Here is a 115343-nt window from a genome sequence, read left to right on the forward strand (position 1 = left end):
TCAAATCGGCTTGAATATCTAAAAAATCCTGCAAAATAATCGCCGCCGCGCGGTGATCTAGGGGCTCACGCCGCTTTTTGCGCGAAGCATGCATTTCTTGCAACAGGGCTTGGGCACGCTGAGAACTGCCACTTTCATCCCAGGTCATCACCGTAATGGAACCAACCGCTCGAATTGCGTCGGCCAAGCGCAATGCACGGCGAGCAGCTGGCCCGATTGTACCATTCCATGTATAAGGCACACCGACAACAATCAGTCCAACTCCCAACGATTCCGCCAGATGCACAATCTCTCGCGCATCTACCTCCCGAGAACGATGTTCTAGGATGGTGAGCGGTCGGGCAATGGTGCCGCTGGGATCACTCACTGCCAAACCGATGCGCTTTTCGCCTGGATCAACACATAAAACTCGCATATATTTTTTTATTTCAGAGTAATATGGATGCGCCACGGGAGAAATGGGAACCGCCCCCACCACGAGGGAAATAACCGGATTGTTTCAATCTTTACGCCCTTCCATAATGCACCTAAAACGGTCTCAGCCCGCGTAACCGGCTGACCAACCAGAGTGCGGGTTATCCTATCAACTTGCGTAGCGGGGATCAACCACCGATTGGCTTTAATGGTTAAGGAAAATTCACGGCTTTCGATTGATCCCTGCCCCAACCACGCAACCTGTACATCTTCGTCTAAAGCCTGATAGCCTGGAGGCATTCGAGCATCGAGAATGGTGCGCACAAACACTTGCACATCGCTTTTCTTAACCACACACCCAGAATACCGACCCCTGACCACCGTTTTAAAGATTGATGCAGGTTCACCTATAGCCGGAAACGTTTTCTCCTCCAGAACTTTTTGTAATTGGATTGTGGACGTAATCAACTCCTCCTCCGGGCTGATACGTGCCTGTAATTCATTGGTGGCTTCTCGATATTGAATATCCAATAATCGTTGCCGGGCACGTGCTACATCCCTCTGACTAACGACAGTTACTATCCGATCCGAGCCACCTTGTGCAGGTTCAGCGTTATATACCCGCACGGTCGTTCCCAATGTGCCTTCAACCTCACGTATCGCCCCAGTCGGCACGTTTCCTTTGCTCCCCGGAGTCACAGCCGTTACCGCAAGCGTAGTTTTCTGTCCCACACCTGCTGGGAGTACAGCGCTCTCAAGAGCCTCAAACCGTACCGGTTCGGGCTCAGGGGCTACGAAAATCGTGCCCTTAGGAATGATTTGAGAGACTTCGGTCAGGTTCTCAAGCACCACCTCGGCGCGTGCATAGGTATCGGGCCAGCTGGCCGAACCACTGGCGATCTCGTCATGCTGGGATTCAATCTCGGTGTTTACTTCGCGACAAGGGAATACGCCCTGCACCTGTACAATCTGCACCTGGGGAGAAAGACGAACCGGTATTTCGGCCATCTGTAAACGCTTTGGCAATTCAATCTCAAGCGTAGCGCTGGGTACGAGCAGGGCCATTAAGACCAACACGGCCACAAAACCGAGCAAAAAGACAACCAGCCTTAGCCCCCAAGGCATTGGTTGGGGAACCCTTGAAACGAGCGCGGTTCGAAGATCTTGCCGTTGGTGTTTCAATGTTTGAAGATGAGAAGCCAAACGAAATGGTCGAGATACAGGGTTCGAACGGCGCCAGCGTTCTTTACGGGCCGCCTCGACACTTCGAAACACAGGTATTCCCGCTTCCAAACACAGGTGGGCTATATCTGAACGACGAGATACCACAGCAAGTTGAGCCCCCAAGGCTTGCGCACGTCGTTCCAAACGCACCCAATCCAGCTGACTAAAGCGTGGTGCTCGCCGAGAGGGAAGAATCAAAATTATTCGCTGGGCTTGGGTCCAGGCCATCTTGTCCCCCACCGATAACACATCATCGAAGGGCTCAACCCGAATCACTTGGGTCTTCATATGGGGTTATTATATACAATCCCAGCCGACGCACTACCGGCGAGAAGCCTCCTGCAACCGCTCAATTTCCAGCGGGGAAAGAAAACGCCACTGTCCCGGTAGAAGCCCTTCCAGATTGATCGGTCCAATGGCTATGCGCACAATACGCAATGTCGGATAACCTACTGCTGCCGTCATGTGGCGAATTTGCCGCTTCATCCCTTCAAATAGGACGATCCGTAGCCAACTGGTAGGGCCATGAGGGGTAACGGGCCTCTCACGCGGTGGAAGCGATGGCTCCGGAATAACAACAACCTGACAACGTCGCGTTCTACGACCTTTGATCACCACCCCTCGCTGTAAGGCTGCAACGGCTTCAGGGCTAATGACACCTTCCACTTGAACCAGATAGGTCTTCGGCACATGATGCTGGGGATGCGTGAGACGATGAATCAGACCTCCGTCATTGGTGAGCAGCAGTAAACCCTCACTATCGAAGTCCAATCGTCCCACTGGATAGATGTCAGGCAGTGGAATGTAGTTCTTAAGGGTTGGGCGGCCCTCAGGGTCGGTAAAAGCACTCAACACCCCATAAGGTTTATAAAAAGCGACAACGATGTTTGTTTGGATCATCATGGCTTTTCTCGCGCAACTGGTCTCAATTTTAGACTATAATTCGGATGAACCCTATCCGAGGAGATCCTTGTGCCCAGAGTAATGCGATTATTTTTTGGTCTGATACTGCTGACGGCTTTGGCCTGCAATTTGCCGGTCAGCACATTAAGGGCAACTCCTGATCTCATCGGAACCAACGTGGCTCAAACGCTCACCCAATACGCCTTGCAACCCACCCCTATTCCTAGTGTCACACCCCAGCCTACACAGATTTTACCCCTTCTTACTGCAACCCCCACAACGGAACCCTCTCCAACACCCCGTGCTGAGTCCTCGGGAGATCCACGTTTACAATTAGGAGCTCCCATCTATACCGAAACCCTGGACAATGGACGATCCTTCGGTTTAGAGGGTAAAGTTTACGAGGATGATAATACCTTGATCCGTGTCCAGAACGGAGCCATGATCCTGACCAGCAAATATGCAACAGGGTACCATGGTTGGCGCACCGGCGGACGAAAGCTACAAGATGGTTACGTAGAAGGGCTTTTCCGAACCGGTAACTGTGCGGGACAAGATACGTACGGCCTGATAGTGCGATCTCCTGACTTTATCCACGGTTACTGGTTCACGATCACGTGTGATGGACATTATGGGTTTGGTTATTGGGATGGTGAAAAATACGTCAATCTCCTTGAACGCCGTGACGACCAACAAGCAATCAAAACCGGACCAGATCAACCTAATCGTTTGGGTGTTTGGTTGGAAGGCAGCACATATCGCCTTTATGCAAATGGTGTCCTGCTGGACGAAATCCATGATGCTCAATTCACCTCCGAGGGATACACTGGCGCAGTCATTGCTGCCCACGAAACCCCTGGTTTCACGATCTATCTCGAAGAAATCTCCTATTGGAATCTCCCTTGAATAATATGGATATTGGATATTTTCGCAATCAAATCCGGGAATTTGCACGCCAACAAATCGAAAAACGGCCGTTATATTTGGATACCGAAACCACCGGATTGGACAAAAATGCCGAGATTGTCGAGGTTGCCATCATCGAACATGATGGGCGCCCCTTATTTCAGTCTCTTGTTCGCCCTTCGCGCCCCATCCCACCCGAAGTCATTGCCGTGCATGGTATTCGCGATGACGAAGTGAAAACAGCACCACCCTGGCCAATCGTATGGAACTCTATCCGTCCCCTTCTTAAGGGACGTCTGATTGCAGCCTATAACGCCGATTTCGACCGCCGCATGATGGAACAGTCCCTCACTCGTTACGGTTTTAAGTGGCAAGAACCTATCACTACTCTGGATATTATGCAAATTTTTGCGGATTTCCGCGGCGAATGGGACCCTAATCGCCGCGCTTATCGTTACTTCAAACTTGAGGAAGCGGGACGCTTTCTTGGCATCCCGCTTCCCAACAGCCACCGTGCCCTCGACGATGCCCGACTGGCGCGAGCAGTGCTGCATGCCATTGCCGGTTTGCCCTATTGAACGCAAATGGTCATTGAAACGTTAATCCGAGGAACGTTTGGGGATCTTGGGGATCAGCCAATCCAAAAACGCACCCTCACTGCGCGTTTGCAATAAGACCTTGCCCGGTCCAGTCAGATCAACCACCAAGCCCTCTCCCCCAAAAAGAGTGGACTTAAGTCCTCCTACCGTGCGAACCCGAAAGCCAATTTGTTCCTTGAAAGCCACCAAGTGTCCCGTGTCAACGGTATAAGTCTCTCCTGCCTTAAGATCAAGTTCGTGAATCGCGCCATAACTTGAAAGCAGAAGTTTTCCGGTGCCACTGCATCGTAACATGATCAATCCTTCGCCACCGAAGAACGTACGCGCCCCCGACCATTTAGTATCGGTTTGTATGCCTTCGCTGGATGCCATAAATGACCCCGATTGAACCAGATAGGTCTCGTTCTCCAACTCCAAAAGAAATACGTCCCCGGGCAACGTCGGCGCTAATAAAATCTCGCCTCCCTGAGACGGGGCTCTGAAGGTATTCACAAAAAATGATTCACCCCCTAATACAGAACGGCTCAAGGACTTCAGAAATCCCCCTTTCATTTTGGTCTCCAGTTGAACCCCAGCCGACATGCCCACCATGGCGCCGGTTTCAGCCAACAAGGCTTCATTAGCCGCCAATTTAACCCGCGCCACAGAATACGAAGGACGATATAAGATCTCAATTTCCATTAGTCTCCTCCTGGTATCAATACTGAACGTAAAAACTTCAACTATTCTAGCACACGCCACTCCCTATGTCGTTAAAACCCTTTGCGAATCCCATGTTTCATAGTAAACTTGGGCTCGCCAAAGCAGACCTCAAAACTGCTTTCCACCCTTCACCTCAAGGTGGAGGGCAAACCCAAGGAAAGAAGGAGGAACATCTTTTTATGCGCACTTACGAATTAGTTTTTGTGGTCCAACCCGAGTTGGACGACGCGGCCCTACAAGGGGTGATCGAAAAAGTCAAAGGGTGGATAACGGAAGCAGGCGGAACCATTAGCAAAGTGGATTTGTGGGGCAAACGCCATTTGGCTTATCCCATCCGCAAGCGCCATGAAGGTCATTATGTTCTCTTCGAAATGCAAATGCCCCCTGCCTTCAGCGCCGAACTCGAGCGCAACTTGCGCTATCTAGAGCCCATCATGCGGTTTTTAATTGTCAATCGAGGATAATTTCTGTTAGGGCAACCTCAGCGGAGTGTGAAAATGAGTCGGGGCTTAAACAAAGTCATGTTAATTGGTCATCTGGGGCGCGATCCGGAGATGCGCTATACCCCCTCTGGACGACCGGTTACCACGTTTACCATCGCCACAACGCGCACCTGGAATACGTCCAATGGCGAACGTCATACCGAAACTGAGTGGTTCAACGTGGTGACGTGGGGAAATCTAGCCGAAATTTGTAAGCAGTACCTGACCAAAGGTCAACAAGTTTATGTCGAGGGACGCTTGCAAACACGCCGCTGGGAAGACAGCGAAGGGAACAAGCATACTTCGGTGGAAATTGTGGCCAATGAGATGATGATCCTGGGCGAACGTCGCGAGCCTCTCTCTAACAATAATCACTTCGCCGAGACGTTACAAGATTCTCAACGCTCAGATGAAGATTTGGATGAAGACGAATACCCTTTCTAGGAGTTTGAAGCATGACCGATGTTGAATTAACCGAACACGAACAGGTTGCGGCGCCACGTCGCTATGCTGCTCGTCCCAAAATCTGCCAATTCTGCGCTGACAAGAATACTGTCATTGATTATAAGCAGGTAGATTTGCTTCGCCGTTTTCTCACTGAGGAAGGCAAGATCCGACCACGGCGGCAAACTGGAACCTGCGCCAAGCACCAGCGCCTGCTGGCGCGTGAGATAAAGCGGGCACGTCACCTCGCGTTGCTCCCCTTTGTAGCCAAAGATTTGAGTGAAGGCTTACTCTAAGCCATCACTAACGCAAGATAGGGGCATGTAGCCAACCGCTCATGCCCTTTATTTTATGCATGCCACTTTCGAGGCGTTATCATGGCAAAGAAACCCAAAACAAAAGTAATCTCTCGCAAGCAACAAAGCCGCGTTGAGCGTGAACTACGCAATCGGCGCCTAGTCCTCTGGGGTACGGTAGGGATTATTGCCCTGGTGGTCCTGGTGATTGCTTACGGCCTATTAGACCAATTTGTCTTGCAACAGCAACGGCCAGTAGCCCGGGTAGCAGGTACCCCCATTACGCTGTCAGAATTGCAAAAACGGGTCCGGTTTGAACGCTATCAACTGATTCAGAGCATTACCACCCTGGCACAGTACAAGCAGCTTTTCAACTTTGACCCTGCCTCTCAAGCCTATTTTGATGCCCAAATTCAACAAAGCGTTGCCCAACTCAATGACTCTAACACTTTGGGCTCCAAAGCCTTAGACGCCCTAATTGAGGCCCGCATCCTCGAGCATGAAGCCGCCACGTTGGGCATCAGCGTGAGCGAAGAGGAAGTGACACGCGCAATTCAAGAGGCTTTCGGTTACTATCCCGAGGGGACACCAACACCCGCCCCAACCAGCACACCCTATGCCACGGCAACCTTGAATCCCATCCAGCGCACGCTTATTCCCCCTACGGCTACCCCTACCAGCACTAGCACTCCCACCACTGGGCCGACACCAACGCCCTGGCCTACGGCAACACCGACCCCCACCCAGGACCCGAATTTGACACCCACCCCCACCGAAACCCCTCTTCCCACACCTACACCATTGACCGAAGAAGGTTTTCGCGCTAATTACACCCAGTATTTGGAAGGTTTAAAGGCAGAAACAGGTCTCGAGGAAGCCGATTTGCGAGCATTCTTCAAGGCCTTCTTATTGCGTGATAAACTACTGAAGAAACTGGATGCCGAGATCCCTTACGAAGAAGAACAAGTTTGGGCACGGCATATCTTGGTTAAGACGGAAGAAGAAGCCCAAAACGTCCTCAAACGCCTGGCAGCAGGCGAGGATTGGGTCAAACTCGCGGCTGAAGTTTCCCAGGATACCAGTAATAAGGATCGTGGTGGCGATTTGGGGTGGTTCGGAAAAGGTGAGATGACCCCAGCCTTTGAAGACGCGGCTTTCGCACTCACCGAGATTGGGCAAATCAGTCAACCGGTGCAAACAGAATTTGGGTGGCACATCATCCAACTCTTGGGACGCGAGGTACGCCCGATTTCGGCTGACCGCCGCCAGCAACTCTTGAATCAAAAGTATCAGGAATGGCTCGACAGCAAGAAAACCGAACTCAAGGTTGAGCGTTACGATAACGTTTGGCAAGGCAAATTACCGGCCGAGCCCACATTGCCGCCCGGGATTGCTGGCAATTAATCAGGGAGAATATCCACCAAAGAACCCCCGCACGATTACGGGGGTTCTTTCGTGTTATCTCGTGTCGCGATTCAACGGCTCTAAACCAAAATCTCGGCCAGATTCTCTAATTTCAATGAGATCACCTGGCTGGTCATATCCTTGCCCATGGTGACACCATAGATCACATCGGCAGTTTGTACAGTATTACGATTGTGGGTAATAATAATAAACTGGGTCGCCTGACTCAATTCTTTGAGCATCTCACAAAAGCGACCTACATTGGCCTCATCAAGCATAGCATCAACTTCGTCTAAAATGCAGAACGGTGGCGGTGCAACTTTCAATAGCGAGAACACCAGGGCAACTGAGGTCAGACTACGCTCGCCACCCGAGAGGAGCGCCAAGCCTTGCTCTCGTCTCCCCGGCAAACGCACTTCGATCTCAATCCCCGCTTCACCGGGGCGAGATTCATCATCTAGATATAGCCTTGCCTCTCCACCACCGAACAGCCGCACAAAATTTTGTTGAAACTCAGTCGCTACCGCTTTAAACGTGCGTGCAAACGCTTCCTTGATTAGTCCATCCAACTCGGCAATAATCTCGCGCAAATCGCTTTCGGCTTGTTTTAAGTCTTCCATTTGCGTGTGCAAATAATCATAACGCGCTTTTAGTTCCTGGTATTCTTTGAGTAGATCCGGTGAGATATTCCCAATTCGTTTCAACTGACTGCGGTAGCGGGAGATACTTTCTTCAATCTCTGGCGGTAACTGCTGCCGTGCTGGCAGTTCTGCTACTAAACCGTTTAGCGGTAACGGCTCTTGCCCAGCAACAGTTTCGATATAAGTGAATGACACCAGTCCTAAATCCTCTTCAATGCGCCGTTGGAGCGCAGCTAAGGCTTCTTCATCCCGCATATGCTCCAGCTGTACCTGCTGATACTGCTTTTCCAGAAGCGCCAGTTGCTGTTGTTGGGCGCGCCATTCTCCCATCACTTGTTCCTGCTCAACCTTCAAGCGGTGTTGCTCAGCCTCTAACGGCAAAAAGCCTTCGCTTAATTTCGTTTCGGCTTGTGCCAACTCCTGATGCTGCTGGCGCAAAACGCTTATCTCCTGGTCCAAACCAGAGAGCATACTTTGGGATTGTATGGTCTTCTCATCCAGGTCTTTTAGGCGCGCCTCCGCGCGTTGTAAATTATGTTGGTAGTCACCTAAACGTTGCGTCAGGTAACTCAAGCGCTGCGACGCCATCCGTTCTACCGAGCGCCAATGTGCAATTTGCTCCCTGATCGTGCCAACCGCCAAGGCATCCATCGCCTCGCTAACTTGTTTCAATTGTTCGCGTAGAGTTTCTAATTCGGTTTGGGTGACTTGGGTGTGCTCTACGAGGGTCTCGATTTGCTGCTCAATAACCCTCCGCTGCGCCTCATTGTGGCGGAACGACTCTTCGATCCGGTTCAATTCCTCTTGTTGGCGCCGGAGGCGCCCAAGTAATCCATCCCGTTCGCGTTGCCGCTGTTCCAAATCTCCCCGCTGACGCTTGTATTCGCGCTCTTTCCCTATACGTTCATTTTCTAATCGCACCAGTTCAATTTCAATGGCCTGCTTTTCGCCGCGCAATTTCTCTAATTTCTGCTCTAAACGACGCAGCGTTTCCTTGAGTTCTTTTTGGCGACGGCGACGAGTCACCAGACTGACCCGCCGATCCAAACCCGCAACAATCACACCATCGCCACCAAAAATTTCTCCCTGCAATGTCACTAATCGCTCCCCCGGGGACAATTGAGTCAACAACCGCTGAGCATCCTTGCGATGACGAACGACCCAAGTGTTACCCAATAGTGCTTGGACTATTACTTGAATCTCCTCTGGGGTTTGCACAAAATCAGTCGCCCGGCCTAAGCAGGCCTCATCCTGAAGGGCGAGAGGTTCGGGTTTACGAAGTTCATCTTGAGTCGTCAAGAGAACAGCCCGTCCGCGGTCTTCCCCTTCGAGATAGGATAAAAGATCTTCTAGGGAGAGCGGGTTATCTAAAATCAACCCTTCAATCCGATCGCCTAATGCCGCCGCAATGGCGCGCTCGTATTCAGGTGAAACACTCAAAACCTGACTCAAGCGCTGCACTCTCACCGTGAGTTGTCCATTTTGTATCGCCTGAAGAACAGCCTGTGTGCCTTGGCTAAAACCCTCAAGGGTAGCCTCGGCTTGCTCAATCACCGATAATTCAGCCTGTGCTTTAAGAATGGCAGCCTCAACAGCATCTTGTTCCTTTTGAAGTTGTCTCAACCGTTCACGATTCGCTTCCAATTGTTGAGAAAGTATTCCCAACTCAGAAGATAGTTGCCGGGCTCTCGATTCTAGGGCTTCTATGGCTTGCCTTTTTTGGGCCAGTTGATTTTTAGCCTCCTCAAAGACACGCACCAATTCCTCCTTTTGGCGGCTGGCGCGTCTCATTTGCTCGTCCAATTCTCTTAGCCGCCGCTGGTGCGATTCGTGCTCGATCCCGTAAGCCATATGACGTTTTTCGAGGTTCTGTATTGCGGCTTGAAGTTCGGACTTCCGGGCAATCAACGCCTGCTCTTCTGACAACCGGGTTTCCAATTGCTGAGTCAAGGTGCCAATTTCGCGCTGCGCACCCTCTATCTCGACCTGCACCTGATCACGTTCGCGTTCTAATGTGGCAATCTGGACCTGAATTTCGGTACGTTCTGTTTCTAATCGTTCGCGTTCCACCCGCGCGTCCTGTTGTTGTGCCTCCAAAGCCACCTGGCGTTCTTCCAGCACGGCTATTTGACGTTCTACCCGCGCTTTCTCGCGCTCCAGATTTTGCTTTTGCTCTTTCAGCGCTTCAATTTGGCTAACCACATCGGTCAGGCTATCGCGTATTTCTTTAAGCCGATTCTCAAGCCCCTCCACCCGATCGCGTTGATCGGCCAGACGTTGCTCCAACTTTTTCACCGCCTCTCGAGAATGAACAATCCGTTGTTGGCTCTGATACCAATGATAGCCATACCATTCTCTTAAGAGAAGTTTCAAGTCGGCTGAAATGCGTTCGTATTCTTGGGCACGCTGTGCCTGTCGCTCAAGGCTCTTCACCCGTGGCTCTAGTTCAGTCAGGATATCCTGCACCCGTTCAAGGTTACGTCGAGTGGCATCCAGTCGGTTTAATGCCTCTTCACGGCGAATGCGATAGAGCCCAACTCCAGCAGCTTCCTCAAAGAAACGCCGCCGCTCTTCAGGGCGTAACGAGAGCGCTGCATCAATTAACCCTTGACCAATGATGGTATAAGTTCGCTCGGAAAGACCGGCTCGTGAGAGTAATTCCGTGATCTCTTTAAGGCGAACTCGCTGACCGTTTAGCAGATATTCATTCTGACCATCACGGTAGGCACGCCGCGTGATGCTCACCTCATTAAATTCAAGGGGTAGCCACTGGTCCTCATTATCAAATACAATGGTCGCCAATGCCATCCCGGCTCGCGGTCGGTGCTCCGAGCCGGAAAAGATCATATCTTCAGTCTTGCGTGCCCGCAGTAGTGAGAAGGATTGTTCGCCTAATACCCACCGAATTGCATCTGCGATGTTTGATTTTCCCGAGCCATTTGGTCCTACAATAGCGGTAATACGCCCGGGAAATTCAAATAGAATGCGCGAGGCAAATGTTTTATACCCCTGCAATTCCAGGGACTTTAGCCGACTTGCCATATATGGCACCTCACCCTTTCACAGCATAGTCTCTGGGACAATGCCCAGGCGTCGGATAGCATCGCGGGCTGCCGATTTCGTTGCCGCATGCTTGCTCGATCCGCTCCCCCACCCACACACCTTGCCATTGATCAAGACCTCGACCTCAAACACTTTGGCGTGTTCCGGGCCATACACGTTGCGGGTGATATAGCGCGGGGCAGCCAACCCCTGGGACTGGGCCCATTCCTGTAACAGGCTCTTAGGATCTTCTACGCGGTAATGCAATAACACGTCTTCAGCGGCTTCTTCCAAAAACGGGGTTAGAAACGATTCAACGGCTTCAAGGCCTTGATCCAGATAGAGTGCTCCAATTAAGGCTTCGAATGTATCACAAAGCAATGAAGGGCGGTCCCGCCCTCCGGCTTGGGCTTCGCCACGCCCGAGCCGCAGTGCTCGACCCAGGTCAATCCGCCGCGCGAACTCGGCCAGTTGCTCGGTATGCACTAGCGCTGACCGCATCCGAGTTAGATCGCCCTCGGGCATTTCCGGATAGCGATGATATAACCATACCGCCACCAGGAAATCCAACACCGCATCCCCCAAAAACTCCAAGCGCTCATTATCCTCAATGGCTTCGGGATGCTCATTGAGATAAGAGCGATGAGTAAGTGCACGGCTTAGAAGCAGCCAATCCTTAAACTTTAGTCCCAGGCGATTCGCAAGTTCCTGAGGAGATTCGACCTTCTCTACAGGTGTTTCGTTGCCCACGTTTAACCTCCTGCCAGGAACCCGAGAAGCGCAATCCCCTTACCCTATAGAGGTAAGCGATTTGCGTTCCTCCGGTTCCGGTAATTTTAAGCGCCATATTTCAACCCTGAACCGGTTATCACTAGAACAATCGGTTCCGGTAACTTCACATGCAACCGCTCTAGCGCGGCCCAAACCAGCGCACTCGTTGGTTCCACATACACGCCCTGATGTGCCAAAGTAATAAACGCCTGTTCAATTTCGGGCTCTTCAATTGCCACAAAGGTGCCACAATCGGGGGTAATTTCTCGTAACAGGGCTTCTAAACGTACCGGTTGGCGCACTCGAACGCCTTCTGCCAGTGTTGGACGCTCTTCCACTGTCAACTCGTGTCCACCCCTCCGATTTTGAAACGCGCTCACCACTGGCGCGCACGCTGCGGCTTGCACACCCACAAAATATGTGGGTTGAGAGATCACGCCGCTTTGCCTAAGCGACTGAAACCCCCGCACGATCCCGAGTAAGAGGCCACCATGTCCCACCGGAGCAATAACCGTTCCTGGTGCCTGTCCTCCCAATTGTTCCCATACCTCATAGGCTATGGTCGCGATTCCGGGCAAGCCAAACGGTAAGTACGCATGACTGGCATAAACTGCTCCCTGCTGAACGGCTTCCAGTACCGCCTGCGCCGCCGCCGATCGAGGGCCCGGGACTCGCACCAAGGTTGCTCCATAACGTTCAATCTGTAATCGTTTCGGGCCAGAGGCGCTTTCCGGCACATAAACCACCGCCCGCAAACCTGCCCGTGCCGCATAAGCCGCAAATGAAGCCCCTGCGTTACCGGAAGAATCCTCTACGGCCTCTTTCACGCCTCGCGCCAATAACCAACTGACTAAAACAGCGCTGCCGCGATCTTTGTACGAGCCACTAGGGTTCAGGGACTCCAGTTTAAGATATACTTTGTTCCCAGCAAAAGGCAGGGGCACCAAAGGGGTGTTCCCTTCTCCCAGCCAGAGCACCTCAGCCGTGGAAGGTAAAGCTAGGGTTGACCAATACCGCCAAAGGCCCGGGAGATCATGACGCAAATTGTGGGGACTAAAGGGTGGCGGTGAATCATAATCGTAAACACCGCCGCACTGCGGGCAACGGTAAGGCACTCCCTCATCGGGATATGGAACACCGCAAAGGGTACATACAACGCGCCCCATTACCCTACTCCCCCCGCCTGGGATGGTAATGCCCTTCCACCCAGGTTTCACCCTGTGGCCCAATCTCTTTCTTCCATACCGGGACAATCTCTTTCAACCGGTCAATGCCATAACGCGCAGCTTCAAATACTCCCAAATCACGGTGTGCGGCGGCACATGCAATGGCCACGGTCGGGCTACCAGCTTCAAGGCGTCCAATACGCTGTATCATCGCAATCCCTTGCACTTCAGGCCAACGCTGCCGTATTTCATCCGCAATCTGGCGCATTTTGGCTTCAGCCATGGGAATGTAGGCTTCATATTCCAAGGCAACCGTCTGATGTGGCTCGCCACGTTGAGTCTCTGCACGCACAATTCCTGTGAAAACGCAGACAGCCCCGGTGCTGGGTTGGACAATTTGGGCAACCAATGCATCCAAATCCAAAGCAGCATCCGACACTGCTACAATCGTTGGCCCTGCGCCGCCACTCACTGGCGGAAAGAGGGCTACTTCGGCTTCATCGTCTAAGAAATCCTCATCACTGGCAAAAATCTGGTTAACTGCTACGATGGCGTTTTCCAATCGTTGGCCTAATTCTGGAAAGCGAGATTTGAGAGTTTGCTTTAAGTCCCGTACTCGCGATCCTCGAGGAAGATTTAGAACCAGGTGACTAGTGCCGACAATCTCACGTAAATGGGCAAAGAGAAGTATCTTTAGGCGAATTAGAGATGTTCCTTCTGGATGAGAATCACTCATTGATAACATCGCCACTTTGCCCACCGTGTTTTTCAACCAAACGGATATTCGTAATTTGAGCGGTTTTCTCGACCGCCTTTACCATATCATAGACAGTTAAAGCACTGACCGCAACAGCCGTCAACGCTTCCATTTCCACACCAGTCTTAGCTGTTGTGCGCGCTGATGCTGTTATCACTACACCGGGAAGCGCATCTTCCAGAGTCAAGGTGACTTCCACCTGATGAAGCGGAAGAGGATGGCAGAGCGGGATCAAATCCGCGGTCCGTTTAGCCGCCATGATCCCTGCAATTTGCGCCACGGTGAGCACATCCCCCTTTTTCATTAAACCCTGTCGGATTAAATCCAAAGTTTCGGGTTTTAGCCTCACCTCTCCTTTGGCTATGGCAATGCGCAACGTTTCGGGCTTCGCCGAAACATCCACCATCCGCGCCCGTCCCTGTTCATCCAGGTGCGTTAGTGATTTATCACTCATACGCTCTTATTATACTTGTTAACGGAGAGACAGAAAGGCTCAAGCCTCATTCTTACCCATCATAAAAATGCTATAATCCAACCTGCTATGACCGCTTCTGCGATCCACTCTGGTGCGTCCTACACGGTTATTACCGATGTATTCCAAGGACCGCTTGACCTCTTGCTGTATCTTATCGAGCGAGCCGAACTTGATATCACCCGTCTCTCATTGGCCCAAGTCACCGATCAATACCTCGAACACCTCAAACACCTTGAAGATCATGATCCCGAAGAGGTCTCAGCCTTCTTGGTGATTGCAGCCCGGTTGCTCCAAATCAAATCAGCGGCACTCCTTCCCCGTTCCTCCTTAAATGAGGATGCTAACCAAGTTCCCGAAGAAGAACCCGCCAATGAAGACGACCTGGTGGAACAATTAAAGCGCTACAAACGATTCAAAGAAGCCGCTGAATATTTACACCACCGCGAGAATCAAAACCTACGCACCTATACCCGGAGTGCTCCCCCTTTACTTCGTCACCTCAATCTTAAACCCCACCTGGAAGGTCTTTCTCTTGAAGAACTGATCCTCGCCGCACGCCATGCCCTGACCCAGCGCACCTCTCCCGAGGCGCTTGAGAAAGCGGTCATGCTTCCTCGGATCACAATTCGTCAGAAAATTACCCATTTACTGCAAACACTGCGCCAAATCCCTCGCATCACATTCCGTCATCTCCTGGGACAACGAACCACCCGTACCGAGGTTGTGGTGACATTTCTGGCTATGCTGGAACTCGTCAAACAGCGCCTGGTTATCGCCCATCAACCCACACTCTTTGCCGAGATCGAAGTAGAGGCAACAGGTGAACTCCCTGATGAGCAGTCTCTAATCTTGGAATTCGAGGATTAAGCTGATCCAGCGCGCGTTACCCGTTCGCTAATTTCGTCTAATTTTGCCACCTCTTCATCAGAAAGACGCCACCCCAATGCCCCTAAATTCTGCTCAGCCTGAGCCCGATTTTTTACCCCGGGGATTGGCAACGCCCCCTTACAAATGACCCAGTTCAGCGCCACCTGTGCCGGCGTACGCCCACCATGGGCAACCCCAATGTCTCGTAACGCCTGCAACAAGGGTTGAATTCTCTTCAAGTATTGGCGGTTATAGCGCCGTCCTCGGAAACCTTGAGGTGGGTTTTCCGGCGTGTATTTTCCAGTCAATACCCCCATTGCCAATGGACTGTACGCAATCAACGCGATCCCCAAATCTCGGCATGCTTGCATAACCTTATTCTGCTCGACGCTTCGATCCAATAAATGATATTCCACCTGATTTGAGGCCAAAGGGATACCATGGCGGGTTAGGGCTTCATAGGCGCGCATCATTTGATCGTAATTGTAATTAGAAACGCCCACCGCCAGCGTCCATCCGCGCTGAACAGCTTCGATCATGGCTTCCATCCAAACCTCAATTCGCACCGGTGGTAATGGCCAATGGATCTGATAGAGATCAACCTGCTCTCGCCGCAGGCGCTGCAGGCTGTGCTGAAGCGCACGCAGCAAACCCCTTCGACTCAAGCGCCACGGATATGGCATAAATTTGGTTGCAATACGCACCGGACGTTCCAATTCAGCAACAAATTCCCCCAGCAATCGCTCAGACAACCCCTGACCATAAACTTCTGCCGTATCAAAAAAAGTCAAACCCGATTCAACGCAAAAACGGAAGGTTTCTTTTAAGTCCTCCCGTGAATATCCACGCCCAAATCCCCACACCAAACGATCTCCCCATGCCCACGTGCCTACACCCATTTCAACCCCTTCAAAAACCGGATGCCGAGAATAGATGCCATCCGTCATAGTGCCTCCTTACATGTTGAATGGTAAATTCATTACGAATTATATAGGCAATCTTACCTCGCACCCTTGCCGAAAACCTTTGAAGTTCATAGAATGATAACCATGAGCCAAGAGGACGTCTCACCCATTCGTCAGCAGTACCTCGAGATAAAGCGCCAATACCCACACGCTATTTTATTCTTCCGCCTGGGCGATTTTTACGAGACCTTCGATGAGGATGCTGAAATCACAGCCCGTGAACTCGATATCGTGCTTACCTCACGAAATGTGGCCAAAGGGGTACGCGTGCCCATGGCCGGCATCCCCTATCACGCCGTTGAGAATTATCTCTCCCGTTTGATTGAAAAAGGTTATCACGTTGCGATTTGTGAGCAAGTGGGCGATCAACCCACTCGCGGCTTATTTCCACGCCAAGTCGTGCGGGTGGTAACCCCGGGCACAGTCGTTGAGCCCACCTTACTTAAGAACGATTACAACAACTACCTTGCCGCACTCATTGCTCAGGACAACGCTGCCGGTATTGCCTATGTAGATATTACCACTGGCGAATTCCGCGCCACCGAGTTGAGCGGTGAGCATTTGGAAACCCTGCTTCGCGCCGAACTTGCCCGCATTCAACCGGCCGAGACCTTGTTGCCTGAACATCAGGCCACTTTCGGTGAGATCATCCCTAATCACCTTACCCTACTCCCTGCTTGGCGCTTTGAAACCGCACGCTGTCAGGAAATCTTGAAGACTCACTTCGGGGTTGCTGTGCTGGATGGGTACGGTCTCACCAAAAAGCCCCTGGCCATCGGTGCCGCCGGCGCCATTCTTCAATACCTGCAAGAAACCCAACCCAATGCCCTAAAACTGCTCACCAGCCTTTCCACTTATACTCCTTCAGATTTTATGCTTTTAGATGCCAATACCCGGCGCAGTTTAGAACTCACCGAAACGATGCGCCAGGGCGAAACCCAAGGGTCACTATTGAGTGTATTGGACTACACCATTACCCCCATGGGACGGCGCTTACTCCGCCAATGGCTAAGTAAACCTTTGATCAACCCCGAAGCCATTCGCCAGCGCCAAGACATCGTTGCCTTTTTCTTCTCCCAGGGGATGTTGCGCGCCGAATTGCGATCTCGATTAAAGGGTTTGGGTGATCTGGAGCGGCTCACCAATCGTGTCGTTGCCGGTCATGCCGGACCACGGGATTTAGCAAATTTGCGCAGTATCCTGCGTGGACTGCCCGCAGTACATAGCCTTTTTGAGGGAGCCCTTCCTGCACCCCTCCAGATGGTGTTCGATCATCTTCACTTAGAATCCGCCTTGTGTGAGAGGTTAGAAGAAGCTTTGGTTGACGAACCACCCGCGACCCTTCAAACCACTGGCATTTTTCGCCCCGGATATTCGGCAGAATTAGATCAGATCATCCAAGCCTCTCAACATGCGCGCGATTGGATTGCCAACCTGGAATCTGCCGAACGCGAACGCACTGGCATTAAAACACTCAAGGTGGGTTACAACAAAGTATTTGGGTATTACATTGAGATTTCACGCGCCCTTGCCTCGCAAGCGCCTCCGGAATACATCCGCAAGCAAACTTTGGTCAACGCGGAGCGGTTTATCACCCCGGAGATGAAAGAATATGAGGCTCTCATCCTAAATGCTGAAGACCGTATCCGTGAGATCGAAACTCGCCTTTTCAAAGAATTGTGCCAGGAAGTCATAGCCGTCAGTCAGCATCTCTTGGAGACTGCCCAGACTTTGGCTGAACTGGACGTTTATGCCGCTTTAGCAGAGGCAGCCGCACTAAACGGCTACACCCGCCCCGAAATCACCGATGATCTGGCTCTGGATATCCGTGAGGGACGTCATCCGGTGGTGGAAAAAATGCTTAAGGGTGAACGGTTCGTCCCCAATGATTGCGTTTTTGAAGAGGGCGAGGTCATCCGTATCATCACCGGTCCAAATATGAGCGGCAAATCCACCTTTCTACGCCAGGTTGCCCTGATTGTGCTGATGGCACAGATTGGTTCCTTTGTCCCTGCCGCCTCCGCCCGTATTGGGTGTGTGGACCGCATTTTTACCCGCATCGGTGCCCAGGATGAAATTTTTGCCGGTCAATCCACATTTATGGTGGAAATGACCGAAACGGCCAACATCCTCAACCATGCCACCCAACGCAGTTTATTGATCCTGGACGAGATCGGACGTGGTACCTCTACCTACGATGGGCTTTCAATTGCTTGGGCTGTCATCGAATATTTACATAATCACCCACGGTTACGTCCAAGAACGCTCTTTGCCACCCACTACCATGAGTTAACTCAATTAGCCGATCTCCTCCCCGGGGTGCGCAATTACAATGTGGCTGTGACCGAAGCTGAAAACCGTGTAATTTTCTTGCACAAGATCGTCCCTGGGGGAGCAGATCGTTCTTATGGTATTCATGTGGCGCAATTGGCCGGCTTACCCCGCCCGGTGATTCAACGCGCCAGCGAAATACTGGAACAACTTGAACGCACATCAGGACGAGCGGTGTCTTTCAATCCTGCTCTTCCTCAGCAATTGACCCTCTTCCCCGAGACCAATCCCTTACTCGAAGAATTGAAAAGCCTCGATCTGAACGTACTCACCCCTTTAGAAGCCCTCAACAAACTCTATGAGTGGCAGAAAAAATATTTAGATTCAAAATGAGTGTAAGGGGGACATTTTTCAATGGTTAGTCGGGCGAACAGTGACTGGCCGAGCTGGCTGGTAGAACTCAACGAATGGAAACGGCGCTTGTGCTGCATAAGCATAGTGGGTGGTAAAAACATCGGCAGCATTCAGAGAAGTCGTATTACTCCGCACCCGTGCCAACGCATTCGCCGTTTCAGTATATAAATCAACACCGGTAGCCAGCGTATTCCACCATACAGCCTGCGCCGCATAACGCACATTGATTTGGGGTTCGGGGCGGCCAAAATCCTCGAAAAACCATCCGCACGAGGTATACATGCGCTGTTTGTTGAGTTGTGCGCGCAGCAGATAATCCACCTGACGTATCACCCGTTCCTTGGGAATCTCTCCACTCAATTGAAAGAACAAGTCACTTAGGGAAATGCGTCCGAGCAATACGTCAATGTAGCGCCAAACCAACCCCCAGGGATGGTGAAGATAGCGCCCTAAAACTTGCACGTATAAGCCATCCAACTGCTCACCCAAACGGTGTAATGCTTCCCAAAACGGGGCTTTCCACTCACTCTGTGGTGTACAATCGCAACCTTGAGACCATCGGGCAAGGTGATGACCACAGCTCCATGACGTAGCCGATTGTATGGCAATCTTATGCCGGGGTGGGTGATCCTTCAACCATTCTCCCAAATAGGTCCTTTTCAAGAGGCCAGCCTGTGTCTCGGTCAAATGGGCCAAAAAATGATCCCGGAATGGCTGGTGATGGCCGTATACCTCACCGTCGGAGGCAATCAGGATCAAACGCTCGTGCCCCCCTCCGCAAGCAGCGGCTTCCATCACCAAAGTACGAAAACGATCCGCATTCGAGGTTGACGCGGGATCAAAACTGACCCGCGTACTCAAATCAGAATGGTAGAAGAAAAGAGCAAGGCGCTTCTCGGAGCCTTCCCACCAATAAGGCTGAGTTACGTCCAAACCGGGTTCTGCTGCTTGCCAGGGAGCTAAAATAGTGAATTGAATCCCTAATTCCGCGCACAAAGCCAGCGTATCCTCATCCACGGCAGTCTCAGGTAGCCATATTCCGCTGGCAGGATGACCAAAGCGATGTTCAAACGCCCGCAATCCCCATAGAATTTGGGTCTTTCGATCATGCCACGGTAATAGGGGCAAAATTACATGAAAATACGGCTGGGCTAATCCGTTACCCACTCCTCGCAGCCGATAGTGCCAGCGTTCTTGTGATACGATTTTCGCCAGCGTAATCGGGTCACAACTGCTCATCCAATTGAGTAGAGTCGGACCAAAATCAAACGAGATTCGCCCGAAATTACCCAGTTCAGCATTGGGCCGATAACAATGGGCATGAATGCGTTCGTTCCAATTACGAAATGGTGCTGCTCCGCTCTCTTCTGGGATTTCTCCGGTAATAGGATCCTCACGAGGGGGTTGGTAAAAATGCCCATGAATACAGAACGCTTGAAGGGTCGTCATGCTTCCTGTACTCCTAGTCGTTCTGGGGAGGATTTCTTTAACCCGCTCAAGAATCCAATTTGTTGGTGAAAACGAGCCGGGATGATGCCAAAGATCCGCGGAAGATTTTCCAGGGAGGTGGTACGATCTGTGGACAAATAATCCAACCAGTAAATGGGCATCGGAAAACCACGCCATTGATCCAGGATCAAAGCCAGTATTTTAAGATTTCCTAAGGGCATATGGATGATCCAGCGCTTTAAATGCAGGGCTGTCATGAGCACATCCACCATCTGACGCAGCGAAAGGTACTCGGGACCGCCTATCGAGACCACTTGATTTTCCAAAGGAGGATATGTCAAGGCTATATCCAGGGCTTCCACGAGATCACCAATCCAAATGGGTTGCATTAACATCGAACCATCGCCGGGCATCAAAAAAATCCCCGGCGTTCGTCGTAAGAGAGTGGCTAATCCAGTGACAAACTGATCGCCTGGACCATAAGCGACTGCCGAACGGATGATGGTATATGGCACACCACTGTTCATGATTAGGGCTTCAGCGATCCCCTTGGCTTTTAGTAGGGGAAAAGCCGAAGCCCGATCTGCCCCCAAATGGCTAAGATACACAAACCGTTGCACCTTGGCTTTGGCGGCTGCTTCAGCCAGGGCGCGTGTTGCCCGAACATCCACGCGTTCGAATGAGGCCCGACTGCTTTCTCGTTCGGCACCAATTAAATGCACCACATGTGTCACCCCTCGCAGTGCAGCCGCCAGTGCCCGTTCGTCTCCTAAATCACAAACCGCGACGTCTATCGCAACTCCTTTGGGCAGACGGAAAGGTTTACCCCCTGGCCTTAAAAGCAAACGCAACGGACGCCGTCGTGACACCAAATGTCGCACCAACGCCTGACCGACGAACCCCGTTGCACCCGTCACCAGGATCATGTTCAGTATTATTATAACTCTGAATGTCCTAATATCTTAAGGCTGACACTCGTGTCCCTTCTCAAAGAGAAGGATAAGGTTTGCGTTATAATCGGCTTGGGAGGTTCTAACTGTGATGACCACAATCATGACCAACTTATACCAACGTCTTCATTCCGCTGGTCTGGATGCTCTGGTTCTTGTGCCTGGGCCCAACTTTTTTTATCTCACTGGTCTCAAAATGCACCTTTTTGAACGCCCTATAGCCTTGCTCGTCATACCAGAAGAACCGCCTCGTTTGATTTTACCGGCCTTTGAAATGTCCAACTTAAAAAACAGCGCTTTACCCCTTCAACCTTTTCCCTATCCAGACGACCCTACTGCATGGGAAATAGCCTTCAAGCAAGCTGTTCAACCCTTAGTAGGGAAACCCTGCCGCATTGGGGTTGAACCCACCCGCATGCGATTCCTTGAACTCGACTTACTTCACACCGCCCTGCCCGCCGCTGCCTTTGTCTCCGCAGAAAACCTGCTAGCCGAACTTCGCATTTGCAAAACTGAGGCTGAAATCTCTCATCTACGCAAGGCGGTCGAAATCGCACAAAACGCCCTTCAGGCAACCCTGGCGATCATTCGCCCAGGGGTTACCGAACGCGATATTGCCAGCGAACTGCACATTCAACTCTTGCACGCCGGTTCTGATCCCAATCTGCCTTTTGATCCCATTGTTGCCAGCGGGCCCAATTCCGCCAATCCCCATGCTGTACCCGGGGAACGTATCCTCCAACCCGGGGATATCGTATTGATTGACTGGGGAGCTACCTGGAATGGGTATTGTGCCGACCTGACTCGGGTTTTTGCTCTGGGAGAAATTCCCCCTGATCTCAAAATTGCCCACGAAATTGTCCTCAAAGCGAATCAAACCGCCCGTTCAAGCGTCCGCTCCGGCATCCCTGCTGGCGAAGTTGACCGTACGGCACGGGGTGTTATCGCGCGAGCCGGATACGGAGACTTTTTCACCCACCGCACCGGTCACGGCATTGGGCTAGAAGCGCACGAGCCCCCCTATATATATGCCGAAAGCACCTTGGCTCTAGCCCCTGGCATGGTTTTCACCATTGAACCCGGGCTTTACTTCCCTGGTTTGGGAGGAATACGCATCGAAGATAACGTCGTAGTAACCGAGGAGGGTTGTTTGACCCTCACCGATTTTCCACGCGACCTAATAAATCTCCTTGCATAACTGCAAAGGAAGGTGTCTCTATGGTCCTGATGTCCGAGGCTCAACCCTTCTTTTTCCCTCGTGGTCGCACGGCCTGTTTGCTGATCCATGGATTCACCGGCACCCCCAAGGAAATGCGAAAATTGGGGGAATACCTGGCCGATCTCAACTACACCGTTCTGGGTATTCGTTTGGCGGGACATGCAACACGCCTAGAAGATTTGATGCGTTGTCGCTGGGAGGACTGGCTAGCCAGCGTCGAGGATGGTCTAGCCTTGCTTCACGCCAACTACGATCAAGTTTTTGCCATCGGACTTTCAATGGGCGGCGTGCTGGCACTGCTGGCTGCCGCAAATTATCCGCTCCACGGTGCGGTAGGCTTGTCAACACCCTATGACCTTCCGCACGATTGGCGCCTGCGCTTTATTCGTTGGCTGAAGCATCTTCTTCCCACAGTACCTAAAGGTACACCGGATTGGCATAATCCTGCCCTGGCTAAAGATCATCGCGAATATCCTGCTTATCCTACCGCTGGCATTGAACAGTTAATGGGTTTGCTTGCTAAAATGCGCCAGGAGCTTCCCCTTATTCGCATACCGGTACTGCTCATTCATTCACGACAAGACCGCGCAGTATCTCCCGAAAACGCTATTCGCATCTATGAGCATCTAGAGACCCCCGAGAAAAAACTCATCTGGCTCGAAAACAGCGGTCATGTCATCACCTGCGACACCGATCACCCCATTGTTTTCCACGAAATTGCCACTTTCCTAAAAACTTTTTCGGTTGTTGAGACATCCTCATGACGCGTGACCTGGCTTTGGTGATCATTTCTTTATTTGCTTGGGGAATTGGCGAGGGAGCTTTTACGTTCTTTCAAACCCTCTATATGGAAACGCTTGGCGCCACACCGGTAGCCATCGGGGGAATTTTAGGTGCGTGGGGGCTCGCCATGGCGCTCACGCAACTTCCCGCCGGTTATCTAACAGATCGATTTGGGCCGCGCCCGCTGATGTGGTTTTCATGGATCATGGGCACGCTAGCCGCTGCGCTCATGGCTTCCGCTCATACCCTAACCGGCTTCGTAACTGGCTTGGTCATCTACGGCCTTACTTCATCCGTGTTGGCACCGATGAACACATATATCACCGCCGCGCGCGGCACTTGGACGCCAGCCCGAGCGCTGAGTGTGGCTTCGGCCAGTTTTACCCTAGGTGCCGCGCTTGGACCCATGGTCGGTGGATTCATAGCACAGAACTGGGGACTACGCTATATATATTTATTGGGCTTTGTCACCTTTGTGATTTCAACCTTGCTGGTTCTTTTCATCCGTCCCATTGTACCCACCCAACCAGCGCCAATGCCCGCCTCACTGCGCAACCTGCCTCTAAACCGCCGCTTTCTCTACTTATTAGGGTTTAATGCGCTTGGGATCTTCGCCTTATACCTTGCCCAGCCCCTTACGCCCAATTTTCTAACCGCTTACCATCATGTCACCATGGAACAGATAGGCCTTTTCGGAAGCCTTTGTAGCCTGGGAACAACGGTTTTATCCCTGCTCTTTGGTCACCTTCAACCCACGTCAGGGGCTAATATCGGATTGACAACCGGCATCCTTTTCGTGCTCCTAATTTGGTTGGGTCGCTCCCCTTGGTGGTTTGGTGTGGGTTACTTCCTCTTGGGAGGTTTCCGGTTTTATCGGGCTATGATCTTAGCCTGGGCACGTTCTCTGGTAAATGACCGGCAAGTAGGTTCCGCTTTTGGTTTGATCGAAACGATTAATGCATTAGGGATTGTAGTTAGCGCTGGGTTGGCTGGATGGCTTTACCAACATTCTCCTCTCTCAGTTTACTGGGCTGCGCTAATCCTGGGAATCGGCACACTCTTTATCAGTCATCGTTTAGGTACTACTGAACGCTATCGTCCTGCCCCAATGCTGGTAACTAATCAGGGGGAGGATTAAACCCATGCTATTGATCCGTGAATTCACCTTAGGACCACTTGGTAATAACACGTATTTATTGATCGAACCCACTACGCGCGAAGCGGTTATCATTGATCCTTCTTTCGAATGCGAAAAAGTTTTAGTGGTTCTACAACAAGAAAACCTTCACTTATCGCAAATTTGGATCACTCATGCCCACTTTGATCACATCGCCGGTGTTCAAACCCTTTCCGATCAGATCCCTGGCCTCGTGATTGGCCTTCATCCCGACGACTTTCCTCTTTGGCAAGCCCAAGGCGGTGCACCTTGGTTCGGTTGGACTCTAACTTTGCAGGTTGCCCCCAACTTGAATTTTGACCATAAGCAAACGCTCCAACTGGGTAGCACCCTGATTCAGGTGCTTCACACACCCGGGCACTCACCAGGACACGTGATCTTTTATATCCCCTCGATGGAACTTGCCTTTTGTGGCGATTTAATCTTTTATCACGGTATTGGCCGTACCGACTTGCCAGGTGGTGATTTTGACCAACTAACCCAAAGCATTACTCATCACATTTTTTCGCTCCCCAATCAAACCCGCTTATTCCCCGGACACGGCCCTGCAACTTCTGTCGGCGAGGAACGCTATAACAACCCTTGGCTTGGTAAAAGCGTATCCAAGAATTCAATTTAGAGGTAGTGGAGGATCCTATGAATCGAATCCCCGGTTGGATCATCATTGCCATTTTACTCGTTGTGTCATGCTGTTGCCTGAGCCTGATTGCCATAGGTGCAGGGAGTGCCCTTTTGTTCCTTTCGCCCTCCTCCTCGTACACCCCTACGCCAATTGTCCACTATGAAACACCGTCCCCAGCACGTAGCAACATCACCCCCCACCCAACATTGGCTAATTTTAGTCTCGATGGCGCATCTGAAACTCTCGAACGTCTGCGCAACACCATCGTACCCAACCGTAACTTGAATGACTTGGCTCGCCGCCTGGAAGGGAAGCGTTTTATCCCTTCCGTCCAGCCAGCCAAGCCCTATCGCCAAGGGGATCGTGAACAGTTTTGGGTTGCCAATGTAGATACCAACCAAAATTTCAGTATCGCGGCTCATCTTGCCTATGTGGCCAACTGCGCCTATTTTTGGATCGAAGAAGGTATTGAATACCGCGAATCAGATTTACAAGACCTGGCCGAAACATTTTGTGATCATATCTATCCCACAACGCGCGAGTTTTTCGGGAGTGAATGGAACCCAGGGATAGATAATGACCCACACATCTATATCCTCTACGCCTCCAACCTGGGCAATTCTGTAGCCGCCTATTTTTCATCATCGGATTCGGTCCACCCACTAGCCCAGGAATATTCCAACGCCCACGAAATGTTTATCGTCAACGCTGATAACACCCCATTGGATGATCCCTATACCTACGGGGTGTTGGCGCACGAATTCCAGCACATGATTCACTGGTACCGCGACCGCAACGAAGAATCCTGGCTCAATGAGGGGTTTTCAGAACTAGCGGCTTTCTTGAACGGCTATGATCCGGGTGGATTTGACTATCTCTTTGCTCGAGATCCTGATCTCCAACTCAACGATTGGCCCAATGATCCGGATGCCACAACGCCCCATTATGGCGCGTCTTTCTTATTTGTGGCTTACTTTTTAGACCGCTTCGGTGAACGCGCTACCCAGGCTTTGGTTGCTCATCCTGATAACGGCATGGACAGTTTGGATGCGGTACTTACCGAACTTGGGGCAATTGATCCAATAACCGGTCAACCCTATACCGCAGACGACGTCTTTGTGGATTGGACCATAACCAATTACTTACAAAATCCCTCCTTAGAGGATGGGCGATTTACCTATTATCGGTACGAAACACCGCCTATCTTTACCCCCACCGAGACTCTCCAACAATGCGCTCCCGAAGAAATAACCGGTACCGTTAACCAATATGGTGCTGACTACATCCAAATCACCTGTCCGGGACGCTTGCGCCTGCGCTTCGAAGGCAATCAGGAAGTCGGCGTTCTACCTGTTGGAGCCCACTCCGGCGATTATGCATTTTGGTCGAACAAGGGCGATGAATCCGATATGACCCTGACCCAAACTTTCGACTTTACCAACGTGCAAGGCCCCATTACCCTGACGTACTGGACCTGGTATGACCTTGAGAAGGATTATGATTACCTGTATTTGCTCGCTTCCGAAAACGGTGAAGATTGGCAGATTCTAACCACCCCCTCATGTACGACCGATGATCCCTCAGGCAATTCCTATGGCTGTGGCTATAACGGAAAAAGCCAGGGATATATCCAGGAGAAGGTGGATTTAACCCAATTTGCCGGTAAACGAGTCACCTTGCGCTTTGAGTATGTGACCGATGCCGCGGTCAACGGCGAGGGTTTCTTGCTCGATGATGTGGCTATCCCGGCTATTGGTTACTTCAGCGATTTTGAACGCGATGATGGCGGATGGCAAGCCAAGGGGTTTGTGCGGATTCAAAACCGATTGCCTCAAACCTTTCGCCTTACCCTGATTCGGCAAGGTCAAAGGACCATGCTTCAACCTCTTACGACGGATGAGCACCAAAGAGCAACCTTTGAATTCACCTTGAATGAACGCGAAACGGCCACCCTGGTCATCAGCGGCACCACTCGCTTCACGCGCCAACCCGCTACTTATCGCTTATCGGTGGAACAGCGTTGAGATTTTGGGGAGCCCCCTTAGGGTGTGCTTTGGGTGCTCCCCCCTTTGCGCAATCGTTCTAATTCCTGTTCTAACTCACGTCGGCGTGCATTAGCCGCCTCGCGAATATCGCTCAGAAACTTCTGATAAGCCTGGGCGATTCGCTGCTGTGTGTTTGAGCCTGGCTCTGGCGCCAGAAGTAAACCGACAAGACTACCCACAAACCAGCCGATCAATAGACCCATTAAGAAACGTCCAATTTGGCGCATGGCTTATCCTCCTTTGCTGCTGTATAAACCCAAAATTTTAAATACCCATGGTGCCCCTGCAGTAACCCATGCTCCGATTATGACATATCTCAAGTACCGTAAACCCATTGCGATAAAACTCCCCTCGCTCACACCCAGACTGGCCAGAAATTGATCAAAAATCAGGCCCAACCCAATGTAAAACAGCCCTATTCCCGCAATTCCCAGAGCATAACGGAGGGTGCGCTGGATCATTGTGCCGCCTTTGGGGTAACCTTGCCAGTGATGGGTAAGGATAACCCATCCCCCTAATGCCCCTAACCATGTCCCGGCAATGGTCACCAGGCCAGAAAGCGAAAAAGGTTCGAGGCGGATTAATCCGATCTTGCTTTGTGCCACAGCCACCCACTCGGAGGGTATCACCCAAGACCGATTAACAAAAGTTATGCTCCATCCCAATACCAGAATTAATCCCGAAGACAACACGACCCAGAATAGTTGGGTACCTAACCTCAACCTTTGCCACCAACGCAAAATGCGCGGTTCAAGCCACAGGAACCCAACCAGTAAAACAGCGCCGATTAACCACCCCACAACCACATCCCCCACAAAATGGACCCCTAAATATACGCGCGAAAGTCCGATCAAGATAATGACTAGGCCCATGAGCCACTTCAAACTTTTGGACTTGACCAGCGTCGTCCCGAATCCCCATAGGCTGGCAGCATTTTGCGCATGTCCTGAGGGAATACCAAAGGAAGTCTCCACAGCCCAGGCTTGAACGCGGGGATCCACCCAAAAAGGTCGCGGGGCATGAAATAAAAATTTGAAATACGTATTGAACGCTCCACTCAGTAGCAATAACAACGCGAATCGCAACCCAATACCGGCATCTATGCACCAGAAGATCAAGGGCATGACCAGCATATAAAACTGCTCAGTGCCTAGGGTCGAAAAAAATGTCATCCAGGGGTTCAGCCATGATCCTAAATTTTGGAAAGCGACCACCCAGGTGACTTGGTTCATAAATCGGATACCTCTAGTATGATTTTCTTCCTAGGTAATTGACGAACGCACTCTAAATATTGTACACTCGAATTATGGACAATACGAACCAACGGTGGTTTTCCTTTCCGAGCGGCGTTTGTCTATTGGCAATACTAATCACAGCCGCGTCTCACATGGGGGGAACCGGCTGGACCGAACATCTCGAAAAAATACCCCAAGCCGCACTTGCAGGCGGAATCTTGGGGCTGGTTATAGGATATAGCCGCTTTTCTCGCCGCGTTGCCACATGGATTGCCATCGCCTATACTACCTTTTTCATCCCTTGGCAGTTGGGATTGTTGATCACCGATGCGACATCTTGGAACGAGCGCTTGACAATCCTATATGCCCGCCTCTATTGGTCAACCCAACAATTTCTCACCAATCGCCCGGTAACTGACCCTCTCCTATTTGTCGCAAGCATGCTCTTGCTCTTTTGGACCATCAGTTTAAGCGCCGGTTACTTGCAAACGCGCTATGGTCGCCCCTGGCTGCCCCTTCTTGTTGGCGGCATATCTATTGTCGTCGTGGATATCTACCATCCCACCCTAGGTCAAAAAGGAACCGCCTTAGCCACCTATATCGTTTTGAGCCTGCTCTTGCTTACACTTTTGTACTACCAGCGCAACGCTACCCAATGGGAGCGCAACGCCACAGCCGTGGACATGGAAACAGAGTTCAACCTGGGCAAGTGGGCCTTAGGGCTCGCCGTAGCCATGGTGTTCCTCGCTTGGAGTGGCGCCAACCTCACCGCTTCAGTAATCGAAGCCCCGGAAGGATCTGAATGGTTGCGATCATCCTGGATCTCTCTGCGCAAGCGGATGGAAAACCTTTTTGCCCCACTCCGGGGACCAGCCGTTATTTCTGTGCAAGTCTATTCTTCAAATCTGAGCCTGGGTACGGGGGTTTCGGTATCTGAGGATGTGGTTTTCACCGCCCAAGCGAGCCAACCCCGTCCCGAAGGGGCTGTCTATTACTGGCGAGCCTATACGTATGATGAGTATCGTAACGGAATTTGGAGAAACACATTCGAAGCAGAAGAGCCTTTTGAAGCCGGCGAGTTTCTTACGTCTCCAAACCTCTACCGCGACCGAACAATGATTGAATTTTCCATTAAGGTTCAGCGCCATCTTGAAACTCTTTTTGCCCCTGCTATTCCTTTGACAATAGATCGCCCTGTTACTGCACTTATTGACCAGCGCCCGCTTCCAGAAGTACCACCTTTAGAAACCTTGGCAATCAAGGTAGAGCCACTGCTCAACCCTGGCGAACGCTACACGGTTCAATCATTGGTTGCCAATCCCACCGAAGCCGACCTGCGTGCTGCCGGGCGCGACTATCCGGACTGGATTCGCGAGCGCTATCTCGATGTCCCAACCCCATATTCGCTTTCAAAACTAGCGGGCATGATCGTGGGCGACTTGGATAATCCTTACGATCAGGTGATGGCCATTACCCGCTACCTGCGTGAGAATTATGTTTATTCCGCTACAATTCCGACCCCACCCCGGGACCGCGACCCCATTCTATGGTTTTTATTCGATTTGAAACGCGGTTTTTGCAATTATTATGCGACCGCTGAGGTATTGTTAGTTCGTTCCCTGGGTATTCCAGCCCGCCTTGCCGTTGGCTACGCTCAAGGTGAACCCGATCCAACGAACACCCAATTTACAGTGCGCCAGAAACACAGCCATGCCTGGCCTGAAGTTTATTTTCCCGGCATAGGATGGGTTGAATTCGAGCCCACGTCAGCCCAACCTCAAATTGTTCGTCCTTCTGGAACCTCATTAGAAGAGGCACTTCCACCGCCAGTTGCTAACCCGGTTGCTCCCAATACCCGCGAATTAGCCGAGCAATTCAACCGCCTTGAAGAGGCAGAGATTGACAGGAATAACACACTAACCCCATCTCCACCTCTTGTAGCCTTCATCCAACGTTTATGGCCGTTTCTCTTACTTGCTCTTGGCGTGCTTGGGCTAGTTTACGCCGTGCTTCGCCTGGCGCAGACCGTGCGCACCACCCCCGAGCGTTCACTCCCGGTTTATCTCGAACAGCAATTGATCAACCGTGGGTGGCATGCACCAGGGTGGCTGCGTTTTTGGGCGAATTATGTTCGATTAACCCCTATGGAGCGGTTATTCCTTCAATTCGAATTGATCAGCCATATATTTCATTCGATGGCTCAGCCCGGTATGACCGCCGAGGAACGAGTTCGAGCGTTGGTAAAACATTATCCTTGGTTAGAAGCACCAGCCACGCGCTTCTTATCCGAATATGAAAAGGCCATCTACAGCCCTTATGCTTCGGACTTAACCACTGCACGCCACACCCTAAAAGATCTTTGGCGCGAAGCCATACGATACCGCTTTAAATTCAAAACGCACCCCGATGCCCCGGAATCAAGCCATCTTTAATTAGCCGGCAGGACATTTAATCCCACACCTTTTGGATCAAGCACAACACCTGCTGTAACCCCAGTGAGACACTTTCGACCTCAATAAATTCTTCCTCAGTATGCGCACGCCCACCACGCGCCAGGCCCAAACAGATCGCCGGGTACCCCTGGCTTAGCGGAGCATTGGCATCTGTAGAGGCCTGCTCCAGAGTCGCCTCAATGCCCAAAGAAGAAAGGCAGTGTATTGCTTTTTGCACGAGAGGATGAGCAGGCGGGATCTCGCCCGCTGGACGGTTTCCCATGGGGATGAAATCAATTTCTGTAGTTTTGTTCCATCCGCGGTAGGAATGGATTAATCTCTGTATTTCGGCTTCAAGATGCTCTAAAGACTTGGCGGCTTCACTGCGCAACTCGATATCCATCCAGGCTTCAGGTGCGCGAGTGTTCACAGAAACGCCCCCTTGGATTACCCCAATATTCAATATGGTGCGCGGTGTAGCGGGCAATCGCAATTGCAAAATCTCGTGTGCCAAAGAAATCAAGAGATGAATAGCTGACGTTGCTTCTCGCTGAACCCAGGGATGCCCTCCGGGAGTTTGAACACGCACGCGAAAACGGCGCACCGCCAATGCCCGATGCACGATTCGTCCTAAACCAATGCCTTCGAGAATAATGTAAGCCACCGGCTGAGGCCCAAAACGTTGCACGATGGTTCTCATGCCCCTTAAGTCCCCATGCCCTTCCTCACCCACTGTGGCTACCAACCATACGTTTCCCGGCAGACTTAAGTCCAACTCCTTCCAAAAGCGCCCCAGGCCTAACAACGTAGCTAAACCCAAGGCATTATCCCCGATGCCTGGGCCGATAAACCGCCCCTCAACCTCCCGCAAGAGAAGTGAGTGAGTTTCTGAGATCACCGAATCCAGGTGGGCGGTCAGAACCAACGGGGCTTCTTTTCCCCCTGCTAAATAGGCCAGCACATTGCCCACATCATCTTGCTCAACTGCAAGCCCCAATTGTGCAAACTGTTGTTTTAGGTAATTTGCCCGCCGAGTTTCGGCCAGCGACGGGGCCGGAATGGCTTGAAGCGCCCGGGCCTGTTCAAGCACGTAAGCGCACATCGCCTTAATCAAATCGGAACAAATCGGTTCTTTCACAGCACACTGACCGCATCCCGCAGCACATCAAGGCGGGCACGTGCCAGACCGGGCAGCGCATCCAGGGCATAAAATGGGCCACTTCCTTCGATAACCAGCGAGGCAGAGATATTCCCAAACAGGACGGCTTCCAACGGATCATACGTTTGGCGATACCCGGCCAGGAACCCGCCACAAAACGCATCCCCTGCTCCGGTTGGATCCACCACCCGTGCGGGGTAGGCAGGAATGGTCCAACGTTTCTGACTCACACGATCATAGAGATACTGACCAACTTCACCGCGTTTAACCACGACAAAATCACAACCATAAGCCGCAATCCCCTCAGCCATTTCCCACAAGTCAGTACTCCGTCCTTGAAACAACCGTCTCAAATCATCCTCTGCCACCAGAAAGGCAGTAAGATCACGGATCAAAGAGGGAATGCGTTCCCATAACGCTGGGTGCATATACGCACTCCCTGGATCCAGGGTTATGGTTGTGATGTTACCCTTCCGCAATGCCGAAGGAAGCAGCGAGTGGCTTAGGTAATCCATGGGTGCAAGATGAGCCGCCGTAGCCTCCAAATAACTTTGAGGAATATCGTTCAGGCGCAAAGTCAATGGCGTTGGCTCTTCATGATGATTATGACCCTCGGTGGACGGAGTATAACCCAGCAAAGCTTTAGGGATCGGGATACCACGTTGTGCAAACCAGCGCATTGGATTAGAAACCCCCTCACTCTCATCAGCACTACAAATCACCCGCCGCAGATCAAGTGCTTGCGGCAAGATACGAACTCCTTGAACATCAAGACCGCGTTCGGTAAACTCATCCAACCATTCTTGGGGATAATCCTCACCTACCCGACTAATAAGCCCAATGTCCTTATCCCAGATTAAGACCCCCACTGCCGCATACAGGGCACTTCCCCCCGGCACATCCAGAGCAGGTTTTCCTTCCAGCGGGAGAATAAAATCACGTTGAAGGCGCCCTGCAATTACATAGCGCAGATAATGCGATTCCATTTTTCTCGTTTTCCCCTCTTCATCACCCCATGTTATGCTCTTCCCAAGCCCCCATAGACCTAACGCCGTCCTGCCCCTAGTTCCGCGATTTGCTTTAACACACTAAGAACGCTGATACCAACTTTGACACCATCCTGAGCGGTGAGTTTAACCTGGGATTGAGATTGTTCCGCCCGTTGAATCCATAAATAGGCTGCAATAAGGCCAGAAAGTAACCCCACTACCGCTCCCACGATCAGAGCGTTACGTTTCCACGGTTCCATCATCCTTGCTCTCCTGATTTAAATCTCATCATTTCAGATGGGTGCCTTAAAAGAGTTGTGGCCCGCTGTAGCATAGCGAAAATGGTATGAGCATGAACTACAGGTTGGACCCACCGATTGCACCAATTCAAAACCAAAATCCCCCCTTGTTCCATCCACATCCTTACTTTTTGGGTCCAGGTAGGAAGCTTAACCGTCAAGCGATATATCAGAAAGATCAAAGCAATGGTAATCACCAATCCTAACATGATGAGCACAAAAAACGGTGCCAGCAACCAGATTAAGGCAATAGCTGCCCATTGCCCGCTTCCTACTCCCAATGGATTCGGCATAAGGATGAGACCCATCGTTGGGATGATGAAAAGTAAGAGTGTGGCTAAAACAAGCGGAAGGTAAATCTGAGCCATCACCTGCGTTCGATGCCGATGACGAAAGGTTGAGGGATAACGCTCTTGGAGATGTGCCATACGTTTATTTTAGCATGCATTTCCCTGAGAAATGCAAAAACCCCAGAGACGCTTAGGCATCTCTGGGGTCTGATTCCACCCTAGGCTTAGACCGCTACGGCTTCACCGGCAACGACCGCCTGGAAGGTTAGCCCCTCGGGACCTCGATCCACTCGGATGGTATCACCTTCTTTGAACTCACCTGCCAAAATCTTTAGCGCCAGAGGATCCTGCAACTCGCGCTGAATCGCCCGTTTGAGCGGTCGAGCACCAAAGTCTGGGTCATACCCAACATCGGCTAGATATTGGCGCGCCGCATCGGTCACCTCCAATTGGTAACCGCGCTCTTGGATCAACTTCTCCAGTCGTCGTAACTGGATGTTGACAATCTGTATCAGGTGTTCGCGGGTCAGTGGCTTGAACACCAAAATCTCGTCAATTCGGTTCAAGAATTCAGGACGGAAGTATGCCTGCAACACCCGCGTCACTTCATCGCGAGTCACCGCTCCGTGACGATTAAGCCACAGTTCACTTCCTAAGTTGCTGGTCATGATGATCACCGTATTGCGGAAATCCACCGTCCGGCCATGCCCGTCGGTCAGACGACCATCATCCAGTACCTGAAGCAGAACGTTGAAGACCTCGTGGTGCGCCTTTTCGATCTCATCAAACAGGATCACACTGAACGGTCGTCGTCGCACTGCCTCGGTCAACTGCCCACCTTCTTCGTAACCCACATAACCCGGCGGAGCACCGATCAGGCGTGAGACGGTGTGCTTCTCCTGATACTCGCTCATGTCTATACGAATCATTGCGCGCTCATCATCGAAGAGCAGTTCGGCTAACGCTCGCGCCAGTTCGGTCTTGCCCACACCAGTCGGGCCCAGGAAGATGAACGAACCAATAGGACGATTCGGGTCCTGTAAACCGGCCCGTGCACGACGCACGGCGTTTGCCACGCTGTGCACTGCCTCCTCTTGATCCACCACGCGTTCATGCAGGCGATCTTCCAAATGGAGCAATTTTTGGGTCTCGCCTTCCATCAACCGCGCCACCGGGATACCCGTCCAGCGCGAGACAACCTCGGCGATTTCCTCGGCATCCACCTCTTCTTTCAAGAGCGCCCCTTCGCTTTGCAAGCGGCGCAGTTGCTCTTCGGCTTGGCTGAGTTGCGCCTCTAACTCCCGCAGGGTGCCATAGCGCAAGCGGGCAACTTTCTCAAGATCGGCACGCCGTTCGGCATCTTCGATCTCGATTCGAGTTTGCTCAATTCGCTCTTTTATCGCCCGCAGTTGTGCAATGGCTTGCTTTTCCGCCTGCCAGCGCTCATGCAATTGGCGCGATTGCTCTTTGAGTTCTTTGAGTTCCTCCTCAATTTTTTCCAGGCGTTCGCGCGAAGCTTTATCCTGCTCCTTTTGTAAAGCCTGTCGCTCAATCTCCAATTGCATGATCTGGCGATCCACATCATCCAGTGCTTGCGGCTTGGAATCAATCTCGGTGCGCAACCGTGCAGCGGCTTCATCAATCAGATCAATCGCTTTATCCGGCAAGCGACGGTCCGGAATATAGCGATGAGAGAGCGTAGCCGCCGCGATCACCGCGGCATCGGTAATCCGTACGCCGTGGTGGACTTCATAGCGTTCCTTCAATCCGCGCAGGATGCTGATGGTATCCTCTACCGAGGGCTCGGCAACAAATACGGGCTGGAAGCGGCGCTCGAGAGCGGGATCTTTCTCCACGTATTTGCGATATTCATCCACCGTGGTGGCACCGATCATATGCAACTCGCCCCGTGCCAGCATGGGCTTGAGCATGTTACTGGCATCCATGGCGCCCTCTGCCGCACCGGCACCTACAACTGTGTGCATTTCATCCACAAACAGGATGATCTCGCCCGCAGCCGCCGTGATTTCCTGCAAGACCGCCTTAAGGCGCTCTTCAAACTCACCGCGATACTTGGCGCCCGCAATCAACGCCCCCATATCCAATTGGATGATGCGCTTGTGCTTAAGGCCCTCGGGCACATCACCCTTGACAATGCGCTGAGCCAGTCCCTCGACAATGGCTGTCTTACCCACGCCAGGATCTCCGATCAGAGCCGGATTGTTCTTGGTACGCCGCGATAAGATTTGAATGACGCGACGGATTTCCTCATCGCGACCAATGACCGGATCTAACTTGCCCTGGCGCGCCATTGCCGTCAGGTCTCGACCATATTTCTCTAACGCCTGATAGGTATCTTCAGGCGTGGGTGAAGTGACCCGCTGGGTGCCGCGAATTTCGGCCAGGGCCTTTAGAATCGCTTCCTTGGTTAACCCAAATTGGGCTAACCGTTTTCCTTCCAGGCTATCGGCTAAACCGAGTAACAGGTGTTCGGTAGACACATATTCATCCTGCATGCCCTTGGCGTAGCGTTCGGCAGCAGCCAAAACATCGGCCAGGGCTTGCGAAATCCCCACCTGTGTTGTGGTCCCATAGACTTTTGGACGGCGTTCTAAATCCGCCCGTACCGAATCCCGTAACCCAATGACGCTTCCTGCCACTTTGGTAATGATGGCAGGGATGATTCCATCCTGTTGCTGTACCAAAGCCAGCAATAGATGCGCCGGCTCGATGGCCTGGTGATTCAAATCACGTGCTAATTGCTGAGCCTGAAAAAGGGCTTCTTGTGCTTTTTGCGTATACCGTTCCAAATTCATTGGAAACCTCCTTCTTTTTCGAATTTACCGCTAAAATAAATTCACAATTCGTGTTTAGATATAACCCGGCTCTGTAATAAATGTATTAGAGCCACATTAAAAATTTATATGCCCGCATAAATGCGAACAGGTGCGATGAACAGACAATTACCCCTTGAAGTTTATTGGTTGGGACGCGTAGATTACGATCTGGCCTGGACCCTGCAAAATCAAATCGCCGATGAGATTCGCCGAGGTTTACGCCCGGCAACGCTTTTACTCCTGGAACATTCTCATGTTTTCACCATCGGCCGGCGCGGTTCCCGCGCTCACATCCTTTGGGATGATGTGGAATGCACCCGCCGCCAAGTTATCCTTCGCGACGTGGACCGTGGTGGAGATGTAACTTATCATGGTCCGGGTCAACTCGTGGGTTATCCGATCCTCCCTCTTGCTCAAACCGGATGGGAGGGAGACCGCTTGCCCCAGACTGATTTTATTGGCTATCTGCGCCGTTTGGAAGACACCTTGATCGCGCTTTTAGATACCTACGGTGTCAACGCCTTTCGCCGCGAGGGGTTAACCGGAGTTTGGGTCAATCTATCCCTGCCCGGAGGCTCAAGTCTGCCGGCAAAAATTGCTTCCATTGGCGTGAAAGTAGATCGCTTCGGAATCTCTCGCCATGGGTTCGCCCTGAACATTACCCCCAACATGGAATATTGGAACGGAATTATCCCGTGCGGGCTTGAGGGGGTGCGGATGACCAGCCTGGCCGAATTGATCGCCCCCCCTCCGACCATGATTGAAGCGGCTGCGGCTATTGGCCCCATCTTCGCCCGTATATTCAACTTTGAGCCTTCCCTGCTCATAGACGGTCAGCCTTTATTGCAAAGTCTAACCGTCATTCATGGCTCATAATAGATTGGAAAGATCGTTCACCTCGCCAATCCACACCTCAAAAGGTGCCAACTTCAGTCGCTGATAAATCTCCTTTGGTTGATTATGCCTCGAGGAGAACAAAAGACGAACGGTACTCAAACCAGGAGGTAAATTGATGTCCTGGGAACAGGGTGAAAAGTTAAGTCCCACCAAACAAGTTTGTTCTGGCGCTAAACGCAGAAATAGCAAATAATCTTTCGTTTCATCACTCAGCGGCTGGTATTCCCCATGGCGAAGCGCCGGTGAGAGACGACGCACCTGAAGCAAATCGTGGTAGAAATGCAACAATGAATCGCGCTCATGTTCCTGTTCGGCTACATTGATCCCTTCCTGATAGTTAGGGTTAACCGGTAACCAGGGTTCGACATCCTTCGGGCAAAAACCCGCGTTGGGAGCATTGCGCCATTGCATCGGGGTACGACACTTATCGCGCCCATACGTTGCAGCATGAAAGGCAGCGTCTGCAGGTGGGGTTCCCAGCAAGCGCTTTTCAAGATCGTAGGCACGCAGCGCCAATGGATCGCGAAAGCGCGCGACATCGGTGAACAGGTAATCTGTCATGCCGATTTCCTCGCCATTATACAAAAATGGCGTCCCCTTGAGGGTTAACACAAGAGCCGCGAGCACCCGCACCAGTCCCTCATCATGCACGCCATCCCCAAACGCACTTCGCAGGCGTGACGAATCGTGATTTCCCAGCGTATTACACGGCCATGCCCCTGAAGGCAATTGAGCCAGTCGCTCCCGTTGATTCTGTAGCACCCATTGAGGGGTGATCTGCCGGGTACGCATCAGCGGAAAATTAAACACCAGGTGTAACTCATCCTTTCCATTACCGTAAAAAGCAATCTCTTCCGACTCCCCGACAAGCACTTTACTGGGGTACTCATCTACTACCGCCCTTAACTGACGCATCAGATCATGCACTTCTGGCATGTCTACCTGATAACGCACCAACTCATCAAACAGCAACCGAACTCGTAATTGTTCTTCTTGCGTTTGTGCTTTTCGCAGCATGACATACAGGTCATCAATGCCATAAGGTTTTCCATGTGGGGGTAAATCGGGATGCTCAAAAATTGTGCCCACAGCATCCAGGCGGAAGCCATCCACCCCTATATCTAACCAATAACGCACTACATCAAACATCGCCGCCTTGACCTCTGGGTTGCGCCAATTCAAATCCGGCTGCTCCTTGAAAAAGAAATGGTAGTAATACATGCCGGTCATGGCGTCATACGTCCAGGCACTCCCTCCAAAGGTCGAGCACCAGTCATTCGGCGGTTCTCCATCCCGACCCTCCTGCCAAATGTACCAATCGCGACGGGGATTGTTACGGCTGGAACGCGATTCCCGAAACCATGGGTGCTGATCTGAGGTGTGGTTTAATACCAGATCCAGAATCAAACGCATGTTTCGGCGTTTCATCTCCCGCAACAAACGCTTGAAATCATCCAGCGAACCATATTCAGGTGCTACTCCGTAATAATCGGATATGTCGTAACCGCAATCCACTTGAGGCGAAGGGTAATGCGGAGAAAGCCAAATAGCCTCCACACCTAGCCACTGCAAATAATCTAGAGAGCGGATAATCCCCTCGATGTCTCCAATACCGTCTCCATTACCGTCGGCAAAACTGCGTGGATAGATTTGATAGAAAACGGCCTCTTGCCACCATGAATTCTGCGATGTCACGATTGATCACCTCGCAACTATGGTTTAAATTGTGTTGTCTGGACTTAAGCCTTATTCAAAATTTGCCCCACCATTCCCTGAGAATTGATCTCAACCAACTGTACTGCATTAATTTCATTCCACCAGGGTTCAGGGGCAAACGCTTCAACGTGGATATAGTTGTCGCTTAAACCACGCAACCGCCACCCTTGTGGGCCTTTACCATCAACGGTCTCCCAAAGCACATTAACAACTTGTCCTATGAAAGTTTGACGAAAGCGCAGACTAGCCTCGGCTAAAACTTCACGCATCCGGCGGCTACGTTCTTTCTTAATCTCTGGCGGTACGTGATTGGGCAAACGTGCTGCCGCCGTGCCGGGACGGGGTGAATAGGCAAAGACATGACCACCAGCAAAAGCCATCGCTTCCACAAAGGCAAGGCTAGTCTCAAACTCGACCTCGCTCTCGCCTGGGAAGCCTACGATAATATCCGTGGTTACGGCAAGTCCCGGGATCATCCTGCGCGCCTGTTCCAGCAACGTTGCATATCCCTCTGGGGTGATTTTGCGCGCCATCCGCCGCAGGGTTTGCGCACACCCGGATTGCAGAGGAAGATGCAAATGCCGGCACATCCGCGGATTTTCCCACAGCCGGAAAAACGCCTCATCCAGATCCCATGGCTCTAGGGAAGAAAGACGCACACGGGGCACATCGGTCTCCGTCAGGATGGCTTCAATGAGATGGCGCAAATGGCGCGGTGGATTCAGATCATATCCCCAGGAGCCCAAATGGACGCCACTCAGGACCACTTCTTTCGCGCCTCCAGCTACGGCAGCCTGCACGTCGCGGATCACGTTCTCAATGCTCTCACTGTGCCCCTTTCCACGGGCGACCCGGGTTATACAGAACGTGCAGAAATTGTCACATCCATCTTGGACCTTAATAAAGGCACGCGTCCGCCGATGCAAGCCAGGAAGCGGTTCCCTTGCCAGGGGTTCCAAGTCAAAAACAGGGGTCCCAGTTAAATCGGCGACCAGACGCATCTTATCGGCGTTGGGCACTACCCGGCTTACCCCCGGCAGTGCCGCTGCGGCTGAGGGTTCCAAAGTCGCCCAGCAACCGGTCGCAATGATCTGCCCTGCCCCTTGCCGTGCCGCCTGGCGGATTTTTTGGCGGGAATCTGAAGCGGCTTCAGCGGTCACGGCACAGGTATTGATCACCACAATATCCGCTTCAGCCGCAGAGGCTACAATTTCATGCCCCCCGACGCGAAAGTTAGCGGCTAACTTTTCAATCTCGCTTTGGTTCAGACGACATCCTACCGTATCCAGGTACACCCGCATATCAACCTACCACTAAGGTTTAAACACATAGAAATTATCAAAAATCACCTCGACCCCAACCTGGTCAAACGTCCCGGCAAAAACACCCACATCACCCGAATTATACCGATGATCCTCGGTTTCAAGAAGCTTCTCCCGATCCACATAGAGAGTTAATCGAGGCCCTATGCAATCCGCCCGCAGTAAATAAGTTGACCGATCTCGCTCCAGAGAAGCGAAGTAGGTCAGGGTGGTACCTGTTAAAAGATGATACCCCTCCTCATCCACGACCGCAATTCCGGCGTATCCATCGCTACTGATGATAAATGCATAAAACTGACCAGGGTTTTGATAACGACATAACAGGCCAAAGTCGTTATTCAGAGGCCCGCCGACGACCTGGGCTTCCACAGCCAGGATGGCATCCTCAATCTGAAAACCGGCCAAAGACCAGTAATCATAATACGGCGCCTTAATTGAGAAACGTAATCCACCCTCTTGATAACCAATTTTGGCTTGTTCGCTCTCCCACTGCTGCCATCCGCGCTGCGGATCAGAAAAATCATCGTAAAACCATACATGGTCCTGGGAATCAGAAGGGGTGAGGCTATTTATTCTGTCACACCCTCCCATCCCCACCAACCATAACAGCACCAAGACCGTTCTAGCGATAGCGATAATACCGCTCCAACAGCCGTTGGGCTTGAGCAGCCAGTTCGGGGTTATTAGTCTGAGTAGCCACTTGTACCAAGGCCTCATAAGCGCTCTCCCATTTTTCTTGCCACAGCCAGATTTGTGCCTGATGCAACCGCGCGGACCAATAGTTTGCATCCCTGGCCAGTGCTTGGTGCAAGAAACGTTCCCCTTGAGCAGCGTCACCCAGTAAAAACGAAATCCACCCCATCAAGTCCAGTGCCTCAGGGTTATTGGGCTCCAACTCAAGGGCCCTTTGCGCAGCAGGAAGAGCATAAGTTTGCACGTCAAGTCCATAGGTTAAAGCAAAGCGTGCGTAGAGTCGCCAATAATAAGCGTCTTGAGGTGCCAACGCCACCGCTCGCTCATAATATGCCACTGCTAAGGCAATATTGCCTAATGCGGCATACGTTTCGGCCACTTCTACTTGCCAACGAGGTTCTCGTGGAAATTGCTGCGCTAACCCCCGATAAAAGTAAAGGGCACGCTCAGGATGTCCCAAGCGGCGCCAGTATAACCCCCATGCTGCACGCACAGCCTCCGAGTTGGGGGCTAACTTAAAAGCCATACGCAACTCGTTCTCTCCCCCTTTGCCCAATTGCTGGCGGGCCTCACTCAGTAAGACCCACCCTTCAGCGTACTTGGGTTGTCTTGTGACCACCTGCATGAAGGCCTCTTCGGCCAAGTCCCAATCTCCCCCCCGCCCTAAGGCTTGCCCCAGGTGAACCAAACTTGCCACTTCATCGGGATACTGTTGGAACTCCAAAAGCGCAACCCGCAACGATGGATCAATCGCAGGTGTCTGTTCTCCTGTAGCGTCAAGGGTTTGCATACATCGTAAAGCCAGAGAAGGATCAGACAGAGCAAAAAAACGCACTGCCAATAATAAGGCTTGAGGCTCGGCAGGGAATTGATCAAGCCAGCGCCGCAATCCTTCGCGGGCCAGGTTCAGATCCACAGACCTCAAACGCGCAACAAGAGCATGTCGCTCTCCTACCGAAAGTTGAGCATTACCTATTAAATCAAGCCATATCTGAATGGCAGATTCTACGTTACCAGTCTGCCAATAGGCCTCGGCTAGTTTCTGCTGTATATCTACTGATAATGTTGTAAAGTCAGCCAGCCGAGTCAAAGCCTTAATAGCGAGGTGATAATCCCCAGTTTCATAGGCAAGCAATCCAATCCGACGCCAAATCTCGGGATGATCCGATAGATATTCCTCCAACCGCAACCAAGCCGATAACGCTTGGGATTTATCCCCCCGCGCTTGAGCCAGTTGACCTTGACCCATGAGATGGTCGGTCTCCCATGGACGAGGCCATAAATTAATGCCCATCACAACAAAGAAAATCAGCAGGAAAAGCGCATTTTCAAACCAGGTCGCATAGCGTTTCCAGAACCGTCTGAACCAGAGCGGTTTCAGAGACAATCCCGGAATTCGTTCGCTGTTCATAATGCCATTATAATCAACCCAATTCGATCTCACAGGAGACTCAGAATAATGCCAAGAGACCCCTTACCAGCGTGGTTTATTGATGAAGAATCGCTCCAAACTCGCTGGGTCACACCAGAACAATTGCCCAACTATCCACTCCGCAATCCAGATGTAGAGAGAAAATTATTGCCTATTTGGCTTCAGGAGCGCCTACCCATCCGCTTTCGGTCCTGGCAACCAAGGGCACTCTCTTTGATTGGATGGGCTAATACTTATCCCTATCCATTAAAATAATTAGAGCCACCGAAGGGAATCGAACCCTTGACCCGCCGCTTACGAAGCGGCTGCTCTGCCGGCTGAGCTACGGTGGCGTGGCAAAAATTATATCTCAGGACTTAGAAATTCGACAAGGCTTTCTATGCTGAACATCGCTATGATTTCCTTCCATACCTGTCCCCTGGCAACCCTGGGGGGAAAAGATACCGGCGGTATGAATGTCTATGTTGCCGAACTAACCCGCCATTTGGGTCAGATGGGCGTCCACGTAGATGTCTTCACCCGCTCTCAAGATGAACATGTCCCCCATGTCTTACATAACCTGGGATTCGGTAATCGTGTTGTTCATATCCCTGCCGGCCCCGAGAAACCCCTGCCCAAGACTGAACTTTATAATTACCTGGGCGATTTCGTCCAAGGTATCCTCGAATTTGCCCAGGCCAAACACATCCACTATCACCTCATTCACAGCCATTACTGGCTATCGGGGTTAGCCGCCGAGTCCCTTAAGCGCACCTGGGAGGCGCCGATATTACATATGTTCCACACCCTAGGGGTAATGAAGAACCGGATTGCTCGCACTGAAGTCGAGCGCGAATCGCCCTTGCGCCTGGAAAAAGAAGCCCATTTGGTCCAAACCGTTGATCATATTGTAGCCGCAACCCCTGCCGAAAAGGCACAATTGGAATTTCTCTATCGCGCTGATTCCAGAAAGATAACCATTATCCCACCCGGTGTTGACCTAAGTCGCTTCTACCCAATTGCCAAAGACGAAGCACGCGCTTTCGTCGGTGTGCCTTCTGAGGCGAGAATGATCCTTTACGTGGGGCGTATTGATCCACTTAAAGGCATTGAGACCCTAATTCGCGCCTTGCGCTTAATTCAGGATACCGGCCGCTTAGCCTGTTGTCCTCATTATCTGGCCATCATTGGCGGTGACCCATCCTCCGATTCCCAACAACTCGATTCAGAGATGGCTCGCTTACAGCGCCTGAGCAAGCAGCTGGGCGTCAAGGATGTGGTGCTATTCCTCGGTAAACAAGCTCAAGAATCTCTCCCTTATTACTATTCTGCTGCGGACGTGTTAGTTCTTCCTTCACATTATGAATCCTTTGGCATGGTAGCCCTGGAAGCCATGGCCTGCGGTACTCCAGTGATTGCCTCTCAGGTGGGAGGGTTACCCTTCCTGGTCCGGGATGGCATGACCGGATTTGTCGTTCCCAACGATGAACCCTCCCTACTCGCGGAGCGCCTGACCCAACTCATCTTAGATGCTGATCTCCGTGAACGGATGGGTAAACAGGCCATTGAGCATGCCCAACCCTATGCCTGGCCGAAAATCGCAAAGCAAATTCTTCGTCTGTACCAGAAAATACTCGCTTTATCCCCTACCTCTTTGACCGCCTCTAACGAAGCCCCGCTTTAGAGCAATTTGCCTAAAAACACAGCAAGCGCCTGCAACGCCCAAAACCACCCCCACAACGCTGCCCATAAGCGCTGTACACGTTCTCGGCTCAGGGTAAGGATCCAGAGAACAATTGCTCCTAAGACGCCGAGAGCAACATACCCTGAAATGACGAGCGTTTGATTCAATATGGGCCATATGCCGGCCATTGCTTGCTGCGAACCAATCCACAAACGCGCCACAGCAGCCAGAAATACCGTTAAGACAAAGAATTTCACCCCAATTGGAAATACTGACTTCCACAGAATTGTACTGACCAGGGCTATAACGACCAACAATAACAGAATAGTTGCGCCAGGCACCTGGGCACCACCAACTCGTTCGCTTAGTATGATTACAACCCACATCACGCTTCCGCTGGCCAGCCCTGACCAGCCCTGCACGATTTCGGAATGCGTCTGAAGAATGGCGTGATTGAGTAATACAATTCCCACGCCTAACAACGCCACCAGATAAACCAGCAAACCCGAAATGCCCCAAAAACCCTGAATGGGCGCGGCAACCATGTGCAATGTTAGCGTCAATAGCACCAATGCCGCCATTGGAATGAGACCATCCCAAAATTTGCTGGGGAGGTCTCGGGTCACGTTTCCCCAAAAACGCCCAATCGTACCTAAAACGGAACGCCTCGGCTGGGCAAAAGAGCGTTCCGAAACCGAAACACCCATCATAACCGGGGCCATTTCCTTTGGCTCGGGTACGATTACAGCATCACTGGTGCGGCGCGTGGATTTGGATTTAACAGTTTCTTGATTCAATGCAGTTGCAGTCTGACCACCTGACTTACGGCTTTTTCGTGTCACGTCGCTCCCACCCCATCCCTAGGCTTTATCAAATCCATATCTTTGGCCGAAATAGCCATTTACATTCCCAATATTAATCCCCACCATGGATCTCGTCAATTCCGCCTACTTAACAACTGCTTTTCAACTTTCTAGGGATATACCGGGTTGTCAAGGCGAAATCCATAACCACGAACAGTTACCAAATAAGGATACTCGGCATCACTGGCCGCTAGACGATCCCTCAGACGCCGCACCAGGGCATCCAGCGCCTGATCTGATACTCCCAGTGATTGCTCTTCTCCCCATACTGCCCGGATGATCTCCTGCCGTGAGACGGCCTCACCCTGGTGATCGTAGAGAATTTCCAAGAGCCGAAACTGAGGTACCGAAAGAGGCGGTAAAACCTCACGCCCCATTACCCATACGCGATGAGATTGTTTATCCAGATAAAGGCGTCGCCGTGTAGGCTCGGTCTCTTTTTGCCAAGGTATTGGCTCCAACAAGGGGAGAGTCGCATCCGAAGCAAGGTAAACAAAGTGTTGCACCAAGGCAATCTGGATCAAATCGCCATCTTCCAAACGCACTTGATCCTCAATTCGCCGCCCGTTACAAAATGTTCCATTCTTGCTTCCTAGGTCCTCCAAAATCACATTCTCCTCAACCAGCACAAGGCGAGCATGATAGCGCGAGACCTGACGGTCAGGGATGACTACCTCACACCGCGCATCTCGCCCGATGGTCAAGGTTCGATCAACCACCCATCGTTGGCCATTCAACGGCCCGGTTTGACCAATGAGCAATGGAAATTCCTTATCTTGATCATTCTTCATCATGGTTGTCCCAATTTTTAAATTCCGCACAATGGCTCCTCCAACCCTCAGTTATAATATAACAGAAAATGAAGATGAAGGATGCGCCCTTTTAGGCTGACGTTTACGCCGCGATTCATTCGTCAGCCCCAAGAATTGTCGTTCAGGTCATCACGATTATGCCTATACCTCTAAAGTCCGGGAGTGTTTTGCGGAATCGCTACCGCATTCGCCGCATTATTGGCCATGGTGGGATGGGGAACATTTACCTGGCCGATGACTTGCGCCTGGAAGGCCGCCAATGTGCGCTAAAGGAAGTAGAATATGATCGTTCTTTGCCCTCGGATCTGCTAAAAGAAGCCCGTGAGCAGTTTTTCCGTGAAGCAACAGTTTTGGCACGCTTGGATCATCCCAATCTTCCCAAGGTATCCGACTTTTTCTCCGTTGAAGAACGTGATTACCTAGTCATGGATTATGTGCCGGGCAAGGACTTGCGCACGATCATGTTGGAAGCCAAGGCTAGACATGAGTTTCTACCCGAAAGCGAGGTTCTAAACTGGGCCAACCAGTTAGCTGACGCGCTTCTTTACCTTCACAGCCAAAACCCGCCCATCCTGCACCGTGATATTAAACCCAGTAATCTCAAAATTACCCCGAGCGGCTTGCTTAAACTGGTCGACTTCGGGCTGGTCAAATTGGCAGCACCTGGCGAAGTAACTATAACCATTTTGCAAGGCCAAGGGACTGCGCTCTATACCCCTCTTGAACAATATGGAGGCGATGGCGGGCATACGGACGTCCGGAGTGATATTTATGCCTTTGGCGCCACACTCTATCATTTGCTTACCAATACCCCTCCGGCGGATGCAAAAGAACGCTTCCTCAACCCAGATGCATTAATTCCACCACGGCAGATTAACCCAGCCATAAGCCCTCGCACCGAACGGGCAATTCTATGGGCAATGGGTTTACACCCTAACGAGCGCCCTGAAAGTGTGGAAGAATTTCGCCTTAGCCTGATCGGTGATCGTCCCAGTATCTCACGTCCATTGCCAAAGCAATCCAGGGTGACTTCTAAATGGTACTTTTTAACCCTTCCCGCCGAACGGGCGTTGCTCTATACCGCTATTGTAATAAGCCTGCTTGGTTTGATTCTCACTCTGATTCGTTGACCCCCAGCCAGCGTTCTAACCGGGACCGCAAATAGCCCCCTGTTATCTGCCACAGCCGACTCAACCCCCAGCCAATACCACAGCCAAGCAAAACCGCTATCACGATCCCTACGATTCCCGCCTGCCCCATTCCATTCTTGGCACTAGGAAGCACAACACTTGCCAGATAGGCGATCATTCCTCCAATAATTGTGAACATCGCCTGCTGAAACGCTAAACGGATAGGCACCACGCGAGCCGCTAACCCTCCAACCCCCATGCCAACCCCCCAAACCACAAACACAGACACTAACCACATCCCCACTGAAGCCCCCTGGTCTTCTGTGCTCTCTGGTTGAGGCGTAGACGTGGGCAGCTCATTGGTAGGCGTTGCCCTTGTCTCGGGAGTTTGAGAGGGTATCGGCGTAGGCAACACCGCAGTTACCGCTGCTTCCTGGCCATTAGTGATGTTAATGGTAACAATTTGCGACAATAGCGCCGGATCACTCACGGCGCGGATTTCAATCGGAACCGCCTCAGCAATCTTATAGGTGGTTTGAGCAACCCCCTGGTTGGTGACCGTTTCGACTTGCTGTTGGATCCGCTTTTCCCCTACCCCCGCTGTGATCATAAAACGCACTACGGTACCATCGGGAACCGGGTTACGATTATGATCATAGATGAGGCCAGTGCGGATCAGAATGACATCTCCAACCTTAAAAGCAGGAACTTCTGTCGACTGTGGCGTTGCCTGGGAGGATACCGCCCCCTCACTCCCCACAGGTTCCACCAGGATGGGAATAACCTGGGTTGGATCCGGCGAGGTAGCCGTAATTAAATCATAGCCTATGCCAGGTACTGAAACCGGAGGGGCTCCCACCGGCACCACCTCCTGAAAGAGCACCCGTGCCGCCATATCTAGAAAGGGCGGGGCTTTACTGTAAACCCCATAATAAGCCGTCAACTTGCTAACATCCGTCGCATCGAGATAATATGGTGCGTTAAAGGCAAAAACAATGACCCGCTTATTGCGAATAAGATCGGGCCGTTCAGTCAACAACCGTCGTAAGGCATCTGCTTCAGGATGGTCACGGCGCGGATTCAAAATCGAGAAAACGACCCACTCTGCTTGACGGAGATTATTATCCAACGCCGTCATTTCCTGTCCGCCATTAAGATAAGCGGTGAGATCTTGAAATGAATACGCAGAGAGGTAAGCCTCATTGATCTGCCCCCCTGCCTGCGGTCCATATAACCTCACCACGGCTTTTTTCAATCCATCCACGGAAAAGATGGCCTGCTCGGAACATGTGCTACACTGCCGCGCATTTTGTACATCCGTAAAAAAGATCATTCCCTCTCGCGGCGCCGGTGGGCGTGGTAGGGTATCGCTTAACTCAGCAGCGTCGGGGCTCAGTAACGTTACTGATTGCCGGGCTACCTCAAAGACAACAGATTGTGAACGCCCCACCTCATTCAACGCAATCGGTTCAGGAAGCACATCCTCAATAGTGAAGGACGGATAAAGACGATACTTCAACGTCAAGATGCGCAACACTGAGGCATCCACGCGTTCGGCAAATGCAGCATCTTCCAGATATTTTTGAACAAAGGAATCCAGTGTTTTAGTCAGAGCATCAAGAGAATTTGCATCGGCCGAACCAACAAAATTATTCACGTACAACAGATCATTTCCGGCCAGAAAGGCAGTGCGAGCCACCAGGCGAGGGTCAAAATTCTGACCGGTAGGATCAAAAAAGCGCTTGACCGCATTACTGCCGAGGTTATCACTGATGACCAATCCGCCACCTCGATACCAGTTGCCGATTGGGTCAAGGCGGAGCAATTGCTCCAATGCCGTGGCATCGAGTGAGATGGGTCGGGTGCTGGCGCGGATATTCCCTTGAAAACCCTGATAACGGATATGCGAAACCAAAACGCCATCCGGAGCAATGGGATCTCCTGGTAACGCCTGAGTTACCGCAAAGAAGGGTGCCAGTTCAATTTGTTTAAGTTGCTCCAAGGATTTCCTTACCGTTGCCACCTCTTCTTCGGGCGAACGGTCTGAACTCCCTTGGCCCGGAAAATGCTTGGCAATCACTGCGATCCGCCCATTGCTCCCGGCATGGACCCCACGGATAAAGGCTTTGCCCATTTCTCCCACCCAGTAGGGGTCGCCACCAAAGGTGCGCGTCCCCAGATCCTCACCACTCATGCCTAAGTTGGGAACATCTAAGACGTCAAGAGAGGGGCCAAGGTAAAGATTGAACCCCAACGCGTAAAGTTCCTTTCCTAGAACTTGCCCCACCTGTTCAGCCAAAGTAGGTTTCCAGGTGGCTCCAATGGCCATCGCGCTAGGAAGTGGCGTCATCCCGTTAAAGATTTGATCGTTAGGGTAAAGATCCCCCTCTTGGGATATTCCCATAAGCAAAGGAATGTATGCCCAGCGAACCGATTGCCCGGTGCGTGGATCAATGGTTGGGGTCTGTGATGCTTCCCATTCCACCTGTTGCAAATTGCGAATTAGATCCGCTGTCTGAGCCACAGTACCGTCCGGCCCAACAAAGTTATCATTAGCCGCACTGAGTACCACCCCACCCACGTGGTAACGGGTGATTAACGTATAAATTGGTGTATTTGGGCCGACATCACGCCCCTGAAATGTGACCAAAAACAACTGCCCTATTTTCTCTTCCGGAGTGAGTTGAGCCAATAGTTCACGTGCCCGTGCCTCGGCCTCACTTGAGGGCGCCTGAGCGCGGCTCGGTGCAGGGAAGGAAAGAATACCGAGCATCGCAAACAAAACAAGAAGCCAAATCCATCTCTTCCCCCAACCGCTGGCTTTAGGTTGACCCTCTGAATTACCTAGGATTGACACTCGACTCATCGTTTTGGAATGGTTTCACCTGTTTGATCAGATAACGGGGTCTTTACACGTGAACGGATCTGCATCGCCAGGGCAGGATCATCAGTGAACACACCATCTGCCCCCCACCGAAATAGAGCCTCCAAATCCTCAGCTCGGTTAACCGTCCAAACATGCACCCGCCGTTTTCGGCGATGCTCCTGTGTGATGCTTTCAGGAGTTACATCGGCAAGAAAGGGGTGAATAATACGCGGCGAAACCCAGCGCATAAAATTGGAACGCGCCAACCACCCTGCACGCCCTTCCAGGGCGAGCAAGGCAACCGGACATTCTGGTAACAAGCGGTGAATTCGAATCAGATTCCACGGATTGAACGATGAGAAAAGCACCCAATCTTCCAACCGGTATTCGCGTACCAATTGCGCCACCTTTATCGGTAACGGATCTAAGGGCGCATTATAGTTGGTAAGTTCCACATTAATGAACAAACGTCGCCCAAATTCTTCGAAAACCTCCCGCAGTAGAGGAACCTTCTCTCCCCGAAACTCCGCCGAGAAAAATGAACCTGCATCCAGACGTCTTATCTCATCCAGCCTTAAGTGCCGCACTTCGCCACGGCCATTTGTGGTACGATCAACGGTCATATCGTGGATGACGACCACCTCGCCATCCGCGGTTAATTTAGCATCTAACTCAATCGCTTCCACCCCCTGCTCCGCAGCCAAGCGAAACGCTGCGAGAGTGTTTTCTGGTGCAAATGCCGAAGCACCACGATGGGCAAAAATAACCGGTTGAGGCAGTTTTTCTAGCATGTCACAACTCGACAAAATAAGATTCAGCCGCACGATCAATCAAATCCGTGCTCATTTCTGGTTCAATTCCCAGATAACGTGAGATATCTAAAATCTGGTCACATAAGTCACGCGGGTGTGAAGCGCGCAAATTACGATTTCGCTTTATATAGTGCTCTTGCAGCAGATAAGCCAAACCCTGATCACTATACTTAATCCCTTTTTGGGCTGCGACACGGCGGAAAATCTCACGATATTCCTCATACGAAGGATCAGGGATCTCAATTTTATGGCGCAATCGCCTCAAGAACGCCTCATCCACCAAATCTTTGGGGGGAATATTGGTTGAAAAAATGACCAACACATCAAACGGAATTTCGAATTTACGGCCGGTATGTAAGGTCATGTAGTCAATGCGATTCTCAAGCGGCACAATCCAGCGATTTAACAAATCGCGCGGACGCACTAATTGGCGTCCGAAGTCGTCAATGAGCAAGATTCCTCCATTCGCCTTGACCTGGAAGGGTGCCTCATAATATTTCAACGTATCATCGAACACCAAGTCCAGGCCAGCCAGGGTCAATTCACCCCCGGTAACGATAAACGGGCGGCGGATCAATACCCAGCGAGGATCTCGGCGCGCCCCGGTGCGCAGAGTACCTGTGCCTTGCGTCATGTTTTCTTCAGCTACCCGTTGGTGATTTACCGAATCATAAAGTTTGATCACCTGACCATCCACATACAGCGCATAGGGGATATACATCGTCTGCACCTGGATCAAATCCCCAATTGCGCGCGCTACCGAGGTCTTACCATTGCCCGGCGGACCGTAGAGAAAAATAGAGGTACCGGAGTTTACCGCTGGCCCGATGCGCTGATAGGTAGATTCTGAAAGGACCAAATGAGCAAGCACCTGACGTAAAAGACGATTGGTTACTTGAAGTCGTCCCCGGCTCTGCTTGCGAATGGCCTCATTATAAACGTTCAGCGGCACCGGCGCTGGACCGGCATATTGACTACGTTCCAACGCTTCCCGAGCCCGTGCAATACCTACACCGGTAATCCCATAAACATAAGCACCTTCCCCTAATCCCATCTGTGAGGTGCGCACCTCGATACACTTCTCGCGCTTCAAGGCATCTAAAATCTGATCCACCACCCCGGTAAAAGGCAGAGCAATCTCTTCGGCCACCTTAAAGCCGCTCATATACCCCTGGAAATAGAAAATTTTTAGCACCAGGTCCTGTAGCCACAGCGGCGACAACCCGGTCTCTTCAATTCGGGTAATCGGAGGCGGGACAAAAGGCGGGGGTTCCAATGGAGGCGTGGGAGGGTTATTGGGGACGCTCGATTTTGTAGGAGTGTTCATCCTTACCAAACCTCCATAAAGAATGGGATAACGTAATCTGTTATTCGATTATAGCACGGGGTAGCTTGCGCAAACGGCTTGCCTCTTATATAATGCCATTATGATGAAGGTCAGTGTTGTTATCCCGGTTTATAACGAACGCCAAACCATCCGCCAAATTGTTCAGCGCGTCCTTGATACCGGCCTGGTATATGAAATTATCATCGTTGACGATGGCTCCACGGATGGCACCCGCGACATCCTCAAAGAATTAGAGAACCACCCCCCTATCCGGGTCATCTTACACCCTGCCAACGCAGGTAAAGGGGCCGCGGTGCGAACTGGTATCCAAAATGCTCGTGGCGATGTTATTATTATCCAAGATGCAGATCTGGAATACGATCCACGTGAATATCCCAAACTTTTACGCCCCATTGAAGAGGGGATCGCCGACGTAGTTTATGGATCACGCTTTCTCGGCGGAGCACGCCGTCCCATCCTCTTCTGGAATATGGTGGCTAACCGCTTGCTGACCTTTATTACCAACTTTCTCTACAATAACATTCTGAGCGACATGGAAACCGGATATAAGGTCTTCAAGCGCGAGGTGATCCAGAATATCCCTCTCCGCGCCCAGCGCTTTGATTTTGAACCGGAATTCACGGCCAAAATCCTCAAGCGTCACATTCGCATTTACGAAGTTCCCATAGACTTTAACCCACGTGATTACTCGGAAGGGAAAAAGATCAAAGCCTGGGATGCGTTTGAAGCCCTGTGGGCCTTGATTAAGTACCGCTTCGTGGATTAACTCTCATGCTGGCTTGAAATCGCGCACGGTCAGTTGCAGAGTTGCCTGACCGTTATAGTGGTTAATTCCAAGCGTGTAAACCACGTCAATCCGCGGGGTAATTTCCGCAAACCGATCCCCTTGCCTAAAAGCAATGGCATCGAAGATAAACCGCCCATCACTCAGTTTCAGCGCAAGATGTTTGCCTTCCGCTCCCACCAAGCGCGCCGAACGTACCTCTACCCCTCGGGAGAGAAACGTGACTTCGGGGTTGCCCAACCCAAATGGCTCAAACCGATGTAAATAGGATAGGATTTCCGGACGAATCTCCGAAAGAGGCAGTTCAACATCTACACGCAACCTGGGAAAAAGTTCGCGCTCGCGCAATGTGCGCTCGGCAATATCTTCCAAACGTTCAACCAAGAGTGAGAGTCTCTCGGTACGCACCGTAAAGCCGGCTGCCAAGGCATGCCCACCATGGCGATCCAGCAAATCAGCACACTGATCCAGGGCTTCGGTAATATGGAATTCAGGGATACTGCGACAAGAGGCCTTCGAAAACTCTCCCCCTCGCACTCCCACCACGGCTGGTCGGTAATACGCTTCGACCAGGCGCGAGGCCACTAAGCCCACAACCCCTTCATTGAAGTCCTCTTCAAAAACAACCAACAAATGACGGGAATGGGGGTCACGCAATACTTCTTCAGAGCGACGTTGCATCGCCAGGGTCAAGCGTTGACGCTCACGATTGCGATCATCCAATATTTGCGCCAGCCGTAAACACACCTCCGGCTTATCGGCCACCAACAAATGGTAAGCATCCATGGCCGTTTCCAGTCGTCCGGAAGCATTTAGGCGCGGCCCAAGGATAAACCCGATCCCCTCCGTATCCACCCGGGTTAAATCATATCCGGCAGCGCGTGCCAACGCGACTAATCCCGGCCGTTTCCCTTGGCGCATTCGAGTTAATCCTCGTTGAACCAGAACCCGATTTTCCCCTACCAGGGGAACCACATCGGCCACCGTGCCCAACGCTACCAAATCTAACCAGTCCTCAGGCTGAACACCTGAAATTTGGCGCTTCATTAGAAGTGCCTGCACCAGTTTATATACCACCCCCACTCCCGCCAGGTTCTTCTCCGGATAGGGATCATCTGCACGCTTAGGTGAAACTACTGCTCGTGCTGAAGGAATTTCGGACTTGGGATAATGATGATCAGTGATAACAATATCTAAACCCCGGCGATTTGCAACCTCCACCTCGTGAATCGAACGTAGCCCACAATCCACCGTTATGACCAGGTCGGTTCCGTTCGCAGCGAGGTCCTCAATTGCCATGGTATTCAGGCCGTAACCCTCATCGAAACGGCTGGGGATATAAACCCGTACATCTGTTGCCCCCAGGTATCCTAACACCTCATAGAGCAAAGCACTGGCCGTTACGCCATCCACATCATAATCCCCATAGATGACTATACGCTCACCATGATCAATCCCCCACAAGATGCGGTCAACGGCACTGTCCATGTCCTTGAGCAGCCAAGGATCATCTATAAACACTTGACCATTGAGAAACGCCTCTGCCTGTGCCTGCGTCTCAATGCCCCGATTGTAAAGTAACTGGCGAACCAGAGGAGGGTAAATAGCGAGTGCAGAATCAACCACAGGTGGAACCGGCGCAGAGATTTCCCAGCGTCTTTCCAGCCGAGGGGACATTATCCGACCTCCTCATCTTTGGATTCAACATAAATGCGCGGTAATCGCGCCATCATATTGGTCACAACCTCATAATTGATCGTTCCCCACCGCCTGGCCACTTCTTCCACTGAGATAAAATTTCCACCCTGGCCGCCAAAAATTACCACTTCATCGCCCGGCATAGCCTCAATGACATCATCCAATTGGACCATGATCTGATCCATACACGGAGTGCCCAACACTGGAGCCTTTTTGCCGTGAATAAGCACTTCGTTCCCCAATATCCGGCGAATCCCATCCGCATACCCGGCAGCAACGACCCCGATGCGTTCGTGGTCCTGTGTGACATAACGATGACCATAACCTACACCGCTCCCCGGAGGTAAGGTTTTAATCGAGACTAAACGCGCTTTCAATGCCATGGCTGGCCGGAACGAAGGGGGGAGAGGCGTCTCTGGGGAAGGGTGTAAACCATACAACGCAATTCCTGCCCTTACCAAGTCATAACGCGCTTGTGGAAAATTAAAAATCGCCGCCGAATTGCTGGCATGAACCCATCGCGGACGTAAATTCATGATGGTGAGTGTTTCCAATATTCCATCAAAACGCCGAATTTGTTCTAAAGTAGGAGCAGGATTGCTCTCGTCTGCCCGTGCGAAATGGGTATATAGGCCCTCTACCTTTAGTCCGGGTAAAGTCATCAGCCAGCGGATAAAATCCACTGCTGCATCCGGTAAAACCCCCAAGCGTCCCATCCCAGTATCCACTTTAGCATGCACACGCAATTCGCATCCTATTGCCTGGGCTCGTTTGGCGTAGGCCTCTGCTGTTTGAGAATCAAAAACGGTCAAACAAATATCTTGAGCCAGAGCTTTTTCAACCCAAAAAGGATGAGTATATCCTAAGACCAGTACTTGGATCTCACGGCTAAAGCGTCGAACCTCTAAGGCCTCCTCGATCCGTGCTACACCACACCAAGTTGCACCAACTCGCGTTAGAGCCGGTACCACCCCACTAATCCCATGTCCGTATGCATTGGCCTTGATGACGGCCATCACCGGTCGTTGGCTGATTGCCTGTAAAAGATGATAGTTATGTTGAATGGCCCCCAGATCAATCTCCAACCAGGTCGTGAGCACCTCTTCTTCCATAGGGGTATAGTATAAGCACCTCTCCCGCTCCCTGCAAGCCTTGTCGGAAAAATAACCTCTCTGGGTTACACCAAATCACTAGATGCACCTGTTGACCGTGCTCTGTAACGCCCTTAAAATAATTTGTGGTCATGGACTTTTTGCCTGCTGGTTTCTTCCGCCCGGATCATGATCCACCTTAGCGTGGGGGTCTTCACTGTGTATCATCATGGATTGTTTCCCAATTTATTGGAGAAAATTTGTGGTTAAAAAGCCAAAGGAGTGGCGACCATGTTTATGAACCCTTTCCCCTCGAAGCGAGCCCCGGTTTATGCGGATGTACCCGATGAAAAATGGTACGATTGGCGCTGGCAACTCAGCAATCGTCTAAACACCGTTGAAGAATTTGAACGCGTGTTACGGTTAACTGACAGTGAACGCAAAGCCCTCAGCCAAAAAGGCCTCTTCCGCGTGGACGTAACCCCTTACTTTGTTTCCCTGATAGATCCTGACGATCCTGATGATCCCATCCGCAAACAGGTCATCCCGCGCGAAGAAGAAATCGTCCCATTTACTGGGATGATGGAAGACTCGCTAGCCGAGGATCAGCATTCTCCGGTACCCGGGTTGGTACACCGCTACCCCGATCGCGTGTTGATGCTAGTGACCACGCAATGTGCTTCGTACTGTCGCTATTGTACGCGGTCACGCATTGTCGGTGATCCCAGCGCTACCTTCTCACGCAGCGAATTCGAATTGCAATTGGACTACTTGCGCCACACCCCGCAAGTGCGCGATGTCCTTCTCTCCGGTGGTGATCCCCTCACCCTGGCTCCTCGCCTGCTAGAGGAATTGCTCCAGAAACTGCGTGAAATTCCGCATATTGAGATCATCCGTATTGGAACCCGTGTCCCGGTATTTTTACCGATGCGCATCACCGAAGAACTCTGCACCATGTTAGAAAAATACCATCCGCTATGGATGAATATTCATGTCAATCATCCCAACGAGATCACCAAAGAACTTGCAGAAGCCTGTGATCGTCTCTCCCGTGCTGGCATCCCATTAGGGAATCAGTCGGTGTTGCTGGCAGGTATCAACGATTGTGTTCATGTTCAACGCAAACTGGTGCATGATCTGGTACGCATTCGGGTGCGTCCGTATTACCTCTATCAGTGCGATTTAGTAGAAGGAGCTGGCCACTTCCGCACCCCGGTCGCCAAGGGGATTGAGATCATTGAGGGCTTACGTGGACATACCTCTGGCTATGCTGTCCCCACCTACGTGGTGGATGCCCCTGGAGGTGGGGGAAAGATCCCAGTCATGCCCAACTATCTTATTAGCATGTCCGATCACAAGATTGTTTTACGCAACTATGAAGGCTACATAACCACCTATGAAGAACCCTTAGACTACAAACCCCATGATCCTAAAACTTGCGTTTACTGCCGGAACAAACGCCCTGAACCGGGCCAGAAAGGCATCACCGCCCTGCTCGATGGCGAAGAGATGTTCATAAAACCCGAAGGGTTTGACCAGTTGCATCGCCGTGGCGGAGGTATCCATCGCTTACGCGCCGACCCCACAAAGTGGAAACCCCTTGGGATAGGACAAGGTAACGACGAGGTCGAGCCGAAGAATGAGTAAAATCCCCAATAATCAATAAATTCAAAGGAGGTACTTATGCATTACCGACGTTTAGGACGCTCGGGTCTGAAAGTCAGCGAAATTTCGCTAGGTGCGTGGGTCACCTTTGGCCATCAAATTGACGAAAAAACGGCCATTGACCTGATCCATGCCGCTTATGACCACGGTATTAACTACTTTGACAATGCCGACGTTTACGCCAACGGCCAAGCCGAAATTGTTATGGGCAAAGCCATTAAAGACTTGCCCCGTGAAGCCCTGGTTATCTCCACCAAGGTATTCTGGCCCACAATGCCAGGGCCCAACGGGCGTGGCCTTTCTCGGAAACACGTCATGGAGTCTATCCACGCCTCATTACGTCGTCTGGGCACGGACTACGTAGACCTTTACTTCTGTCATCGCTATGACCCAGATACACCCCTGGAAGAAGTTGCACGGGTCATGGACGATTTGATCCATCAGGGCAAGGTGCTCTATTGGGGTACTTCGGAATGGCGTGGCGCTCAAATTACTCAGGTATATGGTATATGCCGTCAATACGGATTAATTCCCCCGACCATGGAACAACCTCAATACAACCTGCTCCATCGCCGCCGGGTAGAAGAAGACCTGGCGCCGGTATGCCATGAGTTGGGGATCGGCTTGACCACCTGGAGCCCACTTGCCTACGGTATCCTCACCGGCAAATATAATGAGGGTATCCCCGCAGGTAGTCGCGCTTCGCTTCCCGATATGGCGTGGATCCGAGACATGATCACCCCCGAGCGCATCGCAAAAGTGCGCCAGTTGACCGACCTGGCCAAAGAACTCGGAATCACCCCCGCTCAATTGGCCATTGCCTGGATCCTCCGCCGTAAAGAGGTTTCCAGCGTCATTACCGGAGCAACACGCCTGGAACAACTGGATGAGAATCTGGGTGCAGCAGAAGCCGTGGAAAAACTTACCGATGACGTGCTGGAACGCATTGATCGAATCGTCGGCGTTCCCAGTGAGAACGATTAATGGCTTAGAAACGAAGACGCGGGCGTTGGCCCGCGTCTTTTTATTCCCTACGCGAGGAAACTCACACTTCTTTCTGTTTTACACCCCCCAACATAACCATGCGCACCTCGGGCAAATCAGTATACCAGATCAAAAAGGCCGAGAGTAACATGGCAATGATGGTCATAAGCACGTAAGGGGCATTAAATACCTGAACGCCATTGACATTCACTGTGCCGCGAGAGAGCACTAGCATTAGCCGGCTAATGATATTGAAACCCTGCGAAAACGAAATCAGATACCACGGCCAAGGAGCAAGACTACGGCGCAGGATCTGAATCGCTCCGATTAGAGCCAAGACGGCTAGTACCACTGGCAACCACCATTCCTGCGAAGCAGGATCAAACGAGGCAGCAGGGTATAAAACCAATGGAACAACCTGAATGATCAAAAAGGTAACAATAACTCCCGGTTGAAAGAAGAACCTGGGTAACATGTTGGCTCTCCCTAATATAAAGATCAGTTTCTTGGGGGATAATGATTTTTGATATTAGTGCACAATCTTGCCTTTGTCAAGCAAAAGCGCTAAAATATTTTTATATTCTTCACAAGTTTATCCCTAAACTCTTGACAAATCCTAGAGGCTCACCTATTATTGTGCGCAATTAACCCCCTTGGGTTACAAGCAATCCCTTATATAATCATTTCATTCCAGCCCCTGTAAGTCTAAAAAATAAAGGCGTTGCACTAAAATTTTTTTGAGCCAAAGGAGGTGATTGGCTTACACTTAGTCAAGATGATTTTCCAATTCAACATCCCCAACCTCGTTGTACTTGCGATAAATCTAAAGCCATAGGAGGAGAGTATGCGCTCGGTTAAGTTTCTATCTATCGTTTTGCTATTGGCAGTTATCCTAACTGCCTGCGCCCCTGGGGGCGGTGGCGCAGCCCAGCCCAAGGAACTAAAAGTCGCCATTCTTGCACCCCTCTCAGGCCCAGTACCAACGTTTGGTGTCTCAACCCGCGATGGTGCTCTAATGGCTATTGATGAGTGGAATGCCAAAGGCGGTGTTTTAGGCATGAAGATCGTGCCCATCGTCGAGGATAGCCAATGCACCCCTGATCCAGCCGTCAACGCGGCGAACAAGGTGATTGACCAGGATGGCGTAAAATTCATCATCGGTGAAGTCTGCTCAAAAGCCTCTATCCCCGTCTCTGAAATTGCCAATGCCAAGGGTGTTATCCAAATTAGCCCCACCTCAACCAATGTCAATGTCACCGTTGACAGTCAGGGCAAGGTGAAACCCTACATCTTCCGCGCCTGCTTCATTGATCCCTTCCAGGGACAGGTCGGCGCGAAGTTCGCTTGGGAAAAACTGGGTGCCAAGAAGGCTTTCATCATGCTGGACCAGGCCAACGACTATGTGAAGGGCTTGGCTGAAGAGTTTGAAAAGGCCTTTACTGCCCTGGGCGGCGAGATTGTCGGCAAGGCTACCTACACCGCTAAAGATACGGACTTCTCCGCCATTCTGGCTCAGGTGGCCGAGGCAAAACCGGATGTGGTCTATCTACCTGATTACTACAACGTGGTTAACCTGGTCACCAAACAGGCTAAGGAAAAGGGAATCAACGTGCCCTTTGTTGGTGGCGATGGCTGGGATTCCGCCGATTTGGATCTGGCCGCAGCAGATGGTGGTTACTTCACCAACCACTACTCGCCGGATGATCCACGCCCCGAAGTTCAGAACTTCCGCAAGGCTTATGGCGAGAAATACAAGGATGAGAACGGCAATCCCAAGGTTCCCGATGCGCTCGCCGCGTTGGCCTATGATGCCACCAATCTGCTCCTAGAAGCGATCAATCAGGCTGGCACAACCGATACCGCCAAGGTGAAAGACACTTTGGAGAAGATTAAGTTTAACGGCGTCTCGGGCCAAATCACCTTCGATGCCAATCATAACCCGATCAAGTCCGCCGTAATCCTCGCCGTCAAGGATGGCGCTGTCAAGTTCGAAACGGTTGTCAATCCGTGAGTCACGTCTCTTAAGGCTACAGCAAAGCAGGGGGGCGCCATATTAAACTTGGTCGCCCCCCCGCATGCTGCAAGATTAGGAGTGGGAGCCCAGAACCTATGCAAAATGTGTCAACATCAACCCCGGTTGTTTATCATCGCCGACAACCTTTACTATGGGTTGGTAGAGGTTTCTTTGCCCTTTTAGGCCTCTTGGTTCTTTACATCCTCGGTGTCAATTTATTCAAAAACCCAACTCTGTTTGCCCAAATCTTTATCAGTGGGTTGCAATTAGGATTCGTCTATGCCATGATTGCCTTGGGTTACACCATGGTTTATGGTATTGTCAAATTGATCAACTTTGCCCACGGCGACGTTTTCATGGTTGGGGCTTTCACCAGTTTCTACGCAGTAGCCAAATATCGCTTGCACCAATGGCCTAATGCTGTCTTTCCAACCTTAGATCCTGGGCTTGGGGTTGTCATTGGTGCCATAACTGTGATCCTGCTTTCCATGGTTGTCTGCATGATCCTGGCCGTTACCATTGAACGCGTGGCTTACAAGCCCCTCCGCGATGCCCCTCGCATTTCGGCACTGATTACTGCCATTGGCGTTTCCTTCTTCCTGGAATTTTACGGAGCGTTAAACTTCGTTTTCTCGCCTCGTTTTATCCCCTACGAACGGCCATTTGAGGTTGTAGCCTGGTATATCAAAGATGGCATTCACCGCGTTTTACCTGGTCAACAAGCGCCGGAGAACAGTATTACATTCTCGAACATTTTCCTCATTATTATCGGGGTCTCCATTCTTATCCAACTCTTTTTACAATACCTGGTCCGCCGCACCAAAATCGGCATCGCGATGCGAGCCTGTTCTTACGATCGTCAGGCTGCCCGGTTAATGGGCATTGATGTGGATCGAGTCATCTCCTTCACCTTTGCGGTTGGGGCGGCCTTTGCTGGCGCCGGAGGTGTGCTCTATGCCATCGCATATAGCCTTATCTGGACCCAACTAGGCATCTTGCCGGGTCTGAAAGCCTTTGTTGCCGCCGTGCTAGGGGGTATTGGCAGCATTCCAGGGGCTTTCGTTGGGGCTTTGATCATGGGACAGGCCGAGGCAATGACCATGGGATATATCTCCACCCCAATGCGCGATGCCGTAGCCTTTACAATCTTGATTATCGTGCTCTTGCTTCGCCCAACCGGCATCTTCGGCGAACCCGAAAAAGAAAAAGCCTAAGGAGAACCCACTATGGAATTGGGATTTCTGCTCGGTTCCCTGGTCAAAATTATCGCCATCATGGCTTATCTATATGGGTTAATTTGGGTACTCGCCCGCCCCTCCATTTGGGTAAAAATTGCCGGCCTTGTGGGTGCATTTGCACTGGTACAACTAGCCCTAACCGATATTAACGGTTTTCGCCTTCTAAACAACTTCGACAACGGGTTGCTCTTTCAGGCTTGTGCCATGACCATGGTCGCTTTGGGACTGAACCTGATCTATGGGTTCAACGGCCAATTCAGTTTGGGACAGTGGGGTTTCTACGGCATCGGCGCCTACGCCGCCGCGGACATCACCTATCGCTGGATTAACGGCGATGCACGGGGGCTTTTGGTGTTGGGTTTTGGCTCCCTGTTGGGTACTCTGGTATTAATCGCCATCAATAAATGGCTCCAGCGATTCCGCGGTATCCCGGTACTCTCTTCTTTTACTCTTTACCTGATCGGTGCCCTCGTTACTGGCGCGGCTGCAGTATACCTGGGAAATCAATTGAACCCTCTGATCACCCCCCTATTAGGTACAGCGGGTGAGCCAGGCCCCCTCAATACCCCTGCAGCGCAACAGGTTATTTATTTCCTAGCGGTTATCCTGGCCGGCATCTTCGCGGCACAGATTTCCTTCCTTTTTGGTCTACCCGTACTAACCTTGGGAAGCGATTATTTTGGTATTGCCACCTTGGGATTCACCATTGTAGTTAACACCCTCATGGTTAACTCGGATACCATCTTGCCCTTCCCAGAGATGAAGGGGGGGCGCGGCATGATTGGTATTCCCAAACTCACTACCTGGTTCTCTGCCTTTTTCTTCATGATGCTGGTCATCATCATTATGCGTAATCTCATTCATTCCAGTACCGGGCGTTCTCTGGTTGCCGTGCGCGAAGACGAGGTGGCAGCCAAGGCGATGGGAATTGACGTCGCCGGGGCAAAACTATTTGCCTTTGTGGTGGGGAGTTTCTTCGCTGGCATAGGAGGTGCCGTTTACGCCCACTACATAGGTTTCCTTAGTCCGGGAACGTTCGATTTCCTGGCTGGCTTCAACCCCTTAATCATCGTGGTGTTCGGCGGTTTGGGAAGCATGACCGGCACCATCACAGCCACCTTTGGGTGGATCTTCTTCCTGGAAGGGATGTTGCGTGTGCTTCTGAGCCAAATGGGTACTGAAGCCCCTACGTGGCGCTTTGTGCTCTACCCGATCACCTTGCTCTTGCTAATGTTGATCCGCCCTCAAGGGCTGCTCGGTTCTGTGGAGTGGGGCTTTCTCAAAGGGCCAGGATTCACCCCCACCCCACGATCCCATCCCGAACCCGCTCATGAACGTGCGGCTTGAAAGGAGTAGCCCATGGAGATGAAGCCCAACGGAAGCAAACCTACTGTCCTTGAAATTCGCGGTCTCACCAAATTTTTTGGTGGATTGGCCGCCGTGCGTAATTTTGACCTGACCCTGAAACAGGGTGAATTGGTGGGATTAATCGGCCCCAACGGCGCCGGAAAGACAACGGTGTTCAATATGATCACCGGGCTATATGTACCCACCAGTGGGGAGATATTTTTTAATGGAATGAACATTGTTGGCTTGGAACCTCACGAAATCACCCGCATGGGTATCGCCCGCACCTTTCAAAATATTCGACTCTTTCCTAATCTGACTGTCCTGGATAACGTGCGGATTGCTTACCACCCCCATTGTGGTTATACACTGACCGATGGCCTCCTGCGCACTCCACGTTTTGGTGTGAGAGAAAAGGAACTGACCGAACAGGCTCTCGATTTTCTAAGCATCTTTCAATTGGATCGCATCCACAACGAAATTGCTAAAAACCTTCCCTATGGTGAACAGCGTCGGGTTGAAATTGCCCGTGCTCTAGCCTGCAATCCCAAACTCTTGCTCTTGGACGAACCGGCTGCAGGCATGAATCCGCGTGAAATCATCGAACTGATGGATTTAATCCATTTCATTCGCGAGCGATTTGACCTGACCATCTTGCTGATTGAACATCAAATGCGAGTGGTCATGGGAATTTGCGAGTGGATCACGGTCATGGATTTTGGTCAGGTGATTGCCCGGGGTACCCCCAAGGAGATCCAGGAAAATCCCTTGGTCATCGAGGCTTACCTAGGGAAAGGAGTCACCCATGTTGCTTGAAGTCCATAACCTCAACGTTTACTACGGGGCCATTCATGCCCTCCAGGGTATTTCCTTTCACGTTGACGAGGGTGAAATCGTTACGCTGATCGGCGCCAATGGAGCGGGAAAGTCCACCACCCTGCGCACCATCTCGGGCCTGCTCCGCACCCGCACCGGTTACATTCGCTACAAAGGGCACGATATTACTAACACCCCCGCCCAGGAAATCGTCAAAATGGGCATTAGCCATGTTCCTGAGGGGCGCAAGATTTTCGCTCCCCTTACGGTGCGTGAGAACCTGCTCATGGGTGCCTACACTCGAAACGATCCCAATGAGATTCAGCGTACCATGGAACGGGTCTTTACATCCTTTCCACGCTTGAAGGAACGCATAAATCAATTAGGGGGCACCCTTTCCGGTGGTGAGCAACAGATGTTGGCAATGGGTCGAGGCCTGATGAGTCGCCCCACCTTGCTGCTCCTGGATGAGCCATCCATGGGTCTCAGCCCCATTCTGGTAGAAGAAATTTTCCGCATCATTCAGGAAATCAATCAACAAGGTACCAGTATTCTCCTGGTAGAACAAAATGCTCACATGGCACTTTCCATTGCACACCGCGCTTACGTGCTCGAGACCGGGCGCATTGTGCTCTCAGGCGCGGCTAAAGAGGTCGCCGAAAATCCAATGGTCAAGGCAGCGTACTTAGGCGTCTAATCTTCCTGCGCCAATGGCGTTCCAACCCGCTTATCTTAATCTCTTGGCAAGCGGTGAACTCAAACGGCGGGTTGAACTCGCCTACGCCCATCTAGAAGCCTGTGATTTGTGCGCTTGGGCTTGTGGCGTCAACCGCCGCGCAGGGCGATTAGGCGTCTGCCGCACGGGTGAAAAAGCTAAAGTCAGCAGTTATGGACCCCATTTTGGGGAAGAAGCCCCTCTGCGCGGTTGGCGCGGCTCTGGCACCATCTTTTTCACACGGTGTAACTTGCGTTGTCAGTACTGCCAAAATTACGAAATCAGCCAAACTGACGAAGGACAAGAGGTCGAGCCTGAGGAATTGGCCGAGATCATGCTTCGGCTCCAACATCTGGGCTGCCATAACATCAACCTAGTTTCTCCTAGCCATGTAGTGGCTCAAATCCTGGCTGCAGTTCTTATTGCCGCTCAAGCCGGGCTACGCCTTCCTTTGGTTTATAACACCGGCGGCTACGATTCAATGGAAAGTTTACGCTTGCTCGATGGGATCATTGATATTTATATGCCGGATATGAAATACGCTGATCCCGAAATTGCCAAACGTTATTCACGCATCCCCCACTATCCACAGGTCAATCAAGCAGCCGTGCGTGAGATGCATCGGCAAGTGGGTGATTTGCAACTAGATGCAAATGGGATCGCAGTGCGCGGTTTGCTAGTTCGCCATTTGGTTTTGCCCAACAATCTCGCTGGCACTGAGCAAATCGTCCGCTTTCTGGCCCAAGAAATATCGCCCAACACCTATCTTAACATTATGGATCAATACTATCCAACCTATCGAGCCCATCTATACCCCGAGATCAACCGCCGCATCACAGCAGAAGAATACCGACAGGCTGTGGAAGCCGCCCATCGTGCCGGATTGCACCGGCTAGATTGATGGATCTAATGCCCAGATTTATGCACCGGCAAAGCCACAAGGATAAGGCTACTGCGCCCTTCCAACGAATAGGTTGGGGATACAACAGGTGGTGATTGATGCAGGTCACAGATATCCTCAGGGCTGGCAAGGCTGGTATCTACGAACCGATGCCAGCGCTGATCGGAAGGTAACCAGGGCAATTCAAAGGTTAGTGCTTCCCAATAGGCGTTGAATGCCACATAAACATGTTCGCCTGCTTCGGGTAAACACAGTTCCAACGCCAAGGCATGTGAAATCTCACGCCAATCCGGTTGATTGCGCTTGACCCCATGCCAGGCAAGACGCGGGGTGTTTTCACCTGGCTTGCGTGCCCAGAACGATTCCTCACGAAACATATGATAAGATTGCGTAAAAGCCACCAGCATTTGCACAAAGCGCCATAAACCTCGCTCTCGTTCCAGAAGTTGCCAATCCAACCAGGATATTTCGTTATCCTGACAATAGGCATTATTATTGCCACGTTGGGAGCGCCGCACCTCATCCCCCATCAAAAGCATTGGCGTACCTTGAGCAATCAGCAACGCAACCAGAAAATTACGAATCTGCCGCTGACGTAAGCGCTCCACCTGGGGATCATCGGTAGGGCCTTCAACTCCGCAATTCCATGAGAAGTTTTCCTCAATGCCATCCCGGTTGTCTTCCAAATTGGCTTCGTTATGCTTGTGGTTATATGAGACCAAATCATTCAGGGTAAATCCATCATGGCAGGTGACGAAGTTGATGCTGCGATTAGGTTCGCGATCGGGTTGGCGGAATAGATCCGGACTACCTATGAGACGATTGGCAAAATCCCAAATCGTTCGCTCATCTCCTCGCATAAAGCGGCGCACATCGTCGCGAAAGCGCCCATTCCATTCCGCCCAACGGTGTCCAATGAACGTACCGACTTGATAAAGTCCTGTCGCATCCCAAGCCTCGGCAATGATCTTGGTGCCCGCGAGGACGGGGTCAGTTTCGATTTCCCACAAAATGGGGGGATTCTTGAGCAATTGTCCATCTTCGTCCCGCGCCATAACCGAGGCTAAATCAAAGCGAAATCCGTCTATGTGCATCACCTGCACCCAATAACGCAAAGCATCCAAAATCAGCCGCCGCACAATCGAATTATTGGTATTGAGGGTATTCCCACAACCGCTAAAATTCAGATACTGCGAGGGGTCATGAGGATCAAGCATATAGTAAATACTGTTTTCCAGTCCTTTTAATCCGAATACTGGCCCACGATGATCACCTTCAGCAGTATGATTGAAGACCACATCCAAGATAACCTCAATCCCTGCATGGTGCAGTGCTTTAACCATATCCCGGAATTCATCCACCGGGCCCAGGACATCTTTACGTGAACTATACCCTCGGTGAGGAGCAAAAAAGGCCACCGGGCTATAACCCCAATAGTTCGTCAACCCGGGGGGTGCATCTTGCTCATCGAACTGTTGTACCGGCATTAGTTCTACTGCGGTGATCCCTAGCGACTTTAGATAGGGGATCTTTTCAATCAATCCCGCATACGTCCCACGCTTTTCCACCGCCACGCCGGATGATGGATGGCGGGTAAAGCCACCGACATGAAGTTCGTAAATCACTGTCTGAGCGTAGGGCAAGCGTAAGTGTTGATCGCCTTCCCAATTGTAGCCGCGGGGATCCATCACCGCGCACTTTAGCATGTGGCCCCAATCCCCGCCGGGTTGTAATGCGGCCTCACGGCGGTAATGTTCGGTATTAACAATCACCCGGGCATAGGGATCTAACAGCAACTTGTTGGGGTCAAAGCGATGGCCGCGCTCAGGATTGTGGGGGCCAAATACTCGATAGGCGTAGATCTGGCCGGGTCCGATCCCATGCACATAGACATGCCAATAGGCAAACGTGCGATGTTCCTGGGGATCCAACCGAATCACGTGCGAGGGTTCAGCATCCTCGGGGTTGTCAAAGAGCAAAAGGTCTACCGCAGTGCTGTTCATCGAAAAGAGCGAGAAATTAACCCCTCCATCGTGAATCGTCGCTCCCAAGGGATAACTTTGCCCGCGGTGAATTTTTATCTCAGACATCATAACTCTCCCGCTTAGATGAAAAGGATTAAAATGAAGCAATCATCTATTTGTTCCTGGGAGTTAAAGCCATGGAATACCGCTTTCTGGGTAAGACCGGAATTAAGGTTTCAAAGTTGTGCTTCGGCACAATGACCTTTGGCAACGAGGCGGATGAAGCAACATCTGTCGCGATATATCGGCGCTGCCGAGATGTCGGCATCAATTTCTTCGATTCAGCAAACATTTACGCTGGCGGTCAATCTGAGGTCATTCTTGGTCGCCTGATCGCGGGTCATCGTGATGAGGTGATTATAACCAGTAAAGCCTTCTTTCCAACCGGACCCGATGTAAACGCCCGCGGTGCCTCACGCCGCCACTTGCGCCTCGCGGTTGAAGCCAGCCTCAAACGCCTCAATACTGATTATATTGACATTTACTACATCCACCACTTTGATGACGTCACCGCCCTCGAAGAAACCCTGCACGGTTTGGAAGACCTTGTGCGCCAGGGCAAAATTATTTTCCCGGCAGTGAGCAACTTCGCCGCCTGGCAGATTGAAAAAGCCTTGGGCATTGCTGAACGCCGCGGCTGGACACCATTGGCCTGCATCCAACCCATGTATAACCTGGTCAAACGCCAAGCCGAGGTGGAGATTCTGCCCATGGCTCAAGCCGAGGGTTTGGGCGTGGTGCCCTACAGTCCTCTCGGAGGCGGTTTGTTAAGTGGCAAATATGGGACTGATCGCCAGCCCGAAAAGGGACGTCTGGTCGAAAATCCCATGTATCGCACTCGCTATGGGGAAGCCTGGATGTATGACGTTGCAGAACGCTTCACCCAATTCGCCCAAGCCCACGGGTATGAGCCGGCCGCACTAGCCGTTGCCTGGGTTGCCAGCCACCCCGCAGTAACTGCGCCGATCATTGGTGCCCGGAATCTTGATCAGTTGGAGGGGGTGTTAAAAGCCCTGGACATCCACATGACCCCTGACCTGCGCGAACAAATTGCATCCCTTTCACCCACTCCACCCCCCGCTACAGATCGTTCGGAGGAGCGCACGGCTTATTCTATGGTTTCGCGTTAATGCCACAATCTTGGCATAAGGGTTATAAAGACGTTAAAATTGGTTTGAAATGTTAAAAAACACGTTATGGTTGCTAAGGTCACTATAACCCCGGTCAAAGATATTCGTCCCCGGTTGGAAGATGAATTTGCGCCGGGAGAGTTTATCCCGCGCACCCCGGCTATTGCCGAAGCCTATGCATGGGGACAAGAACTCCATAAAGGCCAATATCGCCTGAGCGGCGAGCCCTATTTTGAAACCCATTGCGTGTGGGTAGCAGGGTTCTTGGATAAACTTATTGGCCGCGAAGCCTGGACTATCGCTGCTTTGCTTCACGATGCGGTGGAAGACCAGGGCGAAACATTAGACGCCATCCGGGAACGCTTTCCCGGCCCGCTTGGCGAAGAAGTGGCGTACATTGTAGATGGGGTAACTAAAATCAGCAATCCCCGAGATGGACGGACGCGGGAGATTGAAACTCTCCGTAAACTGGCCCAATTTCGCGACCCCGGCGTTTACCTAGTCAAATTGGCCGATAAAAGCCACAATCTTCTAACGCTCCATCATATGCCAGAACACAAGCGCCAGCAAAAGGCTTTAGAGGTGATTCGCGCCTACGGCAAACTGGCGGGCATTTTAAATTGTTATCGCTGGCGGCGGTGGCTTGAAGATCTGGCTTTCCCGTATGCCGATCCCGAAACCTATGCGTTTGTAAAGGAAAAGATTGACGCCGATCCCCGCCTAGATCTCTCATTTATCCATCCTATGATGGAACAACTCGGCAACCTCATGGAAGACAGCGGGATCGGCGGAAGCGTGGAATTGACCGTTAATGGATACTGGCAAACCTGGCAAAAGTTGCGCCGAATGGCGCGGGCACGCCGAGCCTCTATGGATTCTTTCATGGCTGTCAATGATCTGGTCTCGTTCCGGTTGGTAGTAGAAAGTCAGGATGAGTCACAATGCTATCAACTATTGCCCAAAGTCAACCGCTTTCTCGGCCCTTATCTAGACCAGAATCGCTTCGATGACTACATCGCCTGTCCTCAGAATGGCTACCGTGCGCTTCAGATCACGGCCTGGCTGCCCGACTTGGGCGCCATCGAAGTGGCTATCGCGACGCGAGAGATGGAGGAAGAAAACCATTGGGGCGTCGTCTATGCGTTGAAACAGGGCAAAGATATCAGCCATTACCGCCCGATTGAAATTTTCACCCCTAGTGGAAGCGCGCGCTTCTTGCCTGAGGGTTCCACCGTTCTGGATGCTATTGCGTCTATCCAACAGGAATTTCTTCTGGATAAAATCAGCGCTGTTAAAGTCAACGGCAATCTTGCCCGCCTCTCAGACCATATTCAACCGGGCGACATCGTCGAAGTGATCACCGGTAACAACCGCCTGTCGCCTTCCGAAGAATGGTTGGCCTTTAGCAACCCATCCACCGCACGCCTGTTACGTGGCGTGCTGGTGACCGAGGCGCTTAAACGTAGCGCCGAGAAAGGGCGTCAAATTGCCAAGCAATTGCTCAAAGAACGAGGATTATTGGCTCTTGAGGACGTGCAAGCCTTAGAGCCGACGCGGGTGGATAATTTGCTGGAACAGCTTGCCTGTGCCAGTTTAGAGGATTTCTACGCTGCTCTCGGTAGCGGCGCTATTCGGCTGCAAGAAGTATCACAAACCCTGGATCGTGTTGGAATCACTAATGATACACTCCAATGGACCACAATTCAATTACTGGGCAGTGCACAAGCCAATCGTCCAGGCACACTAGCCCGTTTAGCCAGCCTTGTTTCTCAGGCTGGCGGGAATATCTTACGTTCGGTCAACAACACGTTGCCCGATGGTCGGTTCTCGTTGCGCTTGGTGGTAAGTAATTTATCCCCTGAACATTGTGAACTGCTCTACCAAGCGTACCTTAAATGTGGAATTGAATTAGAGGTAGTAGAAATTACTTGAAGGATGAGATTAATGGTATAATTTACAAAATTCATGCCCCTCAAATGCATGAAATCTAGAACGGAGTAAAAAGTTGAATCCTACACCCAAACCCACCCAAATCGCCGATGACGTTGTCGTTTCTCTGGCATATACTCTCAGCGTCAACGGTACCGTTGTGGACTCTTCCGACGAGTCCAATCCGGTTGTCTTCCTACAAGGCTACGGTAATATCATCCCTGGTCTCGAACGCGAACTGTACGGCTTGCAGGTTGGGGACGAGAAGCACATCGTAGTGCAGCCCCGCGACGGCTACGGCGAGGTAGATCCCGACGCCATTATGCGCATTCCTAAGGAAGAATTTCCTCCCCAAATCCCCCTGGTCTCGGGGGTGGAGTTGGAAGTGCGTGACATGGAAGGGAATATTCTCCATGCCACGATTGTTGGCGTGGACGAGGAAGCCGTTACTCTTGATTTCAATCATCCCCTTGCCGGCCAGGAACTGGTCTTTGACGTTAAGGTCGTTGACCTGCGCGAGGCAACTGAGGAAGAACTACGTCACGGCCACGTTCACGAAGCGGATATGGAAGAAGAGGAATTCCTCCCCGGTGACGAGGAGGAATAACTCTTATCTCTTGGACCGCACAAGCCGCTACGGGAAACCAGTAGCGGCTTTCTGTTTACCAGGAGCAATTGCAATTTTGGTATAATCCTATCGCACAATAACAGCATCGAGAATTCATCCAACATGCGCTTCTTACCCACTTCGATTCCCGACGTCATTGTCATTGAGCCCCAGGTCTTCAGCGACACGCGCGGCTTTTTTATGGAAGTATTCCAAGCGCAGAAGTTTGCTTCAGCCGGATTGCCCACTCACTTTGTACAAGATAATCACTCGGGATCGCGCCAGGGTATTCTGCGTGGTTTGCATTACCAGATTCAAAACCCACAGGGCAAATTAGTCAGAGCAGTCGTAGGCACAATTTTTGATGTCGCTGTTGACCTTCGTAAAAGTTCCCCCACTTTTGGTAAATGGGTGGGGGTGATTCTTTCGGCTGAGAACCACCTTCAACTTTGGATCCCGGTTGGCTTTGCCCACGGCTTTTACGTCCTGAGCGAATGGGCTGAGGTCCACTACAAGACCACCGACTTCTACAACCCTCTGGGTGAGCGTACGTTACGCTGGGATGATCCTCAGATTAACATTGCGTGGCCACTCATTGACCATCAGCCTCCCTTGCTTTCCGACAAAGATGCGCAGGGGAAGTTTCTTTCCGAAGCCGATCTTTTTGACTAACCTGGAGAGGCAAAGATAGCAATGCAACGAGTACTGGTGACAGGCGGTGCCGGATTTATTGGCTCAAACTTCGTGCGTTACCTTTTACATCACGAGCCTGAGGTGCAAATTATCAACCTCGATCTTCTGACCTATGCCGGCAGTTTGGAGAATCTGTGCGATTTGCCGGATGAGCATAGGCATATCTTCATCCGTGGCGATATCTGCGATTCCGATCTGGTCTACCACTTATTTATCCAATATGAGATAGACACCGTTGTGCATTTTGCCGCCGAATCGCATGTAGATCGCTCAATTCTCGGTCCGGCTCAATTTATCCAGACCAACATTGTTGGCACGTTTACACTGCTGGAAGCCGCACGCAGAGCATGGATAGAGGATAAGATTGTTCCCTTGGAACGGTGCCGCTTCCATCACGTCTCTACAGACGAGGTTTTCGGTTCCCTTGAGCCCCACGATCCCCCTTTCCGTGAGACGAACCCCTACGCTCCGAACTCTCCATATGCCGCCTCTAAAGCATCCAGCGATCATCTCGTGCGCGCCTACGCTCACACCTATGGGTTACCGGTAACCATCACCAACTGCTCCAATAATTATGGTCCTTACCAGTTTCCGGAGAAACTAATCCCTCTAATGATCCTGAACGCCCTACAAGGGAAGCCTTTGCCTGTCTATGGAGATGGACAGCAGATTCGCGACTGGCTTTACGTAGAGGATCATTGCGATGCTATTCACCGCGTCCTGCGACAAGGAAAACCGGGCGAAACCTATAATGTCGGTGGTAATAATCAACCCACAAATTTACACATTGTTCACACGATTTGTGATCTACTGGACGATCTACGTCCCGAATCCCCCTACCGACCTCACCGCAATCTGATTCGTTTTGTTGCCGACCGGCCTGGTCACGACCGTCGCTACGCAATGGATATCCGTAAAATTCAGCATGAACTTGGCTGGCAGCCTCGTGAAACACTGGAAAGCGGGTTACGCAAGACAGTGCTTTGGTATCTAAATCATCTCGATTGGGTATCTGCCATCCTCAAACGGCCTGATTTCCAAGCCTGGCTAGAGAACAATTATGCTTCCCGAGGAGTAAAACCATGAAAGGGATCATTTTGGCCGGGGGTAAAGGCACCCGCCTTTATCCAATCACACGAGCCATTAGCAAACAGATCCTCCCAGTCTACAACAAGCCAATGATCTATTACCCTCTTTCCATGCTGATGCTAGCAGGGATTCGTGACATTCTGATTATCAGTACACCTCAGGATCTGCCTCTTTTTGAACGCTTGCTCGACAGCGGGGCACAATGGGGGTTGCGCTTTCAGTATGCCGAACAGCCCGAACCGCGCGGTTTAGCCGAGGCTTTTTTGATTGGACGTTCATTTATCGCTGGTGAACCTTGTGCGCTTATCCTCGGCGACAACATTTTCTACGGGCGCGGGCTGGCTCGTCTGCTCCAAAGTGCGGCTCAGGTGCAAGAAGGTGCGGTCATCTTCGCCTACCCGGTCAATGATCCTACACGTTATGGCGTCGTGGAAATTGACAAGGACGGACGTGCCTTGAGCATTGAGGAAAAACCCAAAAAACCGCGCTCCAACCTGGCTGTGCCGGGCATCTATTTTTATGACCATCATGTTGTAGAGTATGCTGAAACCCTTCAGCCTTCTGCGCGTGGTGAACTTGAGATCACCGATCTGAACCGCATTTATCTAGAAAAGGGTCAACTTAAGGTTGAAGTCCTGGGACGTGGCATTGCTTGGCTAGATGCCGGGACTCACGAAGCATTGCTTCAAGCCAGTAACTTTGTCCAAACTGTTGAAGAACGCCAAGGGCTAATGATCTCCTGCCCCGAGGAAATTGCCTATCGCATGGGGTATATCACCGCAGAGCAACTTCGCGAACAAGCCCAAACCATGGCAAACAATGGCTATGGAGCCTATCTGCTCCGACTCCTTGAAGAGTCACCTTGGTAAGCATGCGCATCTTGCTTCTTGGACACTTAGGACAACTGGGATGGGAAGCCCGCCGAGCCCTGGCCTGCCTGGGCGAGATCGTTGCGTTGGATTATCCCCAAATTGATCTTAGCCAGCCGCAAACCCTGCCCACTCTGATTCGAGATATCAAGCCCTCAGTTATCTATAATGCCACTGCTTACACTGCGGTGGATAGAGCCGAGCAGGAATCTCATCTCGCCAAGCAAATCAACGCCATTGCCCCTGGCGTGTTAGCCGAATGTGCCCGAGAGGTACGCGCTGTACTGATCCACTTTTCAACGGATTATGTCTTTGACGGCACGAAAGGCAGCCCATACGTTGAGGACGACATCCCTCATCCTCTCAATACCTATGGAATGACCAAATGGATGGGGGAGCAGGCTATCCAAGACATCAATGATGTTTACTTAATCTTCAGAACGAGTTGGGTTTATAGTTTGCGCCGAGACAGTTTCGTCACCAAGGTTCTGGAATGGAGCCGTAAACAAGAAACGTTGCGCATCGTGGATGACCAAATTAGCAACCCCACTTGGGCGCGGATGCTGGCCGAGATTACTGCGAACCTGTTAGCCAACTACCGCGAAGATCCCTATGCTCAACTCCAAGACAAGCGTGGTCTCTACCACCTGGCTGGTGATGGCTGGGCAAGCCGGTTTGATTGGGCACAAGCCATTTTGAAATTAGATCCACAGCCGGAGCAACGCGCAACACGCCACCTTTTGCCGGCTAAAACCTCCGAGTTTCCAACCCCCGCAACTCGGCCTCTGTTTTCGGCTTTAAACTGTGAGCGTTTTAAACACACTTTTCATCTCAGCCTGCCCCCTTGGCAAGACGCCTTAACCCTGGCTTTGCAACCATAAAACAAGCCGCTATGCATCCTTCTTCATCCTACGAAGATCGCCTCCTATTTTCCTCCCGGCAAGAACTGCAGCGAGTACTTCACTGGTGGTGGATTATTTTTTTAATGGCACTGTTAGGCGCGTTATGCGGTTGGATCATTCACGCCTATATACCCCCAGTTTATGAAGCACAGGCGGTTTTCAGCGCCACAATTGACTATACGCAAACCGGTATGATGACTCAGTTCGAGCAGGATCAAGCGCTTAACGCCGTTGGCCACTTAATCGCCTCAGGTGAGGTACTTGACCGGGTGGTGTCCCAAAGTCGAACAAAGGGTATGAGTCTAACCGTGGCAGAGTTGCGGCGTATGGGTACCGTGGAGCGCCAAGTAGACGCCTTTATTCTTCGCCTGCGCACCGTGAATGCTGAACGGGCGGCTTACCTCGCCAACCTATGGGCCGGCGAGGCCAACGCCCTAATTAATGACGCACAAGCCCACGCTCTCCAAGCGGCACACCTGGCGCGTTACCTGCAGTCATTAGAAAGTTGCCTCCAACGCTCTCTCGTCATCCCTCCAGCGCCCACCTTGTGCTACCAGCGATCCCCCACAGAGATTCAAAACCTGATCACTGAGACTTCCAAGCAACTTCAGGCCGAGCGCCAAGCCAGCCGAAATCTTTTCCCTGGGCTTCTAATTCAGTGGGTTGAGGAAGCCACCCCACCCACCCAACCTACGCAATTCGGGCGCAATGACTTAATGCTAGCCGGTGCACTCATCGGCTTGCTTGTGGGTATTATTTCGGTTGAAGTCCTGCCCCCGTTTCGCCGCATAACATCATGAAAGCAAAACTTTTTTTCATTTATCAAGGGTTGCAATTTGGTCTTTGGGGAGCAGTGGGGCTGCTGCTTCCATTAACCAGTTTTCCCTGGATTACACAGCGGTTTAATATCCATTCTGTTGCTCCCGCCGCGGCTCTTCCTCTGGGACTATTAATTCTGGTCTGGTTTCTTCCCTACACAATTACATCGGTAGGACGTTTGCCGCGCCAGGCCATTCCGTTACTGGTGTTCATTTTCATCGCTCTCCTTTCCTCCCTACTCTCAATCACACTTCCCCTGCCTCCCTTCCGTTCTCCCAATGTATGGGGTAACATTCGCGAAGCGCTGCTAACTTTAGGGGTGGGCGTTGCATTCTATCTCTTAACCGCCACCTGGTTCAACACATCTAAACGCATCGAATTCCTACTTCAAACCATTCAAATCGGCGGAATCGTCATAATCCTCTGGTCGTTCGTGCAGGCTTTTTTCTGGTACACCCAAAAGGGCTATCCAGCCTGGATGTTCGCCATTCAATCCCACCTAACCTCTAACGGACGCCTGTTTGAACAGCGCGTTACCGGTTTGGCATTTGAGCCTTCCTGGTTAGCACACCAATTAAACCTGTTGTACTTGCCCCTTTGGTTAGCCGCCACCCTCAAACGCTGGTCTGCGTTTCGCTTCCGCATCGTCGGCTTAAGTGTAGAAAACCTCTGTCTCCTCGCTGGCGGCGCAGTTCTGTTTCTTTCCTTTTCTCGTGTGGGCTGGCTCGCTTTTTTGTGCGCTCTGGCTTATGTGATTCTCCGTGCTAACCTGGTACTAATCCGCTGGCTACGGGATCAACTTCAAAAACGCCTCCATCTAAATCTGGCGCGTTGGGTTATGGGTCAAGCTATTCCCATTGGAATGGGTATTTTGTTGATCGGTATTTATATCGGCCTCTTTTTCAGTGCTGGTTACGTATTGAGCCGACTTGATCCGCGTATGCGCGACCTCTTTCGTTTTGAGTTCCTGCGCACCGAAGGTCTGGCCGGTTACGCCAATCGGCTAGTTTTTGCCGAACGCTTAGTATATTGGCAAACCGGATACCGCATTTTTTCCGATTACCCCTGGCTCGGGGTCGGATTGGGCAATGCCGGCTATTTCTTCCCTCAAAAAATGGTTGCTTTCGGTTGGGCATTAACGGAAGTACAAGATCTGATGTTTCGCCAGACTTTCATTCCCAACACGAAGAGTCTATGGGTGCGCTTGCTGGCTGAAACTGGAATTGTTGGCTTTGCCGTATTCATCACTTGGCTTTATGTCCTTTGGGTTACCGGACGCTCTCTCTCACATGCCTCTTCTGGATTACAACGCACACTAGGTTGGGCACTCTGGTTGGGCTTGATTGCATTACTGGTAGAAGGTTTCAGCGTGGATACGTTTGCACTGCCCTATTTTTGGACGCTATTTGGAATCGCCACTGCAGCTTCAACCTTGAAGCCTCAACTTTCTGGCGGTTGATCCTCTAACGAATCTACCCGCTTCGCCTGACGCCGATCCCACCACCAGCCCCCTATTAAAATCAAACTCGCTAAACTCACTATAGCACCGACCATTACCCAGAAAGGCAGACGGGGAAGCACACGATACGTACGACTGACATACCACTCAGTAAAAAAGATCAGTCCCATACCCTCGACGGTCAGCCATCGCCCCAACCAGGGATCACGCGCTCCTCGCGCCAAGTAATAAACCCAAGCCACAGTTAACGCAAACGTTGGGAGCAGCATGGCACGGTAGCGTGGGTTGTCCCACAAGTCGCCCCCAGCCCGCAAGGAAGCAAGAATCGTCCAACCCCAAGCCAATCCAATTAACCATAGAAGCACGAATCGCCACGAATGCTCCCGAACATGCCTTAATGCCCATGGCGCATAGAAAAGAAATGGCAATACAGCGTACCACCCCAGTGCTCGTAAGGTGCTAATCGCATTCCAAACGGGGAGCGAGGGGTCAAATATTGCTCCGGGTAAGACCGGTTGAAATACGCCATAAGCCACGATAAATGGGAGTTCAAGAAATGTGGGCAATTCTCCCAATAACTTCTGAACCCAGCCCGAGCCGCGTTGGGTCAAGTAGGCATCCCATAACGCTACCCGTTCCAACCATCCGCCAAAAGCAACCAGCCCGAGGATCACCAGAACCCCAAGTCCTATACCGACCCACTGCCAACCCCGCTTTACCTTGAGCCGGGCAAGATAAAAGATCAAACCTCCGCTAAGAAGAACCAACAGCCAGACCCCTGCAGCCAACCAAGAAAAAACCCCCATCACCCCCAACGCCAACAGCCCACCACCGATGCGTGTTTGTAGCCTACTTTCCTGATCCCACAACGCCCATAGGATCACGCTTCCAAAAGCAATGAGAAAAGGATCACGCATCTGAGAAGCCGCCAGAAACAACGCCTCGGGATAAAAAGCCAAGATCATAACCGCCAGATGGCGACTGCGCTGAAAAACCTCCCTTTTTAATGCCCGTGCCAAAAAGGGGAGTCCAATAACACCTGCCCAAGCCGTCAGGATCAGAATAAGCCAGGGGCGGTGTTGCTCTGGGCTCAGGTAACGGTACACCAAAGCACTTACAGCCAACATCCCACCATATTGATCGGAAACATACCGCCCACCCAAGGCTGAGAGGACGGGCTCAGAAGAGGTTGCTAGCGCCCATGCCTCTTGATCGCGCCTGAAGGCATCATAGTAGAGATACCCCAGGTTCTGTTGAGGAGTATCGTAACCCCAATGGGGCAAGCCCAACGTAAGCCCAACCCCAAGCATTAACCGCACCAAGAAAGCGGCTATGATAACTCGACCCAACCACCGTTCGCGCCCGCTCCAGCGCCACAACCCATAAAATGTTCCCCCCGCCAGGCAAAATAATAGAGAGGACGCTAAAAAGCCTTGAACATCGAGACCACCAGTCATCACCCAGGTGGTGATCCCCCCCAAACAAACCCCCAAACCGATTATTCCTAAGACATTGAAAAGGAGCGTAGACTTTGATGTCACCAGAGACTTCCCTCCATGCCGCGGTTCGGGTCATAACGCCCAATTCGCCAGAATGCGCTGCGCCCGCGCGACCCAAGTATAACGTTCGGCATCCACGCGCGCCTGTTGACCTAACACCCCGCACACATCCGGGTGGCAATAGAGGTCATCCAGGGCTCTCGTCCAGGCTTCCACATCCTCCGGCGGGCAGAAACGCGCATTCCCATCATTCAAGACCTCATGCAAAACTGGCAAATCACTGGTGAGTATAGCCCGCCCACAAGCCAGATACTCAAACATTTTCATCGGACTGCAAATATCGGCAGAGTTACCCCCACTGCTACCAGCCACGGCGCGCTCATAAGGCATCAGCAGCACCTCGCCAGCGGCCTGATAAAGGGGTAAAACCCGATTTTCGACAAAACCCGTTAACATCACATTGGTTAAGCCCTGTTGGCGTACTTCATTGCGCCAATAGGTCACTGCTTCATCACGTCCACCCACCCACAAGAATTGGATTTGGGGAAGGTTGCGCGCCACTGCCATTAAGAGCCCCATTCCACGCCCGGGATAAAAGTGCCCGCTGTAAACCGCGGTGAACTGTTCCTTCAATCCCAGCCTCCGCCGGGCTTCCGACGGATCAGGCAGTCCCTGATAACGTTCTAAATCAACTCCGTTGGGAGCAATCACAACCTGGTCTTCCTGTAAGTTAAGCCCAAATTCCTCCCGCAGAACCCGATAAAGTGCTTGGGTGATGATCGCAAAACGTTTTTTTCCATCACGATTAACCACCCACCGCAAAAGTTGTGGGCCGATTCGTCCGCTGGGGCGGTCGTGAAGTTCTAGAACCAGAGGAATACCCGCTTGCAAAGCCATAAATCCGATTTGAGGCAACCAAGTATAAACGATATCCGCCTTCCAACCCTGTGCCCGCTTCCATGCACGATAAACAAAATCATAGCGTTTGAGCCATGGCCGGCTTGGTATCCACTCCACCTCAAAAGAATGATTCAAACCGTAATGTGCCGCCAGTTTTGACCAGGGAGTGGAACTTTCGCCGGGTATCCACAATTTAACCACATGACCGGTCTGTACTAAAGCCTGGCACATTTTCATCACCTGAATGCTATTAGCCGTGCTCGAGGGGATCTGGGACGTGCTAAAGCAGGCGATGCGCATTCACCACCTCACCATGATCTCGTTCCAATTGGGAGAGATCGCGTATTCCACGCCAGATTATCATACTCACCGAAAGGATGAAATAACTGCTTAGAAGCAAGGCCAGCGAGAGAACTCCATAGCGTTTTACCAAAACAAACATAAGTAGAGTTTTCAATATTCCAACCACCAGAGTTATCATCAACGGATCATTTGGCTTACCCAGTGCTAATAACAATGGACGATTCCAATAAAAAATATTCGCAAAGCCATAACCGATTAGGAGCGCTAGGATCAGGGGAAAAGCCGGCAGGTAGGCACCATCCTTAAACCAGGATAAAAACCACGGCCCCACCAAAACAAGCCCCACCCCAACGGCTGTGGTCCAGCCCAATGCAATCAAACTAGTGCGTCGCAATAGAGAACGCAAGGTTTTCCACATCCGCTGAGTGACTGCCCGCGTGATCTCGGGGTAAGTGGTTTGGATGAACGGAAGGATGGGCAACATGAGCACATTCATTAACGCCAGGGCAAATTTATAATATCCTGCTTCCAGACTGCTCAAAAAAAGGCCCGCCCACAATACTTCATTATCCCGAATGAGCATGTTCACCGTGCCACTTAAGTTTGTGCTCAGGGCAAAACGCCCAAGAGCCGCTTTTTCAGGTACACGCTGCATGGGGGCCCGCCACCACACCGGCCCAAGGATCCTGGCCGCAGATTGCCACCCCAAAATCATCATGGCCAGACCAAAAACCATCTTGCCGGCGAGGTAAGCCAGCATAACTTCAAATACCCCCCATTTCATTATAAATGCCAGTGTAATCCCGGCTGCAGTGGTAATGTTTTGCACTAATGTGATAATCGCTTGAGCACGAAAGCGTCCCCCAATTTGTAGCAGTGCCGTTGAGGTCTCGGTAAAGAGATTGCCCAACAGCGCCAATCCATATAAGGGAATCCAGGGTTGGGCAATGGGATCTTTGATAAACCAACGTATAGCGAGGGGCGAAAGCAAGACCAGCAACAAAAAAGCCAGAATTGAACTGACCCCTTCTGTCAACGCGGCTAACTTTACCACTCCCGCGGCCAGGTCTCTGCGTTCCTGAGCCAGGTACTGATTGACGTATTTGATGACCGGTTCACCCATGCGAAAAGACAGCAAACGATTCACATTGGACGCAAAGGTGATCACCAACCCCAATACCCCATAAGATTGCGGCCCGAGTAAGTAAGCAGCTAATAAACCCTGATAAAGGCTCAGTCCTAGGCTAAGGGTGTTTGCGCTGAAAAGATAACCGGTATTACGGACCACCCGCCGCAGCAAGCGGTCTTCTTTCCAACTCGCCCACATGTAGGCAAAACGTTTCATACCGTTTGGATTTGGCTGGCCCATGACCGTTCGGCCAGGTACCATTGAACCAAACGGTTCAGGCCTTCTTCCAATGAAATTTTGGGCTCCCACCCCAACAGGTTGCGCGCCTTGGTAATATCGGCCCAGGTTGCCGGCATATCCACCGCCTGGGGAGGGTGATATTCGATCTGTGCCGGTTTCCCGAGAGCCTTTTCTAGAATCGTGATGGCTTCCCGCATGGTATGGGGTTGATCACTGCCCAGGTTGATGACCTCATAACCCATGGGCTTCAAACCCAAAAGCGTACCATGAGCAATATCATCCACATAGGTAAAATCGCGCGAGAAACTACCATCGCCATATAAATGCAGAGGACGCCCCTCGGCAATCCATTGGCAAAAGCGAAACAGGCTCATATCCGGGCGACCTGCCGGTCCATAAACCGTAAAATAGCGGAAAACCGTCACATCCAAGCCATAGAGATGGTGATAAGTGTAACAAAGTGTTTCCGCTGCCTTCTTGCTGGCAGCATACGGCGAGAGGGGATGACTGGTATCCGCATCCTCACGAAAAGGCATGGGATTCATCACCCCATATAAACTGGACGTTGAGGCAAGCACAAATTTCACTACCCCAAATCGGCGACTTGCCTCGAGCAAGTTCAGCGTTCCGGTGACATTGGTTTCAAAATAAACCCATGGATCACTTACACTATAGGGCACACCCGCTCGGGCAGCCAGGTTAATCACGGCATCAAAGGGAACAAAACGCGTAAACACCTCGTCTAGCGCTTCGCGGTCACGTATATCCAGGTGCAAGAAGTGAAAGTTGGCCCTTTTCTTTAACCGTTCTAATCTCCAGTTCTTTAAGCGTACATCGTAGGCATCGTTAAGGTTATCTATCCCGACAACCTCCACTCCTTTTTCAAGCAACAGTTCCCCTACTCTGGCTCCAATGAAGCCAGCCGCTCCGGTTAACAAATACCGTTTCATAAACGGACCACCTTAGGATGATTCCGCCCCAATTTTCCCAATGCATTACGCGTATCCACGATCAATTTGGCCGCCTCAAGGATGGCAGGATAGTCATAACGACTATGGTTGGTGACAATGACTACACAGTCCGCCTCACGGACAGCCGTCATCAAGTCCGGCACCGATTCCAGGTTGATTTCCTCATGCTGAATTACCGGAATGTAAGGGTCATGATAAGAGACTTGCGCACCTTTCTCACGCAAGAGGTGGATGACGTCTAAAGCGGGCGATTCACGCAAATCGTCAATATCGGCCTTATAGGCAGCTCCCAAGACCAGAATCTTGCTCCCCTTTACCGGCTTGCCGTGCTGATTAAGCGCATCCTGTATTTTACCCACCACAAAACGCGGCATGTTGGTGTTGATTTCTGAGGCCAGATCAATAAACCGAGCCGTATATTTGACCGACCGCAACTTCCAGGAAAGGTAGAGTGGGTCAATGGGAATACAATGTCCTCCTAAACCTGGCCCCGGGGTAAATTTCATAAAACCAAAGGGTTTGGTCGCTGCGGCTTCGATCACTTCCCACACATCAATCTTAAGACGATCACACATGATGGCCAATTCATTTACCAGGCCAATATTGATCATTCGAAAGGTGTTTTCAAGCAACTTGGTCATCTCAGCGACCTCAGTTGAAGACACCGGCACAACCGTTTGGATTGCCTGTTGATACCACGCCGTCGAAACCTCACAGCACGCTGCTGTAATCCCACCGATAACTTTGGGAGTATTATAGGTCGTCCAATCCTTACGTCCCGGATCTACCCGTTCAGGCGAGAACGCCAGGAAGAAATCTCTTCCCACCTCTAAACCGCTTTTCTCCGTTAATATCGGAAGTACCAACTCGCGCGTTGTTCCCGGATACGTACTGGACTCCAGGACAATCACCATGCCCGGGTGCAGATAAGGCGCCAGGCTCTCTGCCGCACTGACAATATATGAAAGATCAGGGTCTCCTGTTTTGCGCAATGGTGTTGGCACACAAATGGAAACCGCATCAATCTCACGCAATACTGCATAATCCGTTGTGCCCCGTAGACGCCCTTGATCCACCAAGGCGCGCACTTGCTCAGAGGAAACGTCTAAAATGTAACTTTCCCCTCGGTTTAACGCCTCCATTTTGGAGGTTATGGGATCAATACCGGTCACATCAAAACCGGCTTCGGCAAAAACCACCGCCAGAGGGAGACCCACATACCCCATACCGACGACAGCCACTTTTGCCTGACGAGCGGTTAATTTCTCAATCAATTCACCCCGATAATCGCGTTTCATAAAATAGACCTTTCCCCTTTCAAAATAGGCTAAGTTGCGTTGGTTGCTCGTCCTGACCCATTTGAGATTCTGGCGATGATGTTACCTCTTCAGGCTGAGATGGTTGAGGCGGACCCTGTCGTGCCATTTCTAAGTATGCCGGTAAACGCCCAAAGTCCTCAATCACCGTCGCTTTTAAAGAGGGTTGATGTAATGCAGCCGCCGGATGATACATTGGGATGATCAACCGACCGTTGACCCATAGGGCTTTGCCATGAACCTCGCTGATCTTCGCATTGGGTAAAAACTTGGCCATTGAAAATCGCCCCAAAGTGACAATAATTCGGGGATTAATGGCCTGTAATTGACGTTCTAGATAAACATCGCAGGCCGCCAGTTCTTCCGGCTGCGGATCGCGATTGCCCGGTGGTCGGCATTTGACCACATTCGTGATAAACACATCCTCTCGCTTTAATCCCGCCTGTTGGAGCAACTCATCCAGGAACTTTCCTGCCGGCCCTACAAACGGTCGCCCTTGCTCATTTTCATAAAAGCCCGGCCCTTCACCAATCATCATGATTTCGGCATCAGGACGCCCTTCACCCGGCACCGCATTTTTGCGGGAATAGTGCAAAATACACCTGGTGCAAACCGAAACCTCAGATGCTATCTGTCGAAGAACAGACTCTGGATTCAAGGCTGACCTCCTCGCATAGATAGACTACCCGTCTCATCTTCTTCATGCAAAAGGCGCTCAACTTGTGGAACATCAACATGATCGAGATTCATGATCAAAGCGTCTTCATGATTATCACGATAATACCCGGGCCGCACCGATATGACCTCAAAACCGAACTTGCGATAGAGAGATTGTGCCGCAAGGTTTGAGCGCCTCACTTCCAGGGTATAGCGCTGAGCTCCCATGCGATGCATCTCGAGTAGCGCCTGTGCCAAAAGACGTTGTCCGATACCCAATCTTCGATGGGCAGGATGAACGGCAAACGTGGCAATGTGGGCTTCATCAATGATCAGCCACACCACAATCATGCCCACAATCTCAAATTGACCTTGGTCATTCTCCTTTTCAGCCACCCATAAATGTGCAGACGGGTTGGCTTCGATCTCAAACCGGTATGAACTTTCCGGCCAAGGTAATGTAAAAGACGCCACGTCAATCTCGTGCACGTGCGGAATGTCTTCCACCCTCATGCGTCGAATCCAAACCTTAGATGTCGCCATTTTCATCATGAGGGGATCCCTTCTGCCTGGTGAAGATAAAGTGGCGCCAAACTATTAACATCATCCACCTCGCCTTTTTTCCACCGTTGCCAGGCCAATTCGGCCAGGAACGCCGGATGACGCATGGAATGAGCCGGTGAAACCAATGCAACGCCAGACTGTCGGGCTAGGCGTTGACGTTCTTGGGCCGTCAACTCACCGCATATAATCACCGGTTCATGTAAGGTTTCGATCAAACCGTCCATTGTCAGGACACGTGGGTGGTTCTCCGCCCACCATCTTCCCTCTCGATAGCGGTAATCTCCAACCGCTAACCGTCCCCGCCCCGCCTGTAAAACCGCCACTAAGCGGCGCTCATCCGGCGGTTGGCCATAGGCAAGGATATCTAGGGTGGGGATCCCGATCACAGGCAACTTCTCGGCCAACGCTAAACCTTTCACCACCGCCAAACCAATGCGCAAACTGGTAAAAGAGCCGGGGCCCAACGCAACTCCCAGTGCCTTTAGTTGTTTGATAGAAACCTGAGTGCGCGCTAGCACCCATTCAATGGCAGGTGCCAGTTCAATCGTATGGTGGCCTTGGCTCAACCAGGCGTGCTCGGCCATCACCATATGTCCATCATAAATCGCAATGCCCAACCATTGGGTGCTGGTATCAACGGCCAACAGCATGCACAACTCCTAATACTTGCCGCCGTAAATGCTGTACCAGATGCCGATAGCGTGTCCCCACCGGCGTAAAAAGCAGGCTGCGCTGTTCTTCTGAGACCCAGGTCAGATTAATCCACAACCGTTCCGAGGGAAGAATTGGAGCAATCCGTTCCGGCCACTCAATCACCAATGCCCCCTCTTGGATCAAGTTATCAATATCCAGGTCTACAGCTTCCTCATAGGTGCTTAATCGGTAAGCATCCAGATGAAAAAGAGAATGCCCCTCGGGGCGGCGGTACACATTGACCAAAACAAACGTGGGGCTTGAGACAACGTCGAGTGACCCCCACCCACGCGCGATCCCTTGCACCAAAGTCGTCTTACCTGCCCCCAAATCACCTTGCAAGCAAATCACGTCACCAGGGCGCATTAGAGCCCCTAAACGCATCCCTAGACGGCGGGTCTGGTCTGGGCTACGACTAAATAATTCCAGCGTGTGCGCATCTAGAATGGGCATATTTCAAATTATACCTGCGTTCGCATCCGTTCTTCAAAAGAACGCCGTGCCCAGTTCATTAGCACACGCGCAATTTCGCGAGACGCATAGGGACGAGCCAAACGGTGGGAATTGAGGGCCACTCTTTGGCGTTCTTCGGGTTGCTGAAGCCAAGTATTGAGTGTCAAAACAACTTGCTCCGGTTCTGGTGCCCACACCCCTGCCTGCTCTCGAATCACATACTCCACATTACCATCTTCCTGTCCAGGCATACGGCTATACAGGATGATCGGCAAACCCACGATAAACGCCTCGCTAATTGTGCCTGGTCCTGCTTTGGTAATCAAAATATCTACCGCCCGCATAAAATTATGCATCTCGCGCACAAAGCCATAAACAAACGTTGGGGACTTCCAGGCTAGTTGTTCTAATCTCTGCCGAAGAGTCTGGTTTCGGCCACAAACGACAATCAAGCCAGCCTGCAGATTGGCGTCATTAATCGCCATCGCAACCGCCTCTAAAGGTCCCATGCCCTCCCCACCCCCTACCAGTAGAATTAGTGGCAACCCCTGTGGCCACCCTAAACGGGCGCGAATCTCCTCAGGGGTCTCGGTGGCGTGGTTGAAACGTTCCGCCACTGGCAATCCGATCACCTTTAAGCGTTCCTCCGGCACACCAGCAGCAATGCCTCGTTCTCGCGCTGCTAGAGTAGGCACAATGATCAAATCAGATGAGCCGCAATACCACGCTGTGTGCGTTGAAACCAAATCGGTAACCACCGTTATATAAGGCAGCCCAAACTTTCGTGCCGCACGAGAAATCGGATCATTGAAAAGGGGGTGGACGGAGACAATCAGATCACATGGATGGTCAATTAACAATCGTTCAGCCGATCGTCGTACATAGGGCCATATGGCGTTAAAGACGAAACGGGTGCGCCGCCGACCATCACTCAAGCGATATCCCCAATGCCAAACTTCAGGCACGCGTGAGAGTACTGGATAGGCCTCAGGTGCCAAATCAAACGGTGGGGGGGCATAATCGCGAAAGATATCCACCATCTCTACCGTGACCTGATCGCCAAACTCCAGACTTAATGCTTCAATGATGGCTTCGGCTGCACTCCGATGTCCCCCGCCGGTATCTGAGAAAAGGAAAAGAATATGAGGGCGATCAGGTGTGCGATTCATAATTCTCCCGGGGTAAAATGGCTTTTAATCGGCGAGCCAGTTCGCGCCGTGGCATCAGCACACGGCGACCGCACTTCAAACATTCTAATCCAATATCCGCGCCTAAGCGCACAACGCGCCACACGTAGTTTCCGCAAGGATGGGGTTTCCGCAACCGCACAATGTCTCCCAGTTGCAATTCCGTCAACATCAATCGGATTATACCACCCATGTTATAATCCCTACGGCTAACCCTACCGGTTACTAATTAGGACTCACCATGCTAAATCTGGATCCGTCTACTCTGATCACCCGCATCATTACTCTGATTGTGGCCTTCACGGTGCACGAATTTGCCCACGCCTGGACGGCGACCCGTTTTGGCGATAATACTCCCCGCCAATACGGGCGGCTATCTCTGAATCCCCTGGTTCACCTCGACCCTTTGGGATCCTTGGCTCTCCTTCTGGCCGGGTTTGGCTGGGCAAAACCCGTGCCCGTCAATCCCTATATCTTGAATCGTCGCTCTTCTAGCGCCCTGATGTGGGTTTCCCTGGCAGGTCCCCTCTCAAACCTAATGCTAGCCATCCTTGCTGCGATTCCCCTTCGGTTTGGATTAATCCCCTATTCCACGTGGTCATTGAGCCGCGGATGGCTACCATCACCAGGTGAGTTTTTGATCGGTTTTATCTGGATCAATCTGGTCTTGTGCTTATTCAATCTCATTCCCATCGCGCCACTGGATGGAGATAAAATCCTGGAATATTTTGCACCACCATCTATTGCACGAGTATTAGAAACCATCCGTCCCATGGGACCGCTTTTGCTTATGTTGGTGGTATTTGTTCTCCCCACCCTGGGCATTGATATTCTTGGATTTATCCTTTACCCTGCTTTATCCAATCTGCTTTCGCTCCTTTTGGGAGGATCGCTATGACCATTCGAATGACGATAATCGGTCTGGGCCGTATCGGCCTTTCCATTGGGTTAGCCCTCAAAGATAATCCGCACCAGATTATGCGCATTGGCAACGACGCTGATCCTCAAATTGAACAAAAAGCCCTCAAGATGGGCGCCTTGGACGAAGCCATTCACAACCTGCATACTGCAACTGCGGATGCCGACATTGTGATCCTTGCGGTGCCAATGGACGAGGTGCGTGAAACACTGACCACGATTGCCCCCAACCTTAAACCCGGCGCCGTTATTCTGGACACCTCACCGTTGAAAACTCTGGTCACACGATGGGCCAAAGATTTACTTCCGGCTGAGCGTTATCTCGTTTCCTTCTCACCAAGCCTTAACCCTGAATGTCTCTACCCACTGGTTCCAGGAAGCGAGACACCACGCCCTGACCTCTTCAAAGGCGGGGTCTTCGTTATCACCAGCCCTCCTCACACCCATAGCGACGCGCTTAAGTTGGCCAGTGATCTCGCCGTTCTACTAGGAGGGCAACCCTACTTTGCTGATCCCTATGAGGCCGATGGATTAATGGCGGCCGTTCACGGTCTACCTCAGCTCAGTGCCGTCGCCTTGCTCACTGCGATCACCCGTCAACCAGGTTGGCGTGAGGCGCGCAAATTGGCCGGCCAGGCTTTTGTCGAAGCCACAGAGCCCATCACCCATCTTGATGATCACACTCACCTGGGTGAATCCATCTTGCTCAACCGCGAGAATTTATTACGCCTGTTGGACAATTACATCGCCACTCTGCAGGAGATGCGAGATTACTTGGAGACCGAAGACCGAGAAAGTCTGGCGGCTTTCCTCAAGGAAGCAATCCAAGCCCGCACCATTTGGTGGCAACAACGTCAAAAAGGGGATTGGGAAACCACACCACCTCCCGAGATTCCAAGTAGCGGGCAATTTTTCGCCCGTTTGTTTGGATTGGGCGGGAAACCGATCAAAAAAGAGTAGGGATTTTTATCCTTCAACCCGAATGGCATGCTCAGGGCATTCTTCTGCTGCCTGACACACCAGGTCTTGGAGATGCCATGGTATGGGCTCGAGGACGACCTGGGCGTGCGGAGCACCATCCAGGCTAAACACCTCAGGGGCAATCGTCTCACAAAATCCGCAGCGAATACACCGGTTTGCATCCACAGCGACGATCATGAGCACCCATTTAGAAAAAGAGATTCACACGGTTTATTCAATACGATACGCGCTGGCTCCATCGCTTGCCTGGCAGACATAGACTTCAGCCACGCGTCCAGTTTCATGTTGATAGGCCTCTTTTAGATTGTGAACAAATGACTCAACCCACTCTCGCTGCACCAAATTAACCGTACAGCCTCCAAAGCCAGCCCCGGTCAGGCGCGCCCCCCAACATCCCGGTTGATTAAGTGCAACCTCTACTAAAAAATCCAGTTCCGGTGTACTGACTTCATAGAGATCGCGCAACGAACGGTGTCCCTCTTGCATATACTTCCCCACCAGTGCCACATCACCTTGCTTTAGCGCCTTCACCGCCGCTTCAACCCGCGCAATTTCCTCCACCACATGCTGGGCACGGCGGCGCACCATTTCCGGCAGAAGATGGGCGAGCCGCATAAAATCGCCCATGCTGACGTCGCGTAACGCTTGAATCCCAGGCAGATGGGGCTTGAGTCGTTCAACCGCCTCTTCACAAGCCGCGCGACGTTCGTTATACGCCGAGGTCGCCAACGAACGTCGCACCCCTGAATCCGCAATCACCAACATCACATCCGCCGGCAGAGGCACTGCCTCATACGTCAAATCACGCACATCAAAGCATAAGGCATGGCCGGCAATCCCATGAACTGAAGCAAATTGATCCATCAGACCACAATTAACGCCCACATAGTCATTTTCCGCTCGTTGACAAAGGCGAGCCAGATCCATAGAACGGATCGCCCACATTCCGATGGCTTTCCATAAAGTTGCAAAAGCCACCTCAACCGCTGCCGAAGAGGAAAGCCCTGCGCCAACCGGTACATCCGAAGTATATGTGGCGTCAATTCCTGCTACCGGATACCCTGCCTTTAATAGTTCCCACGCAACCCCCGCCGGGTAAAGTGCCCAAGACGGCAACGGATTCCCATACAGATCTTCTCGCGCTTCTAAGGCCTCTAAGGATAGCGAAAATTCCACCTGCTGGGAGAAATCCATAGCTTGCAAGATAGCCCGTGGTTCATTTAGGCGCCGGGCATGGATCTTCACGTACCGATTGACTGCCGCCGGCAAGACAATGCCTTGGTTATAATCCACGTGCTCACCCAGTAAATTAACCCGCCCTGGCGCCGTAGAAACAAAACGTTCCATAACCCCTCAGAGATGATCGGGTTTGAGTTAGTCCACGAACAGGGGCAGATGATGAAGCGCCACGATCCCCTTCCAGCGTTCTTGGTCGCCCTCTGTGCAAATCGCAGCCTCAACAGCCACAATGGCCTCTGCTTGCGCCATTAAGTTGCGCATACCTTCCAGGGTTGATCCGGTGCTGACAACATCATCCAACAACAACACCTTTTTTCCCTTCAGCATGGCGCGATCTTTTTCGTCCAAATAGAGGGTCTGAGGAACACCCGTTGTGATTGAAACCGTCTCTGAGTGCAACGCCTCGCCCATATAAAATTTATACGCCTTTCGCAGAACAATGTAAGGCTTGTCCAACTCCAGCGAAAGCGCATGGGCTAAGGGGATACTTTTGGACTCGGCGGTGACAATGACATCAAAATCATACCCTACAAGGCGCTCGCTCAGTGCTTTGGCACTGGCCTGCACCAACGCCGTATCTCCTAGGATATTGAGGATTGCGATCCTTAAACCAGGTTTGACCTCAAAAAGCGGCAAGTCACGTTTGAGACCGGCCAGTTCAACGGTATAGACGGGACGCGATTTGGACATAACGTACAACTCTCCTTATCTTCAATGTCAACGGTTGAGAAGACGAACAATGATATTCAGAACAAGGGTCAAGACCAGACTGATAACCACCGAAGCGAGCAAGGGGAAGATGCAGGTAAAGCCAGAGGTTTCGATTTTGATCGTCCCTGGCAAATTTGACAACGAGGGAATCTTGGCCAACCCCCACACAATGCCCCCAACGATGATCAGGACCACGCCCGCAAGCACCAAAAAACGACCTATAATTTCTAAGCCCTGCATTGGCTCATCTCCTCACGGGGAGTATTTTACCGCAAATTTACTTATACCCTGACAAAAATGATTTTCCTTTACATTTTATTCAACTTGACCCGTCTTATAACCCTGCTTATAATCCTTTCGTGTAAATCTTACACTTACGGAAACGTTTTTGCCTAAAGGGAGCAGCCATGAGCATATTCGATGGACAACGCCTGACCAATGCCACGTTTAAACTTGATATTGAACGTATGCGCCGTGGTTGGTACACGGATAAATACTTTGTCAATATCGCTTACATGCTCACCCGCCTATCCGAAATGGGCTATACCTACCAGGGAAAAGCGCACCGTCTACCTGAAGGAATCAGCCCTGAAGGAGTGAAGTGCGGTGATATCGAGGTTGAAATGCAATGGTTCACCCGTCGCCCTGGGCGCACCATCGTTGTGGGTGTGGATAAAGCCCTGACCATGCTCCGTCATTGCACCGGGTATTGGGATGGGGACCAATTCGTCAACACGGCCGACCAACTCGAGGTTTGGGCAGTTCACGATGGGGCCGTGGTCCATGGGAACGGCGACCCGATGAATGCTCAGCCCGTGATGCGAGTGCGTGGACGTTACCGTGATTTTGCCATCTTGGAAACCCCTACGCTGGGTATCTTGACCCGCGCCAGTCGGATTGCGACAAATGTCTATGAAACATTAATTGCCGCCCGCGGAAAGCCAGTGCTGTTCTTCCCGGCGCGCTTCGATCTGCACGAGGTTCAGGCTGCCGATGGCTACGCTTACCAAATCGCAGTTCAGCGTTATAACATGGATTACGGCAGCACTTTGGGCCCCTTCGTCTCTACCGACGCTCAGGGCGATTGGTGGGGAGGATCCGGGGGCGGTACAGTGGCTCATGCAGCCATCGCTTCCTTCCTTGGAGATACCGCAGAAGCCATGCTTGCTTTCGCCCAGGTGTTGCCGGTGAACATTCCGCGCATTGCGCTGGTGGATTTCAATAACGATTGTGTCACCGACTCCCTGGCAGTCTGCCGGGCTATGTTTGAACGTTACTACCGTTTTCTCGAGGAAGGAAACGAGGAAGAAGCACGCCGCTACATTTTGTATGGCGTGCGTTTGGATACCGGTGGCAATCTACGAGATCGCAGCGTGCCGCCACTTGGAGATCCCAGCCTGGATTTAGGGGTGACCCCACGGCTAGTTTTTAACGTCCGGCAGGCGCTAGATACACAATGGGAAACCTGGGATATTCCGACCAAATGGCGCGATGAAGCCCGAAAATACTGCCAACGGGTGAAAATCGTGGTTTCCGGAGGCTTCAACCCCGAAAAAATCAGCCGTTTTGAAAAACTCCATGTCCCGGTGGATATTTATGCCGTTGGCTCAGCCCTTTTCGATAACCACGGCCCGACTGTGACCGACTTTACCGCAGATGTAGTGCGGGTCAAAGTGCACGGGCAATGGGTAGATATGGCCAAAGTAGGACGTCGTCCATTGGATAACCCCGACTTAGAACGAGTGTGGTGAGGCGTCTCTCCTAAGCCTTGCGAAGCGCCAAAGCCACCCAATCCCCACTGGTTCGTTGTTCCAGTGGGGTTAATTTTTTTGTCTTTGCCACATGTTCAATCTCTGTGGCTTGCTCTTGAAGCAACCCCGAGAGAATTAGCACCCCACCTGGTATCACTAAATCCGCCAGACCATCTTCAAAAAGCGCTTTGATCACTGGTGCCAAAATGTTTGCTAAGACTATGGGAGTACGACGCAGACTAAAACGCCCCTGCAAGATCTCGCGCACCGATCCTAAACCCACCTCAATCTGGGACGCCACATCATTGAGATGCGCATTTTCCTCGGTAGCACGCACCGCAGCCTGATCAATATCTACGGCTAATGCTCGGGTTGCCCTTAGTTTAATTGCAGCGATGGCTAGAATGCCAGAACCACATCCAACATCAATCACCTCTTGACCGGGCTGTAAGTAGTGTTCTAGGAGTTCCAGCGATAATTGGGTGCTTGGATGGGTACCAGTACCAAATGCCATGCTGGGATCAATGCGCACCACTACCCGCCCCTGTGGATCAAACTCCGCCCATGGCGGTGCCACAAGCAATCGTTCTCCAATTGGCAGGGGATGATAGTGTTGCTTCCAGGCTTCCATCCAGTCCTGATCCTCAACCCAGCGATAGGTTGGGGATGGCAGTGGTTGGATCTGGCCGAGATGCCAGAGGGCTTCTTCCAAACGCTGACGTACTTCTTCAAGGTGAGCATCAACCACCAGATACCCGAATACTCTTATTGGCCCCACTGGTTGGCCTTCGACCTCATAAACATCATAGGTAACCGCTTGCTCCATGGCTACCCCGCCCTGCGTTGTGAAACGCGATAGCACTTCGGCAACCGCTTCAGCCAGTTCCTCATCTACCGTTAAAGAAACCTCCAACCAGCGTGGCTCAGCCACCTAGAACCTCCTTGAGTAAATCAAGGAAAGACTTCTCCTGCGGGCGGGGTTCTGTACCCATGGTTTTGGCCAATTTCTCAAACAACTCCCGCTGCTCTGCGGTCAGACGGGCGGGAATTTCCACGTTAACGATCACCAACTGGTCGCCCCGACCATTCCCGCGTAAGTGGGGCACGCCTTTGCCTTTGAGACGGAAGATTTTACCAGGTTGAGTTCCCGGTGGAATGGTCAGTTTGGCTTTTCCATCTACGGTTGGCACCTCAATTTCGGCCCCCAACACCGCCTGGGGAATGTTGATATTAAGATCGAGCAAGATGTCATCATCCTTGCGCCGGAAGTACTTGTGCTCCTTAACGCGAATTTCAATATAAAGGTTTCCATTAGGACCACCGTAGACTCCTGGTTGTCCTTCACCTGCCAGTCGGATTTGGGTGCCGTTATCTACACCCGCAGGAATGCGCACCGTCTTGCGCACTGTGCGCCGTTCTAGACCGCGTCCACGGCACTGATGGCAAGGCGTTTGAATGACCTCACCACTGCCGTTGCAGGTTGGGCAGGTGATAACCTGCACCAGTGACCCTAAGAAGGTCTGGCGAGTTTGGCGCACTTCTCCGCGTCCCCCACAAGTCGGGCACCGCGTGGGTGAAGTACCCGGTTCTGCACCGCTTCCATGACACACGCTACACGTCTCATCGCGGGTAATTTCGATCTCTTTCTCGGTACCGAAAATAGCTTCCTCAAACTCAAGCCAAAGGGTGGTATGCAAATCGGCGCCACGACGAGGGGTACGGCGCTGGCGTCGCGTACTTCCACCCATGCCAAACCCGAAGAATTCCTCAAAGAGATCGGCAAAATCAATGGTGGTGAAATCGGGCATTCCGCCCATTCCACTTACCCCAGCATGACCGTAACGGTCATACGCCGCCCGCTTTTCGGGATCTGAGAGCACGCTGTATGCCTCGTTGATTTCCTTAAAAACATTTTCCGCATCCGGCGACTTATTGACATCTGGATGGTATTTCCGCGCCAGACTGCGGAACGCGGCCTTAATTTCATCCAGCGTTGCGTCGCGGCTTACCCCTAATACCTCGTAATAGTCACGTGGTGTCATGGTTTCTTATTCTCGCCTGCACAAAAAATCCCGGCTCCGAGCAAAGCGGAGGATTTTATCCACATTGCATCACATCAGCGAAAAGATTACTCTTTTTCCTTGAACTCCCCATCCACAACTTCGCCATCACTTGCCGATGAGGTAGAGGTCGAGGCGCCACCTGCTGCCGTTTCCTGCGCTGATTGATACATGGCACCACCAACCCACTGGATAACCTGACTAAGCGCATCATTGGCCTGGCGAATGGCCGAAATGTCTTGGCCCTGCATCATTTCACGCAGATGATTCATCGCTTTCTCAACTTGCTGCTTATCCTCATCCGAAATGCGCCCACTATGTTCCCGGAGCAACTTCTCGGCTGCATAGATCATGTTATCTGCCTGGTTACGTACTTCGGCCAGTTCCTTGCGACGGCGGTCAGCCTCTGCATTGGCTTCAGCCTCTTTGCGCATGCGCTCAATTTCCTCTTCCGTCAGCCCCGATGAGGCCTGAATAGTAATATGCTGACTGCGTCCTGTCGCCTTATCCCGAGCCGTAACGGTCAGAATACCATTGGCATCAATATCAAAACGCACTTCGATTTGGGGCACGCCCCGCGGAGCTGGTGGAATGCCATCTAGGATGAACCGCCCCAGGGATTTGTTATCAGCCGCCATGGGACGTTCACCTTGAACCACGTGAATCTCAACCTGGGTTTGGTTATCCGTGGCCGTGGTGAAAATCTGACTCTTGCTGGTGGGAATGGCTGAGTTGCGCTCCACAATTGGAGTCGCCACTCCGCCCAATGTCTCCACCGAGAGCGTCAGCGGGGTTACATCCACCAACACAACATCACGTACCTCACCACCGAGCACTGCTGCCTGAATAGCCGCACCAATCGCGACCACTTCATCGGGATTGACACCTTTATGTGGTTCTTTACCAAAGAGGCGACGTACAGCTTCCTGCACCGCCGGCATGCGGGTCATCCCCCCTACCAGCACTACCTCATTCACATCCGAGGGTTGAAGACCAGCATCACTTAATGCCCGCTTGACCGGTTCAATCGTCCGTTCTATCAAATCAGCGGTTAATTGCTCCAATTTTGCACGGGTGATGGTCTTTACCAAATGCTTTGGTCCGGTGGCATCGGCCGTAATGTAGGGCAAATTGATCTCGGTTTGTAACATGGTGGAGAGTTCAATCTTTGCTTTCTCAGCCGCTTCTTTGAGGCGTTGTAAAGCCTGGCGATCTTGCCGCAGATCAACCCCGGTTTCTTTCCTGAATTCCTCAATGAGATAATCCATCAGGCGTTGATCAAAATCATCTCCTCCCAGGAAGGTATCCCCGCTGGTGGATTTAACCTGAAACACGCCCTCACCAACATCGAGGATCGAGATATCAAAGGTACCACCGCCCAGGTCATAAACGGCAATGACCTCATTTTTCTTTTTATCCAGCCCATAAGCCAAGGATGATGCAGTTGGTTCGTTGATAATGCGCAAGACCTCCAAACCGGCGATCTTACCAGCATCTTTGGTCGCATTGCGCTGGGCATCATTGAAATAGGCCGGCACAGTGATCACCGCCTGGGTTACGGGTTCACCCAGGTAAGCCTCGGCATCAGCCTTAAGTTTGGCCAGGATCATGGCCGAAATTTCAGGTGGAGAATACTCCCGTCCATCCAGGACGACGCGCGCATCCCCATTAGGGGCTTTCGTGACCTTGTAAGGTACGCGGCTGATCGTGCGTTGCACTTCGGGGTCGTCAAATTTACGCCCCATCAAACGCTTGATCGAGAAAATGGTGTTTTCCGGATTCACAATAGCCTGGTTGCGTGCTGCACGTCCCACCAGGCGTTCATGGTTTTTATTGACGGCTACCACCGAGGGAACCAAACGTTCTCCCTCCGCCGAAGGGATAACGACTGGCTCCCCGCCGATCATCACCGCCACCACAGAATTGGTCGTGCCGAGGTCAATGCCTACGATTTTACCCATATCAGAATTCCTCCTAGCGTGCAACTCTCACCAGCGCCGGTCGGAGCACGCGATCGCCGATGGTATATCCTTGTTGAACCACTTCAATGATCTGGCCGCTTTCGTGTTCGGGGCTTTCGTCATGCGAAATGGCCTCATGTAAATTCGGGTCAAACATTGCCCCTTCTGCAGGAATGCGCTTGACCCCTTCGGCCTCTAAAATGGCCATCAATTTTTTGTAAATCAATTCGATGCCCTCCAGCCACTGTGGATCAACGTTTGTCGGGCGATTTTTAAGCGCTCGTTCCAGGTCATCCACAATGACCAGATACTTTTTAAGAATATTCGCCGCAATGGTCTCAGCCAGTTGGCTCTGCTCGCGCTCAATGCGCTTTTTATAATTAATGAAATCCGCTCGTTCGCGCTGCCAGCCCTCAAAATAGGCTTTCTCTGACTGTTGAGCGCGTTCAAGCTCCTGTTTCAAGGCTTCGTATTCGCTTAATGGAATGGTGGTCATTGGTTCACTGGTCGCTTCGGTTGTTCCTTCCTGAAGTTGTTCAATGGCTGAAGCCGTCTCCTCAGTCGTTTCTGCCGGCGTAGAAGCCATGGCATCTGAGGACACAGCTTGCGGTTCAGCAGCAGCCTGCGTTTCTTCTGCACTTATTGGGACTGCTTTGGACTCACGCTCATCTTTATTCATGGCTCACCTCGCCCTCCGGTTTTATCGCCGAATCATCCATCAATGTTTCAGTTACCAAATCGCTCAGTAAGTTGGACATAAAACGGACCACGGATATCGCCCGGCCGTAGGACATCCGCATCGGGCCTAAGACCCCCAGCGTGCCAACAGCCACCCCAGGTGCGCCGTAACTGCCTAACACGATGGAACACTGCCGTAACTCTTCCCAGGTTCCTTCACCACCGATAAGCACTTGAATTCCACCTGGTGTGTGGGTCAAGACGGTGCGAGCCAAAAGGTCTTGAAGTAGAGTGGGTTCCTCCAACAACTTGAGCGCTCGACGGGCTTCATCGGAGGCAGTAAATTCGGGTTCGGAGAGTACATTGGTAAGACCGTCCAGATACACCTCCCCGGCCACTACCGAATCTACCTGCTCCATTTCCTCCAAAACCCACTCAACCACATCCGCCTCTAAACCCTCGACCAACGAACGCAGAGTGCGGATTTGCTCCGCATCTTTCCCTTGATAAAGGGTTGTAATATGGTGAGCGGCTTGGGAGAGTTGATCTTGCCCCACCGGTTCACTTAGAATCAAGATGCGTTGATGAATTTCTCCACCCACCATGACCAGCACCATCAACACCTGGCGGCCACGGGTGGCGATCAGTTCCAGATGCTTTAGACGTGCTTTCTCGGGATGCGGTGCGGTCACCAATGAAGCAGCCCGCGATTGATGCGCTAAAATCGAGGCCGCCAAACGCATCCACTGCTCCACATCGTAGCGCATCTGGTAGAATTGATGACTGATCATGCGCCGGGTCGAGTCGGGCAACTCGGTAGCCTGTATCAAGCGGCTCACAAAATAGCGGTATCCTTCTTCAGTGGGCACGCGCCCTGCCGAAGTGTGAGGTTGACGTAGATAGCCCCGCTCGGTAAGTACGGCCAACTCATTACGCACCGTAGCCGATGACATATCCAGTTTATAGCGTGCCACCAAATGCTGAGAGGCCACCGGCGTTGCGGTGCGAATATATTCGTGAATTACTAAGGTCAGAATAAACTTCTGACGTTCGGTAAGGTCATTCATCGCTTCACTCACCTATAATTAGCACTCTCGAAGTGAGAGTGCTAAAAACATTTCGAGTTTCATCATACCATGCTTAAAGGAAAAACGTCAAGTCGAATGCAAGATTCTTACAAAACGCTAATATTTCGCCAAACCTTCAATCGTCTTGCTGCCATTTCTACCGCCTTTTAGGCTATAATCCTGCCTGACCCATGAGCACATCATCCCTATTTGTTTTGGGAATCACACTGATTGCCGGGGGGCTCCTGATCTCCGGACGCCTGCGTCCTGACCTGATTGCCCTACTAATCATGGTTGTTTTGGGATTAAGTGGAACGGTTGCGCCCCGCGATGTTTTTTCCGGCTTCAGTTCCTCTGCCGTCATCACCATTTTGGGAATTTCGATCATTTCCACTGGGTTACAGCAAACTGGCGTCACCTTGCGCCTGGGTCATCTTATGCGACGCCTAGGGCACCGGTCTGAAGCCGGTCTTGTACTTACCGTAACCCTGGTGTCTGCTGCCCTTTCTCTCTTTATGAATAACATCGCTGCAGTCGGTGTACTTCTTCCTGCGGTGATGAGTGTGGCTCGTCAATCCAATACCCCCCCATCAAAACTGCTTATGCCGCTGGCATACGGCACCATTTTGGGAGGAATGGCTACGCTGTTGACCACATCGAACATCATTGCCAGCGGTGCTCTACGCGAGGCCGGTTTGCAGCCCTTTGGTCTGCTGGACTTTCTCCCGGTCGGTATACCTATCGTTGCGATTGGCAGTTTATATATTACTTTCGTAGGTCGCCATTGGCTACCCCGTGAAAGCCCCGGGTTGGCATCACGCACCATCACCCAACTGAGCGCAGAACTCGCCAACCTTTATCATCTGCATGATCACCTTGAAACCCTAGAAATCCTGCCTCATTCCCCCCTCGCGCATCGCTCGATTGCAGAGAGCGATTTTGCCAACCGCCTTGGGCTGATTATTGTGGGTGTCTTATCCAATGGCGCCTTAAAGCCCGCCCCACCCAAATCGTATATCCTTTCCCCCGGCGATCATCTCTTAGTCAAGGGGCATTGTGATCCCGCCACTTTAGAAATGTTAGGGCTGAACCCTGCCTCGTCCCCTACCCCTGCTTCCATGTTAATCAGCGAGAGTGTGCGATTGGCAGAAGTCGTGATCAGTCCGCATTCGACACTGATTGGACGCACCCTAAAATCCACCCACTTCCGCGAGAAATATAACTTAAACGTCATCAGCATCTGGCGTGAGGGTCACCCTCTGCATGCCGACTTAGGTAATATTCCCCTGCAAGTTGGCGATGCCCTGCTCGTGCAGGGCTCGGCCGCCCGCATCCGCATGCTGCGTGAAGATTCGGACCTAATCTTACTTGAAGAAGATCCGGACGCGGTGCTTATACCCCATAAATACCCTTTGGCCTTTTGGATCACCCTCTTAACACTGGGCATTGCGGCTCTAGGTATTCTGCCGGTAGCAGAAGTGGTTCTGGCGGGCGCTGTCCTGCTGTTGCTTACCCGTTGTCTCAGCATGGATGACGCATATCGCAATATTGAATGGAAGGCCATCTTCGTCATCGCCGGGATGTGGCCGCTCAGCATTGCTATTCGCACTTCTGGGCTATCTGACTTTGTAGCCCTGAAAATGATTGATCTGGTTGGTCAAGGTTCCTCCACGCTTATTGTGCTCACCCTCATTCTGCTCGCCCTTGGGTTTACCCAATTACTGGGAGGACAGGTGGCCGCGTTGGTTTTGGCGCCGCTCGCCCTTTCTTCCGCCACCCAAACCGGCTTGGACGCCCGTGGCCTAATGATGGCTGTAGCCTTGGGTTGTTCCCTAGCCTTCCCAACCCCCTTTGGTCATCCGGTCAACATTATGGTCATGAGTTCGGGCGGTTATACTCTAAAAGACTTTGTTAAGGTAGGAACACCTTTAACCATCCTTACAATTATCACTATTCTGGTGGGATTGAAACTCTTCTGGGGAGTATAACTTTAGCATGAATCCAAAACCCTTCGCCTTTGAGGTTACCGCCCGTCAGGGGCGCGCCCGCGCTGGGATAATTCATACCCCGCATGGGATAATTCCGACCCCTATCTTTGCGCCGGTTGGCACCCAGGCCACCGTCAAAGCCGTTACCCCGGCTCAACTAGAGGAACTTGGAGTATCCCTAGTGCTCTCAAACACCTATCACCTTTATCTCCGCCCCGGTGCTGAATTAATCGCCGAGTTGGGTGGTCTGCACCGGTTTATGCATTGGCCTCATCCCATCTTGACCGATTCGGGAGGGTTTCAGGTCTTTTCTTTAAGTGAAACCCGCCAGGTAGACGATGATGGGGTCACTTTTCGCAGCCACATTGATGGTTCACGCCATCGCCTGACCCCCGAACTGGCCATTGAGGTTCAAGAGAAACTTGGGGCCGATATTATCATGGCTTTTGACGAATGTGCACCGCCCTATGATCGTGCCTACAACGAGCGCGCTCTCGAAAGAACGCACCGCTGGGCGGTCCGTTGCCTAGAAGCCCATACTCGCACCGACCAGGCGCTCTTCGGGATTGTCCAGGGCGGCGTTTTCCTGGATTTACGTGAGAAATCAGCGCAGTTTTTGGTAAGCCTGGATTTTCCCGGTTATGCCATTGGTGGGCTCTCGGTCGGCGAAACCAAGGGTGAGATGCATGCTGTCCTCGAACTGGTGGACGGCATCCTCCCCGAGGATAAACCACGCTACCTGATGGGAGTGGGCACACCACAGGATATTGTCAACGGCATCTTACGTGGGGTAGATGTGTTTGATTGTGTCCTGCCCACCCGCCTCGCCCGCCACCATGCTGCCATGACTCGCAACGGGCGGCTAAATATGATGAACGCCGTTTACGCTCGAGATCCATCCCCCATTGATCCTCAATGTTCCTGCTACACTTGCCGTAATTTCTCACGCGCCTATATCCGCCATCTTATTGTGGCGCGCGAAATGTTAGCCGCCACCTTGCTTTCAATTCACAATATATCCACCCTGATCCAGTTGGTAAACGAAGCCCGTGATGCTATCTTGACCGGAACATTTGACCAGTTCGCCGCAGCATTTTTTGCTTTGCAAAATCAATCCAACGTTTGAGGTATGGTTCATGACTATCACCCAGGCTTTCATTTTAGGCATTGTCCAAGGGGTTACCGAGTTTCTCCCTATTTCCAGTTCAGCCCATCTTGTAATCACTCCTTTCCTTTTAGGTTGGCAATTACCCGCAGACCAGGTCTTTCCCTTCGATGTCCTGGTACAAATTGGCACTCTGCTCGCCGTGATCCTTTATTACCGCGTCGAATTGTGGCGCATCCTCACAATCTGGCTAAAAGATCTGCTCGCACGTGATCCCTTTGCCCATCTCGAATCACGGTTAGGTTGGCTGCTCTTGCTATCCACAATACCTGCCGGTTTGGGGGGGATTTGGCTTAAAGATACCGTTGAACACGCTTTCCTCCGCCCAGACCTAACCGCACTTTTCTTATTTGGCACAGCCATCCTGCTAAGCCTGGCGGAGAAAATTGGGCGCCAAAACCGCATACTGGCGGAATTGAACTGGCGCGACGCGCTATGGGTGGGTTTTGCCCAGGCTCTGGCGCTTTTCCCGGGAATCTCCCGTTCTGGTGCATCCATTGCGGGAGGAATGACCCGTCACTTGGAGCGCCCTGCTGCAGCACGCTATGCTTTTCTCATGGCGGTGCCGGTCATGCTGGCGGCAGGGGCCATGGGGGTGTGGGACTTGCGCACCGTGAATAACCTGGGTGAATTTTTGCCGGTCATGGCAGTCGGTTTCATCACGGCAGCGGTTGTTGGCTACCTGAGCATTCATTGGCTTTTGCGCTATCTATCCCGTCACAGTTTATTGATCTTTGCCGTTTACTGTGTCCTTTTGGGCGCGCTCACCCTGGGGGTCTATTTTCTTTAGCATAAATTCTCGTCAGTGTCTTTCCCTTTCGGTATAATGAAATCAGGATGAACAAGCAGCGACCAATACCACTTGTTATCGGAATAGCTGGGGGTTCGGGGTCAGGCAAGACCACCGTGGCCAACGTCATCTTGGAACGCGTAGGACGAGATCGCATTGCCTACCTACCTCATGACGCTTATTATCGTGATTTGGCCGACTTGCCACCTAACCAGCGCGCTGAGGTCAATTTCGACCACCCCGATTCGCTAGAAACCAGCCTGTTAATTGAGCACATACAGCGCTTGAAGCAATGGCAACCGATTGATTTGCCAGTATACGACTTCACCACTCACACCCGAACCTCACGCACGATTCGGGTTGAGCCCAAGCGGGTCATTATCGTCGAAGGGATCCTGATTTTTGCCGAGCCGGCCCTGCGTGAACTGTTTGATGTTAAGATTTTCGTGGATACCGACCCTGATATCCGTTTTATTCGCCGTTTGCAGCGCGACATCACCGAACGAGGTCGAACCACGGAGTCGGTCATCAAACAATACCTCACGACTGTCCGTCCCATGCACTTGGATTTCGTCGAACCCTCTAAACGTTACGCCGATGTCATTATTCCCGAAGGGGGTATGAATACCGTTGCTCTGGACATGGTGATCTCTCGCATCCAAGCGCTGCTTCAAGAGGATGATCCCCCAGCGCAAGAGGGGATCTCCACATGACCCAAGAACAACGTACCCGTCTCTTACGTGTTCTTGCTCTTGTCTTTGCCCTCGGTTTGACCCTGGCTCTCTACTTAAACCGTGATAAAGTACAGCACCTACAAGGGTATGGTTATTTTGGGATTTTTTTGATTTCATTGTTGACAAATGCTACCCTCATTTTGCCGGTTCCCGGGGTATTGATCACCTCGGCGATGGGTGCTGTCTTCAATCCTTTTTGGGTTGCTGTTGCTGCCGGAAGTGGAGCAGCCCTGGGGGAACTCTCGGGATATTTAGTGGGTTTTAGTGGGCAGGGTCTCATTGAGCGCACCCAATGGCACGAACGCTTTGAACCGTATATTCGCCGCTACGGAGGGCTGGCCATCCTGGTCCTGGCATTTGTCCCCAATCCAGCGTTTGATGTTGCAGGAATTATCGCCGGGGCGCTCAAAATGCCACTGAGAATTTTCCTCTTCTGGTGCTGGGTGGGAAAAGTGCTCAAGATGTTAATCTTTGCGTATAGTGGAGCCTTGATCCTGGGAAGCCCGCCGGCGGGTTGATTTCTCAGCAATCTAACCGCGATCGCACTATTACTTTTTAGTGCTTACGATTTGTTTCTCTTGTAAACGGCGCTGCCCTTCCGATGCCACCTCTGCCCAAGCACGCTCAACCCGAGCAATGTCCTCTGGATCTTCCGGGATCTCGCCGTAACGAACTTGGATATAGGTGTGGGTTAAGAGCCTTACCGCTTCAGTGTGTTCAGGGAATAGACCCATAAGGATTGGTAGAAACTCCAATGGCGTTACCGCGGGTGGGCGAGAATACCCCAGGGCTTCTGCTAGATCCAGCAGTTGCTGGTAGATAGCCCGGATCCGGTTGGCAATGTACTGACGTGAAGCCCGCCTGACATTTCTTGGTCGCTTGCGTGTCCGGCGTAGGTTTTTGACTAAGCGCGAAAGCCGCAATCGTTCCTCCACTCCACCCTCAACTCGAATGGGAAGCAACAGCATCCCCGGTGAACGCATTTCGATCACCACCAAAGCCAGTAAGAGTAAGATAGTTGCTAAAGCCAGCCCGGGTAAAAGGCGATCAAAGATAGACCAATTACTCCCCGTCTCGATGCCCTCAATTAATTGCTCCACCACCTTTGGAAGTTGCTCGCCCCCCACGATATCCGGCAGAGGCACTGACGGGGCGTTGCCTAAAAGCGGGAGCAGCCAGGAAATGAATAGCAACACAATACCGCCAAAGAGAAAAGCAATTAAGACCATGGGGATAGCCATCAAAGCCATCATCCCCCAACTTATCCACTCCACAGGTTGTTCTAAAACGGTCCCCACTACCACACCACTAAACGCAAGCACAAACCCCAACATGATGATGAATAGCCACCATGGCATTGCCGCAGAAGGTGCATATCCTCCCCGGCTTTGGAATAAATCTATCATGTGCCAAATGCCAATGCTACTTAGACTAAAGGCCAGGAAGAGAAAAACGGGCATCATCGTGGTCAGTGTAGGCCTCATCCCTCGAAAGAGGCCATATGCCAGTAGCATCACAATCCCCAAGCGCAATGATGCCACCGTTGCATCACTATCTATATGCAGTTTACTCAATCGTATCCCTCGCCAGACCAGGAGGAGCACAGAAACTCCATGCCAGAACCAGTGCCCCAGGGATACCCGACCGACTTCAACCCCATTCAAATCCCTATTCGCCCCCAAATCGTTGATGGAAAACCCAGCTAGGAGCACCCCCAGAATTAATATCGCTCCAACAATGTACCCCACCATAACCAAGCCGCGGATCCAAAGGGAAAGCCGATCTCGATGCCGTTCCAACTCGCGACTTAGACGCTCAGCCCCCCAGACCACCAAAAAAAGCGCTATGGCTATTCCAATAACACTTAACCTCGGAGAAACCAACGCTTGATACCACAAAGTCGCCCAAACAATCTCAGCAAGGGCTTGAAAAATAATCCCAATTTCAGCCCACTGCAGTAAACTCATTCTTTCTTACCCTTGACTTCGCTGGATAATGGATAGTGAATGGTCTTCACACCTGCGAGTGAAGGTGGTGGTGCCTCACTCAAAGCCACCAAAACCAGATGATGGCGATATCGCTTAATCAGGGTTATTGCCTCGATCAAAGAGGGATTAATCACTGCGGTTAAAATGACCAGGGTTGCTCCCATCGCTACGTGGGACGCTGTATGAACGAGAAATCGCTCAAACGGATGGGTGATCAAAGGGGTAACACCTGCCAACGCTTGTAATAATATGGCCAGATGGTCCATGGTGCGACCGGGTTGAATCTGCATTAACTGATCCGCTGATGTCAATCCGCCGTTGACAGCAAGCCCTACCGCATAACCGTCTTCGATCCCGTAATAGCAAAAAGAGGCTGCCACGCGAATGAGGTGTTCCAGCACTTCGGGGAGGGTACCCAACCAGGGATGTTCCGAGGTTGCCACGTTGACGCACAGCATCATGACCTGCGCGGAAATCGGCTGATATACTCGCGTTTGCAATTGTCCAGTGCGCGCCGTTGCCGGCCAATGAATCTGACGAAATGTATCTTCCGGGGTATAAGGACGAACCCCAATGGTTAAATTGGGATCCTCAAACAACCGTTTGCGCGTACCCCGTTCGCCATATGGGTCTTCCGAGAACAACTCTAAATGCGACCGGGGCACTAATTGGGGAAAAACGGTCACCGTCGCCGGCATTTCAATTTCTTCGTGGCATTCCCCCAGGCCAAAAGGATCCCCTGATTCTAGAGTTACCGGACCCAAGGAATAAACCCCGCGCCCCCCGAGGCGTAAACGGAAGTCCCGAACAACGCGACGATATCCCCACAAATGGTAAATGTTCGTTAGATACCCGCGGCCAGGCACATGGGAAGGAGCGAGAGAATCTCTCTCTTCAGGAGCCAGGTTTAATGGCCATGAGTCGCGAATGCGCAACCAGGTAACCGGCAAACGCTTCTGGTTTTCGATGCTCAACCGCAATGGCAACGTTTCTCCCGGAAAACCGCGCGTGTAAATTAAAGAACGACGATACACAATGTTCTGCAAAACGCGAACCCGCCAGAGATGGGCAATACCCAACACACCCCCTGTGGCTATTCCTAACCCAACCAGCCACTGAACACGAAACAACGTCCCAGCCAAGATCAAGGCTAAAATCAGAATTGCCCAGCCACGGATTTTCACCTCACCTCCACCGGGACAGGCACTGCAGCGATGATTTCATTGATCAGGTCTTCACGTCGGCGCCCGCGCAGCATAGCCTGAGGAGAAACGATTAGACGATGGCCCAGCACATACGGCGCCACATGTTTAACATCATCGGGCAAAACAAACTCCCGCCCATCCAGCGCCGCCCAGGCCTGCGCCATGTAGAACAGGTTCAAGGTCGCCCGTGGACTGGCCCCCAATTGAATCTCGGGGTTCTCGCGCGTCGCTTGAGCCATGCGCACAATATAGTCTCGTACCGAAGCCTCCACCCGTATCTGACGCCGCATGGCTTGCGCCTCTTGAATCGCCTCGGGACGAGTTACCGCAGTTAGGGTTTCCAGAGGATCTGATCGTTGAAAGCGCTCAAGTAGGGCGTTCTCTTCTTGAGGTGAGGGGTAGCCCAAGCCAATTTTGATCATAAAGCGGTCAATTTGGGCTTCGGGAAGCGGAAAGGTGCCTTCTAATTCCACTGGATTCTGGGTCGCAATAACTAAAAATGGGCGTGGGAGCGGGCGGGTGATACCATCGCTGGTCACCTGCCGTTCCTGCATTGCCTCCAATAGAGCCGATTGGGTCCGGGGAGTGGCACGGTTAATCTCATCCGCCAGGACAATATTCGCCATAATCGGGCCAGGCCGGTATTCAAATTCCTGTGTCTTTTGGTTGAACCACATTAAACCAGTCACATCTGAGGGAAGCAAATCGGGTGTAAACTGGATGCGGCGAAACGTACATCCCAAAGAAATTGCCAATGCTCGGGCTAAGGTCGTTTTTCCGGTGCCCGGCACATCCTCAAGCAACACATGACCTTCGCACAAAATAGCCGCCAGGACCAATCGAATAACTTCTTCCTTTCCAACGATTACGGTTTGAATATTCTTTAGCACTTGCTCTACCAATGATCTCAACAATGTACACCTCCAGAGAGCAGGTATGTATCAAGATCGAAGCATTTTGAGAGAATCTCCCACCCGAGCGTTTAGCGTCATTTCGGCGTTGCCGTTAACAATACACAGACTCAGGTAGCCGGTGCTATCAAACATGGCAATCAGATCTCCCGGCCGCCCTTCACCAAATGTGTTGACCAGTTTATCAATCTCACGGTCTTTATAATAAATCTTCCAGTGAAGGTCACCCGCTAAATGATGGGGTTGGATGTTCGTGATCAAATTACCAAAGACGTCAATGTAGATGATTTGACCTTGCCACCCTCCCTCCTCCGGAAAGGGTTCGGGCACCGGCAGCATAATCGGATCCTCAATTCGAGGGCCAAGCGCTTCCAAAGGCACTCCCTTAGCCAGGTGAGCGGCGACCGGGGCAAAAACATCTCGCCCGTGGAATGAACGGCTGACATTCGGCAACCAATATGCGGATTGTGTAAGATGAACAAATTCCATCGGCCACCTGTGGATCTCACCCTCCCGAATAACAAATGACAACAACCCGTTATCGGGTGCCACAAAAAAGTAATCACCTACCCTCGCCGCTAAGGGACGTCGTTGCGTTCCTACACCTGGATCCACCACCGCCACAAAGATACTCTCTGGCGGAAAGTAAGGATAGGCTTGCGCTAGCAAAAAGGCACCTTCAAAGACATTTTGCGGCCTTACGGCATGAGTGATGTCTGCAATTTGTACCGAGGGTGAAATACCCCAGATCACTCCCTTCATAACCCCAACGTAATGGTCACGATATCCAAAATCCGTCAGTAAAGCCACGATACCTGCCATGTTTTCTCCCATTTCGAAGAATCACCTAACAAGTCACGATCCAATTCTGACAGAATCTTACCACGGTCGGGGAAATAAATTTCCCCACCTCTTCTTCATAACACTCATAGTTCCCAGGGCTAACTGCCCATCAATGACGGATTGGCCATTGCCTGGCGCATTTTTTCAATCCGCCGCTGTAAGTAAGGGGAAAAATACCCCCAATATCGTTCCTGAAGGCTGGGGAGCATCCAATCCCGACCCGTGACGATGCGCCGACAATGGGGAGAACCACAATGGCATTCAAATTCATCGTAATCGCTGGAATCACTCATCGCATAATCAAAACATGCCTCTTCCCCCACCGCAATATCTCGCATTGCCACCAGCGTGATTGGTGAACTCAAGCCACAATTAGGATCACACGAATGGTTAAAGTAGTCTGCCGGTTCACCATGGGTTAGAGGCACCATATAAAGATCCTCTTCAATTTGGATGCTGTGAATGCGGCGCTCAACGGGCAAAAGGCGCACTTGTGCTCCAGTCAATACCTGACCACCCCAAACAGCCAAGAGTTCCCCCGCCATAATGGGTTCTCGTGCAAAAAGTCCCAATCCTTTTTTGTCCGGGCAAGGTCGCAGTTCCAATTTAGGTGAACAATAAGAAAATGTGGTGAACTGCATAACATCCTCTCTAAAAGAAGGAATTGAAATAGTGTCTCTTAGAATCCGAACCAAAACTATTGTGCCTATTTGTTGTATAATCCCAACTCACCTCCACCATCCTTTACACCTATAGAAGACAGACATGCAAATCCAAAATAAAAATCACCCCACAGGGGTGAAAGGTACACTAGATTTTCAATTGACCTCAGCCGAGAAGGGAAAAATCGGTCGAAACAACCCAGAACGTCGCTATGACCGGACAGCCTCCACCTTCAAGGTCGAAACCCGTTTGTAAAACAATTATATCAGGTTATCCGCCACCTTTCGATGTTTTGGCTTAGAATTAGGTTATCTAAAGGTTCACTCGAGCACCGAGATCAATTGTATAAATAGCCAAAGGAGGCAAGCGATGAACAAGGTCTATAAAACCATCGAAATTACCGGCACGTCCGACGTCAGCATTGAAGATGCCATTCAAACCGCCATTGGGCGAGCTTCGCGCACCGTGCGTCAGTTACAGTGGTTCGAGGTGAGCGAAATCCGGGGGCGAATTGAGAATGATCATGTCGGGCAGTGGCAGGTAACGATAAAAATTGGGTTTACTTTAGAGGATTGATCCCCCCGATCAATCCCCATGTCTCAAGGCACAAAATAGAATTAAAAATCGGGGATGGGTGTGGACGAATCCCCAGCGCGAGATTATTGTGATGAAAAATACTCGTTTGAAATCAGATTTAATTTTGCTGCTGGTGGCTGTTATTTGGGGCAGCGGCTTTGTAGCGCAAAAAATTGCCGCCGCTGAAGTTGACAATTTCGTATTCAACGGCCTGAGGTTTACTATCGGGGGACTTTTATTAATTCTCGGCTTACGCTTGCACCTCCCTTCAAAAGCCCGGGAATGGAAATGGATTTTTCTGGGCGGCACGCTCCTCTTCGGCGGAAGCACGCTCCAGCAAATTGGAATTACCTCCACGACCGCCGCAAATGCAGGGTTTATCACCGGTCTGTATGTTGTTATCATTCCCTTGCTGCTATTCCTCTTTGGACGCCAACGACCGGGTTGGTATGTCTGGCTGGCTGCCGGAATGGCTGTCTTGGGTACATTGCTGCTCAGCAGTGGTTCTCTCCAGGTTCGCCTGAACCCCGGTGATACCATTATCCTGGGCGGCGCTTTTATCTGGGCCCTCCATGTGATAACAGTAGGCCAAGCCGCTCAACGCATGAATGCGTTTATTTTTGCTGCCGGTCAGGCACTGGTGTGCGGTTTGCTCAATCTCGCCATTGTAGGAAATCTTCTCCCCCAAAAACTTCACGCTATAAGCCCGGCAACCCTGACTGCCACTATCTACTCAGCGGTTTTCATTGTCGGTCTGGCGTTTACACTTCAGGTCATTGGTCAACGCCACGCCCCACCGGCAGACGCTGCCATCCTATTCAGCAGTGAAGCCGTGTTTGCCGCGCTTTTTGGCGCATTGTTATTGGGAGAAAAACTCCAGCCGACACAATGGTTAGGCGCCCTCTTGATTTTTGTGGCCATGTTACTTTCGCAGGGTCAGGTATTGTTGACAGCCTCTTCACCATCGCCTTCAACAGTCAGGGCTCAACCTGCAGAATCAGCCTTGGATGATTAATAGCCACAAACCATTCGTGGATAGCACTAGGGCCACGCAACCCGACTGGGATTTCTGCGTAGATTAAAGCAGAAAGCACAAGAGGTAAATGGAGCATCACGGTGGCTGAATTTGACCCGGGCATCTTAAAGGATGTTTCCCACGATATAGACGCCTTTAGCCAGGTCGTGGCCACCTACCAGACTCAGGTCTATAATCTGTGCTTTCGTATGTTAGGCGATGTTCAAGAGGCCGAAGATGCAGCGCAAGAGACGTTTTGGCGCGCTTTTCAAGCCCTTCACCGTTACGATCAATCTCGCCCGTTCTTGACCTGGCTGCTCTCAATAGCTGCCCACTACTGTATTGACCAACTGCGTAAGCGTCGAACCCCGGTGGAAAATATCCAGGAATGGATGGACGAAGTACTCCCCAGCACCGAACCCAGTCCCGAGAGCCAATATGCCCGCCGCGAGGAGCATCAATACATCCAACATCTTCTCATGCGCTTAGAACCCCACGAACGTGCCGTTTTGATCTTGCGATACTGGTATGAAATGAGCGAACTTGAAATGGCTGAAACGCTCTCCCTTTCCGTAAGCGCCGTAAAAAGTCGTTTGCATCGCGCCCGCCAAAAAATTGCACACATGTGGAAGGAACAACAACGCCATTTTGCCCAAAAGGAGACGACCCATGAAGCACCCGCCTATTGAACCCTGGTATTGTGAAGTAGAAAAGGCAGAGATCCAGCCACAGAATTTGGAACGCCATTTAACCGCGTGCTCTCATTGTCTCGAAACCTATCAGTCCTGGCAAGAGGTAGAACGGGCACTTCTTCGTCTGCCCTTGCATGCACCTACATCGGGTTTTGCCAATCGCTGGCAGTCTTATGCTCGTGTCCGCTCCCAACAGACCCAGGAAGCATTCTGGAATTGGAGTGTGGGACTGGTCAGTGTGGCATTGTTGGTAATCGCTAGTATGGTCACTTTGCTGATCCTATTCTTTGATTCCTCCTTCGTTACCGAGATGATTTCAAATATTATCCGCATGCTCTCCCGTCTTCCCCTCACGTGGCTTCAACTGCGCTATGCCTTCACCTTCTGGTTGCGTGAGATTCCACCTTATTGGATAGCCGCCTTTGGTTTATTCCTTTATGCGTGGACTATTCTCCCACTTGGTACCTGGTTATACGCTTTTATTAAATTCACCTCCCGAGGAGTTAAACCGTCATGAAAGCAAAAACCAGCGAAGTATGGCTTGCGTCGCTCATCAGCCTGATCCTGCTATTAGGAATATGGCAACCTGCTTTGGCGTTTCCGCCTTCATCTTCCATGCCCCAAACCTACAGCAGAGATCGCCTCGTTGTTGGAGAAACGTTCACGCTTCACAGTGGCGAAACATTAGAGGGCGATCTTGTCGTTATTGGCGGGTTAGCCGATATCCAAAGGGGAGCCACTGTCAACGGCGATGTTGACCTACTAGGGGGAAGCCTGAAACTGGCTGGTGAGGTCGTCGCCAGCATCAACGCCGTTGGAGCGACCATCGAACTTGAAGATGGGGCCATCATCCGCGGCGATATCCATGCCGTTGCCTCGTCTATTTCGGGGCTGGAAAAAGCCAACCTAATGGGCACACTGGATACCTTCACCCCTACCGGGAATTTCTGGCGTATGCCGGCCTTCCACTGGCAACCGTGGACTAACCTTCCTTCTGAGCCGTTCAATTTCCTCCAACGCACGTTCCTCGATCTCCTGCGCACACTGGCGGTTGCTATCTTAGCCCTATTAATTGCCCTCCTCCTTCCTACCCCTTTAGACCGCATCAGCCAAACACTGGTACATGAGCCATTTCTGAGCGGTGGATTGGGATTGCTAACCCTTTTGGTTATGCCAGCAGTGATTGTCGTTTTATTCATTACTATCATCCTCATCCCTGTAGCGCTCGTCGGGATCGTCATCCTTGCCCTGGCACTACTTTTAGGATGGGTCGCGGTAGGGTATGAAATCGGCAACCGCCTGGCCGAACTCTTCAAAAGCATTTGGAGTCCGCCTCTGGCGGCCGGAATCGGCACACTGGTGCTAGGGTTTGTGTTGTATTTGTTAGGATTTGTCTTCTGCCTGGGTGGTTTACTTAGTTTCCTCATCGGTTGTTGGGGATTGGGCGCCGTACTACTGAGCCGTTTTGGCACCCAGGTCTTCCGCACTGCCCCGCCAACTTCTCTCTCTTCGAGCGCCCTTAAAGACATTCACCCTTCACCAACAACCCACGAAGAAGAAATCCCTCCTAAGGAGTAAGCCATGAGACACACTGCATGGATGTTTACCCGCTCACTTGTACTCTTAACAGGCCTGTTACTCATCACCTCATTAGCCTGTTCCATTACGGTAGATTTGCCCAATCTACGTGTGCCCACCATGCAAGTCACCACGCCCAAGGTCATAACCATTGATGAGCCCCTACCCGCAGGAACAACTCAGCCCATTCGCCTTCGTCTAGAAATGGGTATGGGCGAGTTGAGACTTCAAGCCGGTGCTGAAGGTTTGATTGAGGGCAGTATTCGCTACAACCTCCCCGAGTGGGAACCCCAAATCCTGCGCGGTGAAAATGCCCTCACCCTGACCCAACGTCAAACCGAGGGTCAACTCGCCTTTCCCAAAGACACCATCAACGAATGGGATCTGAAATTAGGGAACTATCCCCTCGATTTGAGCATCAATGCCGGTGCCTATAAGGGAGAACTTGATTTGAGCGGTGTTCCTCTGACACGATTACAAATCTCAGATGGCGCCAGTGAAGCGCGGGTCATCTTCAATACCCCAAACCCTTTGCCGATGGAACAATTGCGCTACCGCACCGGCGCGTCCAAGGTCGAATTGGTGGGTTTAGGCAATACCAAAGCCGCCGAAATTGTCTTCGAGGGAGGAACCGGCGCATATACACTTGATTTCTCAGGAGATTTAAGCCAGGACACCAAGGTGCAAATCAAATCCGGCGTCTCGCAGGTTGTGCTGATTATCCCCGAAGAAACCCCGGCCCGGGTTGAAATTACCGGTGGGTTAAACAACATCACGCCACAAGGTACCTGGAGCATCCGTGATGGAGTATATGAAAAAAGCGGGAGTGGAGCGCGGCTTCTGATTGAGATTCAAATGGGAGTCGGCTCGCTTGAATTAAAAGTTAAGTAGTACGGTACAGCCGATATTTTTCCACCAGCGCATAAACTTGCGGCGGGAGGTAATAGCGATAAGCCTTACCGCCCGCTACGCGTTGGCGGATCTGGGAGGACGAAATCTCCAACAAGGGGGCATCTACAAACATTACCTTGCGCTCCAGACCCGGTAAAACGGCTTCAAGGTAAGAAAGATCCACCGCATCGCCAGGTCGCCGCATGACCCCTAAGCCATCACAAGCCTTGAGAAACTCCAAGGGTTGACGCCAGGTCGGTAAATCGCGTAGCGAATCTCCACCAATCAGATAAATCAGCCTATCCTCAGGATAAAGGTCGTGTAAAATGCGAAGGGTATCCACGGCATAATGCGGTCCGGGGCGGTCAATCTCAACTCGCGAAAGTTCAAACGATGGGTCATCTTGAATTGCCGCCATAACCATTTCCAGCCGGATGGCAAGGGGTGTTATAGGTTGTCCGCGCTTATGTGGCGGATCGGGTGTTAGTACCCACAACACCCGATCTAAATGCAATTGATCGGCCGCCTCAGAGGCGAGAATGAGATGTCCCACATGAGGAGGATCAAACGTGCCCCCGAAAATTCCTAGCCGGCTCATTCTTGCCACTCAAGTTCAAAATGATCGCCAATGAAGACAGTATCCCCGTTTTGAACCCCGGCCTGCCGTAGCGCCTCATCCACGCCTAAGGCCTCCATGAGTTTCTGGAAACGGCGCACCGATTCCTCATATTCCCAATAGGTCATGGCCGCGGCGCGCTCTACGGCTTCGCCGGTCACCTTGAAACTCCCATCCGGTAAACGGATGACCTGGAAAGCACGTGGATCGGCGGCAGGGCGATACACCGGGAGCTCTTCCTTCACCGGTACTGTCGGAGCTTGTTTCACCAGTTCAGCACACTGCCATAAAATGGGTTGTAAGCCAATTTTACGTAAAGCCGAAATCGCCGTGGCCTCGACACCGTGTTCTTTGAGCGCGCGTTGAATTTGCGGCCACCGCTCCTGAACCTCGGGGAGATCAATCTTGTTCAAAGCCACAATCATGGGTTTGCGCGTCAATTCGGGGTCAAACAGCGCCAATTCACTATTAATTTGGGCATAATCCGCCACCGGATCGGGCGAAAGTCCATCCAGCAAGTGAATCAGCACTTTGGTGCGTTGGATATGGCGTAGAAAGGCATCCCCCAACCCTACCCCCCGATGTGCCCCTTCGACCAACCCCGGAATATCCGCCAGAACCAGCGATGTGTTGGCATCGAGATCAGCCACCCCAAGGTTGGGTTCGAGCGTGGTAAAGGGGTAATCCGCAATTTTGGGTTTGGCGTTGGTTACTGCGGCGAGAAAACTGGATTTTCCGGCATTAGGCACACCCACAATCCCTACATCGGCGATTAATTTTAGTTCCAGGCGCAGGTTGCGTTCTTGTCCAGGTTCCCCTTTTTCCGCAATTCGCGGGGCCTGATTGCGAGGAGTGGCAAAACGCGCGTTACCACGGCCCCCACGCCCTCCGCGACATACCACTAAACGTTGTCCAGGCGCGGTTAAATCCCCCAGCAACTCCCCGGTGTCATCATCATAAACGACCGTCCCTGGCGGAACCGGGATGATCAAGTCATCTCCGGAACGCCCGGTCATATTATTGGGGCCTCCGCGTTCACCATCCGGCGCGATAAAACGACGTTGGTAGCGAAACTTGACCAGGGTATTTAAGAAAGGTGAAACCTCAAGGATGACATCCCCCCCTCGCCCACCATCACCCCCATCCGGGCCGCCGCGGGCCACGTACTTCTCACGATGGAAGTGCACAATGCCATCCCCACCTTTGCCGGAACGAACGTAAATCCTGGCCTCGTCAATAAACATACCCTACCATCCCAAATGAGGGGTGAGAAAGGCAATTCTTTCTCACCCCTGACGAACTTATTTACCCAGTTTTGCCTTCAGAATGTCTTCAAGGGTTGGCTGTCCGATTTCTTGAAGTTCATAGCGTACCCGCTGAACCGGCTTGTTGATTTTTATCACCCGGGTAATGTCTATAGGCGTTGCAGAGATCACCAGGTCCACTTCAGCGCGGTTAATGGTCTCTTCCAATTCCTGCATTTGAACTTCGCCGTAGCCCATAGCCGGAAGGATGGGGCCCGTTTGCGTATATTTGCGGTAGGTCTCGGCAATGGAACCAACCGCATAGGGACGCGGATCTACTATCTCAGCCGCCCCAAAGCGGCGCGCTGCTACCCACCCTGCGCCATAAGCCATCTCACCATGGGTCAGGGTTGGCCCATCCTCAATGACCAAAACGCGCTTGCCCCGAATGGCTTGCGGATCATCCACAAAAATGGGGGAAGCGGCTTCAATAATAATGGCTTGCGGGTTTAAGGCTTGCAGGCTTTCGCGAACCTGCATCACAGCCTCAGGATTAGCTGTGTCCACCTTGTTGATCACAAACACATCGGCCCGCCGCACATTGGTTTC

At 51.6% G+C, this 115343-nt stretch carries 109 protein-coding genes and 1 tRNA gene (2 of these 110 cut by a window edge); 49 read left to right on the forward strand and 61 right to left on the reverse strand.

The genetic code is table 11. The features are described from left to right. The 3 genes in view from ruvX to QYE77_RS03390 are tightly spaced (at most 33 nt apart) and all read right to left on the reverse strand, a layout consistent with a single transcriptional unit that may run on beyond the window. A protein-coding gene (gene ruvX / locus QYE77_RS03380) for a Holliday junction resolvase RuvX (RefSeq protein WP_315623948.1) crosses the window boundary here: on the reverse strand, positions 1–415 show its 5' portion. Its footprint begins 59 nt before the window's first position; only the first 415 of its 474 coding nucleotides appear in the window; the start codon lies at positions 413–415; the stop codon falls past the left edge of the window. Positions 416–423: 8 nt separating this feature from the next. Next, positions 424–1926, reverse strand: coding sequence for a baseplate J/gp47 family protein (locus tag QYE77_RS03385; RefSeq protein WP_315623949.1), 1503 nt, complete (start codon positions 1924–1926; stop codon positions 424–426). 33 nt (positions 1927–1959) lie between these two features. Further along, positions 1960–2541: a pseudouridine synthase gene (locus QYE77_RS03390; protein ID WP_315623950.1), complete on the reverse strand. Its 582-nt coding sequence runs from the start codon at positions 2539–2541 to the stop codon at positions 1960–1962. Positions 2542–2610: 69 nt separating this feature from the next. Between QYE77_RS03390 and QYE77_RS03395 the strand changes: the two genes are divergently transcribed. Both QYE77_RS03395 and QYE77_RS03400 read left to right on the forward strand, forming a co-directional pair. After that, entirely contained in the window at positions 2611–3447 is an 837-nt protein-coding gene (locus QYE77_RS03395) for a hypothetical protein (protein ID WP_315623951.1), read from the forward strand. A gap of 5 nt (positions 3448–3452) precedes the next feature. Beyond that, positions 3453–4025 (forward strand): 3'-5' exonuclease, encoded by a 573-nt coding sequence (locus QYE77_RS03400; protein ID WP_315624913.1) that lies wholly within the window; start codon positions 3453–3455, stop codon positions 4023–4025. Positions 4026–4046: 21 nt separating this feature from the next. Here QYE77_RS03400 and QYE77_RS03405 read toward each other — a convergent pair whose 3' ends face one another. Beyond that, a complete protein-coding gene (locus QYE77_RS03405) occupies positions 4047–4727 on the reverse strand; it encodes a TIGR00266 family protein (protein WP_315623952.1) in 681 nt (226 codons plus the stop codon). Positions 4728–4927: 200 nt separating this feature from the next. Here QYE77_RS03405 and rpsF point away from each other — a divergent pair, with 200 nt between their 5' ends. The 4 genes from rpsF (at position 4928) to QYE77_RS03425 (ending at position 7374) form a co-directional block, all read left to right on the forward strand. Continuing rightward, positions 4928–5212 (forward strand): 30S ribosomal protein S6, encoded by a 285-nt coding sequence (rpsF, locus tag QYE77_RS03410; protein ID WP_315623953.1) that lies wholly within the window; start codon positions 4928–4930, stop codon positions 5210–5212. A 33-nt stretch (positions 5213–5245) separates the two neighbouring features. Next, positions 5246–5674, forward strand: coding sequence for a single-stranded DNA-binding protein (locus QYE77_RS03415; protein WP_315623954.1), 429 nt, complete (start codon positions 5246–5248; stop codon positions 5672–5674). A gap of 11 nt (positions 5675–5685) precedes the next feature. Further along, positions 5686–5970, forward strand: a complete 285-nt coding sequence (gene rpsR, locus QYE77_RS03420) for a 30S ribosomal protein S18 (protein ID WP_315623955.1) — start codon at positions 5686–5688, stop codon at positions 5968–5970. Between the two features lie 81 nt (positions 5971–6051). Continuing rightward, a complete protein-coding gene (locus QYE77_RS03425; RefSeq protein ID WP_315623956.1) occupies positions 6052–7374 on the forward strand; it encodes a peptidylprolyl isomerase in 1323 nt (440 codons plus the stop codon). 80 nt (positions 7375–7454) lie between these two features. On the opposite strand, the gene smc is transcribed toward QYE77_RS03425, so the two are convergent. The 5 genes from smc to moaC all read right to left on the reverse strand — a co-directional run bounded on the left by smc (position 7455) and on the right by moaC (position 14205). After that, positions 7455–11057: a chromosome segregation protein SMC gene (gene smc / locus QYE77_RS03430; RefSeq protein ID WP_315623957.1), complete on the reverse strand. Its 3603-nt coding sequence runs from the start codon at positions 11055–11057 to the stop codon at positions 7455–7457. An 18-nt stretch (positions 11058–11075) separates the two neighbouring features. After that, a complete protein-coding gene (gene rnc / locus QYE77_RS03435; protein ID WP_315623958.1) occupies positions 11076–11807 on the reverse strand; it encodes a ribonuclease III in 732 nt (243 codons plus the stop codon). 86 nt (positions 11808–11893) lie between these two features. Next, complete coding sequence (locus QYE77_RS03440; protein ID WP_315623959.1) at positions 11894–12994, reverse strand: threonine synthase; 1101 nt, start codon at positions 12992–12994, stop codon at positions 11894–11896. A gap of 4 nt (positions 12995–12998) precedes the next feature. Next, positions 12999–13730 (reverse strand): molybdopterin converting factor subunit 1, encoded by a 732-nt coding sequence (gene moaD, locus QYE77_RS03445; RefSeq protein WP_315623961.1) that lies wholly within the window; start codon positions 13728–13730, stop codon positions 12999–13001. Beyond that, positions 13723–14205: a cyclic pyranopterin monophosphate synthase MoaC gene (gene moaC / locus QYE77_RS03450; protein WP_315623962.1), complete on the reverse strand. Its 483-nt coding sequence runs from the start codon at positions 14203–14205 to the stop codon at positions 13723–13725. Before moaC ends, moaD begins: the two co-directional genes overlap by 8 nt. Positions 14206–14292: 87 nt before the next feature. Here moaC and QYE77_RS03455 point away from each other — a divergent pair, with 87 nt between their 5' ends. After that, entirely contained in the window at positions 14293–15093 is an 801-nt protein-coding gene (locus QYE77_RS03455; protein ID WP_315623963.1) for a segregation and condensation protein A, read from the forward strand. Here the strand turns inward: QYE77_RS03455 and QYE77_RS03460 are convergent. Continuing rightward, on the reverse strand, positions 15090–16040 hold the full coding sequence (locus QYE77_RS03460) for an aldo/keto reductase (protein WP_315623964.1): 951 nt from the start codon (positions 16038–16040) through the stop codon (positions 15090–15092). The two genes, QYE77_RS03455 and QYE77_RS03460, sit on opposite strands and share 4 nt — an antisense overlap. A 102-nt stretch (positions 16041–16142) precedes the next feature. Here QYE77_RS03460 and mutS point away from each other — a divergent pair, with 102 nt between their 5' ends. Beyond that, positions 16143–18722, forward strand: a complete 2580-nt coding sequence (mutS, locus tag QYE77_RS03465) for a DNA mismatch repair protein MutS (RefSeq protein WP_315623965.1) — start codon at positions 16143–16145, stop codon at positions 18720–18722. Positions 18723–18740: 18 nt separating this feature from the next. Here mutS and QYE77_RS03470 read toward each other — a convergent pair whose 3' ends face one another. After that, positions 18741–20192, reverse strand: coding sequence for a DUF3536 domain-containing protein (locus QYE77_RS03470; protein ID WP_315623966.1), 1452 nt, complete (start codon positions 20190–20192; stop codon positions 18741–18743). Continuing rightward, on the reverse strand, positions 20189–21118 hold the full coding sequence (locus QYE77_RS03475) for an NAD(P)H-binding protein (protein WP_315623967.1): 930 nt from the start codon (positions 21116–21118) through the stop codon (positions 20189–20191). The genes QYE77_RS03470 and QYE77_RS03475 overlap by 4 nt, the downstream gene beginning before the upstream one ends. Before the next feature lie 115 nt (positions 21119–21233). Between QYE77_RS03475 and QYE77_RS03480 the strand changes: the two genes are divergently transcribed. From QYE77_RS03480 to QYE77_RS03500, 5 genes are read left to right on the forward strand one after another with little or no spacing between them, the layout of a single operon-like run. Next, on the forward strand, positions 21234–22340 hold the full coding sequence (locus QYE77_RS03480) for a M24 family metallopeptidase (protein ID WP_315623968.1): 1107 nt from the start codon (positions 21234–21236) through the stop codon (positions 22338–22340). A 20-nt stretch (positions 22341–22360) separates the two neighbouring features. Continuing rightward, complete coding sequence (locus QYE77_RS03485) at positions 22361–23125, forward strand: alpha/beta hydrolase (protein ID WP_315623969.1); 765 nt, start codon at positions 22361–22363, stop codon at positions 23123–23125. After that, a complete protein-coding gene (locus tag QYE77_RS03490; protein WP_315623970.1) occupies positions 23122–24282 on the forward strand; it encodes an MFS transporter in 1161 nt (386 codons plus the stop codon). Before QYE77_RS03485 ends, QYE77_RS03490 begins: the two co-directional genes overlap by 4 nt. 4 nt (positions 24283–24286) lie before the next feature. Then, positions 24287–24940 carry an MBL fold metallo-hydrolase gene (locus QYE77_RS03495; RefSeq protein WP_315623971.1) on the forward strand — a complete coding sequence of 218 codons (654 nt, stop codon included), beginning with the start codon at positions 24287–24289 and terminating at the stop codon, positions 24938–24940. A gap of 17 nt (positions 24941–24957) precedes the next feature. Next, the gene (locus QYE77_RS03500; RefSeq protein ID WP_315623972.1) at positions 24958–26967 is read left to right on the forward strand and encodes an immune inhibitor A domain-containing protein; all 2010 of its coding nucleotides are present in this window, start codon (positions 24958–24960) and stop codon (positions 26965–26967) included. Positions 26968–26984: 17 nt separating this feature from the next. On the opposite strand, the gene QYE77_RS03505 is transcribed toward QYE77_RS03500, so the two are convergent. After that, entirely contained in the window at positions 26985–27215 is a 231-nt protein-coding gene (locus tag QYE77_RS03505; RefSeq protein WP_315623973.1) for a YtxH domain-containing protein, read from the reverse strand. A 3-nt stretch (positions 27216–27218) separates the two neighbouring features. Then, complete coding sequence (locus QYE77_RS03510) at positions 27219–28220, reverse strand: phosphatase PAP2 family protein (RefSeq protein ID WP_315623974.1); 1002 nt, start codon at positions 28218–28220, stop codon at positions 27219–27221. A gap of 125 nt (positions 28221–28345) precedes the next feature. Here QYE77_RS03510 and QYE77_RS03515 point away from each other — a divergent pair, with 125 nt between their 5' ends. Further along, positions 28346–30655 (forward strand): transglutaminase TgpA family protein, encoded by a 2310-nt coding sequence (locus tag QYE77_RS03515; RefSeq protein ID WP_315623975.1) that lies wholly within the window; start codon positions 28346–28348, stop codon positions 30653–30655. Positions 30656–30671: 16 nt separating this feature from the next. Here the strand turns inward: QYE77_RS03515 and QYE77_RS03520 are convergent, their stop codons facing one another. From QYE77_RS03520 to clpB, 5 genes are all read right to left on the reverse strand, one after another. Next, positions 30672–31793: a M20/M25/M40 family metallo-hydrolase gene (locus QYE77_RS03520; RefSeq protein WP_315623976.1), complete on the reverse strand. Its 1122-nt coding sequence runs from the start codon at positions 31791–31793 to the stop codon at positions 30672–30674. Then, on the reverse strand, positions 31790–32800 hold the full coding sequence (locus QYE77_RS03525; protein WP_315623977.1) for a carbohydrate kinase family protein: 1011 nt from the start codon (positions 32798–32800) through the stop codon (positions 31790–31792). The genes QYE77_RS03520 and QYE77_RS03525 overlap by 4 nt, the downstream gene beginning before the upstream one ends. A gap of 59 nt (positions 32801–32859) precedes the next feature. Then, positions 32860–33066, reverse strand: coding sequence for a hypothetical protein (locus QYE77_RS03530; protein WP_315623978.1), 207 nt, complete (start codon positions 33064–33066; stop codon positions 32860–32862). After that, positions 33063–33530, reverse strand: a complete 468-nt coding sequence (locus tag QYE77_RS03535; RefSeq protein WP_315623979.1) for a hypothetical protein — start codon at positions 33528–33530, stop codon at positions 33063–33065. The genes QYE77_RS03530 and QYE77_RS03535 overlap by 4 nt, the downstream gene beginning before the upstream one ends. Positions 33531–33616: 86 nt before the next feature. Next, positions 33617–36208, reverse strand: a complete 2592-nt coding sequence (gene clpB, locus QYE77_RS03540) for an ATP-dependent chaperone ClpB (protein WP_315623980.1) — start codon at positions 36206–36208, stop codon at positions 33617–33619. Between the two features lie 135 nt (positions 36209–36343). Here clpB and lipB point away from each other — a divergent pair, with 135 nt between their 5' ends. Continuing rightward, entirely contained in the window at positions 36344–37105 is a 762-nt protein-coding gene (lipB, locus tag QYE77_RS03545; protein ID WP_315623981.1) for a lipoyl(octanoyl) transferase LipB, read from the forward strand. Here lipB and QYE77_RS03550 read toward each other — a convergent pair. From QYE77_RS03550 to QYE77_RS03570, 5 genes are all read right to left on the reverse strand, one after another. Next, positions 37100–38821 carry a glycoside hydrolase family 13 protein gene (locus QYE77_RS03550; protein WP_315623982.1) on the reverse strand — a complete coding sequence of 574 codons (1722 nt, stop codon included), beginning with the start codon at positions 38819–38821 and terminating at the stop codon, positions 37100–37102. The two genes, lipB and QYE77_RS03550, sit on opposite strands and share 6 nt — an antisense overlap. 44 nt (positions 38822–38865) lie before the next feature. Beyond that, complete coding sequence (locus QYE77_RS03555) at positions 38866–40143, reverse strand: MiaB/RimO family radical SAM methylthiotransferase (RefSeq protein WP_315623983.1); 1278 nt, start codon at positions 40141–40143, stop codon at positions 38866–38868. Between the two features lie 12 nt (positions 40144–40155). Next, positions 40156–40881: a hypothetical protein gene (locus QYE77_RS03560; protein ID WP_315623984.1), complete on the reverse strand. Its 726-nt coding sequence runs from the start codon at positions 40879–40881 to the stop codon at positions 40156–40158. Then, positions 40787–42268: a tetratricopeptide repeat protein gene (locus QYE77_RS03565; RefSeq protein WP_315623985.1), complete on the reverse strand. Its 1482-nt coding sequence runs from the start codon at positions 42266–42268 to the stop codon at positions 40787–40789. The genes QYE77_RS03560 and QYE77_RS03565 overlap by 95 nt, the downstream gene beginning before the upstream one ends. A 280-nt stretch (positions 42269–42548) precedes the next feature. Then, positions 42549–42621 (reverse strand) — tRNA-Thr (locus QYE77_RS03570). 47 nt (positions 42622–42668) lie between these two features. Between QYE77_RS03570 and QYE77_RS03575 the strand changes: the two genes are divergently transcribed. Further along, positions 42669–43952, forward strand: a complete 1284-nt coding sequence (locus QYE77_RS03575; protein WP_315623986.1) for a glycosyltransferase — start codon at positions 42669–42671, stop codon at positions 43950–43952. On the opposite strand, the gene QYE77_RS03580 is transcribed toward QYE77_RS03575, so the two are convergent. Together QYE77_RS03580 and QYE77_RS03585 are read right to left on the reverse strand one after the other, a co-directional pair. Next, on the reverse strand, positions 43949–44794 hold the full coding sequence (locus QYE77_RS03580) for a hypothetical protein (protein WP_315623987.1): 846 nt from the start codon (positions 44792–44794) through the stop codon (positions 43949–43951). The genes QYE77_RS03575 and QYE77_RS03580 overlap by 4 nt on opposite strands. Before the next feature lie 131 nt (positions 44795–44925). Continuing rightward, positions 44926–45636: an FHA domain-containing protein gene (locus QYE77_RS03585; protein WP_315623988.1), complete on the reverse strand. Its 711-nt coding sequence runs from the start codon at positions 45634–45636 to the stop codon at positions 44926–44928. Positions 45637–45764: 128 nt separating this feature from the next. On the opposite strand from QYE77_RS03585, the gene QYE77_RS03590 reads away from it, so the two are divergent. Beyond that, complete coding sequence (locus QYE77_RS03590; RefSeq protein ID WP_315623989.1) at positions 45765–46757, forward strand: serine/threonine-protein kinase; 993 nt, start codon at positions 45765–45767, stop codon at positions 46755–46757. Here QYE77_RS03590 and QYE77_RS03595 read toward each other — a convergent pair. The 3 genes from QYE77_RS03595 to QYE77_RS03605 are packed head-to-tail and all read right to left on the reverse strand — an operon-like array spanning position 46741 to position 51762. Continuing rightward, positions 46741–49614 (reverse strand): glycoside hydrolase family 3 N-terminal domain-containing protein, encoded by a 2874-nt coding sequence (locus QYE77_RS03595; protein ID WP_315623990.1) that lies wholly within the window; start codon positions 49612–49614, stop codon positions 46741–46743. The genes QYE77_RS03590 and QYE77_RS03595 overlap by 17 nt on opposite strands. Positions 49615–49619: 5 nt before the next feature. Beyond that, positions 49620–50414, reverse strand: coding sequence for a glycerophosphodiester phosphodiesterase (locus tag QYE77_RS03600; RefSeq protein ID WP_315623991.1), 795 nt, complete (start codon positions 50412–50414; stop codon positions 49620–49622). A 1-nt stretch (position 50415) separates the two neighbouring features. After that, positions 50416–51762 (reverse strand): ATP-binding protein, encoded by a 1347-nt coding sequence (locus QYE77_RS03605; RefSeq protein ID WP_315623992.1) that lies wholly within the window; start codon positions 51760–51762, stop codon positions 50416–50418. A gap of 100 nt (positions 51763–51862) precedes the next feature. On the opposite strand from QYE77_RS03605, the gene QYE77_RS03610 reads away from it, so the two are divergent. After that, positions 51863–52549: a glycosyltransferase family 2 protein gene (locus QYE77_RS03610; protein ID WP_315623993.1), complete on the forward strand. Its 687-nt coding sequence runs from the start codon at positions 51863–51865 to the stop codon at positions 52547–52549. A gap of 3 nt (positions 52550–52552) precedes the next feature. On the opposite strand, the gene recJ is transcribed toward QYE77_RS03610, so the two are convergent. Continuing rightward, a complete protein-coding gene (gene recJ / locus QYE77_RS03615; RefSeq protein ID WP_315623994.1) occupies positions 52553–54244 on the reverse strand; it encodes a single-stranded-DNA-specific exonuclease RecJ in 1692 nt (563 codons plus the stop codon). Continuing rightward, a complete protein-coding gene (alr, locus tag QYE77_RS03620) occupies positions 54244–55365 on the reverse strand; it encodes an alanine racemase (RefSeq protein WP_315623995.1) in 1122 nt (373 codons plus the stop codon). Before alr ends, recJ begins: the two co-directional genes overlap by 1 nt. Before the next feature lie 282 nt (positions 55366–55647). Here alr and kamA point away from each other — a divergent pair, with 282 nt between their 5' ends. Both kamA and QYE77_RS03630 read left to right on the forward strand, forming a co-directional pair. After that, positions 55648–57003, forward strand: a complete 1356-nt coding sequence (gene kamA, locus QYE77_RS03625) for a lysine 2,3-aminomutase (RefSeq protein WP_315623996.1) — start codon at positions 55648–55650, stop codon at positions 57001–57003. Between the two features lie 36 nt (positions 57004–57039). After that, a complete protein-coding gene (locus QYE77_RS03630) occupies positions 57040–58005 on the forward strand; it encodes a potassium channel beta subunit family protein (RefSeq protein WP_315623997.1) in 966 nt (321 codons plus the stop codon). Positions 58006–58066: 61 nt separating this feature from the next. Here the strand turns inward: QYE77_RS03630 and QYE77_RS03635 are convergent, their stop codons facing one another. Next, positions 58067–58480: a hypothetical protein gene (locus QYE77_RS03635; RefSeq protein ID WP_315623998.1), complete on the reverse strand. Its 414-nt coding sequence runs from the start codon at positions 58478–58480 to the stop codon at positions 58067–58069. A 369-nt stretch (positions 58481–58849) separates the two neighbouring features. Between QYE77_RS03635 and QYE77_RS03640 the strand changes: the two genes are divergently transcribed. The 6 genes from QYE77_RS03640 to QYE77_RS03665 all read left to right on the forward strand — a co-directional run bounded on the left by QYE77_RS03640 (position 58850) and on the right by QYE77_RS03665 (position 65036). Then, positions 58850–60016 (forward strand): ABC transporter substrate-binding protein, encoded by a 1167-nt coding sequence (locus QYE77_RS03640; protein WP_315623999.1) that lies wholly within the window; start codon positions 58850–58852, stop codon positions 60014–60016. A 98-nt stretch (positions 60017–60114) separates the two neighbouring features. Beyond that, positions 60115–61233, forward strand: coding sequence for a branched-chain amino acid ABC transporter permease (locus tag QYE77_RS03645; RefSeq protein ID WP_315624000.1), 1119 nt, complete (start codon positions 60115–60117; stop codon positions 61231–61233). Between the two features lie 12 nt (positions 61234–61245). Then, the gene (locus QYE77_RS03650) at positions 61246–62604 is read left to right on the forward strand and encodes a branched-chain amino acid ABC transporter permease (RefSeq protein ID WP_315624001.1); all 1359 of its coding nucleotides are present in this window, start codon (positions 61246–61248) and stop codon (positions 62602–62604) included. Between the two features lie 12 nt (positions 62605–62616). Then, positions 62617–63420 (forward strand): ABC transporter ATP-binding protein, encoded by an 804-nt coding sequence (locus QYE77_RS03655; RefSeq protein WP_315624002.1) that lies wholly within the window; start codon positions 62617–62619, stop codon positions 63418–63420. After that, positions 63410–64117, forward strand: a complete 708-nt coding sequence (locus QYE77_RS03660; protein ID WP_315624003.1) for an ABC transporter ATP-binding protein — start codon at positions 63410–63412, stop codon at positions 64115–64117. The genes QYE77_RS03655 and QYE77_RS03660 overlap by 11 nt, the downstream gene beginning before the upstream one ends. 13 nt (positions 64118–64130) lie before the next feature. Beyond that, positions 64131–65036, forward strand: coding sequence for a radical SAM protein (locus QYE77_RS03665; RefSeq protein WP_315624004.1), 906 nt, complete (start codon positions 64131–64133; stop codon positions 65034–65036). 5 nt (positions 65037–65041) lie between these two features. Here QYE77_RS03665 and glgX read toward each other — a convergent pair whose 3' ends face one another. Continuing rightward, positions 65042–67126: a glycogen debranching protein GlgX gene (gene glgX, locus QYE77_RS03670; RefSeq protein ID WP_315624005.1), complete on the reverse strand. Its 2085-nt coding sequence runs from the start codon at positions 67124–67126 to the stop codon at positions 65042–65044. A gap of 71 nt (positions 67127–67197) precedes the next feature. On the opposite strand from glgX, the gene QYE77_RS03675 reads away from it, so the two are divergent. The 9 genes from QYE77_RS03675 to QYE77_RS03715 all read left to right on the forward strand — a co-directional run bounded on the left by QYE77_RS03675 (position 67198) and on the right by QYE77_RS03715 (position 76557). Further along, a complete protein-coding gene (locus QYE77_RS03675) occupies positions 67198–68190 on the forward strand; it encodes an aldo/keto reductase (RefSeq protein ID WP_315624006.1) in 993 nt (330 codons plus the stop codon). Positions 68191–68256: 66 nt separating this feature from the next. Next, positions 68257–70122: an HD domain-containing protein gene (locus QYE77_RS03680; RefSeq protein WP_315624007.1), complete on the forward strand. Its 1866-nt coding sequence runs from the start codon at positions 68257–68259 to the stop codon at positions 70120–70122. A 73-nt stretch (positions 70123–70195) separates the two neighbouring features. Beyond that, positions 70196–70726, forward strand: a complete 531-nt coding sequence (locus QYE77_RS03685; RefSeq protein WP_315624008.1) for an FKBP-type peptidyl-prolyl cis-trans isomerase — start codon at positions 70196–70198, stop codon at positions 70724–70726. A 123-nt stretch (positions 70727–70849) separates the two neighbouring features. Then, complete coding sequence (gene rfbC, locus QYE77_RS03690; RefSeq protein WP_315624009.1) at positions 70850–71398, forward strand: dTDP-4-dehydrorhamnose 3,5-epimerase; 549 nt, start codon at positions 70850–70852, stop codon at positions 71396–71398. A 21-nt stretch (positions 71399–71419) separates the two neighbouring features. Then, a complete protein-coding gene (rfbB, locus tag QYE77_RS03695) occupies positions 71420–72505 on the forward strand; it encodes a dTDP-glucose 4,6-dehydratase (RefSeq protein ID WP_315624010.1) in 1086 nt (361 codons plus the stop codon). Further along, positions 72502–73377 (forward strand): glucose-1-phosphate thymidylyltransferase RfbA, encoded by an 876-nt coding sequence (gene rfbA / locus QYE77_RS03700; protein ID WP_315624011.1) that lies wholly within the window; start codon positions 72502–72504, stop codon positions 73375–73377. Before rfbB ends, rfbA begins: the two co-directional genes overlap by 4 nt. A 2-nt stretch (positions 73378–73379) precedes the next feature. Next, entirely contained in the window at positions 73380–74258 is an 879-nt protein-coding gene (gene rfbD, locus QYE77_RS03705) for a dTDP-4-dehydrorhamnose reductase (protein ID WP_315624012.1), read from the forward strand. 104 nt (positions 74259–74362) lie between these two features. Continuing rightward, entirely contained in the window at positions 74363–75079 is a 717-nt protein-coding gene (locus QYE77_RS03710; RefSeq protein ID WP_315624013.1) for a YveK family protein, read from the forward strand. Next, positions 75076–76557, forward strand: coding sequence for an O-antigen ligase family protein (locus QYE77_RS03715; RefSeq protein ID WP_315624014.1), 1482 nt, complete (start codon positions 75076–75078; stop codon positions 76555–76557). Before QYE77_RS03710 ends, QYE77_RS03715 begins: the two co-directional genes overlap by 4 nt. On the opposite strand, the gene QYE77_RS03720 is transcribed toward QYE77_RS03715, so the two are convergent. From QYE77_RS03720 to QYE77_RS03770, 11 genes are read right to left on the reverse strand one after another with little or no spacing between them, the layout of a single operon-like run. Then, on the reverse strand, positions 76539–78098 hold the full coding sequence (locus QYE77_RS03720; protein WP_315624015.1) for a hypothetical protein: 1560 nt from the start codon (positions 78096–78098) through the stop codon (positions 76539–76541). The genes QYE77_RS03715 and QYE77_RS03720 overlap by 19 nt on opposite strands. 30 nt (positions 78099–78128) lie before the next feature. Further along, the gene (locus QYE77_RS03725) at positions 78129–79256 is read right to left on the reverse strand and encodes a glycosyltransferase (protein ID WP_315624016.1); all 1128 of its coding nucleotides are present in this window, start codon (positions 79254–79256) and stop codon (positions 78129–78131) included. Then, entirely contained in the window at positions 79237–80604 is a 1368-nt protein-coding gene (locus QYE77_RS03730) for a lipopolysaccharide biosynthesis protein (RefSeq protein WP_315624017.1), read from the reverse strand. Before QYE77_RS03730 ends, QYE77_RS03725 begins: the two co-directional genes overlap by 20 nt. After that, positions 80601–81578: an SDR family NAD(P)-dependent oxidoreductase gene (locus tag QYE77_RS03735; RefSeq protein WP_315624018.1), complete on the reverse strand. Its 978-nt coding sequence runs from the start codon at positions 81576–81578 to the stop codon at positions 80601–80603. Before QYE77_RS03735 ends, QYE77_RS03730 begins: the two co-directional genes overlap by 4 nt. Then, a complete protein-coding gene (locus tag QYE77_RS03740) occupies positions 81575–82897 on the reverse strand; it encodes a nucleotide sugar dehydrogenase (RefSeq protein ID WP_315624019.1) in 1323 nt (440 codons plus the stop codon). Before QYE77_RS03740 ends, QYE77_RS03735 begins: the two co-directional genes overlap by 4 nt. 19 nt (positions 82898–82916) lie before the next feature. Then, entirely contained in the window at positions 82917–83573 is a 657-nt protein-coding gene (locus QYE77_RS03745; protein WP_315624020.1) for a uracil-DNA glycosylase, read from the reverse strand. Next, positions 83570–84124 carry a ribosomal protein S18-alanine N-acetyltransferase gene (gene rimI, locus QYE77_RS03750; RefSeq protein WP_315624021.1) on the reverse strand — a complete coding sequence of 185 codons (555 nt, stop codon included), beginning with the start codon at positions 84122–84124 and terminating at the stop codon, positions 83570–83572. The genes QYE77_RS03745 and rimI overlap by 4 nt, the downstream gene beginning before the upstream one ends. Next, a complete protein-coding gene (gene tsaB / locus QYE77_RS03755; RefSeq protein ID WP_315624022.1) occupies positions 84121–84786 on the reverse strand; it encodes a tRNA (adenosine(37)-N6)-threonylcarbamoyltransferase complex dimerization subunit type 1 TsaB in 666 nt (221 codons plus the stop codon). Before tsaB ends, rimI begins: the two co-directional genes overlap by 4 nt. Then, a complete protein-coding gene (gene tsaE / locus QYE77_RS03760) occupies positions 84770–85282 on the reverse strand; it encodes a tRNA (adenosine(37)-N6)-threonylcarbamoyltransferase complex ATPase subunit type 1 TsaE (RefSeq protein ID WP_315624023.1) in 513 nt (170 codons plus the stop codon). The genes tsaB and tsaE overlap by 17 nt, the downstream gene beginning before the upstream one ends. A gap of 8 nt (positions 85283–85290) precedes the next feature. Then, complete coding sequence (locus tag QYE77_RS03765; RefSeq protein WP_315624024.1) at positions 85291–86451, reverse strand: MGDG synthase family glycosyltransferase; 1161 nt, start codon at positions 86449–86451, stop codon at positions 85291–85293. Next, the gene (locus QYE77_RS03770) at positions 86435–86662 is read right to left on the reverse strand and encodes a DUF951 domain-containing protein (protein WP_315624025.1); all 228 of its coding nucleotides are present in this window, start codon (positions 86660–86662) and stop codon (positions 86435–86437) included. The genes QYE77_RS03765 and QYE77_RS03770 overlap by 17 nt, the downstream gene beginning before the upstream one ends. 48 nt (positions 86663–86710) lie before the next feature. Here QYE77_RS03770 and QYE77_RS03775 point away from each other — a divergent pair, with 48 nt between their 5' ends. Then, on the forward strand, positions 86711–87367 hold the full coding sequence (locus tag QYE77_RS03775; RefSeq protein ID WP_315624026.1) for a site-2 protease family protein: 657 nt from the start codon (positions 86711–86713) through the stop codon (positions 87365–87367). Continuing rightward, positions 87364–88347: a prephenate dehydrogenase gene (locus QYE77_RS03780; RefSeq protein ID WP_315624027.1), complete on the forward strand. Its 984-nt coding sequence runs from the start codon at positions 87364–87366 to the stop codon at positions 88345–88347. Before QYE77_RS03775 ends, QYE77_RS03780 begins: the two co-directional genes overlap by 4 nt. Before the next feature lie 6 nt (positions 88348–88353). On the opposite strand, the gene QYE77_RS03785 is transcribed toward QYE77_RS03780, so the two are convergent. Genes QYE77_RS03785 through QYE77_RS03800 form a run of 4 tightly spaced genes read right to left on the reverse strand, consistent with a single transcriptional unit; the run spans position 88354 to position 90558 of the window. After that, positions 88354–88545, reverse strand: coding sequence for a ferredoxin (locus tag QYE77_RS03785; protein WP_315624028.1), 192 nt, complete (start codon positions 88543–88545; stop codon positions 88354–88356). 33 nt (positions 88546–88578) lie between these two features. Further along, entirely contained in the window at positions 88579–89715 is a 1137-nt protein-coding gene (galK, locus tag QYE77_RS03790; RefSeq protein ID WP_315624029.1) for a galactokinase, read from the reverse strand. Positions 89716–89742: 27 nt separating this feature from the next. Further along, positions 89743–90297 (reverse strand): phosphoribosyltransferase family protein, encoded by a 555-nt coding sequence (locus QYE77_RS03795; protein ID WP_315624030.1) that lies wholly within the window; start codon positions 90295–90297, stop codon positions 89743–89745. 27 nt (positions 90298–90324) lie between these two features. Beyond that, positions 90325–90558, reverse strand: coding sequence for a DUF2905 domain-containing protein (locus tag QYE77_RS03800; protein WP_315624031.1), 234 nt, complete (start codon positions 90556–90558; stop codon positions 90325–90327). Positions 90559–90725: 167 nt separating this feature from the next. Here QYE77_RS03800 and QYE77_RS03805 point away from each other — a divergent pair, with 167 nt between their 5' ends. Beyond that, positions 90726–92069 carry a nicotinate phosphoribosyltransferase gene (locus QYE77_RS03805; protein ID WP_315624032.1) on the forward strand — a complete coding sequence of 448 codons (1344 nt, stop codon included), beginning with the start codon at positions 90726–90728 and terminating at the stop codon, positions 92067–92069. A 10-nt stretch (positions 92070–92079) separates the two neighbouring features. Here the strand turns inward: QYE77_RS03805 and prmA are convergent, their stop codons facing one another. The 5 genes from prmA to hrcA form a co-directional block, all read right to left on the reverse strand. Continuing rightward, positions 92080–93000, reverse strand: coding sequence for a 50S ribosomal protein L11 methyltransferase (gene prmA / locus QYE77_RS03810; protein WP_315624033.1), 921 nt, complete (start codon positions 92998–93000; stop codon positions 92080–92082). Next, positions 92993–94111, reverse strand: coding sequence for a molecular chaperone DnaJ (gene dnaJ / locus QYE77_RS03815; protein ID WP_315624034.1), 1119 nt, complete (start codon positions 94109–94111; stop codon positions 92993–92995). The genes prmA and dnaJ overlap by 8 nt, the downstream gene beginning before the upstream one ends. Before the next feature lie 86 nt (positions 94112–94197). Next, positions 94198–96090 carry a molecular chaperone DnaK gene (gene dnaK, locus QYE77_RS03820; RefSeq protein WP_315624035.1) on the reverse strand — a complete coding sequence of 631 codons (1893 nt, stop codon included), beginning with the start codon at positions 96088–96090 and terminating at the stop codon, positions 94198–94200. Between the two features lie 13 nt (positions 96091–96103). Continuing rightward, positions 96104–96769 carry a nucleotide exchange factor GrpE gene (locus QYE77_RS03825; RefSeq protein WP_315624036.1) on the reverse strand — a complete coding sequence of 222 codons (666 nt, stop codon included), beginning with the start codon at positions 96767–96769 and terminating at the stop codon, positions 96104–96106. Beyond that, a complete protein-coding gene (hrcA, locus tag QYE77_RS03830; RefSeq protein WP_315624037.1) occupies positions 96762–97835 on the reverse strand; it encodes a heat-inducible transcriptional repressor HrcA in 1074 nt (357 codons plus the stop codon). Before hrcA ends, QYE77_RS03825 begins: the two co-directional genes overlap by 8 nt. 191 nt (positions 97836–98026) lie before the next feature. Here hrcA and QYE77_RS03835 point away from each other — a divergent pair, with 191 nt between their 5' ends. From QYE77_RS03835 to QYE77_RS03855, 5 genes are read left to right on the forward strand one after another with little or no spacing between them, the layout of a single operon-like run. Continuing rightward, positions 98027–99823, forward strand: a complete 1797-nt coding sequence (locus QYE77_RS03835; RefSeq protein WP_315624038.1) for an SLC13 family permease — start codon at positions 98027–98029, stop codon at positions 99821–99823. A 7-nt stretch (positions 99824–99830) separates the two neighbouring features. Next, positions 99831–100949, forward strand: a complete 1119-nt coding sequence (tgt, locus tag QYE77_RS03840) for a tRNA guanosine(34) transglycosylase Tgt (protein WP_315624039.1) — start codon at positions 99831–99833, stop codon at positions 100947–100949. 10 nt (positions 100950–100959) lie between these two features. Further along, on the forward strand, positions 100960–101778 hold the full coding sequence (uppP, locus tag QYE77_RS03845) for an undecaprenyl-diphosphatase UppP (RefSeq protein WP_315624040.1): 819 nt from the start codon (positions 100960–100962) through the stop codon (positions 101776–101778). Positions 101779–101825: 47 nt separating this feature from the next. Further along, positions 101826–102491: a uridine kinase gene (udk, locus tag QYE77_RS03850; protein ID WP_315624041.1), complete on the forward strand. Its 666-nt coding sequence runs from the start codon at positions 101826–101828 to the stop codon at positions 102489–102491. Then, positions 102488–103030 carry a VTT domain-containing protein gene (locus QYE77_RS03855; RefSeq protein ID WP_315624042.1) on the forward strand — a complete coding sequence of 181 codons (543 nt, stop codon included), beginning with the start codon at positions 102488–102490 and terminating at the stop codon, positions 103028–103030. The genes udk and QYE77_RS03855 overlap by 4 nt, the downstream gene beginning before the upstream one ends. Positions 103031–103060: 30 nt before the next feature. Here QYE77_RS03855 and QYE77_RS03860 read toward each other — a convergent pair whose 3' ends face one another. From QYE77_RS03860 to QYE77_RS03880, 5 genes are all read right to left on the reverse strand, one after another. After that, a complete protein-coding gene (locus QYE77_RS03860; protein ID WP_315624043.1) occupies positions 103061–104479 on the reverse strand; it encodes a DUF4129 domain-containing protein in 1419 nt (472 codons plus the stop codon). After that, the gene (locus QYE77_RS03865; RefSeq protein ID WP_315624044.1) at positions 104476–105684 is read right to left on the reverse strand and encodes a DUF58 domain-containing protein; all 1209 of its coding nucleotides are present in this window, start codon (positions 105682–105684) and stop codon (positions 104476–104478) included. The genes QYE77_RS03860 and QYE77_RS03865 overlap by 4 nt, the downstream gene beginning before the upstream one ends. Then, positions 105681–106619: an AAA family ATPase gene (locus QYE77_RS03870; protein ID WP_315624045.1), complete on the reverse strand. Its 939-nt coding sequence runs from the start codon at positions 106617–106619 to the stop codon at positions 105681–105683. The genes QYE77_RS03865 and QYE77_RS03870 overlap by 4 nt, the downstream gene beginning before the upstream one ends. Positions 106620–106646: 27 nt before the next feature. Further along, positions 106647–107438, reverse strand: coding sequence for an SAM hydrolase/SAM-dependent halogenase family protein (locus QYE77_RS03875; RefSeq protein WP_315624046.1), 792 nt, complete (start codon positions 107436–107438; stop codon positions 106647–106649). 119 nt (positions 107439–107557) lie between these two features. Continuing rightward, a complete protein-coding gene (locus QYE77_RS03880; RefSeq protein ID WP_399389428.1) occupies positions 107558–108100 on the reverse strand; it encodes an SET domain-containing protein in 543 nt (180 codons plus the stop codon). Between the two features lie 391 nt (positions 108101–108491). Between QYE77_RS03880 and QYE77_RS03885 the strand changes: the two genes are divergently transcribed. The 6 genes from QYE77_RS03885 to QYE77_RS03910 all read left to right on the forward strand — a co-directional run bounded on the left by QYE77_RS03885 (position 108492) and on the right by QYE77_RS03910 (position 112874). After that, positions 108492–108698, forward strand: coding sequence for a dodecin (locus QYE77_RS03885; protein WP_315624048.1), 207 nt, complete (start codon positions 108492–108494; stop codon positions 108696–108698). A gap of 91 nt (positions 108699–108789) precedes the next feature. After that, positions 108790–109713 carry a DMT family transporter gene (locus QYE77_RS03890; RefSeq protein ID WP_315624049.1) on the forward strand — a complete coding sequence of 308 codons (924 nt, stop codon included), beginning with the start codon at positions 108790–108792 and terminating at the stop codon, positions 109711–109713. A gap of 101 nt (positions 109714–109814) precedes the next feature. Further along, complete coding sequence (locus tag QYE77_RS03895; RefSeq protein WP_315624050.1) at positions 109815–110402, forward strand: RNA polymerase sigma factor; 588 nt, start codon at positions 109815–109817, stop codon at positions 110400–110402. Further along, positions 110383–110922, forward strand: a complete 540-nt coding sequence (locus QYE77_RS03900; protein WP_315624051.1) for a hypothetical protein — start codon at positions 110383–110385, stop codon at positions 110920–110922. Before QYE77_RS03895 ends, QYE77_RS03900 begins: the two co-directional genes overlap by 20 nt. Next, a complete protein-coding gene (locus QYE77_RS03905; protein ID WP_315624052.1) occupies positions 110919–111983 on the forward strand; it encodes a bactofilin family protein in 1065 nt (354 codons plus the stop codon). Before QYE77_RS03900 ends, QYE77_RS03905 begins: the two co-directional genes overlap by 4 nt. A gap of 3 nt (positions 111984–111986) precedes the next feature. Beyond that, positions 111987–112874 carry a toast rack family protein gene (locus tag QYE77_RS03910; protein WP_315624053.1) on the forward strand — a complete coding sequence of 296 codons (888 nt, stop codon included), beginning with the start codon at positions 111987–111989 and terminating at the stop codon, positions 112872–112874. Here the strand turns inward: QYE77_RS03910 and nadD are convergent. The 3 genes in view from nadD to QYE77_RS03925 are tightly spaced (at most 57 nt apart) and all read right to left on the reverse strand, a layout consistent with a single transcriptional unit that may run on beyond the window. Next, complete coding sequence (gene nadD / locus QYE77_RS03915; RefSeq protein WP_315624054.1) at positions 112867–113472, reverse strand: nicotinate-nucleotide adenylyltransferase; 606 nt, start codon at positions 113470–113472, stop codon at positions 112867–112869. The two genes, QYE77_RS03910 and nadD, sit on opposite strands and share 8 nt — an antisense overlap. Continuing rightward, complete coding sequence (gene obgE / locus QYE77_RS03920; protein ID WP_315624055.1) at positions 113469–114734, reverse strand: GTPase ObgE; 1266 nt, start codon at positions 114732–114734, stop codon at positions 113469–113471. Before obgE ends, nadD begins: the two co-directional genes overlap by 4 nt. A gap of 57 nt (positions 114735–114791) precedes the next feature. Beyond that, positions 114792–115343 carry the 3' end of a cyclic 2,3-diphosphoglycerate synthase gene (locus tag QYE77_RS03925; RefSeq protein WP_315624056.1) on the reverse strand. It continues 765 nt past the right edge of the window, so the window shows 552 of its 1317 coding nt (coding positions 766–1317); its start codon lies beyond the right edge, outside the window — the gene reads right to left on this strand; the stop codon is at positions 114792–114794.

Origin of the sequence: Thermanaerothrix solaris, assembly GCF_032334255.1 — a bacterium.
GTDB lineage: Bacteria > Chloroflexota > Anaerolineae > Anaerolineales > Anaerolineaceae > Thermanaerothrix > Thermanaerothrix solaris.

Bases quoted from the DNA above. Each gene is read 5' to 3' on its own strand.
- rfbD (WP_315624012.1), top strand. From the start codon at position 73,380: ATGCGCATCTTGCTTCTTGGACACTTAGGACAACTGGGATGGGAAGCC.
- rfbC (WP_315624009.1), top strand. From the start codon at position 70,850: ATGCGCTTCTTACCCACTTCGATTCCCGACGTCATTGTCATTGAGCCC.
- rimI (WP_315624021.1), bottom strand. From the start codon at position 84,124: ATGATGAAAATGGCGACATCTAAGGTTTGGATTCGACGCATGAGGGTG.
- QYE77_RS03425 (WP_315623956.1), top strand. From the start codon at position 6,052: ATGGCAAAGAAACCCAAAACAAAAGTAATCTCTCGCAAGCAACAAAGC.
- QYE77_RS03805 (WP_315624032.1), top strand. From the start codon at position 90,726: ATGAGCATATTCGATGGACAACGCCTGACCAATGCCACGTTTAAACTT.
- QYE77_RS03665 (WP_315624004.1), top strand. From the start codon at position 64,131: ATGGCGTTCCAACCCGCTTATCTTAATCTCTTGGCAAGCGGTGAACTC.
- QYE77_RS03560 (WP_315623984.1), bottom strand. From the start codon at position 40,881: ATGAGGCCTTGGTACAAGTGGCTACTCAGACTAATAACCCCGAACTGG.
- QYE77_RS03715 (WP_315624014.1), top strand. From the start codon at position 75,076: ATGAAAGCAAAACTTTTTTTCATTTATCAAGGGTTGCAATTTGGTCTT.
- dnaK (WP_315624035.1), bottom strand. From the start codon at position 96,090: ATGGGTAAAATCGTAGGCATTGACCTCGGCACGACCAATTCTGTGGTG.
- QYE77_RS03475 (WP_315623967.1), bottom strand. From the start codon at position 21,118: ATGATCCTGGTGACGGGTGCAACGGGGTTCGTCGGTCAGGCGTTGGTG.
- galK (WP_315624029.1), bottom strand. From the start codon at position 89,715: ATGGAACGTTTTGTTTCTACGGCGCCAGGGCGGGTTAATTTACTGGGT.
- QYE77_RS03775 (WP_315624026.1), top strand. From the start codon at position 86,711: ATGCTAAATCTGGATCCGTCTACTCTGATCACCCGCATCATTACTCTG.
- QYE77_RS03860 (WP_315624043.1), bottom strand. From the start codon at position 104,479: ATGAGTTTACTGCAGTGGGCTGAAATTGGGATTATTTTTCAAGCCCTT.
- smc (WP_315623957.1), bottom strand. From the start codon at position 11,057: ATGGCAAGTCGGCTAAAGTCCCTGGAATTGCAGGGGTATAAAACATTT.
- rpsF (WP_315623953.1), top strand. From the start codon at position 4,928: ATGCGCACTTACGAATTAGTTTTTGTGGTCCAACCCGAGTTGGACGAC.
- QYE77_RS03905 (WP_315624052.1), top strand. From the start codon at position 110,919: ATGAAAGCAAAAACCAGCGAAGTATGGCTTGCGTCGCTCATCAGCCTG.
- QYE77_RS03725 (WP_315624016.1), bottom strand. From the start codon at position 79,256: ATGCGCATCGCCTGCTTTAGCACGTCCCAGATCCCCTCGAGCACGGCT.
- QYE77_RS03825 (WP_315624036.1), bottom strand. From the start codon at position 96,769: ATGAATAAAGATGAGCGTGAGTCCAAAGCAGTCCCAATAAGTGCAGAA.
- QYE77_RS03470 (WP_315623966.1), bottom strand. From the start codon at position 20,192: ATGACGACCCTTCAAGCGTTCTGTATTCATGGGCATTTTTACCAACCC.
- QYE77_RS03565 (WP_315623985.1), bottom strand. From the start codon at position 42,268: ATGAACAGCGAACGAATTCCGGGATTGTCTCTGAAACCGCTCTGGTTC.
- QYE77_RS03455 (WP_315623963.1), top strand. From the start codon at position 14,293: ATGACCGCTTCTGCGATCCACTCTGGTGCGTCCTACACGGTTATTACC.
- QYE77_RS03880 (WP_399389428.1), bottom strand. From the start codon at position 108,100: ATGCAGTTCACCACATTTTCTTATTGTTCACCTAAATTGGAACTGCGA.
- QYE77_RS03875 (WP_315624046.1), bottom strand. From the start codon at position 107,438: ATGGCAGGTATCGTGGCTTTACTGACGGATTTTGGATATCGTGACCAT.
- QYE77_RS03855 (WP_315624042.1), top strand. From the start codon at position 102,488: ATGACCCAAGAACAACGTACCCGTCTCTTACGTGTTCTTGCTCTTGTC.
- QYE77_RS03780 (WP_315624027.1), top strand. From the start codon at position 87,364: ATGACCATTCGAATGACGATAATCGGTCTGGGCCGTATCGGCCTTTCC.
- QYE77_RS03495 (WP_315623971.1), top strand. From the start codon at position 24,287: ATGCTATTGATCCGTGAATTCACCTTAGGACCACTTGGTAATAACACG.
- QYE77_RS03640 (WP_315623999.1), top strand. From the start codon at position 58,850: ATGCGCTCGGTTAAGTTTCTATCTATCGTTTTGCTATTGGCAGTTATC.
- rpsR (WP_315623955.1), top strand. From the start codon at position 5,686: ATGACCGATGTTGAATTAACCGAACACGAACAGGTTGCGGCGCCACGT.
- dnaJ (WP_315624034.1), bottom strand. From the start codon at position 94,111: ATGACACCACGTGACTATTACGAGGTATTAGGGGTAAGCCGCGACGCA.
- QYE77_RS03590 (WP_315623989.1), top strand. From the start codon at position 45,765: ATGCCTATACCTCTAAAGTCCGGGAGTGTTTTGCGGAATCGCTACCGC.
- tsaB (WP_315624022.1), bottom strand. From the start codon at position 84,786: ATGCTGTTGGCCGTTGATACCAGCACCCAATGGTTGGGCATTGCGATT.
- kamA (WP_315623996.1), top strand. From the start codon at position 55,648: ATGTTTATGAACCCTTTCCCCTCGAAGCGAGCCCCGGTTTATGCGGAT.
- lipB (WP_315623981.1), top strand. From the start codon at position 36,344: ATGAACAGACAATTACCCCTTGAAGTTTATTGGTTGGGACGCGTAGAT.
- QYE77_RS03635 (WP_315623998.1), bottom strand. From the start codon at position 58,480: ATGTTACCCAGGTTCTTCTTTCAACCGGGAGTTATTGTTACCTTTTTG.
- tgt (WP_315624039.1), top strand. From the start codon at position 99,831: ATGAATCCAAAACCCTTCGCCTTTGAGGTTACCGCCCGTCAGGGGCGC.
- QYE77_RS03530 (WP_315623978.1), bottom strand. From the start codon at position 33,066: ATGATGGAACCGTGGAAACGTAACGCTCTGATCGTGGGAGCGGTAGTG.
- uppP (WP_315624040.1), top strand. From the start codon at position 100,960: ATGACTATCACCCAGGCTTTCATTTTAGGCATTGTCCAAGGGGTTACC.
- QYE77_RS03835 (WP_315624038.1), top strand. From the start codon at position 98,027: ATGAGCACATCATCCCTATTTGTTTTGGGAATCACACTGATTGCCGGG.
- QYE77_RS03535 (WP_315623979.1), bottom strand. From the start codon at position 33,530: ATGGCACATCTCCAAGAGCGTTATCCCTCAACCTTTCGTCATCGGCAT.
- moaC (WP_315623962.1), bottom strand. From the start codon at position 14,205: ATGAGTGATAAATCACTAACGCACCTGGATGAACAGGGACGGGCGCGG.
- rfbB (WP_315624010.1), top strand. From the start codon at position 71,420: ATGCAACGAGTACTGGTGACAGGCGGTGCCGGATTTATTGGCTCAAAC.
- QYE77_RS03500 (WP_315623972.1), top strand. From the start codon at position 24,958: ATGAATCGAATCCCCGGTTGGATCATCATTGCCATTTTACTCGTTGTG.
- QYE77_RS03890 (WP_315624049.1), top strand. From the start codon at position 108,790: ATGAAAAATACTCGTTTGAAATCAGATTTAATTTTGCTGCTGGTGGCT.
- QYE77_RS03770 (WP_315624025.1), bottom strand. From the start codon at position 86,662: ATGGGTGGTATAATCCGATTGATGTTGACGGAATTGCAACTGGGAGAC.
- QYE77_RS03785 (WP_315624028.1), bottom strand. From the start codon at position 88,545: ATGATCGTCGCTGTGGATGCAAACCGGTGTATTCGCTGCGGATTTTGT.
- QYE77_RS03680 (WP_315624007.1), top strand. From the start codon at position 68,257: ATGGTTGCTAAGGTCACTATAACCCCGGTCAAAGATATTCGTCCCCGG.
- QYE77_RS03800 (WP_315624031.1), bottom strand. From the start codon at position 90,558: ATGCAGGGCTTAGAAATTATAGGTCGTTTTTTGGTGCTTGCGGGCGTG.
- QYE77_RS03710 (WP_315624013.1), top strand. From the start codon at position 74,363: ATGGCACTGTTAGGCGCGTTATGCGGTTGGATCATTCACGCCTATATA.
- mutS (WP_315623965.1), top strand. From the start codon at position 16,143: ATGAGCCAAGAGGACGTCTCACCCATTCGTCAGCAGTACCTCGAGATA.
- QYE77_RS03440 (WP_315623959.1), bottom strand. From the start codon at position 12,994: ATGGGGCGCGTTGTATGTACCCTTTGCGGTGTTCCATATCCCGATGAG.
- recJ (WP_315623994.1), bottom strand. From the start codon at position 54,244: ATGTCCCCTCGGCTGGAAAGACGCTGGGAAATCTCTGCGCCGGTTCCA.
- QYE77_RS03740 (WP_315624019.1), bottom strand. From the start codon at position 82,897: ATGAAACGCGATTATCGGGGTGAATTGATTGAGAAATTAACCGCTCGT.
- glgX (WP_315624005.1), bottom strand. From the start codon at position 67,126: ATGTCTGAGATAAAAATTCACCGCGGGCAAAGTTATCCCTTGGGAGCG.
- QYE77_RS03910 (WP_315624053.1), top strand. From the start codon at position 111,987: ATGAGACACACTGCATGGATGTTTACCCGCTCACTTGTACTCTTAACA.
- QYE77_RS03795 (WP_315624030.1), bottom strand. From the start codon at position 90,297: ATGTCCAAATCGCGTCCCGTCTATACCGTTGAACTGGCCGGTCTCAAA.
- QYE77_RS03655 (WP_315624002.1), top strand. From the start codon at position 62,617: ATGGAGATGAAGCCCAACGGAAGCAAACCTACTGTCCTTGAAATTCGC.
- QYE77_RS03400 (WP_315624913.1), top strand. From the start codon at position 3,453: ATGGATATTGGATATTTTCGCAATCAAATCCGGGAATTTGCACGCCAA.
- QYE77_RS03610 (WP_315623993.1), top strand. From the start codon at position 51,863: ATGATGAAGGTCAGTGTTGTTATCCCGGTTTATAACGAACGCCAAACC.
- QYE77_RS03765 (WP_315624024.1), bottom strand. From the start codon at position 86,451: ATGAATCGCACACCTGATCGCCCTCATATTCTTTTCCTTTTCTCAGAT.
- QYE77_RS03735 (WP_315624018.1), bottom strand. From the start codon at position 81,578: ATGAAACGGTATTTGTTAACCGGAGCGGCTGGCTTCATTGGAGCCAGA.
- QYE77_RS03630 (WP_315623997.1), top strand. From the start codon at position 57,040: ATGCATTACCGACGTTTAGGACGCTCGGGTCTGAAAGTCAGCGAAATT.
- QYE77_RS03650 (WP_315624001.1), top strand. From the start codon at position 61,246: ATGGAATTGGGATTTCTGCTCGGTTCCCTGGTCAAAATTATCGCCATC.
- obgE (WP_315624055.1), bottom strand. From the start codon at position 114,734: ATGTTTATTGACGAGGCCAGGATTTACGTTCGTTCCGGCAAAGGTGGG.
- QYE77_RS03385 (WP_315623949.1), bottom strand. From the start codon at position 1,926: ATGAAGACCCAAGTGATTCGGGTTGAGCCCTTCGATGATGTGTTATCG.
- QYE77_RS03730 (WP_315624017.1), bottom strand. From the start codon at position 80,604: ATGAAACGTTTTGCCTACATGTGGGCGAGTTGGAAAGAAGACCGCTTG.
- QYE77_RS03490 (WP_315623970.1), top strand. From the start codon at position 23,122: ATGACGCGTGACCTGGCTTTGGTGATCATTTCTTTATTTGCTTGGGGA.
- tsaE (WP_315624023.1), bottom strand. From the start codon at position 85,282: ATGCCCATTCTAGATGCGCACACGCTGGAATTATTTAGTCGTAGCCCA.
- clpB (WP_315623980.1), bottom strand. From the start codon at position 36,208: ATGAATTTGGAACGGTATACGCAAAAAGCACAAGAAGCCCTTTTTCAG.
- udk (WP_315624041.1), top strand. From the start codon at position 101,826: ATGAACAAGCAGCGACCAATACCACTTGTTATCGGAATAGCTGGGGGT.
- QYE77_RS03525 (WP_315623977.1), bottom strand. From the start codon at position 32,800: ATGGAATCGCATTATCTGCGCTATGTAATTGCAGGGCGCCTTCAACGT.
- QYE77_RS03600 (WP_315623991.1), bottom strand. From the start codon at position 50,414: ATGCTAGAAAAACTGCCTCAACCGGTTATTTTTGCCCATCGTGGTGCT.
- QYE77_RS03510 (WP_315623974.1), bottom strand. From the start codon at position 28,220: ATGAACCAAGTCACCTGGGTGGTCGCTTTCCAAAATTTAGGATCATGG.
- QYE77_RS03645 (WP_315624000.1), top strand. From the start codon at position 60,115: ATGCAAAATGTGTCAACATCAACCCCGGTTGTTTATCATCGCCGACAA.
- rfbA (WP_315624011.1), top strand. From the start codon at position 72,502: ATGAAAGGGATCATTTTGGCCGGGGGTAAAGGCACCCGCCTTTATCCA.
- QYE77_RS03900 (WP_315624051.1), top strand. From the start codon at position 110,383: ATGAAGCACCCGCCTATTGAACCCTGGTATTGTGAAGTAGAAAAGGCA.
- QYE77_RS03660 (WP_315624003.1), top strand. From the start codon at position 63,410: ATGTTGCTTGAAGTCCATAACCTCAACGTTTACTACGGGGCCATTCAT.
- QYE77_RS03885 (WP_315624048.1), top strand. From the start codon at position 108,492: ATGAACAAGGTCTATAAAACCATCGAAATTACCGGCACGTCCGACGTC.
- QYE77_RS03575 (WP_315623986.1), top strand. From the start codon at position 42,669: ATGCTGAACATCGCTATGATTTCCTTCCATACCTGTCCCCTGGCAACC.
- moaD (WP_315623961.1), bottom strand. From the start codon at position 13,730: ATGAGTGATTCTCATCCAGAAGGAACATCTCTAATTCGCCTAAAGATA.
- QYE77_RS03485 (WP_315623969.1), top strand. From the start codon at position 22,361: ATGGTCCTGATGTCCGAGGCTCAACCCTTCTTTTTCCCTCGTGGTCGC.
- QYE77_RS03415 (WP_315623954.1), top strand. From the start codon at position 5,246: ATGAGTCGGGGCTTAAACAAAGTCATGTTAATTGGTCATCTGGGGCGC.
- QYE77_RS03675 (WP_315624006.1), top strand. From the start codon at position 67,198: ATGGAATACCGCTTTCTGGGTAAGACCGGAATTAAGGTTTCAAAGTTG.
- QYE77_RS03555 (WP_315623983.1), bottom strand. From the start codon at position 40,143: ATGCGGGTGTACCTGGATACGGTAGGATGTCGTCTGAACCAAAGCGAG.
- QYE77_RS03505 (WP_315623973.1), bottom strand. From the start codon at position 27,215: ATGCGCCAAATTGGACGTTTCTTAATGGGTCTATTGATCGGCTGGTTT.
- QYE77_RS03605 (WP_315623992.1), bottom strand. From the start codon at position 51,762: ATGAACACTCCTACAAAATCGAGCGTCCCCAATAACCCTCCCACGCCT.
- QYE77_RS03460 (WP_315623964.1), bottom strand. From the start codon at position 16,040: ATGACGGATGGCATCTATTCTCGGCATCCGGTTTTTGAAGGGGTTGAA.
- nadD (WP_315624054.1), bottom strand. From the start codon at position 113,472: ATGAGCCGGCTAGGAATTTTCGGGGGCACGTTTGATCCTCCTCATGTG.
- QYE77_RS03390 (WP_315623950.1), bottom strand. From the start codon at position 2,541: ATGATGATCCAAACAAACATCGTTGTCGCTTTTTATAAACCTTATGGG.
- QYE77_RS03480 (WP_315623968.1), top strand. From the start codon at position 21,234: ATGACCACAATCATGACCAACTTATACCAACGTCTTCATTCCGCTGGT.
- hrcA (WP_315624037.1), bottom strand. From the start codon at position 97,835: ATGAATGACCTTACCGAACGTCAGAAGTTTATTCTGACCTTAGTAATT.
- QYE77_RS03405 (WP_315623952.1), bottom strand. From the start codon at position 4,727: ATGGAAATTGAGATCTTATATCGTCCTTCGTATTCTGTGGCGCGGGTT.